This is a genomic window from Tumidithrix helvetica PCC 7403 (genome assembly GCF_965232925.1).
Taxonomy (GTDB): Bacteria; Cyanobacteriota; Cyanobacteriia; order Pseudanabaenales; family Pseudanabaenaceae; genus Tumidithrix; species Tumidithrix helvetica.
Genome location: NZ_CBDDRA010000011.1, coordinates 1 through 115343, shown reverse-complemented (window position 1 = coordinate 115343; position 115343 = coordinate 1). Strand labels below are relative to the sequence as shown.

The window sequence follows — 115343 nt, the reverse complement described above, 5'->3', positions numbered from 1 at the left end:
GACTGAGGGCGAAACACTAGTGGTTGCACTACCAGAACCAGTAAGCTCGCCCTGAAAAGCAATTAAGGAGTCCCCAGATGTTGATAAAGCAAAACTTGTGCCACCACTGATATTAGTCCAGCCAGTGTTTGTGCCTCCATCAACATATGAGATTACGGTTCCCACAGTTTGAGCGGTGGGTGCAACATATTGCAAAACACCTTCACCCGTTCGCAAAGAACCCGTAGATAGCCAGCCATTATCTGTAACATTAATAATAGTCCCAGCATCAATGTCTGCCAGTAGAACAAAAGAGAAGGTGTCAGGATTATCCGCGATAAGACTCAGAAACGCGACATCACCTGAGTTCAGTATTGTAGGTGCCATGGTTAAATTATTCTCTCTAGCTTGATTTGATACGTATCCGATAACTTGAAGCCAATAACATCAGAACCTCACTCAAAGTACTGGGGTGATTCTTAGAACTATTCTTTGAGGTTTGGATGAATGCATTCCCACAGCAAAAAATCCCCAAGATATAGGGAAATAGTTTCACCTGAGATTAAAGGGAAAAAATATTTAGTTCTTTGTTCAGATCCAAGACTTCATAAAGCCCGATCGCTATCTCAGCGCGTCCACCTTCCTGAATCCCATAAAATTTGCTCATATTAGCCTATAGGAAAACCTTGTAGGCTTGGGTTAAGGGAAGGATGTAGTTTTGGTTAAGAGAAGGATAAATCTTTGACATTTACAAATTCGCGGATGAATTCACAGTACAGCCGAATTTGCCGTGGGCGATCGCGCTATTTTTGTCAATGCGCGATCGCTTTTCTAAAACTCAAGAAAAGGCGATCGCAACTCAGTTAGATATAGCGATCCTAAATGATCCATGAGAGATTCTTTCTTCTGCATAAAATCGTAGGGGCAATTCATGAATTGCCCCTACACAAAAATCAAATAGGATTGCTATAGTTCTTTAATTCTATTAAGAATTCCGATCTAGAAAATTAAATATTTGTACTTTGGGGAATTTTAGAAGGAAGCAAAACATCATAATGCGTTGCACGCTTCTCATTTCGCGCCTTTATCTCTAACTCGATTTCGGCGAGCTTTTGGTTAAATGCTTGCAAGAGTGTTTCTACACGCTCGTCTGTAAAGTAGCGATCGCCCGATTTGCTATTAGGTTTTTTATAAATCCCAAGCTTCGTATAGTAAACCGATCCCAACAAATAGGTCATATTCAATTGGTTTTCTGATTGAGATAAAGAGGGCAGTAAAGCAAAATAATCTGCTTGTTGAATGCCTGTAGTCGATTTGGGCGCTTCTCTATAGCCTGCCATCGGCATATTGGGCATGTAGGTCATCAAGGACGATTGCGGGAAATTGACGGCAGCATGCTGAGCGCTACAGGTAAAGATAATCAGGGTTACTGCTTCAATTAAGTATTTCAAGGTTCGGATTTGAGGAGTGGCATCATCTTCTGTTACCTCTCCAACCTCTGTCATTTGTCCACCATCGCTAGAGACTAACTCAGCAATCCAATTTTGCAAACCGACATCATTTAGAACATCAGTATCGTTCTTGTAAAATATCTTAAGATAGCCTGAAATCCAGTCGTGAATTGCACCCCAAAGTAAAAGCGCATCATCGCGATAGGGATAATCAGGCAAGGCGTTGACATCATCGACACCACGGCTTTTTAATGTCATGGGTAAAAAGGATTCATTAAAGGAGAAAGGATATCCTTTTGCGCCTTTGATACTAAGTAGCACTGAGGATTCCAAGGTTCCAGCCGCCACTTTGTCAACCGTTCCTCCACGATTCACTAGTCCTTTGGTGGCAGAGTCATTGATAAATAAAGTCCCTTCAAAATGAGGAGCTAATAGAACTCCTAAGGGATGTGAGGAGTCCAGTTGATTATGGGTGGCGATCGCGATCGGTTCGATCCATAAATGCGTTCTGCCGAGGTGAGAAATCAGCTCGTGATAGTTACTGTCAGCAATTTGGACTGTCAACTTTGCCATCTGCCATGCCCAACGCTCAGAATCAGACGAATGTAGCGAAGGGGATATAAAAATCGGATTATCTGGGGATGGATCTTGGTAACACTGAATTGCAACGGGAACTAACTTGCGATAGGGGTAATCGCCTGGCTCGACCGCAAACAACGCGATCGGGTGGCAAATATATTTTTGGACTGTCTCGTTGCCATCTTGAACTGTCCCTGGTTGAATTTCTTTTAAAATCTCATAGTCTGTGATGTATAGCCTGTTTTCTTCAAGAGCTTGCTCAAGCGAATCTTCAACACCCATCACAGCTTGATAATGAGCATTGGTCACTGGAAATTTATCTGGAATTGCATTTAGCCGTTCAATCACCAATGGATTTGTACCTGCAACTCGTTGTGCCGCAAAAATCCTATCCTCTAGCACTTGACTAGCGACCCTAGGTAAATAGACGATCTGAAATAAGTCTCGATAGTCTTTGAATGAAAGCTTGGAAGTAGGAGAGGCTTGTTTTTTTCGGGATTGTTTCGAGGCTTGTTTTTGAATATCTTTCACCATCCCTGTGACGCGCTTTTCTAGCATCTCCACGGTTTGTTGTTTTTCTGTTTCATCCCCAGAGGTATTGATGGTTTTAACATCCTTTTGAATATCTTCTGATTTAGCAGTCTGACCAAATCGATTAACAAGCCATTGAATCAGCCAAAGCACAGCCTTATAGATGCGTTCGATCCAGCTAGGATTCTCACTCAGAAGCCTAGAAAGTCTGACATACCAAATGAGGCTAAAAATAGAACCCTTCTTGATGGCGACATCATACATTGCTTGATTAGCCTGAGCTCGCAGCAAGATAGAAACGACATCATAAATCCATTCCCCTTTTGTCAGCGAGTTATCCTCAAAAGCGACAGCCGAAGCGACGGGATAGGTTAGCTTGGGGTCGGATTGCTTACCAAGCATCTGGGCAAAAGCATTATGGTTATAGGTATATTTTTGGTCAAGCAAAGCTTCAACCTTCTCATTGGGTTCGGAAGAATCATCTGGTGGCAAAGTATGAGTCATTTCAATAACCAATTGTTATGGTGGACAACAAAAAGTTGGCATACCTCTAAACTGAAATTTAGAGGAGTACAGCCTAAAATATAAAATTAAAAACGATTATTTGGTGTAAATGTTAAGCGATCGTTATATCAATAGTTACTGAGAACAATTTAGAAAGCACTTTGGGGCACGGTACAGATCGGGGCACTAGTGTTCTATCAAAAATTTTTTGAGGGGTTGAAAACCCTCAAAAAACACACCTAAAAAGCTTTCTAGATTCCGTATACTCATCAACTAATCGTTGACGGACTAATAGGTCTGGGGTTTTGCAGGTAAGATTTTCGCTTTTCTTCATCAAAATGCTCGATCGCATAGCGCAACGTCGTGCGGGGCATTTGACTGGCATAACGGTCAAGAAATTCTTCTAAAACGGGGCTTTCTTTTTTGCCAACTTCTCGTAACATCCAACCCACAGCTTTATGAATCAGATCGTGGGAATGTCCAAGTAAAATCTCAGCGATCGCGATCGTATCTGCAAACTGTCTATGCTTAATAAATTCTCCTGTCGTAATCATGGCAATTCTTTGCTGCCATAGGTTTTGAGAATGTGCGAATTCGTACAAAATGCTTCGATCTCGCTCTAAAAGGTAAACGCCCAAAATCGGACGACAGGAAGTATCCACCAAATCCCAGTTATTAATCCATTGCGTATGAGATAGATAAAAGCGAACAATTTCAGCTTGCGCGATCGCCTGGACTTTAGGGAATTGGTAAGTCAAGATCAGTAAGGCTGTCAAGCGATACTCATGAATCGGGCTTTCTAAAAGTTGCTCGACTTCAGATAGCTCCAATTCCACAAATTCTTTTGCTAACTTTCTCTGTATGGGAACAGCGATCCCTAAAAAGCGATCGCCTTCCCCATATTCTCCTTTGCCAGTTTTAAAGAATCGAGAAAGCGTCTTTGCTTTTTCTGTATCTTCACGACTATTCAGTCTGCTTTTTAGTTGAGCCAGTTTATCCATAAAGCTTATTTATAAACTGATACCAATTTCACATAAATTTGCAACAGACTTAATTTTGCCCTTCCCAGATCGTCAGTCCAATTGCGATCTGAAACTGTAGACAAGATGCCTGCAAGGGCAAAAGCCCGTCCTACGTTCACAAACAATTAAGGATCGCTACGCTCATTTAATATCTCTATAGATCCAAATCTAGGTCTACTTCGTATACCTTACCAGCACTTGCTAAATTCCGAATTCGCATTAGAAGACTACTACAATAGGGCAAGTCCTAGCTTCAGCAAAAATTTTAACTTGGAGGAAGAGTATATGAAGAGATATCAAAAACTTCTGATTGGAATAGTTCTGGGCTTTGCCACCTGCTTTTTTGCTATTAACACTGCCGCACCTTCCCAATCGATGAACCCTGCGATTAATACTGTTGATAGACAGTTTGTATCCAATCAAATTAGTCTGGTTAACTATCAACAACAAGCCGAATCAGAATTACGAGTAAAACAGGACACAACAATCTCTCAAGGTTTTGAATTAAAAAAGTTTGCTGCCATTTTGTCAGGCGATAATGTTTACCCAAATCCCGCCTCCACCCCAGCCTCAGGCGTAGTTGGAGCTGCCCTAAATGGTAATCGCCTGATTGTGCGCGGAGGTTTTCACAGTTTGAGCAGCCCTTTACGTGACTATGCTACCGATCCAGTGAGTCCACCTAACCCCAATATCACCTCAGCTGTACATATCCACCGTGGAACATCTTCTCAAAATGGGCCATTTCAGTATGCTTTGCAAGTTCAACTCGATCGCGATGGTTTAGGTGGCACTGTTAAAGGTGAATATACTTTAACTGACGAGCAACTTCAGGCACTGATGAGTGATGGTCTTTATGTAGATCTTCATACTAAGGGTTTTCGCACTGGCGAAATACGCGGCATTCTCAAGGCTTAAAGGCAAATACTTCCATAGAAAAGAGGGGGCTACCCCCCCCTCTTTTCTGTTTCTAGCGAGGATTTTACCTATAAATTTCCCGTTGATATTGAATGTTCTGTAGGGGTAGCGGATAGTGTGTGCCTACCCCTAAATATCTAGGCAATTCCCCTGTGATTGCCCCTACCCCCGCAATCATCAATCAAAAATTTACAGCATGATAATTGTTTGATGAGATTTGGTTGTTAAATAAAAGCTTCTTGTCAAATTTTTAAGCTTAGGCTTCGTGGAAGCTAGACAGTGAAAATGATTTTCTGCGTTGAATAATTGGTTCTAGAAACTTTTCACTTTGGCGCTCTGAAACAGCAACGCGATCGTGAAAAAGTGTGGATAGATCGCCTATGTATTCCCACGACGGCGCAAATGGGGCAACAGCATAAGAACAAGCCGACCAACCCGCACTGACATGAACTTGCAGTTTGTTACAATTCCCCCCTCTTCTGCCTTCATAGTCGTAATACCTGCAAAAACGACATGAAGTGACTGGCTTGACTAAAGAATTCATCTTATATGTAGGCAGACTGCCAAGTTTATTAATGTCCGTATTATCAGGCATACAATCAGACAGGATTATCATACTGAATTCATTTCCCAGAGAGGAATTCAGCGATCCCGAATAAAAAATTAACTTAATAATGTTTTTACGAACACCCAGATCTAGAGCTATCAAGAACTTTGCAGATTTGAGCCAGTTTTTAGACCCGTGAAATTGTTAAAATTCCATTAAATCGATCCCCAAATATCGATCCCCAAATAATTTTAATTAGCTGATTATTACTTTTATAGACCGCAGCGATCGCGGTCATAGATTCTATATGTTTCTAATCTTTTCCCAACTGTAGTAACCAACATAAATAAGAAAATTAGAAGTTGTGTCTTCAAGTTTTTTCTTTTCTATAAACAATTAGAAGTCTTCATTTAAGTGTTACTGGGGATCGGTGTAGGGAATGTAAATACAAGTTAAGAATTGCTAAGATATTCAAATTCACGTAAGTCTTAGAAAGCTTTAAAAATTCTCGGTAATTAATATCTATGTCTTTCACCATTGTTACGGATGTTTGTGAGGGCGTTGCTGCCTGCGCTCCAGCTTGTCCTGTTGCCTGCATCCATCAAGGTTATGGAGCCAATCTTAAAGGTACGGCATGGTACTGGATCGATTTCTCGTCCTGTATTGACTGTGGCGTATGTTTAGAGGTTTGTCCCGTACAGGGAGCCGTTTTACCCGAAGAAAGACCTGAGCTACAAAAGCATCGCCCCTAGAGATGAGCTAAATCTACTGACTAAGCGATCGGAATCTAGAACGTTGCATCAGCACTCCCAAAATACAAAAGTCTATAATTGGTATAGCAATCCTAAACCGCTTGTGAGGCTTGGGTTTTAGCATCACTTGACCTATGGGCACTAAGCTAAGGTCAGCAAACGATGTCCTAGGTCGAAGCGTACAACGCAATTAGCCAACAATTATTCGTAGCTATGGATGGTTGGGATGGTGAGGCGTTACGCTTAAAATTTAGTTTTTAATCTGATATTTAACGATCGTGATAATTTGCGTTGAATTTTTAGCAAAGCTTTCTCGGTTCGGGTTATAAGCATGCTAGGATAGCGTCTGTGTTTTGGCTTCGTTGGGCATTCTCTATGTTGACAAGTCTTTACATTGATATTTCTTTAGTTACAGACTGTATCTACAGTCAAAGTTAAGCTCTGGGTCTAGCGAACAGAATTTGTTTCTACAGCATAGATCGCCAGAATTTAACAGGTTTGAATGCTTACGTGCCTGCGTTTTTCAGGCTAAGGTGGGCTCTGAGGTAGCAAGAACTAAGCGCTACTAAGGTGCATACCGATCAACATTGCAGAAGGAGTGGGCTCATACCCACTTTTTTGTTTTTTTACCCCTAATTTCTGTTGAGCTATGAGTCATCCCCTGATTCCACAAATTTTGCAAATAGCGGAGGCGATCGCTACACCACTTGGCTTAGAGGTGGTAGATACAGTGCTACAAACCCATAAAAACCCAGCGATCTTGAGAGTTGATATTCGCAATCTCGAGCAAAATACTGGGTTAGAAGATTGCGAACGCATGAGTCACGCCCTAGAAGCTTCGCTCGATCAGGCAGAGCTGATTTCCTTTGCTTACGTCCTAGAGGTTTCTAGCCCCGGAACCGATCGGCAATTGCAAAGCGATCGCGAGTTTATCGCCTTCCGTGGCTTTATGGTTACGGCAAGCGCCAATGCTCCCTATGAAGGGAAAGAAAGTTGGACAGGGCATCTTGTCAGCCGCGATCTAGACCATGTCACGCTTAGCCTCAAGGGGAAAATAATCAACATTCCCCGCGAACTCGTGCATCGGGTGGAATTGTCGTAGTCCAAGTCACACCCAAATTTTTACTTTTTCTGGTAATTTTCGCCGCAAAATTCCAACACAAGTTTTTCGCAGAAATTTTCAACATAGCTTTTCAACAGAGCAAGGAGAGATTTGTCAGTATGTCAATACTTAACTTACCCGGACTGGGTGGCATGGTAGAGGTAATTAGTAAAGAGCGAAATCTGCCCAAACATGCAGTACAAAATGCCTTGCGCGAAGCCCTCTTAAAAGGATACGAACGTTTTCGCAAAACCTATCGTTCTGATGGCGGCAACTTTGAAGAAGAATATTTTGATAATTTCGATGTAGAGCTAGACATCGAGCAGGAAGGCTTTCGCGTCTTAGCAACCAAAACCATTGTCGAGCAAGTAGAAAGCTCCGATCATGAAATATCTTTAGCGGAAGTCCGAGAAGTTGCCCCCGAAGCCCAAGCGGGTGGTACGGTTGTGGTCGATGTCACGCCTGAGCAAAATGACTTTGGGCGCATGGCAGCAATTCAGACCAAGCAAGTCTTAGCCCAAAAGTTACGCGATCAACAGCGCCGCCTGATTCAAGAAGAATTCCAAGATCTTGAAGGTACGGTACTCCAAGGTCGGGTATTAAGGTTTGAAAATAGCTCGGTAATTATGGCGATTACCAGTAACTTTGGTCAGCCCGAAGTCGAGGCGGAATTGCCCAAACGCGAGCAATTACCCAGCGAACGTCCCTATCGCCCGAACTCTACGTTTAAGGTTTACTTAAAGAAAGTCCATGAAGGTTCGAAGCGTGGACCTCAACTGACGGTGTCACGCGCCGATGCTGGCTTAGTCGTCTATTTATTTGCGAATGAAGTCCCTGAAATTGAGGATGAGATCGTCCGAATTGTGGCTGTAGCGAGAGAAGCAAACCCACCATCTCACTCCGTTGGGCCTCGCACCAAAATTGCCGTGGTCTCAGACGAACGGGATGTCGATCCTGTGGGAGCCTGTATTGGCGCTAGAGGCGCAAGAATTCAAGCCGTGGTCAACGAGCTGCGCGGTGAAAAGATTGATGTGATTAAATGGTCGCCCGATCCTTCCACCTATATTGCCAATTCTCTCAGTCCCGCTCGGATTAAAGAAGTTCGCCTCATTAATGCCGACGATCGCCAAGCTCATGTCCTCGTTCCAGACGATCAGCTCAGTTTAGCGATCGGCAAGGAGGGGCAAAATGTACGGTTGGCTGCTAGGCTGACGGGCTGGAAAATTGATATCAAAGATGCTTCTAGGTATGACTATGAAGCTGAGGATCAAAAAGCTCGCGAAGAGGCAGCAAGATTGGCTGAGGCAAGGGCAAGGGTAGCCACTGTAGAGGCGGAACCCGAGGAATATGAAGATACCGAAGAAAATCTAGAAGAAAACCTTGAAGAGGAGCTAGCAGAAGATTAACGCCGCTGTGACTTTAGAACCTCAGCTTAAATCTCAGCGTAAACTTCAGCGTTGCTGCGTAAGCTGTCGAAAAATCGCCCCCAAAAGTGAGTTTTGGCGAGTCGTGCGCCTGCATTCTGATTCGCCCGAAGCTTCTGCAACTAATCCAGAGATCGGATTGGACAAAGGCATGGGGCGATCGGCTTATATCTGCCCCAACCTTCAATGTTTGCAACAAGCCCAGAAAAAAAATCGCTTGGGGCGATCGCTGCACGCGCAGATTCCGCCCCAAATTTTTGAGCTACTCAAAGCTAGGCTAGAAGTAGTTCCTTAGAAATTCCCTTACGCAGCTAAAGCTGCAAGTAATGCCTCACCCATTGCCTTACAGCCCAGTTGCTCGCAGCCCGAAGCCATAATGTCGCCTGTGCGCTTGCCTGAGTCGAGTACCTTGGTAACGGCTTGTTCGATATAGTCCGCAGCAGCAGATTCGTTTAAGCCATAACGCAGCATCATGGCAGCACTAAGCACCTGTGCTAAGGGATTCGCCAGATCTTTACCCGCAATATCAGGAGCAGAACCATGTACGGGCTCAAATACCCCTGGTTTGCCAGGTTCGCCCAAACTTGCCGAGGGCAACATCCCGATGCTGCCTGTGAGCATGGCGGCGGCATCCGAGAGAATATCCCCAAAGAGATTGCCCGTGACAATCACATCAAATTGCTTGGGATAGCGCAGGAGTTGCATGGCAGCATTATCGACATACATATGAGAGAGCTTGACGTCAGGATACTCGGCGCCCAATTTTGTAATCCGTTCGCGCCATAACTGCGATACATCCAGCACATTTGCCTTATCGACCGAGCAGAGCCTGCTCTGACGCTTACGAGCGGACTCAAACGCCACCCGCCCAATGCGATCGACCTCAGGCTCAGTGTATGCCATTGTATTGACACCGCGCCTAACGCCGTTTTCATCGGTAAAAATGCCCTTGGGCAGCCCAAAGTAAATCCCCCCTGTCAGCTCGCGCACGACCAGAATATCGACACCTTCAATCACTTCGCGTTTGAGAGTCGAAGCATCAATCAGTTGGGGCAAGATTTTGGCAGGTCGCAGATTGGCAAATAAGCCCAACCCAGCTCTTAGCCCCAATAAAGCCTGCTCAGGGCGCAGATGGGAGGGTAGCGTATCCCATTTTTCACCACCTACGGCAGCAAGTAAGACCGCATCACTGCTTTGGCAGAGCGCTAGGGTTTCAGCAGGGAGGGGATGCCCAGTGGCATCAAACGCCGATCCACCTGCTAAGGCTGCTTCAAAAGCAAAGGTAAGGTTAAATTTAGGTGCGATCGCTTGGAGTACAGAGATCGCCACTTGCATGATTTCTGGACCAATACCGTCGCCTGAGAGTAGGGTGATTTTATAGTTTTTAGACATTCACTTCAGCGTTTAGGTGATTTGTACGCCACTTTGATGGTTTAACCTTTTGATTGTCCAACATTTTTGATAGCGCATACATTTTTGATGGTAGAGCGATTTCCTGTTGGGGATATACTGTTGCGCTCTATTTTCATGTTTTCTTGGGCTGTTGTCTTAGGTAGCAACCCTTATACTGGTCTTGATATGCATAATTTTGATTTCCCATAAGCTTGTGAGGTAGCTGATGCGTTTAGGTAATCCGCTGAAGGTGAAGAAATTCTGGCAGGATAACCACTTCATTTTCAGGGAGTTTAAACACTTTCCCGCTATCGCAGTCTTGGCAGTGATTCTTTCTTGCCTAGCTGTTGCTTTTGAAGGAGTCAATATCGGGTTTTTATTGTTTTTCCTGCAAAACCTCACAAATCCAGCAGCAAAACCAATTCACACGGGAATTACCTGGTTTGATATCTGGATTTTAGGTGTTAATGCCCCTGCGACCGAGCGCATGTTTCGCATTGCTAGCCTGATCGTTTTGAGTACTTGGTTGCGATCGGGATTTACCTATCTCTCGCAGATTTATACCGAGCTAACTCAACTCAGCTTAATCGATCGCTTTAGAAAAGCAGCTTTTGAACAAATTCAATCACTTAGTCTCAGTTATTTCTCTGCGACGAAATCAGGTGACATCGTTAACTCAATAGCTGGAGAAGTTACCAGAGTCTCTCAAATTTTTCAAGGCGTTGCTTATTTATTCACGAGATTTCTAAACATCTTTATTTACTTGCTATCGATGTTTGTGATCTCATGGCAACTTTCTTTACTCTCTATTGGCTTATTTAGCCTATTGGTAATGGGCCTATCTAGGTTTAATGCCATTGTTCGAGAACAAAGCTTTGCGCTCCCAACCGCAAATAATCGATTTACCACGATTGTGATCGAATTAATTAATGGGATCCGCACTGTACAAGCATTTGCGACTCAAGATTTCGAGCGTAAGCGTTACTATGCCGCCAGTGAGGAGATTCTCAAGGCAAATAAAAAGCTCTTAAGCGGCTCCTTACTGGTAAAACCCCTGTCAGAGGGCTTATCCATGATGATTTTAGTAGGGCTAATTCTGTTCGCTTTTTCTGGTGCAGATAATGGCTTATCCATGTCTACTGGAGCATTGTTGACATTTTTCTTTGTCTTGGTTCGACTCGTTCCCAATATTCAAGATCTCAACTCCACAACGAGTCGTATCAGTTCCTTAAAAGGCTCGATGGTTAATGTTAAAAACCTCCTGTCAACCGAAGGAAAACAATACTTTCGCAATGGAAAACTAGAGTTTCCTGGCTTAACTAGCTCAATTTATATTGAGTCTGTAGATTTTGGCTATAGTGCTGAGAAGATGGTTTTGCAGGATATCACCCTCACCCTTGAAAAAGGTAAGATGACAGCTTTAGTCGGAGGGTCTGGGGCAGGAAAAACTACCTTGGTAGATCTAGTGACCCGTTTTTACGACCCTGTATGCGGTGCAATTTTTGTGAATGGAACCGATTTGCGAGAGTTTGAAATTCGATCGCTGCGGCGTAGGATGGCAATCGTCAGCCAAGACACGTTTATTTTTAATACTTCCGTACTCAACAACATCGCTTATGGTTCTGAAAACAAAACTGAGGAGGAAATTCGAGAAGCGAGTCGATTGGCAAATGCCTTAGATTTTATCGATGAGATGCCAGAGGGGTTTGAGACATTGCTCGGCGATCGCGGTGTGCGTTTATCGGGCGGTCAGCGACAAAGGATTGCGATCGCGCGGGCTTTATTACGCAACCCTGAAATTTTGATTTTAGATGAAGCCACCAGTGCCCTAGATTCCGTCTCAGAGCGATTAATTCAAGAGTCTCTAGAAAAACTGGCGGTAGGGCGAACTGTAATTGCGATCGCCCATCGTTTGTCTACAATCGTAAGGGCTGATAAGGTTGTCGTTTTAGAGCAGGGAAGAATTGTAGAACAGGGAACCTATCAAAATTTACTAGAAAAAAAAGGGAAACTTTGGGAATATCACACAGCCCAAACCGAAGAAATTCGTGGCGGTGTTTCAAAATTGTTGAAAAGAAATCAAAAATTTGACGAGTAAACAAATTAAAGCTCGGCTTTTCATAAATCTATCTTCACATCCGGAAAAGAGCTTAATCCCTTTCTCTATTGAGTTTTACTAGTTAAGCAATTCAACACATCTTTTTAAAATCTATGTCACATAAAATTATTGTTGAAGTGACCGGAAGAATCGGCAACCAATTGTTTGTCTTTGCCTTTGCTTATGCTTTAAAACGAAAGTTGTCATCTGATGTTTGTTTTTACTGCCCTCCAGGATTTGAGAATTACAACTATTTGCCAGAACTGGTTGGAACTGAATATCTTGAATCCACAAAAACAGACTTACTTTCTGTTGGAAGATTTGAATATAGTGCTTGGCCAAATTCTTTATGGCGATCCTTGAGTCGCAAAGTTATATCTACTTTCAGAAAATTTAAAGGGCTCAAAACTTCATCGTTCGTAGAAAAAAAATATTTTGCCAAGGATGATGAAGTCTTTCAATTAGATTTTCCTGTGTTTCTTTCAGGTTGGTTTCAAAACGAGGAGTATTTCATCGATTACGCAGACTCAATCTATGAAATTATCCATCGGGGAGTGCAATCTAAAATCAAGGATTTAGATGAAATTCACAGTAAAATTGAGCACTTGAAGAAACCAACAGTTGGGATCTCATTTCGTCGAGGCGATTATAATGTACTGAATTGGACTTTACCAATTAGTTACTATGAGAGAGCTATCGGCTATCTTCTTGAAAGATGCGATCCAGGATGCTTGCTTTTATTTGGAGACGACTCAGATTTTATAGAACTTTTTGCCGAGCGTCTGTCTAAGCATTTTGATAATGTTATCTGTGCTTCTAAGAATTTTGGGGATAACCCATTTTCTGACCTATTCCTTTTGTCTGAATGCGATCATTGTATTATTCCTAATTCTTCATTTGCTTGGTGGGGTGCTTGGCTTGGGGATCGAAAGCACCAGGATTGTTCTCGGATAGTCATTGCACCAGATAATTGGATCGGGGAGTATAGAGGTTGTCCAAGTAGCAACATAATCCCGAATAGATGGATTCAAATATCGAGCAAACGGTGATATCAAGTTTAGATTTAGAACTGTTATTCTCAATAATTTTGAATTGATAGAAATCGGTTTGACTGCATAATTGCGATATTGTTTCAACCGTAACCGTTAAAATTCACCATGTTGCCCAAAATTAACTAATCAGGGATAAACGCAAGTTCAACCAGCCTTATATTCAGAGTTAAACGCAGCAGATTATGACAAAACAACCAGCGATTCTAGTTTTAGCAGATGGGAGTTGCTACCAAGGTTATGCCTTTGGAGCCACAGGAACCGCGATCGGGGAAGTGGTTTTTAACACTGGGATGACTGGCTATCAAGAGGTTTTAACCGATCCAAGCTATCGCGGACAAATCGTCACATTTACCTATCCCGAACTGGGAAACACGGGTGTTACCCCTGAAGATGAAGAATCAGACCGCCCTCAGGTGAAAGGTGCGATCGCACGCAACATTACCTACATTCCCAGCAACTGGCGATCGCGGCAGTCTTTACCTGATTACCTCAAAGCCAATAATGTCGTTGGCATTGCTGGCATTGACACCCGCGCCCTCACCCGCAAGTTACGTTCTCTAGGCGCGATGAATGGCGGCATTTCTACAGAAGTACTCGATCCGCAACAGTTGTTAGAAAAAGTGAAAGCAGCCCCCTCCATGCAGGGACTCAATCTGGCGCAAACGGTGACAACGCCGCGCGTTTATGAGTGGACAGAACCAACCCCCTCAGAATGGGAATTTATGGAAGCAACGCCTGATGTTGCCAATCCTCTGACCGTGGTTGCGATCGATTTTGGCGTCAAGCGAAATATTTTGCGGCGGTTGGTCAGCTATGGTTGCCGCGTGATCGTCGTCCCTGCCGATACACCTCCAGAGAAAATCTTGGAATTTAAACCCGATGGTATCTTTTTGTCGAATGGGCCCGGCGACCCTGCGGCAGTTAAGGCAGGCATCGAAACAGCAACGGCTTTACTAGGGGCGGACAAACCCCTATTCGGCATCTGTCTCGGACACCAAATTCTCGGTTTGTCTATGGGTGGCGATACCTTCAAGCTCAAGTTTGGCCATCGTGGCTTAAATCAACCCGCTAAAAATCAGCTCCCGACCTCCGATCAAAGGGTAGAAATTACCAGTCAAAACCACGGTTTCGCCCTTGATGGTGACTCTTTAACCAATTCGGTGGCTCAGGTGACGCATCTCAATCTGAACGATCGCACGGTGGCAGGACTAGAACACAAGACGCTCCCCATTTTTTCGGTGCAATATCACCCTGAAGCTAGCCCCGGCCCTCACGATGCCGACTATTTATTTGAGCGGTTTGTCAACACAATGCGCGAACAGAAACTGGCAGTTAAATAATCTGGTTTACCTCTCCCTCCCAGCCTCCCTCTCCTGAGAGGCGAGGGAGGAGCAAGAGCCCCTTTCCTTGCAGGAGAGGGGTTGGGGAGAGGTTAAAGAATCCGCATACTAATATCGAGCCAAGCCGATCGCGTCACCATAGCACTGGTGGAAATATAGTCCATTCCCAATTGGGCAATGTCTCTAATGGTGCTGAGGGTAATGTTGCCTGATGCCTCAATTTTGGTATTGGGGCTGTGGCTGCGAATCCATGCGATCGATTCTCGCATCAGATCGAGGCTCATGTTATCTAGCATGATCACATCGAGCGCCAAGGCTGCCGCCGCTTTGACATGATCGAGGGTTTCAGTTTCCACTTCGATCGAAGTGGTAAACGGAATCGCGGCTCGAACGCGTTTGACCGCTTCAGTAATACTTCCTGCAGCGGCAATATGGTTATCTTTAATCATCACCGCATCATCCAGCCCAAAGCGATGATTGATCGCACCGCCAACTTGGGTGGCATATTTCTCTAACAACCGCAAACCTGGCGTGGTTTTGCGCGTATCTACCAACTGTACGGGGGCATCGGCGATCGCTTCTACATATTGGTGCGTCAGGGTGGCGATCCCCGATAGTCGCATCACCACATTGAGGGCAACCCTCTCCCCTGTAAGCAGTGTGGCGAGACTGCCTTCGATGCTGGCAATCTTGTCACCCGATCGGACTATGCTACCTTCAGGGGCGATCGCCTCAAATTTCACCGAGGGATCTAAGGTGGTAAATACGCGCTCGGCGATCGGCAGTCCTGCGATCGCACCCTCGGCCTTGGCAATCCATACCGCTTTACCCTCTGGGGCAGAGGTGGGAAAAATACCCGACGTGGTGCGATCGCCCCAACCAATATCTTCGCGTAACCAGCTTGAAATCAAAGGATCTAGCAGAATTGCAGGAGGCAGCATAGGGTTGGGGATGAAGGCTTGTCAGTTTCTAGTCTAGGACAAATTCTCAAGATAAATTCTCAAGGTAAATACTCAATCGGTTCTGGGCAGCTAAAAGGCAGATCGGGGGGATCGAGGGCAAGTTTGGCGATCGCGCAGCCATTAATTGGATGAATCCAGTCGGGGGCGATTTCAGCAAGGGGAATCAGGACAAAGGCGCGATCGCACATGCGAGGATGGGGCACGACCAAGTTTGCCGTATCGAGAATACAATCGCCATAGAGCAATAGGTCTAAATCTAAAGTCCTTGCGCCCCAACGTTCCCGTCGTTCTCGGCCAAACTGAATCTCAGTATCGAGCAAAAACTGCAACAGGGCATGGGGTGTCAGCGCTGTTGAGAGAATAGCGCAGCCATTCATGTAATCGGCTTGGGGTGGGCTATTTGGCATCGTAATTGCTTTGGTACGATACCAGCGCGATCGCCGCACAATATGCACATGTGGACTAGCATGAAGACGATCGAGTGCTGCTTTGACAGTTGCAGATGAATCGCCTAGATTACTTCCCAGAGCGATCGCGCACAGACTTGGCATAGGTATGTGTAAAATTTTGAAAGTTTCTTGAGTGTAATGGAAGATTTACCAAACTTTTGCTTGGATTGCGCTACAGAAAGTTTAAGATCTGAAGTAGTTAGGAAATTAGCTGTCCACCATACTAAAATGTAACGCTTTGCTATGTCAGATAATCCTTACGATCTACAACGGGCTTACTTGGGTAAAGGGATTGCGTTCCCAATTCACACGAGCTTACAGGGGGGACTCAAGCTCAGTGCCACCGAGAGAAATCTTGAAGAATCGATCGAGATTATTCTAGCAACCAAGTTGGGCGAAAGGGTTTATCGACCCGATTTTGGCTGTCGTTTATCAGAGCTTACCTTTGCCCCGATGAATCCCCAAACCCTCTTGTTAGCAAGAATCTATGTCAAGGATGCTCTGACTAAATGGGAACCTCGCATTAAGGTTGAAGGAGTTTATGCCGATTCAGACCCGATGAGAGGGCGGCTTGACCTCAAAATTCTCTATTATCCTAAAGATAGTCACGATCTGCGTAGTATCGTCTATCCGTTCTATCTATTGCCCCCGAGTTAGTCAAAATCTGGGTCTTAAGCAAAGAGATTTAGATCGAGTATTTGCCTATTCCATCCTATTCACTAAAACTGAACTTAGAGGAATATGTGATTCATACCATTTTCAAAAAGTGATGCAACGCATCTTTTTGAAAAGACCGCGCTCCGCGCGGAACACAAAACCCGATCTGTCGCAATTTCAAGAGAAATTGGTATCATTTCTTGAGATTGAGGTTCTTACATCACTTGCCAATAGGAAAAACATGAAGAGATATCGCAAAAAAACTAGAGAATTTCGCAGCTATGTCTAAACTTAAAATCGGATTTAAATACCTGTTGGCGCTGTTTTACGTTTTGGCAGGAGCGAATCATTTTCTTAATTCTGGCTTTTATTTAAAAATGATGCCACCCTATCTGCCACTGCATTTAGAGCTGATCTATCTGAGTGGACTATTCGAAATTGCCTTAGGAATTATGGTTCTGATTCCAAGACTGACGAACCTTGCTGGGTGGGGACTGATCGCTCTATTATTCGCCGTTTTTCCCGCCAATATTCAGATGGCACTTCATCCCGAGGTATTCCCTGAAATTAGCGCGATCGCTCTGTGGATTCGTTTACCCCTGCAATTTCTACTAATCGCTTGGGCATATTGGGCAACCAGACCCGATCCTGTGGTGAATTTAAAAGCGAATCTAGAAGCGAACCTACAAGCCAATCCGCGCAAACCCTAGGCGGGATGGTAGTAAAAAGCCACACCCAAAATGAAATAGGTGGCAATCAGCAACGTGCCATCGAGCCAATTGGAACGCCCACCAAAACCGATCAGGTTCGCCACGATCACCGCGATCGTCAGGGAAGAGACTTCAAAGGGATTGAAGTTGAGATCGAGGGGTTGTCCGATCGCTTGACCGACAAACACCAACACAGGCGCGATAAATAACGCCACCAGTAGGCTATCTCCTGTGGTCGTGGCAACGGTTAAGTCCATCTTGTTTTTGAGGGATAGCCTGATCACCGTGACGTAACCTGCCATATCCCCCACAAACGGCAGCAAAACCACGCCTGTAAACAGAGGTGTTAAGGCTAATTGGGCAGTTTCTGCCTCTACCACACCGACAAATAGTTCCGATTCGATCGCGATCGCAATCGTGGAAACGAGCAGAACGATTACCCAAAACGCCACTTTGGGAGCATGAGCATGTTCTTCGACAGATTCCGTTTCTGCTTCGGCTAACCCGACTTCATAGAGATAGCTATGGGTTTTGAGCGAAAACAGCAAGGTGAGCCCATAGACGAGAATTAATACGGCAGCAGTAATCGTGGAAAGATTCCGAATTGCCGAGGCATCGACAATATTTGAGGTGGAAATCACTAGGGTTGGTAAGGCGATCGCGACAACCGCCAACAACATCGACAACCCATTCACGCGCATCCAAATTGACTGAAAACTCTGCTCTTTATAGCGCAAACCACCCGCCACCATGGCGATTCCCAACAAAAGTAGCAGATCGCAGAGAATGCTCCCCGTAATGCTGGCTCTGACAATATCGATTAAGCCCGCTCTCAAGGCAGTGAGCGCCACAATTAACTGGGTGGCATTACCAAATACGGCATTCACCAGTCCCCCAATCGATGGCCCCATCACCACAGCAATCTTTTCGGTGGCAGTACTCAGCCAGATCGATACGGCAATAATTGCCAAGGCGGAGGTAAAGAAAACCGCAGTGTCACCCCATGCTAGCTGGTCAGCCGCGATCGAAATCGGTACGAAAACGAGTGGGATTAAGGGGATCAATTTTCTCATGGGCATAAATTAATCCTTTATCCTGTCTAGATGCGATCGCAATTTCCTCATTCTCACGGGTAAGTCCTGTTAAACCAATCAAATCGCTACTGAACATCTTAGCGAGGATTGGCATAGGAAACAGAAAATTGCTATAAAGCCAAGAAATATAACGGAGTTGCTTGGTAATAAGCTCAAAAAAACTTGAAACTGTTTTCTAGTAAGGCTTTTAGTGATTTTTGGGCGGGATTCTTGAAATTCAATTCACGTAAACATTTCAGCGATTTTGATTACGATAGCAATCCGATCTGATTTGTGAGAACAGAAAATGCTCGTAGAGTTCATTTCACAAAACCTTATCTCACGATTGATTTAGGATTGCTATATTTCCTAACAGGTCTAATATTCAAGTTTTTGTCGCTTCGTCAACTCTAGGCGTAACCGCTATAATTCCTTCAGAGGCGTATCGACTAAAGTCCTTTGTGTTTAGCGTGAGAATGTGTGATATAGAATTTACGTTCATTGCTGCAACTAAACCAAATCCATTTTTCCCAATGGGACGCGTAGCAACATTCCAAAATTCAATGCAATTTTGAGAAGTGATTTTTAGTTCGTGTCCATCAAGGCGCAATTTTCGGATAGCAGATCGAATCGAAGCATAAAGAGTGTGAGAACGATCTACAAAACGCAACAATATGTTGGTATCCAGCAGGTAAATCATAATTTATGGATGCTCTTCATAACTTCCATCTCGACTCACGGCATAGTCGGTCAAGACTGGTTTGTTTGCAACCACAACGTTTTGATACGATCGCCACACTGCAAACCATGATTTTTGTATTCCTGCGGCGTTCCTCATTCCAGATGTTTGCCATGACTTCTATGGCGATCGCCTATGCTTTAACCATGATTTTTCATGTATTCACATGGTTTATTGTTGGTGTTGTTATGGCTCCCACTTTTATTCTCTTAGGCTTGGGTGGGGTTTGTTTGGCAATTAACTTCATGGCAATTTATATCCAACTGCGTCATCGCAGTAACGCGATAGTGCATCAGCAACTATCAATTGCTAAGTAATCAAGTTGCGAATTTCATCTATTTTCGATCAGCCAAACTTTTGCCTTATGTCGTCAATCGCAGCATAAAAAGCAGGGGCATCTCCCCAGCCAAAATAGCCGCTATACAGGCACTTAGCTTGGGCATCTGCCACATATACACAATCGACACCCAAAAAAATTTTCCAGAGGCGTAGGGTTAAACCTTCTCGTAAGGGAATGATGGTCTGGGCTTTAAGAAAATCACGGGGGCGACCATCGGTAATTGGTAATGCATGCAAAAAACGAATGATTTGAGCCGCAAGGTCTGGGGAGGGGGGAAGTACTTGAGGATTGAGCCAAAACGGACGAATTGTCTCTGCTACTTGTGAGTGATTTTTTAATTTTGCGTGAGAGATTCCAGTTAAACAAACTAAGGTGGCACGCTCAAATTTGGTACATTCCAAAGGTACAGTGCCATCACTGCCGTCACCGATATCGCTGGCAATAATTAATGTGGGGATCTCAGATGCGATCGCTTCAGCAATGGATCGGCGATTTGCGCCTAAACCCCGTGCCATTAGAGGGAATGTACTGAGTGGGTCAAACATCCGCCCCAGATCGGAGCCGCCCACAGGTGAGCCAACCATTACCAAACTATGAACTTTCGAGCGCCACTCTGGATGGCGGTTGAGCAGTTCTAACCATAACAAACCGCCCAGAGAATGCCCCACAATTCTAATCGGTGTGTTTGGATGACTAGAAATTACCTGACTAGCCATGCGATCGAGCTTAGCGATGAGCGGATCGATGCTCAGCCATGTTTGAACCCACCCCAGATCGGGATTGGTTACTAAAGTCTGTGGTGTTGCTAAAGTTTTGGATAGAAATGAGATCGCTTTACAATCATCAGCCCAACCATGCTGCGTAAACAGGAGAAAATCAGGGGTCATAGATCCAGTTACGAGTTAACAGATTTTATTATTCCCTGCTTGCCGATAACTGCCCATCGTTGCACGATCTATCTTCTGATTCTGACACCTCGATACATGGTGGTATTGTCATCTGTGTCTGGTGCTTGTCTCTTGAGTCCTGGATTCTCCCCATCAGCCTGCGTTGTATTCCGGAGATTATTTGCAATTGCAGGAGCAGAAGATACTTGTTGTAAGAACATTTGATCGGCTAATCGTTCAATGGGTTCTTGCAAAAAAGTGCTACCTAAAATACCAGTCACGCGAGCGGTTAAGGACACTAAATTTTCGCCCGTGAGTTTGGGTAAGACATCAACCACGCCACGACGTAATGCCCAGCTATGTTCTATATCTTTAATGCGATCTTGGCGTGGGTTAAACAAAACCACCTTTAAAGCAACCCGATTTTTTGTAATCCATTGGCATACAGAGCCTGATTGCAGGGTTTCTGCATTCGGACTCTTAATTCCCGTATCCATTAACAACAGATCGGGTAAATGATTACTTTGATGAAGTTGTTCGAGGCGCTCTACCAGATCGATCTTTGCCGTATCCCAGATGACATCAATCCCCTGATGGCTAAGTGCGGTCTGCCAAAGTTTTCCTTGATCTTGATCGAGGTGTGTCATTAAGACAGTCCTCTTGAGTTCACCCATGGCATTAAATTACTCATAACGGCGATCGCCGAATATCTTAAAGAAGGAAAGGGATAGCTATCCTAGCTACACTTTCCGACTTCGTTTAATGCAAGGTTAAGCTTTTTATAGATCTAGTTTTGTACCCCATTTAACAATTTATGTGATTAATGTAACTGAATTAAAACCTATAATAAGTTTGGATCGATCGACATAAACCCAAAATAGCACAGTAAAATCATCGCTCTTCTAATGATTTATATAGCTAGTTTGGCTGTTTGAGCAACCTTTCCTAAAAGCTTAGATCGTAGAAATTTCTTTTTCTTTCTCGACCGTAATTTGCTCAATTTTCTTGGCGTACTTATCCGTTAGCTTGTCAACTTGATCTTGCAATTTTTTCGATTCATCCTCAGAGATTTCCTTGGACTTTTCTTGCTTGCGGATTGAGTCGATCGCATCACGACGGACATTACGCACTGAGACTTTGCCTTCTTCGGCTAGTTTTGCCACAGTTTTGACCAATTCTTTACGGCGCTCTGTGGTTAAAGGCGGAATATTTAAGCGAATACTACTACCGTCATTATTTGGGGTTAAGCCCAGATCCGACTCAGCGATCGCGCGTTCGATCAAACCCATTGCCGTGCGATCGAACGGCTGAATCATAATCGTGGTCGAATCAGGCGTAGAAATATTTGACAAAGACTTTAAGGACGTTGGCGTACCATAATACTCTACCGAAACTCGATCTAGTAATGAGGCATTCGCACGTCCAGTCCGCACGCTATTAAAGTTATGTTGCGTGGCTTCTATCGCCTTTTGCATCCGCGATTCAACTTCAGTTAACTTCACAATTACCTCCGACATATGTTCCAATAGATTCTCCCATGACAGCGCGGCGAATGTTACCCGCAACACCTAAATCGAACACAACAATGGGAATATTATTCTCTTTGCAAAGTGCAAATGCAGTGGTGTCCATTACCCGCAGATCTTGGGATAGGGCATGGGCATAGTTAATGCTCTGATAACGCTTGGCATCGGGGTTTTTCTTGGGGTCGGAGTCGTAAATGCCATCGACTCTGGTTGCCTTAAAGATCACCTCCGCATCAATTTCTGCCCCACGCAGCGCAGCGGTGGTATCCGTTGTGAAAAATGGATTACCAGAGCCTGCCCCAAAGATGACGACCCGTTTGGTTTCTAAATGGCGAATAGCCCGACGACGAATGTAAGGTTCGGCGACTTCTTGCATGGCGATCGCGGTCATAACTCGGGTCGGTACGGGTTCGTCTAATTGCTCGAGTGCGTCCTGCAAAGTCAAGGCATTCATCACTGTGGCAATCATGCCAATGTAATCGGCTGTAGCTCTATCCATGCCCTTGGCAGCACCATTGATACCCCGAAAAATATTGCCGCCACCCACGACGATCGCCACTTCAACCCCATCACGCACAATGTCCGCCACCTCTAGCGCGATTGTTTGCACAATTTCAGGGTCAATGCCAAAGCTGAGATCGCCCATTAACGCTTCTCCACTCAGTTTCAGTAGAATACGTTTGTACTTGAGGTTATCCATATTATTCCTTCCATTGCCAGAGAAATTGTACTTGTTACAGGAAAGTAGACGCATTTCAACGTTCGTGCAGTTCCTACGGCAAATGGCGTAACTTGTGGTTACGATTTTCAATGTCCTCGTATTAAAACGCCTTTGTTAGAAGCACCCAGCAAAGGTTTAACCTCAAAACTTGCCAGTTGATTGTCTAAATGGATGTAACGATGTAGCCAGAAACTCAAGACGCTAACCTAAGCAGGAAAGAATCTATTCACCTTGCGATCGCCCACAACTACTTAAAAAAAAACAAAATCAAGCTGACTCGTCAATTGCATACAACTCTGCACCTGTGAGGTTTGTCCCGTTTAAATTTGCTCCATTGAGATTTGCCCGCAGAAGGTTTGCACCATTGAGGTTTGCTTTATAGAAATTGGTTTTACTGAGATTGGCACCGTCTAAGCTTGCTTTATCTAAAGTTGCCTCAGTTAAAAAAGCACCATTGAGGTCGGCATCTTTAAGATCGGCACCGTTAAGGTCAGCGTTACTGAGATTTGCCCCATCTAGATCAGCTTTTACCAATAGGGCGCTGCATAGAGTCGCCCCATATAAATTAGCATTAGATAGGTCTGCTGAACTTAAGTTCGCGCGATCGAGCTGGGCATGACTTAAACTAGCCTCGGTGAGATTTGCTCCTTCTAAGTTTGCCCCGACTAGCTTAGCGCCATCCAGATTAGCCCCCTTTAAAAAAGCCTCGGTGAGATTTGCTCCTTCTAAGTTTGCTCCGACTAGAAATACGCCACTTAAATTAGCCCCACTTAAATTAGCGTTACTTAAATCGATCCCATTCAGGTTAGCCCCAGTCAAATCGGCATCTCTCAGGTTAGCCTTATCGAGATTTGCACCATGCAGATTTGCTTTAATTAAGCTGGCGCCACTTAAATCGGCTTCACGCAAATTTGCATCACTGAGACTGGTTCTGTAGAGCACAGCGGTATGTAGGGATGCAGTTTCAAGGTTCGCGTTATTGAGATTTGCGCAGGATAGATTGGTCTCCACCAGACTCGCACCAGCAAGATTTATCCCCGCTAAACTTGCACCAGTCAGGTTTTCACGACTGAGATCTATCCCAGTAAAATCTCTATCTCCCTGCTTATACTTTTCTGTAATTTCGCCAGCTTTCATTGCTCCTCAGTACCACCTTAAATGTGCTTAATTGTTACTGCCCGAATTTCGTGGTTACTTAGGATGACTACTACCTAAATAACGTCAAAACAAACTTCAGACTAAATAAATACTTGTAATGTTTAGGCCGACGATCTATCTGTCGGTAAAATCGCGCCTGTGAGATTTGCCTCATCTAAGTTTGTCCATAGCAGGAATGCACCTTTTAGATTAGTCCACAGTAGGAATGCACCTTTTAGGTTAGCTCCTGTCAAGCTTGCTCTGCTGAGGTTGGCACGATTAAGATTAGCCTTACTCAAGTTTGCGCCATTTAAATTGGCTTCATCCAAATTAGCCCCGGTCAGGTTGGCTTCATTAAGAATGGCATTGTGTAGATTGGTTCTAATCAGCAATGCACTTCTTAGGTCAGTGCCACTCAGGTCAGCACCACTAAGACTTGCCCCCATGAGGTTAGCCCCACTCAAATTGGCACCAGCTAAATTGGCATTGGTTAAATTAGCCCCGTTGAGGTTAGCCCCACTCAAGTTAGCTTTCATCAAAAAAGCACCAGTCAGGTTTGTCCAGCTCAGATCGGCATCTACGAGGCTCGATTCATTTAAATTTGCCGAACTCAGATCGGAGCCAACTAAATTTGCCCGATTTAAATTGACGCCTAACAGATTTGCCCAGCCTAAATTGGTACGACTTAAAGTACTGCCGCTTAAATTTGCGCCAATTAGATCGACAGCATTGAGATTTGCGGCATTGAGAATGGCACCACTGAGATCGACACCATGTAACTCAGCTCCAGTCAGCGTTGCCTCGCTCAAGTCTGTGTTAACGAGAGAGGCTTGGCTTAAGTTAGCTCCGCTTAGATTGGCGCGAATGAGTAAAGCCCCTGTGAGGTCAGTCAAGCTGAGATCTGCCCCAATTAAACTTGCCTCGACTAAAAAAGCCCCAATTAATTTTGTGTTTACGAGCGATGCACCATTCAGACTGGCACCCGTCAGACTTGCTAGGCTGAGATCGGCATTTTTTAAAGAAGCGCTATCGAGAACTGCCTCATTTAGGTTTGCCGCGACTAAGTAGGCATTATCGAGTTTGGCTCTTTGTAAATCGGCTTTGATCAAAAAAGCTGATGTCAAATTAGCTTCGCTCAAATCTGCCTCGACCAAATCTGCCTGATTTAGATCGGCTCCATTGAGAAAAGCACCCGTAAGATTTGCCTTATTAAGAGATGAGCCTGTTAGCGTTGCATCTGACAGGTTTACTCTTTTAAGGTCAGCGCCCTTGAGGTTTGCACCTGCTAAGTTTGCTCTAGTTAGGTTTGATTTATTTAAGTCTGTAAAATTCACGCTTGCCTCATCCAAGTTGATCTTGAGTAGAACACCCGTGCTAACAGATATGACTGCGGCGTAGAATGTCGCGTGCGTAGCAGGGGTGCAGTTTTCCCCTTTCAACCATTTGCCCTCATTAACTAGAATACATTAGACTGCTGAAGGGACAACTAGCTTGCAAGATTTGGCTTAGTCGTTTGGCTTTGATGTTGGTCTTCTAAAATGTAGATATAAAAATCCGTAGTGCATCACACATACCGATCGCAAAGACCTACTTATGCTTAAGAGACTTCCTAGGAAGTATAGCTCTTGCAACATTGGCTGTTTAATTTATCGAATCATAGATGGTAATCACAGAAAATATCGCTTCAGAACAGGTTGTCGGTAAAGTTTATTTAGTTGGAGCTGGTCCTGGAGATCCAGGGCTAATGACACTCAAAGGCAAGGCGCTTTTAGAGCATTGTGATGTTGTACTCTACGATGCCTTGGTGAGTCCAGAAATTTTGGCGATGGTTAACCCTCATGCTGAAAAGATTAATGCTGGGAAACGCCGTGGCAATCACTCTCTGTTGCAGGCAGAGACAACCCAATTGTTGATTGAAAAAGCCCAGGAATTTGCGATCGTGGTACGCCTTAAGGGGGGTGACCCCTTTATCTTTGGGCGTGGGGGTGAAGAGATGTCAGAGTTACGGGCGGCAGGAATTCCCGTTGAGGTCGTGCCTGGGATTACATCTGGAATTGCCGCCCCAGCCTATGCAGGAATTCCTCTCACCCATCGGGACTATAGCTCTTCGGTGACATTTGTTACAGGACATGAAGCGACAGGAAAGTATCGTCCTAATGTCAACTGGGGAGCTGTGGCGCAAGGCTCTGAGACGATTGTGATCTATATGGGGCTTCATAATTTGGCTGAGATTGTCAATCAGTTGACCCATGCTGGTTTGCCGATCGCAACCCCAATCGCCTTGATTAGGCAGGGAACTCGTGCCGATCAGTCAGAGTTGATCGGTACATTGGGCGATATTGTCGCACAAGTCATAGATACTGGCTTTTCTCCGCCAGCGATCGCGGTGATTGGTCGCATAGTTGCTTATCGACAGTGTTAAACTTAAATACTGTGAAAGATCTGAGGTTGACTAGCTCATGAGCACTGGTGAAGTCGAGGTAAAAATTACATCCACTACAACTGTAAATACCAAACGGTTAGAGACACAAATTCAAGACATTTTAGAAGCCGTCCATGCGACAGAGTCTTTTATTGCTGATATGGATTTTGTGGAATTTAGTGCAGACCAAAAAACAATTTTTGCTGTCGAACGGTCAGTAGGTATTATCGGTGCAACTTCAAAGCGTTTGCCCATCTCTTTTTTAGATAAATACCCCGCCATGAACTGGCGTCGCATTATTGGGACTGGCGAGAGCTTGACATTTGGCTATTTGGAAGTAGACCTGCAAACCCTGTGGGAGATCACGCAGCAGGACATTCCTACTCTAAAGGTACTGATCGAATCGGTGCTAGAGGAAATTGCTCAGGCTAGTTAATTTTCTTTTGCTGGTGTTCTAGCCAGCGATTGGATATTTTCTATCCCTTGCCGTCCACGAATGGGCGGCGATCGCTTTGGGTGATTTCTAGAGTATTTTCGATTCCTTGCCATTCCCCAGACTCTACCTTATCGATCAAATCTTGCAAAGCACTCTGATAAGCACGCAAACTTTTGAGCAAGGCGGGTTGATTGTATTCAGCCATTAAGCGACCGAGTTCGGGATTGCCTCCGCCTACGCGACTAGTATCGCGAAAACCAGAACTAGCCAGTTTTTGAGAAAGCTCCGCGATCGCGGCATCCCCCTCTTGTTGGCAAGCCATAATTAAACTCGCACTGACCATCACGGGTAAATGACTAATCCAAGCCACAGCTCGATCGTGTACCTCTGGGCTGCACTCATGCACGATCGCGCCCACAGACTGCCACAACGATCGCACGATTTCCACAGCTTCGCGATCGATAGCGTTATTTTGAGAATTTTCTAGTTGCGTGCCTTGAGAATCTACAGGATTTGCAAAGGGTGTGATCACGCAAGGACGTTGTTGAAATAAATTGCGCTCGGCGGCGGAAATTCCTTGAAAAGCCGTACCCGCCATCGGATGACCTCCCACAAACCGACCCCATTGCTTAGACGCCTGTGCCACGATCGCGGACTTCACAGAGCCAACGTCAGTAATGATGGCTTGGGGAGATAATCGACTGGAAATGGAAGCGATCGCGGGCAAAATGGCAGGAATAGGCGTACAAATCACCACGAGATCTGCTTGTTTTAGATAGGGAATCATGTCTGGGTCTTGACTGGCAGCCTCGACTGCACCCATCAAGACTGCCTGCTTGCAGGTATCTTGATTTCGACTGATTCCCCAAACATAGTGATTTTGCTTTTGTGCGAGCAAATCTAAACCTAGGGATCCCCCTATTAGCCCCAAGCCAATGATGCCAATGTTCATCTATTTGTCATTTGTCGGTTATCGGTATGGCGATCGCAGTTGACTAATGACGTTGGTACTTCACCTCTTTTGAGAAAACCCTCTGGAGGACGTACCAGTAACTGCCGACCTAAAACTTGTTTAAATTAAGACCTGCTTCTTTAGCAAATGTTGCTAAACCTTTTTTCTGAAGGGTCTTGATGGCTTTTGTGGAAATTTGTAAGGTGACAAAACGCTTGCCTTCCGCCCACCAGATGCGTTTTTGCTGTAGGTTAACGTGCTGTAATCGTTTATTGCGTTTGTGTGAAAACGAGATGCTAACTGAGTTGTTGGCTTTTTTACCTGTTAGCTGACATTGACGACTCATGTTTTTTGCTCCTGCATTTTATAGTCCAGTCAACTATTGTACAAAATTTGAGCGCAAAAATATGTCTGCGATCGATGATATGTTAAATATTTTATGCTTTGCTGCGGTTCTTTGGGGATTGGAATAGTGCTTCTATCACATCCTATGCTAAGGGCTTTAGCTCCCGTTCGGGTGTTGGTTATGGGCTATGAGCTAAGATAAGAATCCAAAAGAACTCATTCACGCGGGTTCCCTTAAAATCTCCCCAAATCTCCAATATGGCGCTACCTCCTAAAACTCGACAAATCAACTTTAGATTTCCCGTGTCTTTATTAAATCTGGCAAAGTCAAAGGCAGAGGAAAATAAACAAACCTTGTCAGAGTGGATCGTTGACCTTGTCGAGCGCGAATTAAATCCTCAGGCATCAGCAGCGCCAAATACGCCTACGAATATTCCGACAGATTGGGCTAATTATATTGGCAAGTACATTAGCGATCGCATCACCCCCCTACAAAAGCAAATTACCGAATTGAGGTTTCAACTGGGGGAGTGCAACGCCTGATTGGTCAAGAAGACACTAATCAGGCAGAGGATTCAGCGCGTTCTTCTCAGCCGAGACCCAAAGATAAATCTAAGGATAAACCAGACGCAACGGGCGATCGTCTTGAGGATGCTAACGATCGTCTACAGGATAGTCCAGCAGAGGCGAATATCCCAGAACCTGAGCCGATCCCCGAGCCAGAACCCATTCCACCCGAGCCAGAACCCAACGCCTGGGAAGTCTGGACATATCTAGAACGGGAACGCCAAAAAACCTTAACCTGTATCGGGACTTTCGCCGCAGAATGGGAGGCTAGTCGATTTGTCGATGCTGCCGAGCGCAAAAACAGCGGTAGACTTCGCGTTCACTATGAGATTCACCCCATCATCATTCCATCAGAAGGCTCGTCTGAAACGGAAGCACCTACTCAACCGCAAGAGCCCGTAGGCGATCGCAAAACCACGGAACCCGAAGCGATCGATGTCGAGGTCTTCGTCGAAGAAAGAGACGCGTGAGCGTAATGCCCCAGATATCATAGGATTCAGATCTGCTCCCCAGCCCAAGCGATAAAACAGTATAATTTTCACAATTTAAGCCCCGTATTGTAAGATTAACCCGTAGTAGTGTAGAGGGTAAGCTAAATGCAAACTAGACGTACTGATAACGTGTATCCGGTTAGCTACAACAAGGAAACGGATGTCATTGTAGAAGGCATGACCAAGCGTGAATATTTCGCGATTATGATTATGCAAGGATTAACCGTATCCAATTTCCCGTTTGAAGACGTTTATCAAAAAGCTCGTGCCGCAGTGTTAGAAGCGGATGCCCTCATCGATATTCTGGCAAGTGAATGATCGGTCAATCAAGCGGCAAGGGCAAAAGCATTCGGGCATAGATCTTCTTCTTGTAACGCAAAAGCTCATCTACCGAATGCTTTGCACCTACAAAAATTACAGACATGGATATGGATATCTGCCAACTAGGAAATATCGGTTTGCGTCAAATTGCTCAACCCGTTGAGAATGTGCGCGATCGGGCTGTGCAAGATTTAATCGATCGCCTGATCGAAACCCTGAAAGCCAAAAAGGGGGTGGGGATCGCCGCACCACAGGTAGGACAATCGCTGCGGTTAATCATTGTTGCCTCGCACCCGAACGATCGCTACCCCCAAGCGCCCTTGATGGCTCCAACTGCCATGATCGATCCTCGAATCGTCAGTCATTCCGAGCAGGTCGAAAAAGGGTGGGAAGGCTGCCTATCTGTACCGGGAATTCGAGGACTCGTACCGCGCTATCAAGCGATCGAGGTGGAATATTGCGATCGCGATGGTAACTTAGAAACCACTACCTTTACGGACTTTGTGGCAAGGATTTTTCAGCATGAGTACGATCACCTAGAGGGAAAAGTTTTTTTAGACCGCGTGGAAAGTTCTTTAGAATTAATCTCTGAATCTGAATATCTTAAACTTGTGGCGGCAAAGTGATTGTGGGGGCATAAATTAAATTAGTATAAATCCCTGACGGACGCAAAGCATTTGGAATGTAGGCTTATGTGAAGTAAGGGGATTGCTGCCTGAAAGCTTTACCCTACCAAATTTTGTCAGTCCAAATCTAATTCTTTGAGGTCTATGCCAATATCCACTGAGGAGATCTCCTCCAATCCTCCATTAAGTCCCTCTTTGAATTCCTCTTTGAGTTCCCCATTGAATCCACTGATTACCGCCGATATTCTCAAGCCAGGCCGTTATTTGGGGAATGAGTTGGGGGCTGTACGTAAGCCTTGGCATCAGGCGATCGCACGGTGGGCATTGACCTATCCTGAAATCTATGAGGTGGGTGCTTCCAATCTCGGACATATCATTCTCTACAGCATTCTCAACGCGCAAGATCGACAACTTTGCGATCGGGCTTATCTGCCTGCCCCCGATCTAGCTGCAAAACTAAGGGAATCGAATACGCCTCTATTTGCCGTGGAATCTCAACGTCCTTTGACCGACTTTGATATTTTGGGCTTTAGTCTCAGCTACGAGTTAGGTGCAACCAATGTTTTAGAAATGCTCGATCTGGCAGGAATTCCTTTAACATGGCAGGAACGGAATCCCTTCTCTTTTTCTCAAGAAAAACAACAGTGGGAATGTCCGCTGATTTTTGCAGGGGGACAGACAGCGACTTCTAATCCCGAACCCTATGCCGACTTTTTTGATTTTTTTGTCTTGGGCGATGGGGAAGAAGTCTTGCCTGAAATTGGCGTTGTTGTTACTGAGGCAAAACTCGCAGGGCGATCGCGGCAGGAAGTTCTCTTAGATTTGGCAAAAGTTCCAGGGGTGTACGTCCCGCAGTTTTATGACATGAGCCCTGAAGATGGTTCTGTTTCTCCCAATCGAGAAGGAGTTCCCAAACGTATTTTAAGAAGGGTAGCGGCTCCGATTCCAGAGCATAGTATTGGCTTGGTTCCCTTGGTGGAAACCGTCCACGATCGCCTCACAATTGAAATTCGGCGCGGATGCACGAGGGGCTGTCGCTTTTGTCAGCCGGGGATGTTGACCCGTCCCGCTAGGGATGTGAAGCCAGAGGATGTCGTGAATACGATCGAACGAGCGGTGAAGGAAACGGGCTATAACGAATTCTCTCTGCTCTCTTTATCCTGTTCCGATTATTTGGCACTGCCTGCGGTGGGAATTGAGATTAAAAATCGCCTCAACAACCAGCACATCAATCTCTCGCTCCCCAGCCAGCGCGTCGATCGGTTTGATGAGAATATCGCCAATATTCTGAAAGGGGATGGCAGGCAGCAAGGGCTAACCTTTGCCCCAGAAGCTGGCACGCAAAGACTGAGGGATGTCATCAACAAGGGGCTTACTGATGAAGAGCTGCTACGTGGCGTGCGCACGGCGTATGAACAGGGCTGGGATCGGGTCAAGCTCTATTTCATGATTGGATTGCCCACCGAAACCGATGCTGATGTGATTGGTATTGCCAAAACGATTGGCTGGTTGCAATCTCAATGCCGTCTAGATGGACGCAAGCGCTTGAATGTGAATGTGACGATTTCCAACTTCACACCCAAGCCCCACACGCCGTTTCAATGGCATAGTGTCTCTACGGAGGATTTTCTGCACAAGCAAAAGCTGCTCAAAACAGAATTTCGGTTTGCCAAGGGCGTAAAGGTCAATTTCACCGCTGTCCAGATCTCGGCAATGGAAGATTTTGTCGGACGTGGCGATCGCAGGCTAGGTGCTGTGCTCAAACGAGCTTGGCAACTAGGTGCAGGCATGGATGCTTGGTTTGAGAATACCCATCGCGCGTTTCAAGCATGGACGACAGCGATCGAGGAATCGGGTCTGAAATGGGAAATGCCCGCACCACAATACGGTCAAGCGCTCCCTTGGGATCATCTCGATACGGGTATCGATAAACAATGGTTGCTAGATGACTGGAATCGCGCGATCGCAGCGGAAACCGTTCCCGATTGTTCGTTTCATGGTTGTTCTAAATGTGGGGTATGCAGTCCCGACTTTGGGCATAATATCGTTGTGCCTGCACCACCGATTCCTGTATTTACAGGGTACTCGCAGTTGAGTGGCGTAGCAAGGCAGCAACGTTTGCGCGTCACGTTCGGCAAGTTGGGAAGCATGGCGTTGATTTCCCATCTAGATCTCGTGCGTTTGTTCAGTCGAGCGATGCGACGTGCAGACCTTCCCATTGCCTATACGGAAGGCTTTAACCCCTTGCCCCGTATTGCTTTAGCTAAAGCCCTCTCCTTGGGACACAGCAGCACAGGCGAAGTTGCCGATTTTGAACTCACCGCTGCGATCGCCCCCGCAGAATTTCAACAACGGCTAGCAGCACAACTGCACCCAGAGATTCCGATCTATGCTGCCCATGACATTGCGATCGACGCACCTTCAGCGGATGTTACTTTGCAAATTGCTGAATATCGCCTCACCTTAGGAATAGATACAGGAATTGAATTATCAGAATCCATCAATTGCACCATTACATCTCTAATTCATCAAGTGAAGGCTGCCCAGTCGATTCTGATGCCCAAACTCTCTAAGTCTGGCAAGGAGCAATTATTGGAAATGCGCGATCGCTTGTTTGAGTTAGATTTAATCGAGGTGAATTCTGCCTCAGATATTCAAATTCGTTATGTGGGGAGCTGTCGCTCGGATAGCACGCTCAAACCCGAATATGTTTTGTTTATGCTGAATCAGTTTGCTGTCGATGCTACCCTTAAACTCCTCCACGTCCACCGTGAAGCATTGCGATAATGTCATAATGATCCTAGGTCTAATTATTCAGGAGGTGCGATCGTGGTAATCAGCCCACCCAGACTTGTTCCAGAAACAACAACGACTTGTTTAACGCTCGACGAGTACCGCGCGATGGAGGAAATATCTGAAGAACGTCATGAATATTCCAAAGGAGAAATTGTTCCTATGTCTGGAGGGACAGAAACTCACAGTGCGATCGCCAGTAACCTGCTAATCTACCTAGGCTTTTTACTGAGAGATACTGATTTTCGCTTGTATAACAGCGACTTGCGAGTTTGGATTCCTGAATACCAATGCGGAACTTATACTGATTTGATGATCGTCGATGGCGAACCAGAATTTCATGACGATCGTAAGGATGAAATTCTTAATCCCCTTATGATTGTGGAAGTTTTATCGCCGTCCACAGAAGCCTACGACCGTGGCGAGAAATTCAGAAAATATCGTTCTCTTCCTACCTTTCGTGAATATCTTTTGGTGAGCCAAACAGAACCCTATATCGAACAATATCAAAAACTCGATTCTGATAGTAGCGAGCGCTGGCAATTACAAGTTTGCGATCGCAGCGATCGATCTATTGCGCTGCACAGCTTAAATATAGAAATCTCGATGACGGAAGTTTATCGCCGCATTAAATTTTAAAAACAGAGAGATTTTAACAATTCTCTACAATTGATTGCTGGCAAAGGTATCGCGGAAAATTGCTTCCACCATATTTTGTAAGATTTTCTGGAATATTACCTTAAAATTAAATCAAAGTTTGTCAGGAAATCTAAACCTATGGCGATCGCAAACCTAGTTTCTAAAATTGATAAAGTTAAAGTCTACAGCGATGGCTCGACCATCACGCGCATTGCGGCTTTCCCTGAGATTTCTTGGTCTGAACGAGATCGCTCCACCGTAGAATTTACGGAAGTAGAGATTGCAGATTTGCCATTAGCCCTAGATGACAGTAGCCTGCGCCTCCGCGTGGAATCATTGTCAGATGCAGTCATTCCTCTGCTAGTAACCGATGTTCGCATTGGGTTAACCGCTCCACCACCGCCAGAGGTGCAAAAGGCATCCCTCGAAGATGAGATTAGGGAAGCACAGATTGAAGTCGATCGCTTAGAACATAACTTACTTGGCCTGATCGAGAACGAAATCTCAATTTTGCAAGGTTTAGCATTACCCGATCGCCCCGAAGGAGAACGGGGCAAAGCCCCACCCTCTTCGCCCACAGGAGCGCGGTTAGTTTTAGAAAGTTTTAAGAACGAACAGCTACGGTTGCGCGTGCAGGAAAAACGCGAGGTAAAAGCAAAACTGTATGAAGCCCAAGAGCACCTCCGCGACCTCGAACAGCAACAAGCCCTTGCCTCTAGCGCCAGAACTGTCAAGGCACACGAACTGCGAAAAACTGCGATCGCCAAATTAGCCTGCCGCGATCGCGCCGATCTACTGTCCCTCGACTGGGCTTCCTGCCAGCTTGTTTTGGAATATTTCATTCCTGGTGCGCGGTGGGTTCCAACCTATGTCTGCCGTTTGGATAGTGCCACCAATACCGCATCGATCGCCGTGCGTGCTCTAATTTGTCAACGTACCCATGAAGATTGGACTGGCGTGCGTTTAGAGCTATCGACCGCAATACCGACCACATGGTGCGAACTCCCCGAACTTCCGTCTTTACGCCTAGGAAGAGCGCAACCTGAGCCTCGTAAACTCGGTTGGCGCAGCGTTCCCGCAGGTGCGGAAGTATTATTTGAAGACTACGAACGTCAAAAGAAAGAAGCTTCGATCGCGATCGCCCGTAGATCTGCCTACGAAGCCTTGGAAATCCCAAAACTCACAAAACTGAGCGAGATCGAAACCGTTCAGGCTTTAGGTGAACCTCCTACAATTCCCGATCTTTCAGCAGGTTTCCAAACCACAGGTCTAACTAGGATGGAAGCAAAAGGAGGGGCTGTACCTGGATCGGCATCTGAAGAGTTTTTGGATTTGGGGTCAATGATGAGTCCTTCGATTTCATCACCTTCACCACAACCAGCGTCTACGCTTTTAGCTCGGGTTAGTAAGGCTGCACCTAGCAGTGAGGCTAGAACCTTTACTTCCCGAGAAGAGATGCGTGCGAGTAGTATGTATTCTCCTGAACCCGAGGGCGATCGCAGTTTAGTGGAAGCGATCGATTACGCTTGGATGCGCTTGGGTTCGCCCGACGATCCGCAGCAACGAGGCAAGCTAAGCATGGCAAGTCAAGTAACAACTTACCTCGAAATTCTCAGGCGATTGCCTGTGACGCTTTACTTTAACGTCATGAAAACCGTGCAAGAGGCTAACCAACTTGCCATATCCTGCCGATCGCTGAGTTTGCCTGCAAAGAGTGCGAATGTCAGACAAGAGGCGCATTCCTTTGACTACACCTATGTGGGGGAAGGACGTGTAGACATTCCCTCCGATGGGCAATTCCATTCCGTGGCTTTAACCAGCCAAACTGCCGATGTCGATGTGCGCTATGTCGTCGTTCCTCGCGAAGACACGAATGTGTTTCGGATCGCGCAATTGCGGAATCCCTTGCAGGCTCCGTTGTTGCGCGGTGCGGCAGATATTTACGTCGATGGCGAATATGTGCTCTTAACCCAGATTTCCACGATTCCACCCAAGGGAAAAATAGAACTCGGTCTGGGTGTCGAACAAGGCATCAAGGTAGCTCGGAATACCACCTTTGAAGAGGTGCGATCGGGTGAAACCTTAGTAGCCTTTAACGAATTGAGGCATAGCATTCAGATTGCGATCGCCAACCGCCTCGATCGCGAGATTGCCATAGAAGTCCGCGATCGCATTCCTGTGCCTCAACCTGAGGCAAAAGTGGACGTGCAAATTACTCAGGTGTCGCCGCCTTGGCAGAAATACAGTCAAGAGGAACGGGGTCGAGTCCTTGAGGGAGGCTATCGCTGGCAAGTGCAGATCCCTGCCAATCGCGATCTAAATTTAGAAGCTAGCTATACGGTCAAAACCTTTATCGATAGCGAACTGGTGGGTGGCAACCGTCGCGAAGCATAACAGATTGCTCAGAGGATTCTCGAAATTTAAACGTAAAAGTAAGCAAGAAAAGCGATATGGCAATCGAGGATATTCAGTTACTCACATTATCAGCGCCCGTAACGACAGTTACCCTGTTAGAAGATCGAGCGCAGGTACAGCGAACGGGTAAGGCTACATTAACAGAAGGGCTGTGGCGCATCACCGTCGATCGCGTTGCACCCATTCTATCGGACAAATCGTTACGGGCAGAATTTTGCGATCGCACCACCGCAGCAAGGGTTAACGATGTGCGAGTACGGCGACGTTTGCGCAATCGCGAAGAGATTCAACAGGAAGTACTGGGGCAACTGTACGAAGAATGGCGATCGCATCGGATTCAGTTTGACGAATATAGCGAAGATGCGATGCAGTTAGAGGAACACTTTGCTCAACTGAGCCATATTGTCTGCAAAGCCGTTCTAGAAATGCCGATTGATGCGGTATGGGGACAGGTCGATCCGATGGCATGGCGATCGCAATTCCAAACCCTGTTTCAGCAAATCCGCGAGACGCGCATGGAACGATTTCAGACCCATCAGGCTCAAAAGCAGCTATGGCAAACCCTCGATCGCCTGCGCCTACGCCTGATCGAACAATCGCGTCCCGACACGATTTATACTGCCCACCTCGAAGCCGATCTAACCATTCCACAGGCAGGTGAATACGAACTGAGCTTTGACTATGTTGTGCCCAATGCGCTCTGGCGACCCTACCATCAAGCACATATGCAAATTGAAGAAAGGGAAATTCAGGATAATCCAACAGAAGGAACCCCAACAGAAATCTCAATTCTAAACTTCCGTACCGATGGTTGTGTTTGGCAAAACACAGGCGAGGACTGGACAAATGTAGATTTGGTCTTTTCCACTGCGCGTTCCTCGCTGGGGACAGAGCCACCCTTACTCAGCGACGATATGCTCACCGTACAAGAAAAGCCCAAACGCATTGCCATCCAAATGCGCGATCGCGTCATTCAACAAGCAGGGCTGGGAACGAGTGCTGCTACGGATAATGCGATCGAACTGCCTGGGGTCGAGGATGGCGGTGAAGTTCGCACGTTGCGTCCTGCAAGTAAAGCCACGGTGCCTTCTGACGGTCGCCCCTATCGCATCCCATTATTTGAGTTTAGTACTCCCACCCAAATCGAATATGTACTGATGCCAGAAATTGCCTGTCAAGTCGTGCTGAAGAGCGAACAATCCAATAGTTCTAATTTCCCAATTTTAGCGGGTCCTGTGGACTTGGTGAAATCTACCGAATTTATCGGAAAAACCTCTGTGAACTTCATCGCATCCAAAGAGAAATTTGCCCTAGGTTGGGGTGTAGATGCCGCAATTAGAGTCCAACGGACGGAATCGCAAAAGCGCGAAGAGAACCACCTGACAAAATGGATAACTATCACCAAAAACATAACGCTCTACCTTTCTAACATTGGCGATCGCCCCAAAACCCTAGCGACCACAGAGCGCGTTCCCGTTTCCGAACTCGAACACATTCAAGTGGAGGTGTTGTCGCCCTCGAGCACCGATGCCGTTCAGCCCGATGCCAATGGTTTTTGCACTTGGCAATTGCATCTGGCTCCCTACTCGCAAAGAGTGGCAGGACTGGTTTATACAATCTCGGCTTCACCTGAAGTTGAGGGATTTTAAATTCTCTAGAGCGGATCGGTAGAAAAGGTGTCACATTGATTAAGATCGCCCGAATTGAGACCTCGTTTAAACCACTTAACTCGTTGCTGCGAAGTGCCGTGGGTAAATGATTCGGGTACGACATTTCCCTTTGCCTGTTTTTGCAAATAGTCATCGCCGATTTGCGTGGCAGTATTAAGAGCGGCTTCAATATCGCGATCGCCGATCAAACCGCGTTGTGCTGTATTAAAAGCCCACACCCCTGCATAACAGTCAGCTTGGAGTTCAATTCTTACTGAAAGCTCATTGGCTTTTGCCTTGCCTGAGCTGGATTTTAACTGTCTGACCTTGCCAGATGTCCCCAATAAATTTTGGATGTGATGCCCTACTTCATGGGCGATCGCGTAGGATCTGGCAAAGTCTGCATCAGCGCCAGCCGTGGCTTGTAAGTACTGAAAAAAGCCCATATCTAAGTAAACTTTCTTGTCCGCAGGGCAGTAAAAGGGGCCTGAAGAAGTCTGGGCAGATCCGCATGCCGAATTCACGCTGCTATGGAATAACACGAGTTTGGGTGGTTGATATTGGGTATTGAGTTGCTGTTTAAAGATGCGCGTCCAAACATCTTCGGTATCACCTAAAACCGATCTGACAAACTCTGAATCTCGATCGTTTTTGGGTTGGGTCTGTTTTTGTGTAACTGGGGCAGTTGTATTATTGGGCAGAAATCCTATGATTTGGGCGGGGTTGACTTTAAAGATTAAGCCTAAAATCACCGCGATCGCTACGCCACCAACGCCGAGACCACCCACCATGCCAACGGGAGTTTGAGAGGATGAACCCTCACGCACATCTTCTACGTTGTCACTTTTGCGCATTTCATCCCATTTCATATTGCTTCCTCGGTTTTTTGCAACATCATCTCGATGATAGTTTACTTTTAAGCTGTGGCGATCTTAGTAAATCGTTAACGCTGAAGCGCGATCGTCGATTTCATGAAACACATCAATGAAGTACTTGTTTTTAGAAGCGATCGCTCGGTCGATCGACCAGCATTTGTCGGTATAACTCCCCCGAAACGGTACGTTACCCAGAAACTTTCGGGGTATTTCGCCTTATTGGGGGTGTTACCCAGAAACTTTCAGTATAATCACCTAATCTAGGGTAAATATACGGAAATTTTCTGTATAATCCATAGTTGGGTTTCCAGAAATTTAGATCTACCATGACAAAGTATTTAATTAGCGTGATACGTCATGAAAATGATGATATAAAAGTATTTGATGATCCATTAATGAGAATTGATGTTGATGAACTTAATGATGAAATGAATGGTGCCGGAATAATAATCTATGTTGGTGGACTGAAACCAACGAAAATGGCCAAAGTATTTAATTATGATAGCGGAAATGTAAATGATAATGATAATGGACGCTACTCTAATGATGGATATTATTTAGATGGATTTTGGATAATTGAATGCTTATATGAAAAAGATGCTTTGGAATGGGGACGAAAAGCTGCATTGGCATGTAGGGCGAAAATTCAAATTAGACCATTCTATTAATTTTAAAAATTGGCTCATAAAATGTTATGTATAGAAAATATTACCCTGGTAAACCCAACAAGGCGATGCACCCGAGCCGGTATCAAGAATAAACCAAGTTAAAAAGATTAATTCCGGCCGGGTGATCTTTTGCGTTATCCATTGAATACCAGATATTAAGCTAGATCTGATTGAATGGAACGATCGCCGATCGCTTTACAAAGGATTAATTTGCTGAAGTTCTAGTCCGCGCTCAAAGATTTGATCGATCGCGAGCATCTCTCCCTCTGTGGTCATAAACTTGTGATCCTTGGTGGCTTTGATGATGGAACCATCTTCTAGGATGTATTCAAATACCTCTTGTTGTCCGCGATCGTGCCACTGGGCGATCGCTTGGGTGTAGACAATGCCGTTGGGGTCAACGCTATAGACTTGGCAAGCGATCGCTTCTTCGACAATTTTGCCAATTGGCATCCATCCATATTCCACAGTCAAGACAGGCGTATCGTAGCTGAGACAATATTCTGCAAAGAGAATCATCTGCTCGAATAAGTCCGTAGCCACCTTAGGCTTAATGCCATTTCTAGCCGCGCCATCGAGGAATTTCTCTCTTTGCTTTTCCATTTCGGCTGGCTTCTTCTTTCCCATCGCTCTTCTAAGAAGATCGGCTTCCCCTAAGGTATATCCAGCTAGATCTTGAGCGATCTTCATAATTTGCTCTTGGAATACAAGAATGGAATAGGTTTCTTGTAAAATCGGCTCTAGATCGGGATGTGCGTATTCCATCTGTTCTCGACCGTGCTTGCGGTTGATAAACTTGGGAATTAGACCAGCATCCAGTGGGCCCGGACGATAGAGCGCTAGAATTGAGGAGATGTCATCAATATTGGAAGGTTTTAAATCTTTCACGATTTGCTTCATACCCGAAGATTCAAGCTGAAAGACACCCTCTAAGTCTCCTTTCGCCAATACGGCATAGGTTTTGGCATTGGCCTCCGTATTCTCATCGGGAATCATTTTATTGACATTGAAGCTGGGATCTTTGGTTTGATTGATCCAATCGACCGTATGTTGAATCGTGGTAAGGTTCCGCAGTCCCAAAAAGTCCATTTTTAGCAGCCCCAAGGACTCCAAATCTTCCATGGGATATTGGGTAATTACAGCGCCATCATTGTTCCGTTGCAAGGGAACAATCTCATCGAGAGGCATGGGCGAAATTACCACACCCGCCGCATGTACGCCCGAACTCTTGTTCACGCCTTCGATCCGCATTGCCATGTCCAGCCACTCAAACACCTTGGGGTCTTTGTCGTATCTTTCCTTAAAATCAGGGGCAGGTGTTTCAGCAGAAATCATCACCTTGAGCTTCGTGGGCTTACCTCTAGACACGGGAATCATTTTTGCCATATCATCAGCTTCGCGATAGGGAACATTCAGCACTCTACCCACATCTTTAAGTACCGCTTTGGAGGTGAGTCGGTTAAACGTCACAATCTGAGCGACGCGATCTTCCCCATATTTCTTGGTGACGTATTCAATCATTTCGCCGCGATGATCGATGCAAAAGTCAGTGTCAATATCAGGCATGGACTTACGTTCGGGATTTAAAAACCGCTCAAACAGCAAGCCATGATGAATCGGATCGATATTGGTGATGCCTAAAGCATAGGCGACGAGCGAACCTGCGGCGGAGCCTCTTCCAGGTCCAACGGGAATATTCTTGTCTCTGGCATATTTAATGAAGTCCCACACAACTAGAAAGTAGGTAGAAAAGCCCATCTGCTGCATGATCTGGAGTTCGTAATGCAGGCGATCTTGATAGCTTTGGGGAATGTCGTTGCGATTTTGAGTGCGAAAGCGATTGAGAATCCCCTGCCATGTCACTTCCGTGAGATAGGTTTCCGCCGTATGTCCTGGAGGGACTTCATATTCCGCCGCACGAGGTTCGCTCATGACATCGTAGGATTTTACCTTAGCCGCAACTTCTAACGTATTGGCGATCGCTTCTGCAATCACATCATCCTCTAGATGATCGCGAAATAACATCTTCATCTCATCCGCAGACTTGAGATATTCCGTACCGCTGTAACGCAAACGCTTCTGATCTTCAATCAGTTTGCCTGTCTGAATGCAAAGCAGCGCATCGTGGGCATCCACGTCATGACAAGAGACAAAGTGCGAATCATTGGTAGCGACGACTTTGATCCCAAGTTCGCGACCGATTTTGACAATTTCCACATTCACAACCCGATCTTCGGGATAGCCGTGATCTTGAATTTCCAAATAATAATCTTCGCCAAATTGCTCTTTATACCAAGTGGCGACTTCTCTAGCAATGTCAGGATGTCCTTGTAAAATCGCCTGTGGCACTTCTCCCGCCAAACAACCCGAGGTGACGATTAAGCCTTCTTTATACTGGGCTAAAACATCTTTATTGATGCAGGGACGCGCAAAGATGCCCTTGCCTTGAAATCCTTTGAGATGCGAAATCGAAGTTAGTTTAACCAGATTCTTATAACCAATCGTGTTTTTGGCAAGTACGACTTGGTGATATTTACGCTTTTTCTCCTGCTTGGTATAGTCGCCATTCAGAAGGTACATCTCATTCCCGATGATCGGTTTGATGCCTTTATTGCGGCAAGTTTTTATCAGCTCGATCGCCCCATACATCACTCCATGATCGGTCAAAGCGATCGCTTCCATGCCCAAAGCCACGGCTTGATCGATCAGGTTAGGCAATTGACTCGCCCCATCCAACAAGCTGTATTCACTGTGAACATGGAGACCAACAAATGACGACATAACAAACCCTTTAGCAACGATAGAATTTAGAGAGAATTTAGCTGTTAGCTGTACGTGCGATTCCTTTAGCTTAGATTCGATCGGTGTCGATCCCCATCGCTTTGAGCATTTCCGCAAGCCGTTGGGCTTTTTGTTCTGCTTGTTGTTTTTCTAGATTAGCTCGATCGGCGATTGCTTCTGCCTGTTGTTTGGCAAGACGTTCTTGAGCCGCGATCGCTTCGGCTTGTTGCTGTGCCTGTTCGGCCTGCTTTTGGGCTAATTCGGCTTGGATAGCGATCGCCTCAGCCTGCTGTTGAGCCAACTCAGCTTGTAACCGAGCTTTCATCTCAAAAACAGCTCTTTCATCGCCTGTCAAAAGCAAATTCCCGTCTGCATCCCAGAAACGCAACCAAGGCACAGGAGGTTGTTCCTTACTAGGCAAGATACCAAGCTCAACTCCCATCGGAGCGATCGGATAATGACCGCGTTCGTTAGGCTGCAACTTCTCATACCGTCCATCAACTAGATGATAAACCTCAACTGAAGCTTTCCTCACCTCATAAATTGCATAAAAAGGGATGCAAATTGCTTGTTCGTAAACCCAGAACTTCCCAACTTTCTTTTTCTTCCCTGTATTTACGTCAATCTCATCATTATCTGGAGGAGGTGAAGCATCTCTTTCTTCAGCTCCATTGCCAGAGACAAACTCAATCGCAATCAGAGGAATAACTTCCTCTTTCCACATTACATAGGAACGGCGATACTCTCCGTTCAGAAGTGGAGGGACATTCGGCACATAAAACCAGTCTGGAGCTTCTGCACCCTTTTCAGGTGGCTCGGTCAAAGTCCAGTAAATACCACTATCCTGTCCAATACAGTAACGCCCATCAGGATGCAGCTTTTGTAAGATTGGCTCGATGGAACTTGTTAAAACAAGACTTTGTGGGTGTTCCTGAAAATTCTTCACAAAGGTTCCATCAGATTCTGGTAATTGCGTATGATCGGGTAGGTTAGTTTTGGATGTGTCAACAAGAGATGATGCTGGAGTGGTTGGCAACACAAGTGTTTGAATGGTTTCCATAGTAACTCCAAGAGATACAATGGCTTAACTTTAACATAACGAGCATAAGCTTTGACCTTCCCTCGTCGGCTTGACTTTGAGGGCTATAAAGAGCTAATCGCTAATAGCTAGGTACTAGTAGCTATCCATAAACACGCCCCAACTCCACAGAACCCTTTGCGCCCGTAACGCTCGGTAAATTACCCAATCGCTTTTGCAATTTTAAATAGCCCAGCACTGCAAAGGCGATCGCTTCTTTAAAATCAGCATTGACCCCCGCATCATCGGTACTCATCACCTCGGCAGGCGCAAGCAGATCGCGCAGACGCTCGACCAGATAGCGATTGCGGCAACCACCCCCACAGAGCAAAACCCGATCGGGAAACTTCGGTAAAAATTGACGATAGCTCAAGGCGATCGCTCTGGCTGTAAATTCTGTCAGGGTTGCTAAAATGTCATAGTTTGAAAGTTGGGCTTGCTGGCACTGTTCTAGACATTGCTCCAGATAGCTGGGGCTAAATAGTTCGCGCCCTGTGGATTTTGGCGGCGGCGTATGAAAAAATTCTTGTTGCAACCATGACTCAATCAAGGGCAAGTAAAAATTGCCTTGGCTCGCTAGTTGCCCGCTATCATCAAAGGGCAGGTTGAAGAGTTTCTGGGTTGCCATATCGATCAAGACATTGCCTGGGGCATTGTCGAACCCAAACACGAGATCCTGTGCCCCCGACGCTGGCAAATAGCAGACATTGCTGATGCCCCCAATATTTTGACAAGCACGATTTTGGGTGGCATGGGTGAGCAAAAGCCAATCGAGCATGGGGACTAACGGTGCAGCATGACCGCCTCTCTCGATATCCGCCACCCGAAAATCACTGATGGTTTTTATGCCCGTCAATTCGGCAATTACCGCACCGCGCCCCAATTGCACCGAATAGCCTAGAGTCGTCTTCCCACTTGCCTCAATTCCTAGCGGTGGTCGGTGAAACACGGTTTGCCCGTGCGAACCAATGAAATTTGGTTTGCGGCGGGACGCATCCGCTAAGGAATCGCTAGGCTGTGGATTTTGCTCGATTATGGCGATCGCTGCCTGCGCAAAAGCCGCCGCAATCCTGTCATCTAATTCGCAAAACTGCGCGATCGCTCTGGGTTCCCCCGCACAGACTGCCAAAATCTCCGCCCTCAAATTCGGATCGTAGTTGAAGGTATGCCCCGCAATCAGACGAGCTTGCAGCTTTTCATCCTGCTCCGTAATTTCGACTAAAGCCGCGTCAATGCCATCTACCGATGTACCACTGATTAAGCCAACCGCCAGCACTGAATTTTGCCTGTTTTTATTCATAAGAAAACTTGAGTAGTATGATTTTTGGGCAGAGTTGGACAGTCGAGATGCATGAAAAACTCCTGAAGTGCTTAAATCAAATTTACCCCCTCACTCTTAAGCAGCAAGAGGAAATATGCAATCTGTTTGAGTTTCAAGATTTGCCCAAAGACACCATTTTACTTAAATGTGGTGAGATCTGTAATCATACTCATTTTATTGTAGAAGGAGCAGCAAGGTCTTCTTATACAAAAGAGGGGAAAGAGTTTGTAACATGGTTAGGATTTGAAGGAGAATTTGTGCATTCGGCACACAGCTTCCTTTTGCGTGTTCCCAGTTTAGAAAGCATAATACTCACCTCAGATAGTAAGTTACTCTCGCTTAGCTATGCAAATCTACAATTGCTCTATGAGAAAGACCTAATTTGGAATAAGGTTGGAAGATTACTTTATGAGATGCACTACATCACACTTCAATCGAGATTGAATTCTCACTTATTTATGAGTGCAGCAGAACGCTACGATCAAATATCAGTAAGACATCCTAATATTTTAGATAGAGTGAAACTTGTACATTTAGCATCCTATCTGGGCATGACCCCTGAAACGCTTAGTCGTCTTCGTGCAAAAGAGGGAAAAAGACGACGCATGAACGAGAAGCGTCATTAAAAAACATTTAAAAAGTCTTGATAAATATCAATTCTTGATATAAGTCAAGAAATACCCCTTTACTTCCCTTGGATTAGTAATCTAGGATGGATTAAAGGAGTTTAAACAGCAGCGGTATTCAAATGAGAAAAGTATAGTGGAAACTTTGCTATAGAAAGCTTTAACCCCATGTCTCTTGCTTGTTTTAAAGTGAAGACTGCTTGCTATATCTATGAGCATTGTGATTCCCTTCAGGATGCGTCTTGCCACAAATTTAGAATCTAGCTTGATGCCTTTGAATAGATTTATTCCCTTCTACCAACGTTGCCCAAGTATTTAGTTCTTTCCAGTTGAGGGGCTAATTTAATGAAAATCAAGAATTTGTATATGTTTTTAGGTTTCATGATATTTCTGATTGCTTTATCTGGGATTAGCTGGTGGAGAATTTATCTCTATCCTAAACAGACGTTATTTCAGATAAATAAGATCGCAGAAAATTTTCGTTCAATGGAAAGTATCTTTCCTAGTAAATCGATTGTTCGTTCATCTAAGCCTTACAAACTGAAAGAGAACATTCGCGAACTAAATATCTCCTATAAATTTGGAGGGGAAAATCATGAGATGGCTGAGATCTTAGATCGAACTTCCACCACTGGAATTTTGGTGCTAAAAAATGATGTGATTGTCTATGAGAAATATTTTCGTGGTAATTCTGCCAATGCTCGAAATACCTCTTGGTCGATGGCAAAATCATTTATGTCTGCTCTTGTTGGAATTTCGATCGCTGAGGGAAAAATCAATAGTGTCAACGATCCAATTACTAAATATGTTCCCGAATTAATTAACTCAGGCTATAACAATGTTCCTATCAAGCATATCCTCCAAATGTCTTCAGGAGTTCGCTTTGACGAAGGCTATTCCAACCCAAAATCTGATATCAATGAGATTCTACCTAAGCTGTTTCTCTATGCTCGTCCCATGGATCGAATCATTTCTGATTTCCCCTCAGAAGGAGCTTCTGGTAAAAAATTCCATTATATGAGTTTGGATTCTCATGTGTTGGGATTGCTTCTCAGGCGTACAACAGGCAGAAGTATTGCCGATTACTTTCAGGAAAAACTATGGCAACCTCTTGGGGCGGAATCTGATGCATCATGGTTGACAGATCTTTATGGAACTGAAATTACTTTTTGCTGTCTAAATGCTACGCTTCGAGACTACGCAAAATTTGGACTACTCTATCTACATAACGGTAAGCTTAATAACACTCAAATTTTATCCGAGAACTGGGTCAAAGAATCTACCATTCCCGATCGCCCAGATTTACAGGCTGGATTCACGGACGCGAAAGAATATTCTGGGTTTGGCTATCAATATCAATGGTGGATTCCACCTGATGCTGATGGAGATTTTGTTGCTATGGGGCATCGCGGACAATTTATCTATGTCAGCCCCAAGCATCAAGTGGTAATTGTCAAGACTAGTGCAGCAGGGAAATCTTTAACTGGCGAGATTAGATTGGAAACAATTGCACTCTTTCAGGCGATCGCTAGCGGAGTGTTTTAGATCTAAGCGATCGCCTGAATAGCCGATTGTCAAATGAATGTTACGTAGCTCAAAAGGAATAGATTTTATAAAGCCGCGATCGCAAATATGCCCAAACCAAGCAAAATATGAGCGTATACCCCTACTACATATACATTTCACATAGTTAAGTTTAGTTTTGTAAAGTTCTTGACGCTAATATAAACTGTAGGCGAAACTATCTACATAAAGTTCAAGCTCATAACAAGCATGGAAACTTTGGAATTTATCATTCACCCTGACGGCAGAGTTGAAGAACGCGTGACAGGCATCATTGGCTCCAGTTGTGCCGCAGTTACAGCGGCGATCGAGGCAAAGTTGGGCGTTGTCGCATCTCGCGAACTTACTTCCGAGAATTTTGCGCAAAAGCAGTTTCAAACGCAAACAACGACAACCTCTCAACTCAATCAGGTATCTGAGCCTTCTGAATCAGGCTTTAGTCAGTGGTAAATCATTTCAAAGTATGAGTCAAAGTAAGAACTTTTATTAAGATCGTCTAGATTTATTAAAAACCGAATTAACCAACTTAGTCGTCTAACTGAGGAAACCCCTATATGTCACATTTCAGCCAAGTTAAAACCCAAATTCGCACTCTTGAGCCCCTTCAAAAAGCACTGACCGATCTAGGTGTAAGCTGGAAATCTGGTGAATTACGTGGCTATCAGGGTGCAACCGCTACGGCTGAAGTCGTGATCGAGCAAGACAACGGCTATGATGTGGGCTTCCGTTGGAATGGCACAGAGTACGAACTGGTTGCGGATATGCAGTATTGGCAGCAACCTTGGACAGTCGAAAGCTTCTTAAGAAAAGTCACGCAAGGCTATGCCGTGCAAACCGTGATGACCGAATCAGAAAATCAAGGTTTTGCCCTCGCCGAACAACAAGTCAGAGAAGATGGCTCAGTTCGCCTCGTTTTGCAGCGTTGGAATGGCTAATCCTCAAACCGATATCTACACGGGTTTTGAGCCTGAATTAGGCGGCGATCTGCGTCATGAAGATGCGGATCGCTCTGGTTTTGAGCCAGAACTTGGCGGCGCGCTCCGTCAAAATGCCGTTTATGTCGATGAGGGTGTCTGTATTGGCTGCGGTCACTGCGCTCATACGGCTCGGAATACCTTCTTTTTAGAAGAAAGTTATGGCAGAGCGAGGGTAATTGCTCAAGATGGCGATGAAGAAGTAATTGTCCAAGAAGCGATCGATACTTGCCCTGTAGACTGTATCGCTTGGGTTAACTACACTGACTTAGCTGGCTTAGAAGCTGCCCGTAAAGAGCAGATTATCCAAAATCTTGGCATCATTGGTGACGGCTCCACTTTACGAGCTAGACATCGTAAGAGTCGTGAGATTAAAAGTGAAGGAGGGTTTCACAGTCATTCGTAGTATCTGGGCTCAACAATAAATCTAGTAAGAACTTGTCAATAGTATCAAAGAGAGAAAATCTGCCCAGTTTTTTTGTGACTGATTAATTCCAATCCTCCACGACAAAATACCAATCATCATTAATGCCGACGTATATCAATTGTAATCTTTCCAAACCAAAGTATATTTGACAGTATGAAAATTGCCCACTTCGCCATTGGTGTTGAGGCTCATCTACAGCTTTACTTGTTTCACTTCAACGATCTGTTGCTCTATAACCCATCTATCCCAATACCAAATCATCTCTGTTGACTTTTATCTCAAATCGCACACAATTCCAAATCCCAAAATCTGCGATCGCATTCCCAAAAATCTGTGGGAAGTTGCCAACCGCTAAACGTTATGATTCCTGTCTGGTATTACCACCAATGACCAGTCTGGGTTGAAGATTTTGGGTAAAACAGCTTGATATGCTTGCTCTGATAGCTCAAATGGCTCCCACGTATATTCAGGTATCCCTAAACTGCCGCCAGACCAACCTCTGAAAAGAAGAATATTGAGAATGTGTAGTGGTGGGAAAATAAGGTTCCCAATAAATTCAGCGTGTGAATGCATTGAGAACCTAAAACTGAGAATGTATGCGATCGCGTCGCAAGGAATGTCTGATATCTCTAAATCAAAACTTAGAAATATTCGATTCCTGATGAATTAGAACAGTACAGTCAGAGGTTGGAGAAGCAATGCACAGAAGGCGAAACCCAGCCATGCGTTGACCTTTGTTAAAGAACATATCAGGATTTCCACCTGACTCCTGTGCATCTCCTTCGATCACCCTGCCAGCACATGTGGAACAAGTACCCGCACGGCAGCTATAGGGGAGTGGGATACCTTCGGCTTCTGCTGCATCTAGAATAAACTCATCCTCATCCACTTCCAGCGTTTCATCAATTCCTTCCGCTTCACCAATTAATCGCACGTTATAAACTGCCATAGGTTTCTCAATGTTTGTTTATTATTGTGATTGTTTGTTTTTATGGTTCAGGGCTTGCGTAGAGAGTTAAACTCCATAGAGACAGCGAAACTCCATGCCTTAAAAAGATGGGGTTTCTTATGTTCTAGTAAGTTTTATAATGCTCGTGCGTAAGTCCTGATGATGAACATTGTTTAAGTAGATTTAGACTTTTTGGTATTTAGTTATACTTTTTTAATTAATTAAGCTTTCTCCAAACAGGCTTTTTAAGCGATCGCCAGCCCATCCTTCAAAAACACCATGCCACAAATTAATCCGATCACACTCCGAATGCAAGTCAATCGGCTAATCGAGCAGGGACAATCTATGTTTGCCTCGATCAAAGTGCAAGACTGGCTCAAAGAACGCGGGCATAATCCCAAAGAATACGAAATTTTATTTCACCCCAAAATGGCACCTGTGGGGTCAGGCGCGATCGCATTGGTAGAAATTGAGCTGCGACGAAAAGACGGAGAGCCTGTAGACACTTGGTTGCAAACAGAAGTAAATCGACACAGCTAGGTCAAGAATTAGGCTTGCAACTGTTCGATCTCAGTGGGAACTTTGACCTGTTGATGTTGGCGGGCATCGGTAATCAGCCAGTCTAGAGCAGCTGCTTGTAGATCGATGGTGGCACCCGTTTTATCAACGCAATAGCGACCAAACACCAGCTTATCGACAAGGCGTACATCCGACAGGCGAGAATATTCAAAAATCACACTACGCTCCACCGATGCACCACTGCAAACATGGCAGTTAGGCCCAATCATCGTCGGCCCAATAATTTTTGCCCCATCTTCAATGCGCGTCATCCCACCAATATAGACAGGGCCCTCAATTTCGACCTTATCCCAATTTACCGATACATTTAGCCCCGTAAAGATGCCAGGTTTTACCTCATGCCCTGGAACCTTAACATTCTTGATGCTTCCTGTTAGAACCCCTTGAATTGCTTGCCAGTAGTCAGGGACTTTTCCGATATCTACCCATTGAAAGTCCATCGCCTTTGCATAAAAAGGAGCGCCAGCCGCAACGAGCTTGGGGAATAACTCTCCCCCGATGTCAAACTCCGTACCCGAGGGAATATAGTCTAAAATTTCGGGCTCAAAGATATAAATTCCCGTGTTGATGTTGTTACTGAGTGCATCTTCTACACTGGGCTTTTCTTGGAATTGTAAAATCTTGCCATCATCATCGGTTACCACCACCCCATAGCTAGAAACCTCTTCTTTAGGGACAGTCTTCATCACAACTGTAGCAAGGGCTTTTTTCTGACGATGCCAGTTTACAACTTGGGTCAGATCCAAGTCGATCAGGGCATCTCCGCACATGACCACAAACGTACTGTCAAAAAATGGCGAAAAATCTTGGATCTTTTTAAGCCCACCAGCCGAGCCTAGGGCAGCACCAACGAGCTGACCGTCAACGATTTTGCCCTCAAAGGAGTAAGCCATCTGCACGCCAAATTTTTGACCGTCCCGAAAATAGTTTTCAATTTCTTCAGAAAGATGGCTGACATTCACCATAATTTGATCGAACCCATGCTGCCGTAGCAGTTCCACCAAAAACTCCATGACTGGCTTTTGCATGATTGGAATCATGGGTTTGGGCATAATGTTCGTAATCGGTCTGATTCTTGTACCTTTGCCCGCCGCCAAGATCATGGCTTTCATAGTTTTATCTCCTCTGCGATCAACACTTAATCTAGCTTACGTCCAGTCAGTTCTACAAAAATATCTTCTAGATTAGAAGCTCGAACCATCATACCGCGCTTGTCTGGTTGTTGCTCTAGGTAGGTATTGGCTTGCTCAAAATCAGGAAAAAATTTATAGCTCAATTTGCGATCGCGTTCGCTTTGGGTGACAACCAGTGCCATGCCATGTTTTTGCCGCAATGACTCTGGTGTGCCAATCTCGATCAGTTTACCTGCATCCATAATCCCAATGCGATCGCATAAAAATTCGGCTTCTTCCATATAGTGGGTGGTGAGCAAAATCGTCATGCCTTGAGACTTGAGATCGCGAACGATCTCCCACAGTCTGCGACGGGTTTGGGGGTCGAGTCCTACGGTGGGCTCGTCTAAAAACAAAATCTCAGGCTGGTGTAATAGGGCACGGGCAATCTGCAACCGCCGTTTCATACCGCCTGACAGATTTCTGACGGGCGTATCGCGGCGATCGTTCAGCTCGACATAATCTAAATATTGCCGAATCACGGCTTGGCGTTCGGGGTTGGGAATGTGGTGCAGTCTGCCGTGATATTCCATATTTTCCCAGACAGTCAGATCGGGATCGACACTGATTTGCTGAAGCACCACCCCGATATGACGCTTGACCTGCTGTGCTTGCTTGACTACATCATAGTCAGCGATCGCCACCCGTCCTTGACTCGGTGAGGTCAGCGTGGTCAACATCCTGATTGTCGTAGACTTACCCGCCCCATTGGGCCCTAGTAAACCAAACATTTCGCCTGAAGCGATCGCTAAAGACAAATCCTGCACCACGGGCACTTGGTTGTAGTACTTATAAACATGTTCGAGGAGTACTACAGGTTGATTCATGGTTGAGAGAGATTCAGGATTATGGTGTTGGGGAGTGTTAAGCGTAAAAATTTAAATACTGACACTGGCGCTGTTATATAAACTCATGGTTTTTTCGATGCCATCTTTGCCGATGCCTGTAACTACAGACTCAGTCAGTCGAAACAACTCGGGCAAGATCGGAGCCTCTTCAGCGGAAAACCCACTCAAGACATGGCTAATTGTGGATGAAGTGTGTTCTGGTTTGCCGCGACCGATGCCCAAACGCAAACGCGGGAATGCTTGGGTTCCTAGGTGGGAAATGATGGATTTCATGCCGTTATGCCCACCCGCTGAGCCCGATTGCCTCAGTCGAATTTTGCCCAGTGGCAGATCCATATCGTCATAAATGACCAAAACCGATGCAGGTTCGCATTTGTACCAATCGATCAGCGATCGCACCGATTGCCCCGAAGCATTCATAAAGGTTGTGGGCTTGAGCAAGCGAATTTTTCCACCTGTCAAGCCTCTGCCCTCACCAACAATGCCCTGAAATCGCTTTTCGGGGGCGAGTTTAATCCCCCAAGACTGGGCTAAGCGATCGACTGCCATAAAGCCAATATTATGCCGAGTGCGTTCGTACTCAGCCCCCGGATTTCCTAAGCCCACAATCAACGCGATCGGAGATGAGTCAGCCATGAATCGTTTGTCAATGAATCTTGCTTCAGAGTATTTAGATTAGGTTTCGATCGCTTCAGCGGCTTCTTTGACTGGTTCTTTTGCGGGTTCTTTCGTTTCTTCTTCGATAGTCTCTTCTTTAGCCTCGACTTTGGTCTGAGGGACAGCAGCAGTTGTTGCCACAGGTTTGGGCTGCTCTAGCAAGTCTGCCTCGCGCTTAAACTCTGACTCAAATTCGCGGGAAGCCTCTTGAAATCCTTTGATTGCTTTGCCCATACTTTTGCCGATTTCTGGCAATTTTTTAGGACCAAAGATCAGCAACGCCACGATCATAATCAAAATCATTTCGGGTAAGCCAATGCCAAAAATATTCATACTTCCTGAAATACTCCCTTAATAACTTTGTCAATACATTGTCCCAAACTTACAGCAAAGCCCCGCCATGCAGCAGGGCATTGTTAAAGCTGGTGTTTGTTCGCTATGACTGATTTGACTAATTAGCACTCATCCAAACAAAAAATGTGAGCTTTGCGATCTAGCCACCCCAGTTGAGATTCACGCCTTCAAGAATCAAGGAGGAATTGTACAACTGAAGAATAATCAACAAAAATACGAAAAACAGCCCCATGAATACCGCCATCAGGGATGTAGTTCCCCAACCACGGGCAACTTTACCATATTCGGCATTGAGTGGTCTGAGGATATCTCCTAGCCAAGTGCGTTGTGACATAGTGATTATTTAAAACAGCGATTGTTACGAAATAGTATAATTCTAATATTAAAGCACTTACTCAAGCACCAATTCAATTCATGGACAATGCAACTTCGATTTCTTTAACCATCGCCGTCTTTTTGGTTTGCTTAACGGGCTTATCCATCTATACAGCTTTTGGCCCTCCTAGCAAAAAACTGGGCGATCCTTACGAAGATCACGAAGATTAAGGCATTTTCCTAGCATGGCTATTGACTCCGACGACTTTAAGCTGACCTTTGCACCGCTAGATGTGTCAGAGGCTTATCAGGCTGCGGATACTGCCAGAAATGGGGCAGTGGTCTTGATGAGTGGTATGGTACGCGATCGCACCGATGGTAGAGCGGTTGATTATCTCGACTATCAAGCCTATGACGCGATGGCTTTTCGGGTCTTTGGGCAAATTGCCTTGGAGTGTCGGCAGTTATGCCCCGATCTCAGCCGTGTGGTGATTCACCATCGGTTGGGTAAATTGCGCGTGGGTGAAATTAGCGTGCTGATCGCTGTAGGTTCGCCCCACCGCGTCGAAGCCTTTACAGCTTGCCGTCATGCCATTGACAGCCTCAAACAAAACGCGCCGATCTGGAAAAAAGAATATTGGCTAGATGGCGATAGCACTTGGGTGAAGGGCATAAATGCCCAAATGCTTTGCCCTTGAGAACCAGCAATTCCATTTTTATTTGTTTGTAGAGGCAATTCATGAATTGCCTCTTTGTTGCTGGGCAGAGAAACTCTGAGCAGAGCAAAAAATTGCTCGTGAATCGTGCGTGATGGCTAGATAAATTCGCGTTGCTACTGCTGAATTGCTGGCTGTAGGTCTTTGAGCTTAGGACGCAGGATGTTCAGCGCGATCGCGCGGTGACTGATCTGGGCTTTGATATGACTGGGCATTTCCCCAAAGCTTTTGCCCTGTTCTGGGACAAAAAAAATCGGATCGTAGCCAAAGCCGTTATCGCCTTGAGGCGCGTGTAGAATTTCACCTTTGCAAACCCCGATCGCTTCCGCAACGATCTTGCCATCGGGTGTAGCTACAGCGATCGCGCAGACAAACTGAGCCTCCCGTTGAGAATTATCGTCAAGTTCTTGCAAAATGCGATTAATCCGATCGCTGTCACTGCTGCCATAACGCGCCGAAAATACGCCCGGGGCTCCTCCCAACGCCATTACCTCTAAGCCCGAATCATCGGCAAGCGCCCATTCCCCTGTGGCAATCGCGATTTGAGAGGCTTTGAGGTGGGCATTGGCTATAAATGTCTCGCCTGTTTCTTCAACGTCCAGTGCATCGGGCTTTGGCAGCAACTCAAATCCCAAGTCAGCCAAATATTCTCGAAATTCGGCGACTTTGCCATGATTACCGCTGGCGATAACTAGTTTTTTTAATTTTGTGGCTTCGATCGTCATAAATTTATGAATTCTATTTTTTAAAGGTAGGGCTAAGATCGTCTCGACCCTTTTAAAGTTTTTGTGTGGCTTTTGATTCTGCTTTTGATTCTATTGTCGGACAAACCCAAGCGATCGCTCTCTTAAAGGCAGCGATTAAATCCGATCGGATTGCTCCTGCCTATATTTTTACTGGAGCCAATGGCATTGGTCGCAGCCTTACAGCCTTGGCATTTGCCCAGACCCTGATACAGAATACAGGTTTACATCCTGCCTCGAACGCCCATAAATCTAGTCAAAGGGTCAGCGATCGCAACCATCCTGATGTTTTGTGGGTAGAGCCCACCTATCTCGACAAAGGTAAAATGCTGACGGCAAAAGAGGCAGAGGAGGCTGGTTTAAAGCGTCGGGCTTCTCCACAGGTGCGGCTAGAGCAAATTCGAGATATTACTGATTTTTTGAGTCATGCGCCTTTAGAGAGCAAGCGATCGGTGGTGATCGTTCAAGAGGCACAGACGATGGCAGAAGCTGCCGCCAATGGTTTACTCAAAACGCTGGAGGAACCTGGACGAGCTACGATTATTCTGATTGTCCCCGATGCCAGTGCGATTTTGCCGACGTTGGTTTCGCGCTGCCAACGCATTCCCTTTTATCGCCTCGATCGCGCCTCTTTGTTAGAGGTTCTCAGCAGGGTGGGATATGCCGATCTACGCGAACAAATTGTGGCGTTGGCGCAGGGTTCCCCTGGGGAAGCGATCGCGGCTTACGAACAATTCCAAGCAATTCCACCCGAGATTTTAGCCACAACGGAAAGTCTGCCTCCCGATGCCAAAACTGCGATGGCGATCGCCAAGCAAATTACCAAAGACCTCGATGTGGAGTCGCAACTATGGTTAATTGACTATCTGCAAAACCACTATTGGCGATCGCAAGGTCGTTCTCAAGTCGTGAAATCTCTAGAAGAAGCAAAACATTTATTGGCTGGTTACGTACAGCCGCGTCTGGTTTGGGAAGTGACGCTTTTACAAATGGCTGGCAAGCTACAAGGAATATAAATCATTTTAGCCATCTACCCAAAAACGCAAATTAGTGTGTTAGTATAAAATTATCAGCCAAATTAGTATGCTTGGGTAAATGAGAATTGTGAATCGACAGCCTTTAAATGTTGAACTGCTAACTCTTGATGATGGCACTCAAAAGATTGCTTGGGATGTCAAACAACTTCAAGCTCTATTTGGAATTTCCCATCAAGATACTTCTCACGATTCTAATTTGGTGTCAGTGGCTCCTACATCAGCCGTACCAACTATAGAGACAGTGATCGCTTTATTAGATGAGATGGGTTTCAAAGATTTGTACGAAGTGAGGTATCGAAAACAATACGCAACGATTATTCCTAGGACAAATGCGAAACGTCCAAAAGTAGCGCTCTATGTCGTGCAACAACAGTCAGATTTAGCTCTATCTATTCATGACAGAATATGGTTCGGGCATAGACTCCACCTATGTTGGGATGTTTATGAAGATGGATACGGTGCTTTGTATATTCCTATTGTTGAGATGTCAGAATTTGTAGGTAGATTTGATGCATTAGTTGGGGAAGAAGTTACTAGCTTCTTAAGTCTTGATGAACGAATTGCATGGCACATAGAAAGTGATAGTTTACTTGTTCTCCCCTATTCAAAGAACCTAGAGTATTGGCAAAAATTAATTAGAGACTTTGGAGAATTTATTCAAATCCCTAAATATCAAGATTCTCCAACTGTTGAGTACTTTCCTGTGATTAAAGATATGATTAAAGCAGATATCTGCTATGAAATAGATAGCGATCAGAGATTTCCTTCTACTGCTCGAATCTCTCTTTCCGATTATGAATCGCTAAAAAAACTCATTTTAGAGTTGAGAGAAAACATTGCATCATTTCTAACCTCTAACGGGGAAAAACCTCATCTCGACTTTGAACCAAAGTATGAAGATGTTCAAGATCGTATTGAAGCTCAAACGCATTCATTTTTTTTTAAAGAGGAAGAACCAAACGTAAACTCTGAGCAAAAATATGACGATATCCCATTCTAAATTAAACTAAAATGTGTTTAGCATCATGACAATAACAAGTTTAGTCAGTGACAATAATTCATTCCTTCCTCAAGGTCAGATTTGTTTGATGGAATTGATTGAGGGCGTTCTTCAAGATTACTCTCAATATCGACTGTTTCCTGAAGTATCTCTTGCAAGAACAGTTAAGGGCTTAGTCTTAGAATCAAACCTGAGTTGGGAATTGAAAAATTTCTTGAGAAGTTGTAGCTCGCTCGATATTCTGATTAGCCGCCATGAGGCTATGCATTCTATTCCCATCATATGTGTAGAACGTCAAAGCCCATATCATGATTTACCAGAGAGGCAAGAGGCAGATCGTAAAAAAGCTGCAATTTTAAAGCAAGCAGGATTGCCATTACTCTATGCCGATGAGCCATCAAAAGGATTTGTTCGTTTTTTCAGTGCGGAACAACCAAATCAGGTTCGTTGTGAGATCAATGTCTATAGGGGCATAGGACGTGACAACTTGCGTAAGTTTTTATTGTCATTTATAGAGCGTTGATAAATGATGTTTTTATGAGTTGTCGCATAATTCCAAAGGAAGCAGACTTCTCAATCTTATTAGGCTAAAATCAAATATGTCAGTCATAAATCAGCTTGTCAGTCAAATATTATGCATATCAGCAAAATAGGACGGCGCGGGCAGATTGCCATTCCCAGTAAAATTCGCCAAGAATTACACCTTCAAGAAGGCGATCGCTTGGCATTTGTGTGGAGAGACAACAAAGTCGTTTTACAACCGCTCAGACAGAGCTTGCGAGATTTGCGGGGAACTGTTTTGGTAGAGAAGCCACAAGACTTTGAAGCCATTCGAGCACTAGTGAACTTTTAGCCAGTCAAACAATTGCCCAAGCGTCAATTGCAGTTCGGAAGCAAAGTTGGGAACAGCTAGAACTTGCTCTGATTTGTCGATCGCGATCGGCTGCTGTTTCGGTTGGTAGATCATCACCAAACGTTCGGCGGGGTCGATCAACCAACCCATTTGAGAGCCGCGATCCAGACAGTACAAAAGATTAACCACGACTCGATTTACAGATTGGTCGGGACTGAGGATTTCGATCGCCCAATCAGGCGGCAAATTGAAACTATTAGCGATCGTACCGTCGGGGTGAGTAGGAATATTTCCCCAAGTAAACACGGCCACATCTGGCACTACAGAACGTCCTCCAAAAGTACAACGCAGCTCTGGTAAAGCAAGTGCAATTTTCTTGTCTTCCAGTACGGCATTAATTGCTGCGATCAACTTCTGCTGAAGGCGACTGTGTTCTCCTTGGGGCATAGCTTTTTGAATGATTTGACCGTCAATAAATTCACTGGCTGGTTTGGTTTCAGGCAGCTTGAGAAATTCTTCTAGAGCGATCGCTTTGCTAGGTGTCTGTACCATAGGTCAACTTTCCTCAATCGTTTTTGGCAAAAGATATAAAAAGCTCGGATAGATAAGGCTTTGACTGTTGCACTATCTTAATCTTTTTCTAGTACACCGTGGCGGAAATCCATGCACTATCGAGTAGCGATCATGAACATAGTGTCTGATGTCTGAAATTTTAAATAGTCGATTTACTTATGCCACGCTGTACTAGACATCTCCAGATTACTCAAATTTCTCATACCTGTTCCCAAAGAAGCAAATTTGTCAATCTTACTTTAGCTAAAATCAAATTATGTCACAGAAACACTTTAGGATTTCCTCGCTCTCATCTCATTCCCCCGATGCGATCGCTCGGATTCTGCAAGTCAATCAAAAAGCTAAAATGAAGCCAAATATTCTGATAGTGCTTTTGCGGCAATGCGATCGAAACCAATGCTTGGATCGGTTGCTACAACTGCTGTACCTGGTGGATAGTGTTCGGGGATATCGTCCACTGCAACCCAAGGTGAGTTTACGGCTTGATTTTGTCGAAGATACGCAAGAACTTCTTGATGTCGAAAGAATTGAATAACCGTGAGGTCTTCTAAAAATGGTGTGGCTCCCACAACCCGTTGAGCAATATCTGGTGAAAAGAGTGGAGGGATTACCTCAAAGGGAAAGACTTCGCGCCAAGATGAGGAAATAACAATGAGAATTTTGGGATAGCAACGAAGAACGTTTTCAAATTCCATACGACAAGTCGAATCAAATTTCGTCATGTCTACTTTTGGCATGGAAATATCGAACAGTCTATCAGGAATAAGAACTCCATCAATATCAAGGAAAATAAACATTCTCTACCTTGGCTGGGAGCAAATCGTTGATGTTAAACCACTTGCTGATTTATCTAATACCATTTTCAAAAGATAATGCGACGCATTATCTTTTGAAAGACCGCGCGGAGCGCGGAACTCAAATCTCGATCTGTTGCAAATCTAAGTGAAATTGGTATAAGTTGACGATCCTCTACCTCAACGGAAATCAAATCACGGAAAAGTCTTGCCCTATTAAACCAGAATCAGTCTGCAAGTAATATTAGAATCCTTGTTGAACTCTTGAACAACAACTATTTTCTGCTTAAATCCACCAACTTACTCACGCAATTTTAAAATTTGTTGAATGGTTTTGTGGAGTTTCTTTAGTTCTATTGGCTTCGCTAAATACTCGGTTGCTCCTGCCTCTAGACATTTCTCGCGATCGCCTACCATTGCCAATGCAGTGAGTGCCACAATCGGAACATCAGCTAATTCAGGAATCCGACGAATTTGAGCGATCGCTTCGATTCCATTAATTCCTGGCATTTGAATATCCATCAAAATTACACTTGGACGATGAGCGATCGCTAAATCAATTGCTTCTATGCCATTTTTAGCAGTAATTAACTCATAACCCTGATGGGTCAGGTAGACAGAGAAAATGTAGATATTTTCTTCATTGTCTTCTGCCAAAAGAATTAATGGTTTTGTTTCAGGAGTGTTGTCCACTAAAGATTGCAAGATTGCTTCAGGCTTTTCCTGTGACAAATCAGCTTCTATTTGAGAAGTTGATAAGAATGGAGGGATAATTTCTAGACTTGGCTCATAGGGTAAAGTTACTGTAAAACAACTACCCTCACCGAGTTTACTGGTAACATCGATCCGACCATTTTGGATCTCCAACAAGCGCTTTGCTAAAGCTAATCCTAAACCAGTGCCTTCATATTGACGATTGAGTTGGCTGTCAACTTGGAAAAAGGGTTGAAACAGTTTTTGGATATTCTCAGGGGAAATACCAATACCCGTATCGATCACTTGAAACTGAAGCCTACGATCGGACTCATTGACATCAACTGTCAGTGTCACTCGTCCCCCTGCGGGTGTAAATTTGATGGCATTGTTCAATAGGTTGATTAAAATTTGCAGCGTTCGCAATTTATCGATTTTAACGCTGTCTATATTTGACGTAATTCTCGACTCAAGCTGAATGTTTTTTTGCTCTGCGAGTTGCTGCACTAACCTGATACTAGAATCAATTAATTCAGGTATAGATGTTGCTCCGATTTGGATTTCTATCTTTCCAGACTCAATTCTAGCTAGATCGAGAATTTCTGTAATTAAACTCAGCAGGTGGTTGCCACTGTTTTCAATGTGAGAGAGCGCGTTTTGTTGTTTAGAATTTAATTCTCCATGAACATTGTCTAGCAATGTCTCAGAGATTCCCAGAATGGCATTGAGAGGCGTGCGCAACTCATGACTCATATTTGCGAGGAATTCACTTTTGGCTCGATTCGCAGCATCCGCAAGCGATCGCTGATGATTAGCTTCTGCGGTTATATGTTCCAACTCGGCTGTACGAATTTGTACTTGTTGCTCGAGGTTCGCATTGAGAATCTGTACCTGTTGCGACTTTTCGATTAACTGGGTTTTGGATTGTTTTAAAAGGAAAACTGTACGGTTTTTTTCTGTCAAGTTTGCCGATGCGGTCAGGGTTGTTAACACCATCACAGCAATAAAGCTTTGCAATAAGATCAGTGACTGATTAAAATCTGCTCTGGCAAAAGCTCCTACACCTCTAACCGTAGCTAAAATCGCGATCGCTGAGACAATAACCAGTAGATTTGTAGAGATAAAATATCCAAACCGAAAAGCGGACCAAACCAGACAGGGAATGAGCATAAATTCGATCGGGTAGCCCTTGCCAAAAGCAAGCATACCAATCGTCATAATCGCAGCTAAGAGCAAAAAAGCTTCAATAAATTGGCTAATGCTAGATCTAGTTGGTGGGTTTAATTTGTGAACATTTCCTGTTTTGATATTGCCCCAATGTTCGCGGACAAACTCTCCCCAACTTAGAAGTGCTGGTGTCACCACAAAAATTCCAGAAACGTTAGAGATCCACCAAGTTAGCCATACAACCAGATAAATTTGCCAAGGAACTTTGCCTCCCAAGCATAAAGCAGTCACGCCCACAGTCGCATTTACGATCGGGGCAACAAGTCCTGTAAGCACTAAGAACTTGCTAACATCTGGAAGTCGCTTTAAAGGATTGCGTTTGCCGATCGCTTTTCGTAATAAATAAGTCCCTAACCATGCTCCTACGGTTGTACCTATGGCGATCGCCAAGACCTGTAGGGTTGAAGAGATCGCCCCAAAAGTGCTACTAGCATTAAAAAAAGCCCAGATATTTGCCAAAAACGAACCAATCAAAACACCCGGCAGTAGCCAATATCCAAAAAGTAGGATCGCTGCCGCAGCAATCCCATCAGGAACCCACACAGGAGTAACATCTTGAGGGGTAGATGCTAGATGGCGTGAGATTTCAGCAGAGGCATAATATATCAAAGCAAGCGCAGCGATCGCGATCGATCTCTGCCATATCTTCAAGGGATGTAATTTATTGAGGAACGTACTTTGACTCATCTATTACAGCCTCATACCCTGATACATAATAGCTTCCCCCTAAAATTTTTGTGTTTTGCTGATGCTTAAACGCCGACGATCTCTTTTAGATCGTCGGCGTTTGTGTCCTTTACTTCTGGCTTAGTGACAGAATTGAGAAGATGTTCGAGAGTCATAGATTTTACCAATTGACCCGCAAGTACTTAAGAGCTTTTCAGTTACGTTGTCTCTCGATCTCAAAAAGCTGTATTGACCCAATTATAACTTTATATGAAAAATTTGATAAATTGCTGGTAGATTGACTGCCTAGTTCTTTACTAAAAATTCATTCTTCTCTTGCTTTTCTTGGAATTATCCAGCCAACACTCAACCCAAGAACTGTTTAACCTGTTCGGCGGTTTTTAGTCCTTGTCTGACACAATCACCCATCGAGACACCCTCAATATAGTTACTACTCAGAAATACACCTGGTAGTTGTTGCAAGCCCTGGCGAATCACCTCTAAACGCTGAAGATGCCCGATCGCAAATTGAGGAATGGCTTTTTTCCAAATATGTACCGCTAAAACTTTAGGCTGGACGGTTGTATTGGGGCGCAAGATAATTTGGCGTAAGTCTTGATGCACTGCCTCTGCGATTTCTGATTCTGTTAAATTGGCAAGTTCGGGATCGGTCGTACCACCAATGAAATTTAATAACAAATGCCATCCCTCTGGCGCGCGCCCAGCAAATAAACTCGATGTCCAGATCGTGCCAAGGGTACGAATTCCCTGTTGTCGTGGAATTAAATTGCCAAACCCATTTAAGTCAGCAATTGTTTCTGTTTTGGGATAAGCAAGCACGGCACAGGCAACGGTGGGGTAAGGAATTTCACTTAATGCCTGACTAGCAGCAGGTTGCAGATCGCTGAGCAGCGCTCCAGTCACATAGGCAGGTGTAGCCAAAACTACCGTTCGGGCAGTAACGATTTCCTCGCCTGTAGGCGTGGCAAAGGTCGCGGTGTAAGTCTTAGAATCAGCATCATGCTCTAATTTCCGCAATTGCCATTGCAGTTTGACAGGAACTTGTAAGGATTGCAATTTTGCCGCGATCGCGCTGGGTAAAGCCTGTAACCCTTGCCGAAAAGAACCCAGTTCTCCCGATCTTGCTTTGGGAATATTGGGGTCAGGCTCGGGTTTGGTGGGCTGAGCTTTTTTGGCAGCAGATCGAGAGAGTATTGCCCCCGCCAACAAACCACCGTAGTTTTGCTCTAAAGCCGCAATTTTTTTAAAGGCGGCGGCAGCACTCAGTTGTTGCGGATCGCCCGCATACACCCCAGACACAAAGGGCCCAACCAACCGTTGCATTACCTCTTGTCCCAGTTGACGCTTAAAAAATTTCTCTACAGATTCTTCGCCCGCGATTGCAGGACGTACAAACCCCAAGGTACCGCGTAAAGCGCGTAACTTTCCCGCCAAACTCAACAAGCGCGTAGTAATTGCCAGCCCTGGATTCATCGGCACGGGATGCAATTTACCCCGCCAAAACACAAATCGCGGCAATTTGCGATCGGTCAAGAGTAGCTCGTCTTTTAAGCCGACAGCAACTGCCAACTTTAATAGCTCAGGCGTAGGAGCAAAACTGTTTGGTCCTTCTTCCCATAAAAAACCTTCTGGACTCTGCACGCTCACGATCGAGCCGCCCAGACGATCTTGTGCCTCTGTCACCAAGAGTTTTAGCGATTCCTTTTGGGATGCACCTACTGGCTGCGTAGCAAGCTCATGGGCAATGGTTAGACCACTAATACCAGCGCCTACGACTAGGACATCAAGGGTGACATCTGCTGAACTTATGGGTGAATCTTGGGGTGTATTTGGGTAAGTTACAGAATCCATGCGATCGTTATTTTTGAGGAGTTTTGATTCAGCAGGTTTCATCATACTGAAATCTTGCCCCTGCTGGACTTTAAGAAATTAGAAAGCTAAGTCTTAAAAAGGCTAAGTCTAAAAGGAATGTTGAAATAAGGCATTGAGATACACCTTTGCCGCACTGCGATAGCTACTGGATGACCCTGCGGTGTCACAGTTGCCATTTTGTAGCAAAAATAGGGACAAAGCAGCAGCAAACACCCGATCTTGATCCCATTCGGGATGCGATTCTAAGTAATTTGTTAATGTCGCATGTAATTCTTCGGGAATCTCTGCCAGGATGCTGACGGTCGTATTCATGGTTGACCTCTTAAATCTTTTAATTTCTTGAACAAGCTGAGTAGATATTTTTGTCAAAGCAAATCAAGCCCTACAAGTGGATTGCATTTGCCCCACTAAGAGCGTTTACCTGTCGATGCGTTTGATGAGTGGCAGTAATTTTTTGGTTGTGGGCTTTCATTCTGTGACCAAACCTATGCCTTGTCAACGTAACCAGATCGCAAAACTTAGGAAGGTTTTAGGGGGCTTGACATCAAAGAATGGGGATTTTCTTGAATTTTTTGTTACATTACTTTATATCAGACTTGGGATTTGCGATTTCCCCAGGCTTAGCGATCGCAAATTGCTAAAGGCTATGCCCAGACTATTCACGACCATTTAAAAAATAAAAAGTCCTGTGGAAAACTCCAGAATATCTGTGGAAAACCCCAGAATATCTGTGGAAAGCCCTGTGGAAAACTTTTTATGCATTTCATACAAAAATAAATATTTTGTCTCGAAAAAATGTCAAGGCTTTCTAACTTTCCTGAACAGCACCAAAGATATGAATTCCTCGATCGCCATCCCAAAGCTTTCCCCAGCATACGATCCAAAGAATTTCCATAAAATCTCCAGCGATCTGCTATGATTTTAGGCTGCTTATCCCCTGCCCTGTGGTAGCCTAGATAAGCAGCGAAATATTCTCAGATTTCATCTCACTAAACTTTCCACCTAATTTCTAAGGTCATGCCAAAACCCAATATTCACCCCACCTGGTATCCCGAAGCCAAAGTTGTCTGTAACGGCGAAGTTGTCGCAACGGTTGGTTCTACAAAGCCCGAACTCAACGTTGATGTTTGGTCTGGCAATCATCCCTTTTACACGGGCAACCAAAAGATTATCGACACCGAGGGTCGCGTAGAACGCTTTTTGCGCAAGTATGGCATGTTTGAAGAAGCCGCACCCGCAGTTAGTGCAGACAAGACAGAAACAAAGGCTGAGCCTGTGTTTGTCAAGCCCGCACCAGAAGCAAAACCAGCCGCAAAATCTGGTAAGGGCAAAAAGTCAAAGTAGCGAACAGCTCAGTGCGAGTTTTTATTGAAATTTTTCACTGGATCTTTTTGCTAGATCTTTGTCTAGATCGTGCAAGTTTGAGTTGAGAAATTCAACTTTTCCAAGCACCTAGACAAGCATTTAGCCTTTGACTTCATAGCTGTGTACCGATATGCCTGCGCCTTACTTACTCGAAAAGCTTAAATCTGTAGAACAAACCTTTCACGAGCTGACCCGTCGAATGGCCGATCCTGACGTGGCAACGGATCCGACTGAGTTTCAGCGTATTGCCAAGGCACGCTCTTCACTCGAAGAAACCGTAAATACCTATGAAGCTTGGCACAAAACCCAAGCAGATTGGCAAGAAGCACAACTGATTCTCAAGGAATCCCACGATGAAGAGTTAAAAGAGATGGCATCTCTAGAAGTTCAAGAACTTGCAGAGAAGTTGCAGCACCTAGAAGAAAGAATGACAATCTTGTTATTGCCCCAAGATCCGAATGATGAAAGAAACATCATGTTGGAAATTCGGGCAGGAACTGGTGGTGATGAGGCGAGTATATGGGCAGCCGATTTGGTACGCCTCTATACCCGCTATGCCGAACGACAGGGTTGGCGCGTCAAGCTGATTAGCGAATCTCTGGCGGATTTGGGCGGCTTTAAAGAGGCTGTGATGGAGATTCAGGGCGATCGCGTCTATAGTAAGCTCAAATTTGAGTCTGGCGTGCATCGGGTGCAGCGCGTACCTGCTACAGAAGCTTCGGGTCGAGTGCATACCTCAACTGCCACAGTAGCGGTTATGCCTGAGGTCGATGCCGTAGAAGTGCATATTGACCCCAAAGACATTGAGATGTCTACGGCGCGGTCGGGTGGTGCTGGCGGTCAGAATGTCAACAAGGTGGAAACGGCAGCCGATCTATTTCACAAACCAACGGGCATTAGAATTTTTTGCACCGAAGAGCGATCGCAGCGTCAAAACAAAGAGCGTGCCATGCAAATCTTGCGGGCAAAACTCTATGAAATCAAATTGCGCGAGCAGCAAGACGAGGTGACTTCGATGCGCCGATCGCAGGTTGGTACGGGTTCGCGATCGGAAAAAATTCGCACCTACAACTACAAAGATAGCCGAGTAACCGATCACCGCCTCGGGCAAAACTTTGGGCTCCAGCAATCTTTAGAAGGCGATATTGAAGACATTATTCAAACCTGTATTTCCCGCGATCAGCAGGAAAGGTTACAGGAGTTAGCGACTTCGAGCGGTCAAACCGTTGCTTCTTAGAGCTTGGCATTTTACGGTTGCCCTTTACAATTTTTATGAAGATTCTCACCTAAAATTCGTACCGAAAGTTTGCAAATGTTGAGTTAGGAATGTCAGGAGCGACAAGTAGATATATTCTAGTTTTGGGTCTAGTTTTGGGCAAAGTCAAAACATTCGAGCCTATGCAATCATGACTATGTAATCACGCGCCGATCGCCATGCAACTTAGGCAGGGAAATACACCTTCTAGCTACCACCCTAATTCTCTGCACGACTTGATTAGGAGCGCGATCGCGAAGGCAAAAAACCTAGATCGTCCTGTTCTACTGAGCTATTCTCAAACTTGGCTCCCAGGCGATCCACTCTTGTTTTTGGCTACCCATGCCCAGCCGACTCAGCCCCAGTTTTACTGGGAGCAGCCCAGCAAAGATTGGAGCGTGGCGGCAGCAGGCTCCGTGGTATCCCTATCAATCTCTAATCCAATTCTCTGCGAGTCTCGGTTTGAGCAGGCTAAACGGTTTTCCACATCCCTGCTGGCGGATGCTGTGGTTGGTAATGCCGCTGACCTCGAAGGTTTGGGCTTAGATGCAAATTTGGTAGCGAGTCCCTATGTTTTGGGCGGTTTTGCTTTTCATGAAGCGATCGCGGGCTTTCAGCAAGATAATTGGCATAGCGATCGAGCCACCCGCAATGGTGAAAAAATTTGGCATGGATTCCCGCCTGTGATGTGGTTTGTGCCGCGTTGGATCCTGCATCGCACGGGTGGGCGATCGATCGTGACGGTTCATGCCTACATTCAACCCCAAGATCTATGGGAAGCGATCGCTTCCAGTTTGGCAACCACTCTCATGGAACTGCGCCATAGTTCTCAAGAAAATTCTCAAGATCGGGCTCAAGGAAATTCCCAGAATGCTTTTATAGAACATACCCCTTTCCCTTTCTCTGCGCCTACTTCCCTTCGCACGGAGGAAGTGCTGGGGATTCAATCTTGGTCGGGCATTGTCGAGCAAGCCCTAGACTTAATTCAACAGCAAAAACTCGATAAAGTCGTACTAGCGCGTGCTTTAGATGTCTCTGCCGATCGCGCGTTCAATCCTTTTGCTGTGCTGCATAAACTACGTTGCGACTATCCAGAGTGCGTCTCTTTTCTGGTTAATTGTGGCTCGGACGATACTTTCTTAGGGGCAACGCCTGAGCTGCTGTTGCAGGTGAAAAGCCATGCTAATTATTTAGGGCTACGCAGTAATGCCGTAGCGGGTTCCATTCAGCGTGGCAAAACAGAAGCGGAAGATCGAATCCTTTCCGATCGCTTGCTCAATAGCCAAAAAGATATTAACGAGCACAAAATCGTAATTCATTCCATTTGCGATCGCCTGCAAAGTATGGGAGCGCAGCTAGATAAATTAGCGCCTACGCAGTTACTCAGACTATCCAACGTTCAGCATCTCTACACGCCAATCACAGCGAAATTGCCCAATGCTGACTGGTCGGACACCTTTGATGTCTTGGCAAAACTACACCCCACGGCAGCAGTGGGAGGGGAACCGAGAGATCGAGCCGTTCAGTTAATGCAGCAATGGGAAGCCTGCGATCGCGGTTGGTATGCTGCGCCGATCGGTTGGCTCAATGGAAATGGGGAAGGAGCTTTTGCCGTGGGAATTCGCTCTGGTTATATCTGTGGCGATCGGGCGAGAATCTTTGCAGGCGCAGGGATCGTGGCAAATTCACAAGTAACCACAGAGCAAAGCGAAACCACGATTAAATTTGCGGCTTTATTGAAAGCATTAGGCGTAACATAGAGGTAGCCAATCGACCTCGCCCAAAACACAGGAATAACCCAAAAAGAATGCATCGTATTGCTGCTATACCAGGCGGATGGACGCCCGATCGCGAAGGAGTTGTCTTTGTCGAACAAACTCCCGCACCGATTGTGATTTTGACGGCTGCGGATACCGATACCCAGACCCTCGCGATCGCTACCCAAACGCTTCCCTCCGATTTTCCGCAGGTACGGGTAGCGAACCTGTTAAATCTACAGCAAGAGCTGACGATTGACACCTACGCCGAGACGGTTTTGGCACAGGCTCAAGTGATTGTCCTGCGATTACTGGGCGGGCGCAGTTATTGGTCCTATGGGCTAGAGGTGTGCAAGTCGCTGACGAGCGATCGCAACGAGATTAAATTAATTGTTCTACCGGGGGATGATGGCTTCGATCCCGATTTGGTGAGTCATTCCAATGTGCCACTGGGCATCGTCGATCGGGTTTGGCGATATTTTTTAAATGGGGGTGTCGAAAATGCGATCGCGGCATTGCAATTCCTCAGCGATGCTTATTTATATACAGCTTATCAACCGCACGAGCCCAAAGTAATTCCCAAAATTGGTCTGTATCGCTGCCAACGTGCGGCTATCTGCGCGGCTATAGAGAATCAGCAGCAGACGAAGGGAGTCGTGGGAATCCTATTTTATCGAGCGCATTATTTGTCGGGAAATCTCAAGCCGATTTGTGCACTTTTTAAAGCCCTCAGCGATCGCGGTCTCAAACCGATTCCCGTTTTCGTCTATTCCATGCAAGATCCCGATCTAGATCGGCAATTACAGGAATACTTCTTAGATGCTGAAGGCAATAATGTCATTGATGTGTTGCTGAATACCACCAGTTTCTCCCTATCTAAACCGAATGCTGAAGATAAGGGAAATATTTGGCGATCGCTGAATGTACCAATTCTCCAAGTTATTCTCAGTAGCAGTACCGTGGAGCAATGGCAAGAGAATTCTCTGGGGCTCTCACCCCGCGATGTGGCGATGAATGTGGCTTTGCCTGAAGTGGATGGCAGAATTATTACCCGTGCTGTATCGTTTAAGTCAGTCTCCACAAGGGACTCAAAACTAGAGACAGATATCATCGTTTACGAACCGATTCAAGATCGGATTGATTTTGTTGCCGACCTCGCAGCCAATTGGGCGAAATTGAGACGGAAACCTGTCAGCGATCGCAAGGTGGCTCTAATTTTGGCAAACTATCCCACGCGGAACGGTCGCCTAGCCAATGGGGTGGGATTGGACACGCCTGCGAGTTGCATCCATATTCTCAAAGCGATGGCAAAGGAAGGCTATCAAGTCTCTAGCTTGCCACAGGATGGGGATGCATTGATCCGCCAACTCACCCAAGGGATTACCAACGATCTTGAGAGTCAATCATCGGTAAATGGTTCGCAGTTATCGGTGGTCAGTTCGCTCTCGCTAGCGGAATACATCGCGTTTTTTGATGGACTGCCCATAGAGGTGAGGGAACGAGTCGTTCGTCGTTGGGGTGAGCCTTCCACAATAAATTCTCACGCTATAGAAGAGAATCGCCATCAAGGGAATGATGCTTTCGCGATCGCGGGAATTCAATTTGGCAATGTGTTTGTAGGAATCCAACCCGCAAGGGGCTACGATCTCGACCCGAGTCTGAACTATCACGCTCCAGATTTGGAGCCGCCCCATGCTTATTTCGCCTTTTATGCTTGGTTGCGCAAGGTGTTTGAGGTCGATGTGATCGCGCATATTGGCAAACATGGCAATCTGGAATGGCTCCCAGGAAAAAGTCTGGCTTTGAGCGAAGATTGTTTCCCTGAAGCGGTGTTTGGGGCTTTACCCCATCTCTATCCCTTTATTGTCAACGATCCGGGGGAAGGAACGCAGGCAAAGCGGCGATCGCAGGCTGTGATCATCGATCATCTCACACCACCCATGACCCGTGCCGACACCTATGGCGGTTTGCAAAAGTTGGAACATTTGATCGATGAATATCACGAATCCCAAAGTCTAGATCCTAGTCGTAGCAAGCTGATTCAGCAAAAAATCTTAGAGTTGGTGGAACAGGAGAACTTGCAGCACGATCTGAAATCCGTAATCGGCGAACTGCTTACGGGAGAGTCTCCTACCAATCGAATGCTTGAAGCGCAGTATTTTAGTGAATTTGTTGCCCAAACCGACGGATACCTGTGCGAACTGAAAGAGGCACAAATTCGGGATGGGTTGCATATTTTCGGACAATGCCCTGAGGGCAGACAACTCCGCGATCTGATCGTGGCGATCGCGCGCAATCCTGCGGGAAATACTGTGAGCCAAGGCTTAGTACAGAGATTGGGAGTTACGCAAGCGATCGCCCAAAAATTCCATCTTGACTTCGATCCGCTCGCAGCCGAGCCAAGTCAACCTTTTATCGAACTTCCAGAAGCCTTAGTCAAATATTTGGATCGCCAAGATTCAGAATTCCCCAATACTCAAGCCAAATGCCACATTGTCGGAGATGCGATCGCGGCATTAGAGAACTATGCAACGGAATGGGTGGATCGCTATCTCAACCCCAGTCAGAATCATGCGGATTCCTTAGCAGATGAATTAGATACAGACAGCGAAGCACTTATTGCTTCCATTCACCAAGCCCTATTGCAAACCGATCGGGAAGTCATCAACTTTCTCAAAGGCTTACAAGGGGAATATGTCCCCAGTGGGGCAAGTGGTGCGCCAACGAGGGGCAGATTGGATGTCTTGCCAACGGGAAAGAACTTCTACTCCGTGGATATTCGCGCCATTCCTACAGAGACTGCTTGGGATGTGGGACGACGTAGTGCCGAACTGGTGGTAGAAGCCTATACCCAAGAACATGGTGACTATCCGCGATCGCTGGGATTGTCCGTATGGGGAACTTCCACAATGCGGACGGGTGGTGATGACATCGCCGAAGCCTTGGCACTAATTGGGGCGCAACCAGTATGGGATGGCGCGTCGAGGCGAGTAGTAGACTTTTGCATCATTCCCTTGAGCGTACTCGGTCGTCCGCGTGTAGATGTGACACTGAGAATTTCGGGCTTCTTTCGCGATGGATTCGCCAATTTGATTAGTCTCTTTGACCTAGCCGTGCAGATGGTAGCAGCACTGGACGAACCTGATGAAATGAATCCACTAAAAGCACAGGTGGCAAGAGATACAGAGATTTTGATCGAGCAAGGTGTAGACATCGAACAGGCAAAAGCCAAGGCTGGATATCGCGTGTTTGGTTCTAAGCCCGGTGCCTATGGCGCAGGTCTGCAAGGACTGATCGAAGGTCAAAACTGGGAAAGCGAACGCGATTTAGCCCAAGCCTATATGAACTGGAGTGGCTATGCCTATACAGGGTTTGGCAATGCCCATGCCGCACCCGAAGTTTTAGAGGAACGGCTAAAGCAATTACAGATCGTATTGCAAAATCAAGATAACCGCGAACACGATCTGCTCGATTCCGATGATTATTATCAATTTCAGGGGGGGATGACCGCTTCCGTGCGATCGCTGACAGGACAGAATCCTAAAATTTATTTTGGCGATCATTCTCGCCCTCAAAATCCCAAGGTGCGATCGCTTGCTTCGGAAATCGCCAGGGTGTATCGTTCCCGCGTGGTAAATCCCAAATGGATCGAGGGCATGATGCGCCACGGCTATAAGGGAGCCTTTGAGATGGCAGCTACCATCGATTATCTATTTGCCTATGATGCCACGACACAGGTGGTTCCCGACTTTATGTATGAGGGGGTTGCCAATGCCTATTTATTAGATGCGAAGGTACAGGAGTTTATTAAATCCAAGAATCCTTGGGCGTTGCGAGATATGGCAGAGCGACTGTTAGAAGCCAATCAGCGCGGACTTTGGCAGGATATCTCTGCTGACATGAAGCACCAACTGCGATCGTTGGTTTTAGAAGCCGAAGCCACGATTGAGAGCATGTAGATAGCGTTAAGTTCCTTCGATCTGAAGCTTATTTTCTAGCGCTTGCCCCGCAATAACTGCCATGCGAAGAGAATCACAAACAGCGGATTGTTGAGCAAATACCTACGCCAGAGGCGTTGTGGTTCTTGGGCAAAGCGATAGAGCCATTCTAGTCCAATGCGCATGATCCAGCGTGGGGCTTGCGATACCTGCCCGCTATGAAAATCAAAGGCTGCACCCACACCCACCATGACGGCATCTAATTTCCCCTGTGCCTGTGCCATCCAAAATTCTTGCTTCGGGCATCCCAAGGCTACGAAGACGACAGCCGCACCAGATTCTCTGATTAGCGTCAGTTCGGATTCAAAGACTTCTACATTCGCTTGGTAGGGAGGGGCATAGCTACCCGCGATCGCCAACTGCGAGAATTGTGCTTTTAAGTTCCGTTCTAATTTCTCTAGGGTTTCTGTTTTGCTGCCATAGAGATAAACCGATAAGCCTTCTTTTGCGGCGCGATTGCACCATGCCAACATCAAGTCTGGCCCATAGACCCTCGGCTGATTCCGCACGCCTAACAGCCGCAATCCCCATACCAGAGGCATCCCATCGGGTGTAACCAGAATGGCACGATTGACCACTTCGCGATAGGCTCGATCCCAAAAGGCAGTCATCACCACATGCACGTTTGCCGCCACAACATAGCAGGAGGTTTTGCTCTGCACTAGGCGCAAGATGCGATCGCAGGCATCTTCATAACTGGTTGCATGAACATCCACACCAATGATGGGGAGGGATTTGGAAGTCTGGTTAGGGGATGGTAGATTCAATTCCCTGATGGCATTTCATGAATGAACTTGATCACTCCTAGATGGTAGGGAGCTTTGCCTGAGATATCAATTTTTGCTTGCTCGATACTGAGGAACTTCCAAAAAGGATCTTGCTGCCTCAGATCGGCTGCTTTGGGATAAATGAGCTTGGCGAGTTCGTATACCATTTGCGGTTCGAGATTGCTGCGCACGACAAGGAAAGCAAACACAGAAATTGCGGAAGTTTCCTCTTGCTGCCAAGGATAGGTTTTTGCAGCAATGTAAACGGGAGCGTAGAGACTGAAACCCGCCTGTGTCTGTTCTAAGGGCACAAATTCATCATTCGAGAGAGATAGTAATTGCAGATTGTTACTGTCTTCGGGTGAAAGCTCTAACAGCAAAGGCACGCCCTTGGAAGCGGTAAAAAAAGCCGCATCCAATTCCCCACGATTCACTTTTTGAATCGATTCCCGCACATCCATAAATTGAATGTTTTGACTGGCTAGTTCAGCTTTTAAGCCCATCACAGAGTAAATCGCTTTGGCACTGACAGCGGTTCCCGATTCTTGAGGGCCAAAACTCACCCTTTTGCCTTGCAGATCTTTCAGACTTTGAATCCCCGATCGCTTGTTCGTAATAATGTGAATCACTTCATTGGTGACAGGGGCGAAGATACGAATTTTACCGATTACATTCGTGCCATTGGCGCGATCGGATTCTTCCTGTAATGCCGCTACATCCATTTGAATGAAGGCAAGATCCGCTTTGCCCTCGGCGATCGCTTGCAGATTTTGCAACGAACCCGCTGATTCTTTGACTCTCAGGTGTAAGCCCGATCGCTTCAGCAATTCGTTTAACTCGATCGCGGCTTTGTAGTAACTTCCCTGCTTGCTGCCTGTGAGTGTAATGAACTGGCGTTTGGGAATATTTTTGCCATGCACTGCTGGCGATGGAGAAAAGTCAAAGGACAACGATGGGGAAGCGATCGCCTCCCTTAGACCGACCGCCATCCCGCCCAGCACACCGCTAAACAGCAGTGCTGCCAGTCTCACACCCACCAGCAAGTCTTGCTTCATAAGTTCGCAACCTCAAAAATTTCCAGCTAGAGCATCGACACAACGTTCGCAGAGGTGGGGATGTTCGGTCGATTCACCAATGCGGGTGGAATAATTCCAACAACGCGGACATTTCTCCCCATCGGCATTGACAACGGCAATTCTCACACCCTCGGCATCATTGGTGTAGACCGCTTGCTCGGGCAAAGTATTAACCAATTCCACCTGTGATGCAATAAAGAGATAGCGCAGCTCCTTACCCAGAGACAGCAAATTAGAGCGCATCAGGGTATCTGTGACCTCTAACAGCACCTTTGCTTCTAGGGAAGAACCGATCGCTTTGGCATTCCGCGCTTGTTCCATCACCTTATTCACTTCCGTGCGAATATCCCGTAATGACTGCCATTTTGCCGCCAGTTGGGGATTGTTCCACTGCGCCTCGGTCTGAATCCAACCCGCTTGGAATACCGACTTGTGCGATACCGCATAGGGCATGTGCTGCCAGATATCCTCAGCGGTGTGACATAAAACAGGTGCGATCGCTTTGGCAATCGTCTCTAAGCATAAAGCCAAAACCGTTTGACAACTCCGACGGCGCGGCGAACTCGGCGCACTGATATAGAGGCGATCTTTGGCAATATCCAAATAGAAATTGGAAAGATCGACCGTACAGAAATTTTGAATGGTCTGAAAGAAGCGGAAGAACTGGAAGCTGTCAAAGGCAGCTGTGATTTCATGGACGACTTCACTGAGACGATGCAAAATGTAGCGATCGGCTTCGGTTAACTGGTCGAAGGGTACAGCATCTTTAGCAGGATCGAAATCGTTCAAATTGCTCAGCAAAAAACGCGCTGTATTCCGAATTTTGCGGGACACGTCTCCCATTTGGTTCAAAATTGTCTTGCCGACAGGAACATCACCGCTATAATCTACACTGGCTACCCAAAGTCGCAACACATCTGCACCATAGGCTGGCTCTTGTTTGAGATTCTTGCCGCCGTTAATTACAACCATCGGGTCAATACCATTTCCCTCCGACTTACTCATCTTGCGACCATTCTCATCAACGGTGAAGCCGTGTGTGAGTACCGTCTTGTAGGGAGCCTTGCCGTTGGTTGCCACACTCGTGAGCAGCGAAGATTGAAACCAGCCACGATGTTGGTCGGAGCCTTCTAAATACAGATCGGCAGGATAGCCCAATTCGTAGGGGACTAAACCACCACCCAATACTGCCGCCCAAGAGGAACCCGAATCAAACCAGACATCCATTGTGTCTGTACCTTTGCGATAGTTGGCGGCGCGATCTCGATATTCTGAGGGTAAAAGTTCTTCTACGCTCAGTTCCCACCAAGCATCGGAACCCCTTTCAGCAATAATGGTTTGAATGTGGGCGATCGTTTCGGGTGTGAGCAAAACTTCGCCCGTTTCGATATGATAAAAGGCTGGAATGGGAACGCCCCAACTGCGCTGCCGCGAGATACACCAGTCCGATCGCTCTTGCACCATCGAAGTAATGCGGTTTTTCCCCATTGCAGGAATCCATTTCACGCCCTCGATCGCTTCTAATGCTGCCTCGCGAAATCCTTCCACTGATGCAAACCACTGCTCTGTAGCTCTCACAATTACAGGCTTCTTCGTGCGCCAATCGTAGGGGTATTTATGAGCATAGGCTTCTTCTTTAATCAGAACTCCCTTTTCAGTTAAAGCTTCAATTACAGCGGTATTCCCTTCTTTGAGAACGTTCAAGCCTGCGAATTGTCCAGCCTCAGCGGTAAAGATCCCGTAGTCATCCACAGGTGAGAGAATGCTCAACCCATACTTATTCCCGATCGCAAAGTCATCTTGACCGTGACCGGGAGCCGTATGCACCAGACCCGTACCTGATTCGGCTGTGACGTGATCGCCGAGTAGGATTGGACTGTCGCGATCGAAGATGGGATGGGTCGCGATCGTATGTTCTAAAATTTCACCTGAGAAGCTTGCCAGTACCGTTAGGGTTTGCTCAAAGGTAACTGCAAGTTTGGCGACGAGTTCCGTAGCGACAATATAGTTTTGATCGCCATGTTCGCCACTACTGGTGACGATGCTGTAACTCAAATGGGGATTCGCACTAATTGCCAAATTGGCTGGAATCGTCCAAGGCGTTGTCGTCCAGATCAGGGCAGAGAGTGGGGCTTTGGTGAGTTCTTGATTGGCATTTAGAACGGCTTGGAGCGCATCACTGGGCTTTTTCACTGAGAAAGCCACATAGATACTTCGCGATGTATGGTTCTCAGGATATTCCAACTCAGCTTCAGCTAGGGCAGTTTGCGAACTCGGCGACCAATATACGGGTTTTAAACCGCGATAGATGTAGCCATTCAAAACCATTTTGGCAAACACAGAGATCTGAGCGGCTTCGTAGGCGGGCTTGAGCGTGTAATAGGCATTCTCATAGTCGCCCCAAATTCCCCAACGCTTAAATCCTGTGGTTTGGGCGGCGATCGTTTCTAGGGCAAAGTCTCTGGCGCGATGTCTGAGCTGAAGCGGTGTCAGGGTTTTGCGCTCTTCTGCCTTGATGTTTTGAATTACCTTTAACTCGATCGGCAAGCCGTGACAGTCCCAACCCAGCACATAACGGGCTTTGCGACCGCGCATGAGTTGATAGCGATTAATGATGTCTTTGAGAATTTTGTTGAGGGCATGACCCATGTGCAATACGCCATTGGCGTAGGGCGGCCCATCGTGCAGGATGAAGTTTTCACCCTGATTGTGGTTGGTGAGGTTGTCGTAAATGCCTTGCTCTTGCCAAAATTTCTGAATCTCTGGCTCTTTTTCGATCGCATTGGCACGCATCGAAAATTCTGTTTGCGGTAAATTTACAGTGTCCTTATACTCAGGGACTGTACTGGACTTATTGTCTGAAGTTTCGGTTGGCACAGAGTTCATTGTTAGATAACAGTTCGATCGCAATTATGTTACAGATATTCATATTATGCCGCAGACTGCGATCGGTTAAGTTAGATCTACTTTTCACCTGCTAGACTACATTATTCATGAGAATCGACGAAAACCCTCTAAAGTCTTGCTGAGAGAAGGATTTAGAGATTTATTAAAAATACAGACTATTTTTTTTGGGACGACACCAACAGCATTTCATAATTCAAGATAGAGGACTGTCTGCTTGTTTTGGGGTATTGGTGTGGCGATCAGGGGTCGTACAATCAGCTCTCGTAACAATGACTGTTTGCGCTAATATTTTAGAAAAACTGTTATTCGTTTGGCTTGAACCACTCGTAGCAAACAAGTTGAACATCCTCTTTATTAATAATATCTAAAATAGTTTCTTGATCTTCTTCTTCAAGCTCTTGTCCTAGCTGATTCTCGACAAAATACTCATCAAGTCGCTCCACTAAATTCACAAGATTCTTATCCTTCACAAACTCTTCCCAAATATTTTTGAGTTCTTTTTCATAGGTTCGCAATGTAACTGATTCGATAATCTTTAGAACTCTTTTCTTAGCCTCTAGATAAAATTCATCAGTTGCTAGGAAATTAATATTGGTCAATGCTTTATATATCTTTAGTAGCAAGGGTGAAAGTTTTGGTTTTACCCTTGCGCTAGATTGCTGCTTTTGAAAAGCTTCAACCAGATTATCTACAGCACCTTCTAATACAGTAAAAATAGAATTATCGAACTCTGCTGGCGGAAGATTTTCGGTTTTCGGATAGTCCATCTCTCTACACTGTATCATCTTGAAAATCTTCCGTTTTTGAGTCGTTATCTCTGCGCGATCTGTAATAATTGCACCATTGATTCTGGGATAGAAGTGCCAAACACTACGACCTTTAGCATTGAAAGCAAGGAATATACCATCAATACCATCCTTTCGCGTGCTATGAATTCCCATTGGGATTTCTCGGATATTCTCGATGTTTTTTTGCTGTAAAAACTCTGATAAAGGGAAACGCATTTCATCTAGTGAGATTAAGTCAGCTAGTTGTTCCAATTCTTCAAGAATTACGGCTTTTTCCGCATCGGTATTTGCTTTCTTTAGTTTGCGTAACTCTTCAATAGACCTATCTGAAATTGTTTCCCCTAGAACGCTGCCATCTAATCCAATTTCGCGATCAATGGTTGCAATTCGTTCCTGTAGACGTTTAACCAGACCTAACAGATTTTCTAGTCCTTCTTCGGGAAAGCAATTGTAGATAAACAGATTCTCAAATTCTGTGCCAAGGCGATCGATACGTCCAGCACGTTGGATCATCCGAACTGGATTCCAGTGAAGATCGTAATTGACTAGTACTCCAGCATCCTGTAAGTTTTGCCCTTCAGATAAGACATCAGTACAAATTAGAATATCAATTTGATTGTCAAAATATTTTTGTCTTTCCTCTGGGTCTTCACAGTTAGCTTTTGGAGCAAAGCGCTTGACTTTTTCTGCCCTTTGACTGCCTTTTGTCTTGCCTGTAATGATTTCAATGGTTGAATTGCCTATTGATTCCAACCATGTTTTATCTTTTATTAGCTCTTGACATAGGTAATCAGCCGTATCTCTAAAGTAGCTAAACACCAGTATTTTCTTTCCTTTTAAGTGCTGCTCCAGCAGAAGATCTTTAAAGGCTAACAACTTACGATCGCTATCTTTTCCTTGTGAGACGTTTTCTTGGATGATTTGAAGAGTTCCAAGAATGTCCCTCAATATCTTGGAATCTTCAGAGATTTTGGTCTGAAGTTGCTTAATGTCATATTCCTGTTTATTGACTTCTTCTAGTGAGTCCAAAATTTCTTGGATAGAAATATTTTCTTCTTCATCTTCCTCTGCGGCAAGAATCTTACGAAAGTTTTTGCCAGTCAAGAGTTTGTCCCTCTGCAAGCAATTATCGAACTGCGCTTGAAATAGCTCTTGTCGAGTAATACTGGCATTAAAAGCTACTAAAGAACTCTCTAAACGCTTTAGCCATAGGGACTTCATCAAAGCTGCCAGTGCTTCGTTCCGTTTGATCTCGGCTCTGTCTTGCTTGTCAGGCTTGCGTTTGAAGGCTCTGATATTGTAAGGAGCAAGATTTAAGCGATCGATCTTGTCGGCAATGCCAGCGTAAAGTCCTTGATAGGCATCTTCAAAGTTGTATGTGAAGTTCTCTAATTGACGTTTGGGAAAGTGGATCTCTTTCCCACCAATCAAGATTTGCTCTCCTGCTTTCTGCCGCTTGATCACGTCTAGGCGCGATCGCCTAACCATTGTTTGCATAAGCAATTCGGTAATTTCAATATTGCCATTATTCAGTTCTTTGAAGAAGCTTGTAAGATTGCCGATTCCCCACTCGCGATAATAAGTCGAAGTGTTGCGAGTCATCAGCATAACTTGATGATAAAGGTCATAAATGCTGTTATTGATAGGTGTTGCGGTCATTAGCACTATTTTTTTATGTCGTTTACCACTGCCAACCAATTTTTGAAGATTGACATAACGATTTGTGCCAGAGTTACGGAAGTTGTGTGACTCGTCTAGAACAATAATGTCGTGCTTGGTATAGCTCCTAATATCAAAATTTTTGCGCCCCATTTCTTCCTGCGACACAATGTCTGCCTTAATACCAAATTCATCAAGCTTTTTATTCCATAAGAGATCTCTTAACTGGGCAGGGCAAATTATGAGGGCACGAGGTACATATCCAGGTCGCCGTTCTTCTTGTAAGTAATGTTCGATCAACCGCATCCCAATATAGGTTTTGCCTAAACCCACAGCATCAGCGACCATACAAGCATTATGTTTATCAATCATTCTTACAGCTTGTTCAAAACCCTGCTGTTGAAAGTTAGCAAGTTCTAAAGTTGTGCGATCGCTCCTTTCGCTTGTGGTTTCCTCTTTAAACAGCTCGTATAAGGCTTTAATAAATACCTGATAAGGCGTGTAAGGTTTTCTGCCAAATTTTGAAGCTTCAAGCGTATCAATGAGTTTGGCTTTGTAGTCAATATCAACACTGGGATCGTTCCAAAATTTGCTAAACCAATTGGTTCTCAAATCATGGGAAATCGAATTTTGCTTGATTAGAACATTTAGTTCTGTATTTCCATCAAGTCCTGATGGTGTGAAGTTGCTGGAGCCAATAATGCAGTAGTCATTGAATATATAGGCTTTGGCGTGCAGAAATATAGCTTTGTCTACATTAACGCCATACAGCCTGACCTGAATTTGCTCTTGATTGAAATAGGCTATCAAACGCTCGATCTGTTGCTTGTTAGCTAGATTAAAATCACTGTTCTCTAGTTGCTGTTGCAGATCGCGGCAAAAAAAACGATTCAGATCGATATTGCCTTGTTCGGCTGGCAAGATAGTTGGATCTCGTCCAATTAGTAAGCGTAGATTTGTTAGCTGATTGATAGCTTCTTCAAGTCTAATCCATGCCTCAATCTGAAAGAGACCTGTGACAATATCAAGGTCAGTTTGACGCTGTTGCAGAACAAGTTCTTGTAGGGTAATTTCAAGTTTATGGCGATCGTTGTCGATGTAATCGGGTAATACCATTTAGGTTCTTTCCTTATTCTGTAAACTTTAAAAACGTATGGAAAAAGAGTAATGATCGTCACTCAACGGATATACTCTTTCAAAATAGAATTTCGGTTGGGATGGCGCAATTTGCGGAGAGCTTTGGCTTCGATTTGGCGAATGCGCTCGCGGGTGACATTAAAAATCTGCCCGATTTCTTCGAGCGTCTTCATGCGACCGTCATCCAGCCCGTAACGCAGACGCAAAACGTCGCGTTCTCTGGGGCTAAGCGTACCTAAAACGCTTTCTACATCTTCGCGCAGTATGCTCTTAGCAACTTGATCGTCAGGGGTTTCGTCGTCTGACTCGATTAAGTCACCCAAATAAGTGTCATCGCCAACAAGAATATCTAAGGAGGTTATTGTCAGAGTAGATTTGGTAATAAAGCGTAGCTTCTCGATCGTCATTTCCATGCGAGTTGCGATTTCTTCTTCAGTTGGCTTCTGTCCCATTTCTTGAGCAAGCAGCTTTGTGGTTTTGTTGATCCGCGAAATAGTTTCGTACAGGTGAACAGGTAGGCGAATCAAACGAGAATGATCGGCGATCGCCCGTGTAATTCCCTGCCGAATCCACCAAGTTGCATAGCTTGAGAATTTATAGCCTTTCTCATGGTCAAACTTTTCGGCGGCGCGAATTAGACCTAAGTTCCCTACTTGGATTAAATCTAAAAGCTCTAGACCTCGATTTATGTACTTCTTAGCGACCCACACAACTAACCGTAAATTTGACTTTACTAGCTTGTCTTTAGCACGTCTACCTGAATTCAAACGCTCGCGAAATTCCATTAGAGACAGTTCCATGTATGCCGCCCATTCCGACTCTTTGACATCATCAAGTGGGCAGTCGTGTTGATTGGCAATCTCATCGCGTTTTCGCTCAAGCTCTAGCAAGTCAGCAATTTTGCGTGCGAGTTCAATTTCTTCATCTCCTCTTAGCAAGCGAATACGACCTATTTCCCGCAAGTAGGCAGCAACACTATCTTCTGTATGATGACTTTTTTCCCCTGATTTAAATTGACGAGCTTTCTTGAACACTTCATACTGAACTCTAGAGATTTCTGGCTCAGCAGTTACCGCAATCATTTCTAACCAGTTACGGTCGCGGAATGTTGGATTATTACAATCAATTAGTAGGCTCTCGGTTGTAGTTTCTAATACTGATTGAGCATTCAAAGTGCTTTTGGGACTTAAAAACAAGAGTTGTTGATAGTTTGTAGTTGCCACTAAGAGATATTCAGCAGCAGGTCGCCTTAAGAGATTATCTGCGATCCTTCTCATGGTTTTTATTGCATCACATGCAGTTCTACAATCGGGTAATTCAAAAAACCAGACTTGCAATGGGCGATTATTTTTAGGCTTGTGCTCGGCAATTAAATGAACTGAACGAATGGCATTTACCAAACTAGGCGATTCTAGTTCGGTGACACTTAGCTCTTGAGTGTCCGAACGATAGCCAAGTTGTTGAAACAGCCTAGATAATTGTTGTGGATTATGAAGAGTTTGTAAATCCTCAAGAGAGATTCGATGATTGCTAGTGTTGAGTGCATTTGAAAATGTCATCTCAAATCTCCCATTTTCAACTTCTCGAATGTTTTCAATTCGTTGCCAAATAATTCGATATTTTCATTCAAACCATTTGCTGGCTGAGTCATTTAGGTAATTTCTTAATCTGTAAAATCAAGATAACTTATGTATTTCGCTCATGGTTTCTGGGTATGACGATATCTTGATTGGCACATAGGTGTAGACGATTTTTATAGTGGTACATCCCTAACACCAAGGTGAGCGTAAGTGAAGTATCCCGAATTATTCATCTGTCACTCTTTTGTTGAATTTTTATTCTCTCTTTGGTTTTCACGCATAATGCAGGCTAAATCCCCGACTGTTGTGGCAAACGTTTTAATCAAAAAAGTCGAGGATCGCTTCTGTGGCAGTGCCTTTAATAATTTATTCGGAATCTTGTGGTACGCCAAAATCATCTGCAAGAGCTTTCATCCCCAAGAGGACACGATCTGGATCGCCGATTCCTAAGGACGCAAAACAGGTTTCTTGATATTTGGGTTTGGCTTGAAAGTTCGCGATCGCCTTCCTTAAAGGTTCAATCACAGGATAAGCGCTTTCAGCTTTTTGAATTGCGGCTTGAGGCAGAGGAAAATGTTGGCATAGCATTGCCAGATCGATTAAGTCCCGTGATTCTACTGAAGTATCGAGCCAGCGATCGGCATTTGCTAAAAGCTTCTCAGCAAAACAGTCCACCAGACTCAAGCAGGCAACTGGTAGCCAGTCGTAATGACTGGGGGGCTCGAAAGTAATTCTCCCTTCGGCGACAATCTCAAACTTGATAATCGTTCCATCCACTTCCACAGGAAAGCGAATTCCATACTGATTACATTGAATTTCTCTTGGTAGTTTAATTTGCGTGCGATCTTGAAATAAAGCATCATATCCAAACTGATTCACAGCCTGACGCAAGCCTCTATATCCCTCACCAAAAGGACACATAAAATCAATGTCTTTACTTAGCCGATATTCGTTAAGCAAAAGGCTAATCAAAGTGCCACCGCCAAAATAAGCATGATGAGCTTCCAGATTTGCCACATTGAGCGATCCTAATATTTTAAAAATGCTTTGGTGGATGGGGCGCTCGAACATAGACCTATCTGAATTTGAATTCATTGCAACGCTTAACTCAGCGTTTAACCAAGATCCGTAAGATTTGGCTATTTTGGCGATAAATGCAAACTCTTCCGCAGTTGGGTGTCCTAGCACTCCCAAAAAACGCCAGTTACGTTCGTATAAGCGCAACATCTCCTCAGGGCTTAGCTTACGGGCTGTAGACTCTTGCCAACAAATTGCTGAGAGAAATGGTAAGTCACGCTTGCCTATGAGGTCTATCACATAAAATCCATTACAAGTTTTCCTGTAAGTCCACCACTCATCAGAATAAGCAATCATATCATTTCTATAATGAGAATTTTTCTGCTGTGACTTTATGGCACAATTCAAGCATTCAGATAAATCTAAGTTCTTGGGTGTATGGCGATGAAATATCTAACTTCTGTAGGCTTAGCAATGTTTGTCAGTGCAACGGCATTGGTAGGGTATGGCTGGCAAATGGGTGGTATTAGGGGAGGGCTATCAGAAGCGATCGCCGCCGAACCCTCGGAAGTGCAAGCTGAAGCCCAAAAACTAATCGGTCAGTGGGAGATCGGTGTAGCTGAGCAGAATTCTAGCAAAGGGATTTTGATTTTTGCACCCAATGGCAAACTCTATGTTGTCGATCTTAAGCAAAAAACAGCGATCGCAGGCGAATATCAGGTCATTAGTAACAACGGACAAATTTATCTAGATGTCATGCAGGGAAGCATCGGCTCTCGTGTAACTTTTTCGATTAACGATCGCGGTCAACTCGTTATTCCTCAACTTATAATTCCTTTGGGAATGCAATACACGAATGGGGGAATCGTGGGTACGCTATTTTTGCCAAATACACTTTTTCTGCCGCGAATCTCAAAGGAAGGTAAGCTTCCTGCTGATATTGAGATTACCGAGATTTCCTCTCCAGTTCACAGAGCCAAACAAGCTGAGGCAAGAACCTATGTGGGCTCGTTCAATCGAGGGCATCAAGCATTTTTTGTAGAAAAAAGTCATTTTACGGGCAAGCTTGATGAGTTAGGGATAGGCGTTAACCTTGAAACCACCAACTACAGCTATCAGGCTGTGGTTTTGGATGCTAAAAAAGGGGTCCAAACGATTGGGGTTGCCAAACAAGATGGACTAAAGTCCTACACTGGCTTGGTTTATACCATAATTGCTCCAGGCACAAGTGACTTGATACCCGTAGCCTTACTTTGTGAAAGTAAGAAGCCCACAAAAGCTAAGCCCCCTAGATTTAAGCTTGCCCCTGAGCCAACCTGCCCTGATGGCTATGTTCTCTATGGTGAGTAGCTTCCCCTAAGTGCAAAACATGCGCTCAAAAGTATCATTCCATTCATACAAATTTAAGCTTATTGATTGATATGTAGCGATGAAATATTTAACTTCTGTCGGATTAGCAATGTTGGTCAGCACAACGGCACTGGTAGGGTATGGTTGGCAAATGGGTGGTATTAGGGGAGGGCAATCTGAAGCGATCGCTGCCGAACCCTCAGAAGTGCAGGCGGAAGCTCAAAAACTAATTGGGCAGTGGGAGGTCAATGTAACTGGCGATGATTCAAATAAAAGGATTCTGATCTTTGCGCCTAATGGCAAGCTTTATCTCTTAGATCCTAAGCAAAAAACAGCGATCGCAGGCGAATATCAGGTCATTAGTAACAACGGACAAATTTATCTAGATGCCATGTATGGCAGTATTGGCTCTCGTGTAACTTTTTCGATTAGCGATCGCGGACAACTGATCGTTCCTCAACTCCTGATTCCTTTGGGAATGCAATACACAAATGGGGGGATCGTGGGCACGCTATTTTTGCCCAACACACTTTTTTTAACGCGCATTTCCAAGGAAGGTAACCTCCCTAGAGATATTGAGATTGTCAGTTCCACTTATCAGACCCATGCAGTAGGTCAAGCGGAAGCAAAAACTTACGTTGGTACAATGAATAAGGGAGAGCAAGCCTTTTTTCTCGAGAAATCATACTTTACAGGCAAACTAGATGCGTTAGGCATTGGCATTAAACCCGAAACCGAAAAATATAGCTATCAGATTGTGGTTCTAGATGCCAAGAAAGCGGTTCAAACCATTGGGCTTGCCAAAAAAGATGGGCTAATGTCTTACACAGGACTGGTTTATACCAAAACTGCACCAAGTTCTGGGGATGTTTACACCGTAGCTTTATTTTGCTCCAGTCAGAAGCCTACAAAAGTTAAGCCACCTAGATTTAAGCTTTCTCCTGAGCCAACCTGTCCTGATGGATATGAGCCATTGAACTAAATCTGAGCCCCCAAACAAAAGCGCTTCTACGTCGGTAGACAGCCAGTAGCGATCGCTACTGGCTGTGAAGGCCATGGTATTCTTGTATAACCACTGAGATTCCCCAACGCGATCGGCTTTGTCATGTCGAGATTGGCGGTATATTAACGATCCTAAATGATACCTGAGAGATTCTTTCTTCTGCATAGAATCGTAAGGGTAATTCATGAATTACCCCCACAGCAATTAAATAGGATTTCTATAGAATCGCTCGCAGTCAAAATGATTTGGGTTAATGCTCTTGACATGAATGTGATTAAATTTGGAGTAGCCTGTAGATGGTTAACATCCCAAATCCAGACTTAAGTAACCTCCTCTCAGAGAATCGTTCTATTCTGAATACGATTGCTTCCTGTTCCGTTTTTGAGGGGATCGATCTCCAAACGATCGAACGACTCTTGCCATACTTCAGAATTAAATCGATTAAGGAAGGAGAAGTCCTGATCGCTCCTGGACAAGAAAACCACTATTTATACTTGTTATTGCTCGGGAAATTACGGATTTATCTTGCTATCTTTGATGAATTGAACCCTAATAGTGAGATGTGGGGCATTATTTCTCCTGGTGAATGTATTGGAGAAATGTCAATTATCGAGAATAAGCCAGTTTCAGCCCGTGTTGTCGCTGATGGTGATTGTGAATTAATAGAAATTCAAGAGACAGTTTTTTGGGAACGCTTGGTTCCCATCCCAAGATTTGTGAAAAATCTGCTTCAGGGTCTATCCAGACGAATGCGGAAACATAATGAGATTGCGCTACAGAAACAGCTCGCTTCCGAGCAACTGCATAGAGACTTGAGGGCAGCGAGTAAAATCCAAGCCAATATTTTGCCTCAAATGCCATTATTCCCAAACCATCCCAAAGTTGATGTTTTTGCGAAAGTTATTCCAGCAAAGGAAGTTGGGGGAGATTTCTTTGACTGTCTAGCGCTAGACGAACGATATATTTACATTGCGGCTGGCGATGTTTCTGGCAAAGGAATTCCAGCAGCTCTATTTATGATTCGCGTGATTACCTTACTGCGTTTGATGATTTCAAGTTCTAATTCACTCGCCTCAAGCTTTACTTCGATCAATCAACATCTTTGCAAGCACAATAAAGATGATATGTTTGTAACCATGTTTGTGGGCATTTTTGATGTTGACTCTGGTAAGCTAATCTATGTCAATGGTGGGCATAATCAACCATTTCTGAGGAATGGAAGTCAATCTTTTGAACTTTTGAATGTGCCTCCAGGAATGTTGCTAGGTGTTTTTGAGGATGCTAGTTTTGGTCTGGCAGAATTGACCTTGCATCCAGAAGATACGCTGGTCATTTATACGGATGGAGTGACAGAAGCGGAAAATGAGAACAAGGAATTCTTCACAACGATGAGAACCGTTGAAGTTCTAAATACAGTTCCATCCCAAGCAACTTCTCAGAACGTTGTGGAAACCCTCGAAAAATCCGTGTTTAATTTCTCTGGTAACGTCTCCCAGTCAGATGATATTACGATCCTGTCTTTACGCTATCTTGGCTAAAAACGAGCAATTTTTAATGTAGTTATCGTCAGTTCGGGATAAGAAAATCTGAAACGCTATACATCCCAGGGATCCCCCCCACCCCCCCTTGAAAAAAGGGGGGAGAATTCACTTGTCCCCCTTTTTCAAGGGGGATGCCCGATAGGGCAGGGGGATCAAACCTCTCGGTTCCAGCAAGTCGGCTTGATTTGTTCCGAAATCCTTAACCCGAACTCAGGTTAGTTACCTCAATCGAATCTGTAGAGTGGGTATCTTGCTCGCTCTACAGATTCGCTATGGGGACAGGCCAACCAGTTAGCTAGTAGCTGTCATTACTATCTACGGTTCGCACAGAGAGTAGTCGGTTTGCTTGGTTGAGTCGGTCGGCGATCGCTTGCTGCCATGTCAGGCTAACATCGGGATCTGCCAAAATTTCTTGCGCTAACTGACGATAGATTGCACTGGTTACAAGATCGACTTGCTAGAGCAAGTCGATCTTGTCATAAACCAATTGGGGAGAAACCATTGTGCCTTCCATAATTTCATTTCCTTCCTTGAATGGGGGATGAGGGATGGGTAATCGGCGACGAGCTTAAAAGACGATCTATTTAAAATCTCATGACCCATTACCCATAATCACTGAGTACTATTTACCGATGCTTAAGGCAGATCGGTGCTACCCATAAGATAGCGATCGCAGGCTTGCGCTGCACCACGACCTTCGTTAAATGCCCAGACTACGAGGCTCTGTCCGCGTCGGCAGTCACCTGCGGCAAACACACCCGGAATACTGGTGGCATAACTGCCATAGTCTGCCTTGACGTTACTGCGAGCATCGCGCTCCACACCCAGTGCATCGAGCAAAGGCTGCTCGGGTCCGAGAAAGCCCATCGCTAACAGCACGATCTGCGCGGGAAGAACTTTTTCAGTACCAGGGATGCGATCGGGAACAAACTGACCCTTGTCATTTTTTCCCCACTTTACCTGCACGGTGTGAACCGCTTTGACATGACCGTTTTCGTCACCTTCAAACTTTACTGCGGTTGTGAGATAAGTGCGAGGATCTTCACCAAACTTAGCAGCCGCTTCTTCCTGTCCGTAGTCCATCTTGTAGACTTTGGGCCATTCGGGCCAGGGGTTATCCGCAGCGCGCTTGGTTGGCGGCATGGGCATGATCTCTACCTGCACGACACTCTTGCAGCCATGACGTAGTGAAGTCCCAACACAGTCCGTACCCGTGTCTCCGCCACCGATAATCACTACATCTTTTCCTTCTGCCGAAATAAAGCCTTCGCCGCAGTGGTTATCGAGCAACGACTTGGTGTTTGCCGTAAGGAAGTCCATGGCAAAGTGGATGCCCTTGAGATCGCGTCCTTCAATTGGTAGATCCCGAGGCTTGGTTGCACCCGTGCAAAGTACGACAGAGTCAAATTCCTTGAGTAGGGTTTCAACAGGTAAATCTTTGCCGATCTCGACATTGCAGACAAAGGTAACGCCCTCGGCTTCGAGTACGTTGAGCCGACGCATGACTACAGATTCTTTTTCTAGCTTCATGTTGGGGATGCCATACATGAGCAGTCCACCTGGACGATCGCTGCGTTCGTAGACGGTGACCCAATGGCCAGCTTTGTTAAGCTGGGCGGCGGCAGTCAAGCCCGCTGGACCAGAACCAACGATCGCAATTTTTTTACCCGTACGCTTTGCGGGTAGTTCAGGGGTAATCCAACCCTCTTCCCAGCCTTTGTCAATAATTGAGACTTCGATATTTTTGATCGTTACGGGTGGATTGTTAATCCCCAACACGCAGGAGCCCTCACAGGGGGCAGGGCAAACGCGACCTGTAAACTCTGGGAAATTATTGGTTTTATGCAGGCGATCGAGTGCTTCTTGCCAGAGCCCGCGATAAACCAGATCGTTCCACTCTGGGATCAGATTGTTGATCGGGCAACCGCTCGCCATGCCACTAATGACTGTCCCCGTATGGCAAAACGGTGTGCCGCAGTCCATGCAACGTGCGCCTTGAGTGCGCAGTTTCTCGTCTGGCATGTGCTGGTGAATTTCGTCCCAGTCCTGAATGCGATCGAGCGGCGGCCTGTCAGACGGCAACTCGCGAACATATTCGATAAAGCCTGTTGGTTTTCCCATAGTCACATTCGATTTAATTTTTTATTCTAAATCTAAAAAACTGCCATTGTTACGTTGTAACAGGAAGTTTTAACGCCCCAAGTGCTTTTTGTAAAACCCTAGGATTGCGATCGCGTTGGGGGTGGTCAGCCTTTAGTCAGACACCACAGCACCCTTAATGCGATCCGTTTCAGGGTACATCACCAATGACATCGCTCCTGTATCAAGAAAATCAGAAATCTAGATAATTTAGGATGGCTAGCCTGTCGCAACAACCGTAATTGCAGTCTTCGCTGCCAAAAGCTAAACTCTAAGAAATTAAAAATTTAATCTATGCCAAGCGATCGCGATGACATAAAAATAGACACAACGAACTCGACACAAGAGAAACAGGTCTTTTTGCCGCCAATAGGTGCGATCTCCAGACCAGCGGCATCCTATCGGCATACCTTGGGGGGCAGCGATCTGATTAATGCCGAGAATAAAGCCCTAATCTCAAAATTAATTGATACCATTTTGAAAGATCCGATATCAAAGTTACAGCTAAGCGATCGGGTTTACCAATTGCTGACTGACGAGATTCGCAATCAAAAGGAACGCAGTACAACTTATCGGGGTAGGCTATGACTAATAGTAGTAGTTTTCCAAGAGCGGCAGCCTATGTCACCTCTAATCGTTTTTATGTAGAGATGATGCCAGATGCATCGATTGTGGCTTGCTTTAATGAATGTTCGGGGTTGGGGGTAACGATCGATGTGGAAAAGATTTCCGAAGGTGGCGTCAACGATCAACAGCGAATTCTTTTAGGGGGCAGAAAAATTAATGATATTACGCTAAAACGCGGAATCACTGAGGATTTGAGTTTCTGGAATTGGGTAACGGCAACCACAAATAGACGACGCAACATTCGGATTTTGGTGTTTAATCAAGCGGGTGAAACCAAGCAGTGTTGGACGTTGATTGGGGCTGTTGCCGTAGCATGGAAAGCACCTACGCTTACCGCAGACAGCACCCAAGTGGCTATGGAGGAAATCACCATTGCCTGTGAAGGGGTAACGGTCTCAGCCACAGGAGGTGGGGCTGCTACGGTTGTGACGCGAGATGCCACCAGTGGTGCATTCCCAAGTTCATAACCCCAAAATTTATCTACTCGAATCTACCGATCAGTTCATAAAAGTTCATACCCCGCGCGATCGCAGCTTCCTATGCCAGAATCAACCGATCACCCCTCAAACGATCTGCCCTCTGAGGATTTACCTAAAGCCACTCTAGGTTCATCCATGCCACCACTTGGTATTCAGAGACCTCTGATCCCTGCTAGACCTCTGGGCTTGCATACCCAATGGATTCAGCCGAAGTTTATTTATCCACTGGGTGCGATCTCGATCGCAAATCCCAATAATCTACAACTGGCAGAGGACTTCAATCTCTTAAATACTTCAATCCGTGAAGCTCCCATTGCCGATCCACCTGCTGTTTCTCCTCAAACTAAATCATCAGTACCTAATCCAGTTGTCACACCATCAACCGAAGCGATCCAAAGAGACGCGATCGATGATGTGGCGATCGCGCCACCTGCACTCAGATCTTTAGAGTCAACTACGGAATTAAAGCGATCGGAATCAACGCCAGCAATTACGCCCCCTAACACAAAAGCATCTCCACAACCCAGTCTAGGAAAGCAAATTCAAAGATCCTCTGCCTCAGATAGAGATTCTACAACTCAACAACCTGCCTCTTTGCAAACATCTCAAACTCCAACCATCCAAGCCAAAGCCGAGCTATCTCCTGCCCCATCATCGGGCATCACACCAGAACTCATGCAGATCATGCAGGCGAACAAAGCGCTTAGCTCAAACAGAGAGTCTACGGCAAAGCCCCCCAGTAACATAGATAGTTCCCAATCATCCACTACTCCACAATCAGAAATTAGCGAGAGCGTTAACGCCGCAGAAGTCCCTATCCAAGCCAAAGCCGAGCCATCTCCTGCCCCATCATCGGGCATCACACCAGAACTCATGCAGATCATGAGAGAGAATAAAGCGCTTAGCTCAAACAGAGAGTCTGCTGCAAAGCCCCCAAGCAATACAGAGAGTCCTGTCCCATCATCTACTGCTCAGCAAACTCAAATCAGCGAGAGCGCTAGCAACACAGAAGTCCCTATCCAAGCTAAAGCCGAGCCATCACCTGCCTCATCATCGGGCATCACACCAGAACTCATGCAGATCATGAGAGAGAATAAAGCGCTTAGCTCAAACAGAAATTCTGGAGCAAATCCTCCTAGTAACGTAGAGAGTCCTACCCCATCATCCACTGCTCCACAATCAGAAATCAGCCAGAGCGTTAATGCGGCAGAAGTCCCTATCCAAGCCAAAACTGAGCTATCTCCTGCCCCATCATCGGGTATCACGCCAGAACTCATGCAGATCATGAGAGAGAATAAAGCACTCAGTTCAAATAGAGATTCAATCCAAAAAAAAACAAGTGATGTAGATAGTACAACTACCGCTGATGCATCGACAGCAATGCCTGTACAGATGAAGGCTGCTAACCCAGATACAGTGCAAACTCAATCTCCATCTAGCGAGGTGTCAATTTCGTCTACCTCACCTCAAAATGAAGGCTTTGTTCGTCGATCGCAAGATGTATCCATCGATCGATCGCCCAGTACTCCAGTTACACCAAGTAATGTACCAGTTGAGCCTTTAGGTTCAGTTCCCTCAACAACTCCCTCAACAGCTCAATCAATAACGCCATTACAAAAAAAGTCAGATAGTCCTAGCTCTACTGAATCCAAGACTACTTCTATACCCTCATCATCACAAGTAAATCCTCCAGCTACGAATTCTCCAACTACAAATTCTCCAACTACAAATTCTCCAGTCACAAATCCGCAAACTGTAAGCGCACAAGCTACAAATCCACAAACTGCAAATCCACAAACTACCAGCCCCAGTTCTCAATCAGTGGGCTCAGTAGCTTTCACCACAGAAGCTTCCCCTCAAGCTGTTTCTGAGCCTTCAATACCAATTCAGCGACAAGCAGAAGTTAGCGCGAATTCTAGCCCAACGGATTCAGTTACGCTTATCTCAGATTCTCAGGATATAGCGCCGCTAGTTAGCGATCTGCCTGCGAAACCCTTTGAGACAAATACTGTCGCATCCTCTGAGCCTTTACCGAAAGCGATCGACGCGCCACCTAGTCAAACTCCTCCTAGCCCTAATACTGAGATTCAGCGGAAGGTTGAAGCACCTCCCGCATCTTCGACCTCAGTTCCTACCCCGCCACAAATGGAAGTAAGTGAGACTACAAATATATCGGAAAATATATCTGAATCTAGTCCCCTTCCCTCATTGCAGCTTAAACCTCACGCGACTGATGTTGTCCAGACTGAGCCCACATCAATTTCTCAGGATGCACCGATATCAATACCACCAATTCAGAGAAAGCCTGAAGCGATTTCTGAAACGATTTCTGAAGCAACAACTTCATCTCCCATATCAGCACCACAAACTGATTTAGAAACTAATCTAGCTAGCCCTGTAGTAACTTTCCCTAGCTTATCTATTCCAGATGCTAAGAATATTTCTTCTCCACCTGTGAGCGATCGTCCTACAACACTCCAACGCCAGTCAGAAGACAGTAGTAATCCTGTCGCGCAAATCTCTCAATCTAATGTCGAGCCAAGCTTAAACCTTGAAACATCAACACCTGAGACTTCAAACACCGTAACTTCTATTCAACCTAGTCGCGATCGCGTTGTCAGCCAAGATATCAATCCAGTTATAGTTCAAAAAACTCCCTCCGATCCAATTCCACCTGTTCGAGCATCTAGCCAACCAGAAATTCAAACAGCCTCAGAGATACCCATCCAAGCGAAACCTGCGACCAATTCAGATCCCTTGGTGTCAGAATCGCTAAGTGATTTGGGGAATATGAATGCGATCGCTACGAATCAAACTCCTGTCCAACCTGCTTCCAGCGCTCAAACGCCCATACAAAAAAAATCTGAAACCAAATCAACACCTAGCTTAGGCGCAGCGATCGCCAAGACTGTTTGGGATGGATTGACATCTCTATTTCAATCACCACAACCGCAAACATCTCGACAAGACACTACTGCTCCTTTACAGAGAAAATCTAGTAGTTCGAGTGCATCTAGCTCCACGCCCATTCAAAGAGTTTCCACTACACCCGCCACACTCGCTACGAATGACGCTAGCCCACCCGAACAGACAGCAACACCTATTAATCCTCAAACAACCGTAGACAATCAAACTGCGAGTTCCTTGCCCAGTCAAGTGCTGCAACAAGGTGCTACGAGTGGTTCTAGTGAACCTATTGTCTCAAATAAAGCTGAAACTCCTAACAGAACTGAAGGATTGGGGATTCAAAGAAAAGCTTCACCTCAGCCAATTCAGCCAACCCAACCAACGCAACCTATTGCCTCTGAATCATCAACAGCCAAAGACTCTTCCCGTCAGGAGTTCTCAAACACACCTGCCTCTAATTTGCTCGCACCGATTCAAAAGCAAAATGAGATTGGGATTTCAAGAAAATCAGAAGATTTAGGTATTCAAAGAAAAGCTCCATCTCAACCAACGAATCTCGCTCAGACCCCAAGCCCCACAGCTAATGAGATATCTAGTAGTCAGTCTTCACCTCCTAATATCTCTTCTGATGTACCTCCAGCAATTCAAAAGCAAGCTGAACCTAGTTTGCCTGACATTGAAGGCATTGAGTCTTCATCTTCTAATATTTCTGATGCGCCTCCCATAATCCAAAAACAAGCTGACCATAATGTATCTGCTACTGAGGGTATTGAGTTAATTGCTCCCATTTCTGAAAGTATTGGTATTCAGAGACAGGAAGTGGATATTTCTCAGTTGTCAAGTCCTTCAGCGAATGACACATATAGCTATCGGGGTATAGATCCTATTGCTTCTGAGCCTATATCAATTCAACGACAAGTTGAATCCAGTGAATCTAACGTTATTGAAGATAACTTACGCTTCGATCGGGTTATAGATCCTAGACCTCCTGAACCCACTTCAATCCAAAGACAAGTTGCATCGAAAGAATCTACTGCTGATGAAACTGAAGCTGCTAGTAGCACTGAAAATATTGATATTCAAAGGAAGAGTTTAACTACTCAGGCATCTCAACCTCAGTCGAGTATGTCTCAACCGATGAGTCCCACAGCAATTGAATCTAGCGATCCCATTACTCAAGGAATTAGCAGTGATGCTGAAACTATAAGCGTTCAAAGGACGGTAGCGACAGAGAGTGCGAATATTCCTCAGTCACAAAGTCTTGCAGTCGATGAAAGCACAAATGATGCTCAGACACAGAATCTTTTCAATGACTCACTTCCCAATCAGCCATTAGATTCCAGTAATACTGGCTCTATGTCAATCCAACGACAAATTGAATCCCGTGAATCTAATTCTGACGAAAACGATTCGCGTTTTAATCTGCCTATAGATTCAAATACCCCCGAAACTACCTCAATTCAAAGACAGATTGAATCAAATCAGTCTACTGTTAACGAACCTGAAGCTGTTAGCGTCCCTGAAAGTATTGATATTCAAAAGAAGAGCTTAACTCAGCCACCTCAATCTCAATCAAATATTGCTCAGTCAACAGATCCAGCCGCCCTTGAATCTAGTGAATCTATATCTAGTGAATCTGTATCTTCTAGGACTGGCGTCGATCGCACCCCAGAGAATATCAGCGTTCAAAGAAAAACTTCGCCTCAGCCAGCAAATATTTCTCAAACACCAAGTCCTGTAGTTACGGAAGCTTCTAGCAATCAGCCCTCAGCCCCTAGTATGTCTGCTGTATTTCCAACGATTCAAACCCAAGCTAATCCTACTAGTTTGCCTACTACAGAAGGTATTGAAATTGTTAGCATTGCTAACTCTGAAGATACAGGCATCCAAAGACAGGCTTCAGATCCAGTAGTGGATATTTCTCAATCACCAAGTCTCCCGACTGATGATTCACGTAGCAATCAGCTCATAGATTTTAGTACTCCTGAGCCTACATCAATTCAAAGACAGGCTGAATCTAGTGAAGCGATCGCTGCTGAATCTGGGATTCCCAAAGATACTGGAACCATTGATATTCAAAGGAAGAACTTAGCTCAATCCGCTCAGCCGCAGTCTAATATTTCTCAGCCGATAAATCTAGCGACTATTGAATCTAGCCAACTTTCTACTCCAGAATTCAGCAGCGATCGCGATACCGAGAATATCAGTGAGAATATCAGTATTCAAAGAAAGGCTTCATCAGATCGGTCAACGAATATTACGCAGACACCTAATCTTACGGTCAATGAAACGCCAAGCAATCAGTCTTCAGTTCCATTCTCTGACATCTCTGATGTAACGCCAACGATTCAGAAACAAGCTGAACCTAGTGGGTCGGTTCCCGAAGGCATGAAGATTGCTAGCGATCGTGAAAATACAGACATTCAAAGGCAGACTTCAGATCCCGTAATTTCACAACCACTAAGTTCTACGGTAAATGACTTACGCGATCGCCAAGCTATTGATTCTCTTGCTCCTGAGCCTGCGTCTATCCAAAGACAGGTTGAATTGAATGAAACCGCTCGTGAAACTGAAATCCCTACGAATATTGAAGGTGCAAACGTTCAAAGGAATGAATCAACTCAGATCACTCCGTCTCAGTTAAATCAGTCGAATACTACTCAGTCATCTAATCTTGCTTTCAGCGATTCTGTCAGTACTGAGCCTTCAGATTCGATTATCCCTAATGTACCCACATCAATTCAAAAACAAGCTGAGTCGAGTTTGCCGATTCCAGAAATTACCAGTGGCGCTGAAGATGTAGATATCCAAAGACAAACTTCAGATCCTGTAGTGGATGTTTCACAACTAAGTTCTACGGCGAATGACTTGCGCGATCGCCAAGCTATTGATTCTCTTCCTCCTGAATCTACGTCAATCCAAAGGCAGATTGAATCCAATGAATCCATCCCTAATGAATCTGAAATTCCCAATAACGTTGGAAACATTGATGTTCAAAGACAGAGTTTAACTCCGCCAAATCTGCCCCCTCAATCGAATATTTTATCGAATATTTCTGCGACGACAAATCTGGCGGCTACTCAATCTAGCGAACCTTCTGCTCAAGAATCCAGCAGCGATCCTGAAAACATCAGCATTCAAAGAAAGACCTTAGAGCAGCCGACAAATATCGCTCAGACGCCCAGTCCTGTAGTTGAAACGCTTAATCAGGAGTCTTTGTCTGATGTGCCTCTAGAGATTCAAACCCAAGCTGAAACTAGTCTACCAGCTGTTGAGGTTGTCGAAATTGCTAGCGATTTTGAAAGTGAAGGCATTCAACGGCAGGCTTCCAATCGAACAACGGATATTCCTTCGTCGTCAAGTCTTACTCCAAATGACCTCCATAGCGATCGGGTCGTGGATTCTAGGACTGCTGAACCTACGTCAATTCAAAGACAGGTTGAGTTAACTCAACCCAATACTAATGAGTCTGAAATTCCTAGTAATACTGAAAATCTTGATATTCAAAGCAAGAGTTTAACTTCGCCTACTTCGCCTCAGTCGAATATTGCTCAGCCGATAAATCTTGAACCCATTGAATCTAGCGAACCTACTACTCAAGGACGGAATCCTGAGAATATTAGTATTCAAAGAGAAGCTTCAGAACTGCTAACCAATACTTCTCAGCCAACCAATCAAACAGCTATTCCATCTCATGAGCCTACACTTGGGATCTCTGATGTGCCTCCAGTGATTCAAAAGCAAGCTGAATCGAGTTTAACAGGCATTGAGGATATTGAAATTACCACGAACGCGGCTGGTAACACTGAAGATGCTGGGATTCAAAGGAAGACCTTAGATCGGTTAACGAAAATCTCTGAATTGCCAAGTCTTGCAACCAATGATTCGCTTGGAACTCAGTCCGTAGACTTAAGTATTCCTGAGCCATTGATGCAACGGCAGAGTGAATCGTCTGATGTACCTATAGGGATTCAAAGACAGGTTGAATCCAATGTTGAACCCAATGTTAACTTTAGCGAATCTACGACTCCTGAAATTGTTAGCGATCGCGATCTTCCTCAAGGTATAGGCATTCAAAGAACGCCTGCGGCAGAGGCGATCGCCGATTCTCAGTCATTTAGTCTTGAAGTCAGTGACTCCGTTCGCAATGAGTCTTTAGATTCAACAACTCCTAATTCGATCGCCTCATCTCAGCCCCAAGCGGAGTCTAGTCAAGCCGATCTCGTAAGCATTCAAAGGCAGAGTTCGAGCCAGCCAGTCGAATCGCCGTCGTCAAGAATTTCACAGGCTTCCGAGACAAATACCGACAGCTTTAGCTTAACTCCTAGTCCTACCGATTTGCCCCCACTGCAAAGAAAAGCAGAGGTAAGTGAAATAGTATCCACAACACCTTCAAGTGAAATCCCTTCCTCTCCAGTACAGAAGCAATCACAGGAAATCGGGACAGAGCGAGAAAACATTAACAATCTTTCGATCGATTTTCCTGATGCAACCTCCTCTATTCAGAGAAAAGTTCAAGGTGAGTTGCAGAGTGAAATACAACCAGAATCAGCATTAACTCAAACAGATATTTCCTCTAGTCTTGCGAATGCCATGTCTCCCATTCAGAAACAAGCTGACACGAGTGCAGATGTCAGTTCCGATCGCTCGAGCTTAGAGGATATAATTCCTAAGGCTGAGCAGTTGAGCGATATACCTAGTCTTGAGAATCCCCTCTCGTCACTCCAAAGAAAGATAGAGCCGATCGATCGCATTATTAACAGAGAGCAGGTTAGCACAGAGAACGCTAGCACAGAAAATCTTGTCGAATCAAGTCCGCAACCAGATATACAACCAACTGTTCAAACAACTATACAAAGAGATGCTTCTGAACAATCTACAAGCCGATCGCCAGCGATCGCAAGTACGAACGAACAGTCTGAAACGATCATAAACCAACCAGTAACAGATCCTGAGCCTTCCGATCTGGAAACGCCTTTACAGCTTAAATCAGAGCGTAGTGAATCTCGTTCGAGTCTCTCGAGTGAAATTCCAAATCCCGAACAGAATGAATCTGCGATTCCATCTTTCCCTCTACTTCCTACGGTTCTCAATACGATATCTCGAAGTTCGCCGCTAGGACGAGCCCCTGATGTCATTGGAAACACATCTAGTCCCATCGGCAGTCAAACTGCTAACGGTATCCTGTCACAAACAGTAGATCCAACGGCTCTTCAGGCAAAATTCAATGCACCTTTAGAATATCCTTTTGACTTGGCTCCACCGATTCAGCGATCTGCGGACAAGCGATCGCCGTTCAACCCATCGACCAGTTCGCCAGAATCCAAGCTCTCCTCTCTGCCAAGCACCATCCAAAGAATGTTCGCACCAGAATCCGATAATTCCACTTCGGACGATCGCAATGATGGCGCACTGAATTTGCCTGAGCCGACCTCGACCGTTCCTGATACTTGGTCGAGTCTAGCCGACTTAGTCGGAGCCATAACAAGTTCGCCCGCCAGTTCTTCTCTGATAAATGCTTCACAGGCAAGTGCTGCGCCAGCCAGTTCTTTGCAGATCGTTCAACGACAGAGCGATTCTGGTAGCTCAACTTCTGCTTGGTCGAGCATTCAAGAGTTAATTAGCGATCGCAAAACGACAAATACGCGATCGTCCCTCGCGCCATCGTCACAAGTCCAAGAGCCTGTTATCCAAAGGTTTAAAGATAGCTCTGAAGTAGGCGTAAGCTATGGGGATCGAGATAATGCCAATGAGGAAGCGGACATTTCTACAAATCTTGAGATTTTGGCGCAGGAAATTTATGTTTTATTGCGACAACGCTTAGCGATCGAGCGAGAGCGACATGGTAGTGGATATTCCGGACAACTACCTTGGTAAAGTTGCCTATACTAGATCGTAGATCGGGAGGATATGTTTTGGAGGATATGCAATGACGGGTCAACTTGTAAAAGCCATGCTTACGACTACAGACTCAGGTGCGACATCGATTACCTTTCAGTTCAACCCTACAGAGCTTAATCTGAAGCGATCGATTAAACTCAATCGTGCCGAGGGCACGCGGACTGCATCGGGAATGCCCAAAATCTCCTTTGCGCGACCAGAGCCCGCTACTGTGACGCTGAGCAATCTTGTGTTTGACACCTACGAAGCAGGCACGAGCGTATACACTAAACTCGACCCCATTTTAAAAGCTGTAGACTTTGTTTCTGCCTCAGTTCAACGTCCGCCTATCTACGTGTTGGCGTGGGGAAGTAAAAGTTATTTAAAATGTTTTGTTACCGATATTGACTATAGCTTAACCATGTTCCTAGAAGATGGCACACCTGTCAGGGCTAAGGTGACGCTAACCTTACAAGAAGTTGATGACGATCAAACCTAATCATCTCTCATGAGAAAATCTTAACGAGTCTGTAGGGATATGACTCGAATTTCCAATCCACCCAGTAAAACTATCATCCATATATGCCAACGCCAACATACTTTGCCGGAGTGAAAATCAGAATAGATGGTTCTAACGCCCCTGCGGAGTTATTCCAGGATCTTCTGCAAATATCGATCGAAGAGAGCCTCCATCTACCTAGCATGTTTACGTTGGTGATTAATAATGACTATTTCGCTGGAGATGTCAATGATGTGGCGTGGAAGCACGATGATTTGTTTGCAATTGGGAAGAAGATTGAGATTGACTATTTAATCCTTGGGACTTCTAGATCTGTCACACCAGATACGATTTTTGAGGGCGAAATTACAGCAATTGAAGCGCAATTTACGAGCGACGCTCAGGCTCCAATCATTGTTCGCGGCTATGATGTTTCCCATCGATTGCATCGCGGTCGTTACAATCGTTCTTTTGTTAACATGAAAGATAGTGAAATCGTTACGAAAATTATTGGCGAAGTAGGGATTCCCGCTGGTACAATCACTACAACGACTGGGCCCCATGGGTTTGGCCACCCTGTGGGATATGTTTTCCAAGATAACCAAACCAATATGGAGTTTTTGCGGGAACGGGCAGCGCGGAATGGCTTTGAACTTTACGTGCGCGATGGAAAGCTTAATTTTTGTGCTCCTACGAGTAGTGGCTCTGTTGAACTAAAGTGGTTACTGGACCTATTTAGCTTCCGCGTTCGGGTAAGCAGTTCCGAGCAGGTGGGTTCGGTTGAGGTTAGGGGGTGGAACTATCAAACCAAACAAGCGATCGTCTCTACGGCTAGTTCGGCGACTTTACTGACTTCTAACGATCACGGAACGGGTGTAAGCAAAGCGACAGCATTTAGCGGAAACCCTAAGCTAATCGTCGTCGATCGCCCCATCTCGTCGGCGGATGAAGCTACGACAATGGCTCAGTCTATATGTAAAGAAGTGGGCGGTGAATATATTCAGGCGGATGCCAGAGCGATTGGGAATCCTGACATTCGTGCTGGGAAAGTCGTTACCCTAGCTAAAATGGGTAAGTACAATGGTAGTTACTATGTAACGGCAACGCGCCACCTCTATCAGGGAGGGGTCTACTCGACCGAGTTTAGCGTCAGAGGGCTGCGCGGCGGCGATCTATTGGCAACGCTTTCGCCTCAGGCTCGTTTGCAACCAAGGCAGACTCATTTGGTAGGTCTTGTAACGAATAACGTAGATCCTAAGAAATTGGGGCGCGTTAAGGTTAAATTTCCAACCCTGACGGAAGCACATGAAAGCGATTGGGCGAGAGTCGTTGGTGTAGGTGCGGGGCCTAATAGGGGATTTGACTGTTTGCCAGAAATCAACGATGAAGTTTTAGTTGCCTTCGAACATGGCGATATCCATCGCCCTTATGTGATTGGGGGGGTTTGGAATGGGACAGATGCACCACCAGAAACAGTGGATAACTCTGTTGCGGATGGTACAGTACGATTGCGCACTTTTAAAACTCGCACAGGTCACATACTTCAGTTTGTGGAAGAGGATAAGGGAGCTAGTACAAAGGGTATTTATTTAACTACTGTGGGCGGACATAAAGTTAGTATGAATGATACCGATGAAGGAAAACTTATTGAGATTAAAACCAGCGGGGGGCACCAAGTACAACTCGACGATCAAAATCAAAATAAGAAGGTGCTAATACAGACTACTGGTGGTCAAAAAATGGAGATGTTAGATACGGGTAATAAAATCACAATCCAAGCATCAGAGAACATTGAAATAAAAGTTGGTGGCAGCAGCATCACGCTCACTGCCACAAGCATTGAACTCAAAACTGGGGCTAGTAAGATTACGCTTGATGCTGCTGGTGTAGCGATCGAAGGAACGATGTCAAGTCTAAAAGGAACAGGACAAGCAAAAGTTGAAGGTCCTCTGGTCGAGGTTGCTGGACAGTCTATGACAATGATTAAAGGCGCTATTTTGAAGCTGAACTAGTGAAGATTTCTTTCTCTATTTTTTCGGTGAAAGTTAGTTAAGGAGTAATGAAAAATATGGCCGTACAGGTTGTGATGGGCGCAATGATGACTTGCAGTTTTGGTGCTGCACCGTCTTCTTTGAGTGTAATTCCTAAGGGGCCACCTGTGATGGTAGGAGGAGTCGCAGCAGCAAACATCATGGACTTTGCCCCAATCGCAAATATTCCCCCTTTTGGTGCATGTAGCTCCATGGCTAACCCAGCAGTAGCTGCTGCTACATCTGCCGCCACTACTGCCGCCACTGCTGCTGCACTGGGCGTTTTCACGTATGTTTTTGTACCCATGCCTTGCGTACCTGCAACCACTCCTTGGAAGCCCGGTTCTCCAACTGTAAAGATTAACAACTTCCCCGCATTAACGAATTCCTGTACCTGTAACTGTGCGTGGGGGGGTGTAATCACAATAACCTATCCAGGGCAGGTGCAGACGATGGTTGCTTAGTAGTTGACAGTTGACAGTTGACAGTTGGCAGTTGGCAGTTCAGTGGTTTCCCAAAAGCTAATGGATATAGGTTGTTTGAGGAGAGATTTGTGCGAAGCGATCGCTTTGCATCCATGGTGGAATTTGTTGGGGCGGCATAAACCGCAGTTCGATACTGGTGCGATCGCTTTTCATAGCTTCGGTGACATAGGTTCTATGCAGCGTTCCATTGAGGAAAATTAACATATCGCCTCGTTTGAGTTCTGGAGCCCAAAAATCCTGTGGCGCAAAGAGCTTTTCTAACTCGCGATCGTTCAGATATTCGTAGTGCAGCAAGCGATCGCAAGGTTGTTTGATAAATTCCAGACAGGGGCGATCGCCAAAACAATCGACGAGAGGAATCCAACAAATTACCATTGCGGTCATATCTTCACCAATATAGGGAGCACTCGTCAAGAAATCGCTTGTTGGGAAAGTAACGCCCAAAGCACCATCCTGATGCCATTGGTTCGGCAGATGCAAGGCATGATAGTTAACGGGCGCATATTGTTTTGTCACTCTGGACTTGGTGAGATTGCAGACAACTTCGCGTCCTAAAATTTCCTCAAGCAGCACCATCCCTAAAGAGTTCGCAAAAAGATTAAGAATGTCTTCTCTCGGATTGAGGTAATCTGACAAAGCGATCGGGCTGACTGAGGTCGATCTCTCGAGATAGTGATAGGTATTGGGAAGATGCTCTTTAACGCGATCGGCTCCATGTTGGCGAATCAGTTGTTCGATATGCGTAAAAATGCGATCGCTTGCCTCAGCAATAGTTTTCAGCCTTGACTCATCTAATACAGAAGGTAAACGCACTACCCCTTTTTGGTGAAGTTCTATGAAAAGTTTTAACTGCGACTGATTCAAAAATTTATCGGTAATGAATACAAAAGATATTGCAATCCTATTGGATTTGAAAAGTAGGGGCAATTCATGAATTGCCCCTACTTTTCTATAGGTACTGGTTCCATTTAGTGGGAAAAATCGATGAAATACCTTGTGTAGAATACCAAATCAATATCGCTTTGGCTAGCTGTTGGGTTGAGCGAGAACGAAAGCCAACCTACTTTTCTACTCATGGGATTTAACGCTAAACCCTAGTAATCTAAGCTGTTGAGAAATTCAACGATCTCGAGATCGAAGGCTTCTGGTTCGACCAAAAACGCCCAGTGATTGCTAGGCACTTCGCGAATTTGTAAATTGAGACAATAGGTTTTGTAGGGTTGCAGTTGCCATGCCATGCGATTGAGTCCCTGCTGCGGTTTGACAAACAGCGTCGGTACGGCGATCGCTGCGGTCAAGCCATCAATACTGAGAATTGCCTCAAAGATGCGATCGCGGGCGTTTTCAGGAAACTTGCTCTGCCAAGATCCATCCACTTGTTGGGCGATCGTGGCACGAAAGACCTCTTGTTGCAAAGCCGTCCAACCCCGATATTGTTTGAGCGTGCGGGCAATCTGCTCCGCAACCTCATAGCTGGGAAACTTGCCCACCAATTTGAGGAATGGCAAGACGCGATAGAACAAGGGAAATGTAAGCCGCACCCAAGACGGAAAGCGTCCCATAAAGAATGGATCGACCAAAATTAGACTTTTAAAACGGTGAGGCGATCGCTGCGCCCATAGAGCTACCGTCTTTGCACTCCAAGAGTGGGCGAGAATATGCGCACTTTCCCAACCCAATGCCTGCATTAAGGCTTCCAAGTCGTCAATGATGCTATCAAAGGAGTAATCGGCAGGTTTATCACTTTCGCCATGACCGCGCAGATCTGGGGCAACCACACAATAGCGATCGCTGAGTGACTGCCCCAAATGAGACCACACTAAACCACAGTCTGCCATGCCGTGCAAGCACAAGAGTGGTTCGCGCCCCTGTCCCCAAACGAGATAGGACAGGCGTAAATTTGGTAGATCGAGAGTATAGCGATCGGGCTTAGACAAGTTAGAGGAGCATAAAAACTACTCTCTATCAAATCAAATTAGTTGGCGCTATGCAACTTTAAAATTCCAGATTTCAAATTTAAGGAGAATTGCGGAGATAGAAATCTTTTGTTAAAGCGTGATATTCCTCGGTATAGAAATGTTTTGAGACTTCTATCGCGATCGCATCTTCCCTGCGATCGGACGGTCTTTGGCTGAGTTCGAGCAGAACGCGCTTGATCGGACTTTTGGGCGTTGTTTTGACGCAAAGTTTGCGATCGCAGAAAAAATTAAAAGCTTCGGCTTTAGCTTGGAAATTATGGGCTGCCTCGGTTGGGTAAATTACCGCCAACCTACCATCTTGACTGAGTAATCTTGCCGCAGTTCTCAAAAGATCGATGGGCGGGAGGGAATCATTGTGTCTTGCTAGGGTTCTGGAACGCTCGTTTGCTTTAGAGGCATTCTCAAAAAAAGGAGGATTGGAAACAATTAGATCGTAACTTTCCAAACAGGTAAGTTCATAGTCCTGAATCGCACCAAGATGGATGTGGATGCGCTCTGCCCAAGGCGATCGCTGAATATTCTCTCTGGCTTGCTCGTAGGCGATCGCATCAATTTCTATGGCATCAATCCGTGCTGGCGATCGCTGAGCCAACATCAGCGCAAGTAAACCCGTTCCCGTGCCAATGTCTAGAATTCGCCTAGTGGATGTGGTATCTACCCATGCCCCCAGCAATATGCCATCCGTGCCAACCTTCATCGCACATCGATCTTGAAAGATTGAGAACTGTTGAAAATGGAAGTAGGGACTGGGCATTTCGTGTGCTTCTTGAACTACCGAAAAAGTTCTAATATCATCTCGACAGGATAGCGCACCCCTCGAATGCAGGGCTTTCCATGACATATGTTCCAATCAATTGTGATGCGTTGCAACAACATGCTAGATTTACCTATATCTAAGAATCAGTATAACGCAATAGTCAGTTGTCTTCAAAAACGTTCAATCTTACAACCCAATCCATGTAGGGGCAAAGCATTCCCACAGGAATTTATGGATTTTCGGGTTCACTTATGTATGGGAATGCTTTGCCCAAAACCTCACAGCGCAGCCACAATTTATCAATGGAAAGAGGGTGTTGCATTTGCAGCGTGAGATATCTGTGATGAATTTAGGAATGATGGCGCAAATGCAACACCCCTACAAGCCAGGTTCTTTTGGGGGCGGGGGAAAGCGTTTACCTATTGCAACACAATCTGTACCTTTGGGGTAAGGTACTACCCTAGGAGTTCTTTCACTTGCGGATGAAATATCACAGTAGACAATGTCATAGTCTTGAGGGTTTTGGATAGTTGAAAGATTTTGCATAGCTGAAGATATTCGGATATTCCCTACTAAGAACACAAGGATAATCAGTACGAAAACATTAAGCAGTGCTGTAAAGATTTCTCGCATAGTGGTTTACATTGGTGGTTGATTTGAACTGAGCGTAAAACTGAAAGTTACAGGCAGATCCCATTCTCTATATTCAAACCACTTAGGTAGATTCTGCATCTGAATCGTCATCTTTTGCCCGTTATCAATAACTTGATAGTCATATTTGATGGTTTTGCAGATAGTTGAATTATCAACATTTTGAATTGCTGACGGAAACGTGCCTGTCTTGGCAGCCGATGCTTTGGCTAACAAAATTTTCTGCGTAAACTCCCACTCAATAAGTTTTCTATATGGTCTAATCCATTGTCCAAAATAGGATTCCTGCGATCGTCCTGAAACATTCCACCATGCAAAAGCTGCTTTTGTCTCTTCCTGTAATGTTTTAGCGTCAAAAAAGCAAATATCTTGTTTTTGGAGTTTTGCTAACATCTGCATATTTGTTGCCCAGTAATCAATTCCCGCAAGCTTGAAATAGGGAAGTTGGAACGGTAGTAAGACTTGTTCGAGTAATGTTAAATCTCGTTTTTTGATTTCGTATTTAGTGAACTGGCTGAATTCACTCGAAGGAACCTGTTTACCCCGCGCTAAGAAGAGGATCTCCAATTCTAAGGCAGATAAAAAAGATTTTGGATAATCTTGTGGTTTAACTAGCTGCTGAACTTCAAAAGGTAAACTTGTTTTACGAAGGAATGCCAAAAGATCCGAAAATAAAATTTGGGCAACAAGTTGAGAAATAAGTGAAGGCTGCTCTTGTAAGGCAAGATTGAGGTTCCAAGAAGCTCTCAGAATATCAAGCACTTTTTGAGTTTGCCCAGATTGATATTGTTGAAGAGCCTCAACTAAAAGAACTCTTTGGAGCCCTGCATGAAATAAAAAACTTGCGTTAGAGTAGCCTAAGGGATCTGTGAAAGCTTTCGATAAGTCGGAATTCTCAAGTTTTGGTGGTTCCTGTTTGAGGAGTGTAACGATCTCGTTGACGGTAATAGATTTGGAATTCAGATATCTTTTTAGATCTTCTGGTAAGGGGTTTACAAAGTTGTCAGTAGTTCTTAAATGTTCCAAATAATCTCCCAGACTACTAGGGATTTTGTCTTTAATCTCTAACTTACTATAAAGCTTCCTTAATGCGATCGCAGAAGCATTCGCTTCACGTTTGGGATATCTTTGAATGTAATCTGCCTGAGCTTTTAGCATGGGTTGTTCGAGGTAAGCTACCAGCAAGTTCCCAATAGTAAGCCAGACGATCAGAATACTAACAATCAGACCGTTTGCAATTAGCAAAAATCGTGCTTGCTTTTTTTGCTTGGTTCTATCTTTGATAATATCGATTGCACTCATGTTTTTAGCCTCGCTCATGATGGATTTCAGAAAAATGCTCTAGCAACAAACGGTGAACAAAAACATAACCACCACCAATTTTTTGCAGTAAAATCGCGTCAGTCGCGTAGTTGAGGAACTTTGCGTAATTCCAAGGGATCTTGCCACTAAAAAATAGTAAAACGCGCAAAATAAAATGTTTTGTCCAAATTGCACCTCCAACAAACTGAGCCACAAATAGAACGACGCCAGATACAAACACTGCCACAAGTACTAGCGCTAAAGTTGAAAACACAGTAACAGTAATTTCTTGATCTGCCTCTATAGCAGGAACAATGTAATTAGAGAGAACATAAAGTATTGTAATAATTAGAACTAAGATCAAACCTCTTTTGAAAGGTTTTAGCATCCCTTCATTGGGAGTAGTCGTGACTGAGATTGCCTCCCCACGATATCCACCAACATACCCCCAAGCTAAGGCACATAAAGGTTGTGCAACTAAAGCAAATACTAAGCTACTAGTTAATCCAAAAAACATCATCAAGATGAACTGGTCGAAATTATCAAGAGGTAACATCTCACTAAGATTTGAAGTATATCTATCTCCACCAGGAATAGGAATTGACCTTAATCTGTTTTCATCACTATTTGCCGACCAAAAACCATAAATCAAACCATAGATCGTTCCTAGGACTAGTCCCCAAGCCATTCCTTTCCTAGCGCTTTCCTTAGCATCTTGCCAAGACCATCTCCGCTTCGCTATAGGGGTTATTGGGGATATAAGCATTGCCCAAAGTATGTTACTTATAAGCCCAGTCCCAATCATAAAAACAGCGAGAGATAATGCTACTTCGATAATAGTGAGTCTTGTTAAATTAACGTTTGACATGAAATAAGCAACCCAAAAGGGACTGGCAATCAAGCCAAACTGGAGGTTATTGAACTTGTCATTATTAATAAACTGTCGAACTGCCACAAAGACTAGTCCTGATGCTATTCCTGAGATCGTAAAGTTACTTCCCCTTTCAAACGAAATAGGATTTCCATACGACACCTGCATAAATTCCCCAATGCGAGTTGTAAATAAAGTGGTCATTCCAGCGTTTGTGAATGCAGAGATTGCAAGCGGGAAAACCGTAAAACAGACGATAAACGCAAGTAGCGATATCCACCATCGGAAGTTCCCTCGCATCAGTCCGTAGGTTAACCCCAAAAGTAGTCCCTCAATCAGAAAGAACCCAGCAGTCATTTCACTAATCACAAAAGAAGGCAGAATCACAAAAGCTGCAGCATAGAGAGAAGCTTGAAGGCTATTTTGCAACCAAGAAGGCTGAATCTTTTCAATCAAAAATACAGTCTGCGACTCATTCTTTAATTGCCTAGCCAGAAAACCCAACCATTTCTTTACCTTGCTGGGTGAATACCGCTTATCAGGCCGCCGCCTCAGCATACGGTCAATGTAAGTATCAAACAAATGCTGAACGTGATCTTCAGACAAACTCATTTTGATCAAATCCGTTACCGACATTCCGCGATAAGCGATCGCCATGATATTCGCCATCAAGGGAGTCTTCGCCAACTCCAAAAGTTTCGCATCCGTGGTTAGCATTTCCCGCACACCTTCCAATTCTGTGCCAAGGCGATCAAAATATTCAAATACCTGTGCCTCTTCTAACGGCTGAATGAAAATCGCCCCCTGAAACTGTAAGCGCTGCGCCAAAGCTTCATAGTCCTTCATCCGACTGCACACAACAATTTCTGTCTGCACGTAATCGCCATGATAGCGATTGATCGCCTCCACACAGGCATTGCGGCGTTCCACACTCACCTCGTCCAAACCATCCAACATCGGTAAAATTTGCTGTTCGCTCACCCATGCCTTACCAATCTTTTTAGGAACTTGGTATTTCGTATTCAGTTCCATTACCATCCAGTCCGCTAGACTTTGCTTGTCTTGCCAAGACGAAAGGTTAAATACAATCGGCATGGCTAGATTGCTATCATGCTGTGCCCTTACGATCAGCTCTCGCGTAATTTCTAACAGGGTTGTGGTTTTCCCAGCACCTGGATCGCCCAAAATCAAGAGGGTTCGACCAGTACCTAAGCGATCGAATTGGTTGATTGCTTTTGTGCCAGTGGGTAAAGGCTTTCTGGCTTCCTCAGATGTTGCCCAGTCCATCTGCCATGGATGCGCGATCGCATCCAGTCTCGTTTGCAAACCTAGCTCGATCAGAGCCTTATCGTGAATCGAAGTTTCTAAAACACCCTCAATCCAAAAGTTCCGCACTTTATTCAGCATGATTTGGCGATCGCGATAGCCTTGTTGATTTAGCTGTGGGGCTACTTTTAGTGGTTTCGCTGGAGCATTCTTAGGATCGCGATCGTCCCCATATACGGGAGGAGTTAAAAAAGGAATTAAGACGTTATAGGCAGGAATTGGTTCTTGGATATTCTTGAGTTCCAACTCTCCGAGGTAGGTTACATCTAACTCGAGGCGATTCTTAACGACATCATAGACGGTTTGGGAAATGCAGATACCCCCAACTTCAGCTTTTGCCTGAAGGCGAGCCGCAATGTTTACACCATTGCCCATAACATCGGTTTCGTTAAAAAATACATCCCCCAAGTGGATTCCAATGCGATGGGCTAGCACCTCCTTTGTAGGCGAGGTCGTAGCTGCCTTGGCAAATTCAGTTTGAATTTCACGAGCGCAATCAACGGCTTGGACAGCACTGGCAAAATACATCAGCAAGCCGTCACCTGTGGTTTTCAGGACTTTACCCGCAAACTTCTGACACAGGTCGGTCATTTGCCGAAAGTCTCGTTCTACCAAACTCAGGGTATGTACTTCGTCTTGCCCCATGCGGGCGCTAAATCCAACGATGTCACTAAACGAGATCGCGGCTAGCGTGCGCTGTCCTCGTGACTGCAAAGGAGGTATATCCATAGTACTGGTTGCTCTCGTACTGGTGCCAATTTGAATATCTTACCTTCCCTTACCTTGTCAGGTGAGAGATATCACCGCTCAAACGTGATCTCAAAAGAAAACCTCAATCAGTCAGGTATTCTAATGGCTTGCTCGTAAGCGATCGCGAAGGAGCCAATGAAGGGCATAATCAAGAATGCATAGACAAAGCAGGCACAGGACATATTCACGCTTATGAATGTGCATAGCAATCCCATTTTTGTCTAGTTCTGTTTAACCTGAGTTGCAACAACAAACTATTGTAATGAACGATCGCATTGATGCTCGACAATATGCGCCCGCGACGCAGCGCAACCGCGACGCAATTTTAGCCGTACTTTTGGAAGTACTACCATCCACAGGAACTGTGCTAGAAATATCTAGCGGCACAGGAGAACATGCCGTATTTTTTGCACCACACCTGCATCCTCGCAATTGGATACCCTCCGATCCCAACCCGATCGCAAGAGAAAGCATCGCTTCATGGCAGCGATATTCTCCTTCTGAGAATTTGCATTCTCCCTTGGATTTAGATGTCACTGATTCAGGATGGAGTTTAGATCGGAACCTTCTAGAGAGATCGCTTCAAGCGATCGTGAATATCAATATGATTCACATTGCGCCCTGGTCAGCTTGTTTGGGATTAATGTCGGGAGCGGGGAAAATTTTACCTGCTGGTGGAATTCTGTATCTCTATGGGCCCTTTAAACAAGGCGGGAAACACACTGCACCCAGCAATGCCGAGTTCGATCGCAGTCTGCGTTTTCAAAATCCCGATTGGGGAGTTCGCGATTTAGAAGAAGTAACCTCCGCTGCCAAAGCGGAAGGGCTCTCGTTGCTCAAAGTATTTCCCATGCCTGCGAACAATCTCTCCGTGGTTTTTCAAGCTTCGGGTTAACTTCTAATCATTACCACTTCAAGTATTGATAGGGATTTCAGAAGTTGAGGAAGATCCCATTGTTTTACTTTCAGCAGTATCCTAGAGAGTGGAAAAGTCGAGAAAAGAGTTTATAGCTATGAGACGCGAGACATGTACAAAGTCGTTGTAGAAGCCTTTGGTGGCAGCGATCGCCTGCAAATTATCGAGCAACCAGATCCCAACCCCGATCCGCAACAAGTCATCATCAAACTCACCAGCATTGGCATGAACCAAGCCGATCTAATGGCGCGACGTGGAGAATATAAACTGATTTCGGGCAATCCCCCCTTCACCCCTGGCATTGAAGGCGGCGGCTATATTGTTGCAGTTGGAGAACAAGTCACCGATCGCTTTGTCGGACAGCGCGTTATTTTGAGCCTCGATGCCCCTTCGGCAAATGGAATTGGGCGAGGTACTTATCAATCCCATTTTGCGACCACCGCAAATCGGACGATTCCCGTACCTGATGGAGTTCCTGACGAATTGCTCGGAGCCCTATGGCTTGCCTATCTAACCGCTTGGGGTTGTCTCATTTGGCAGCAACAACTACAAGCAGGGCAAACGGTGCTGCTTCCCGCTGCCAGTAGCAGTGTGGCGATCGCAGCCTCTCAAGTAGTCAAATACTATGGTGGCATCGCGATCGGCACAACCACTAGCCCTAGCAAAGTCGAAGCCTTGCAAGCCATGCCAGAAGCAAAGTACGACCATCTGGTGGTAACCCGCGATCGCGACTGGTGGCGAGATATTAAACGGCTGACCGGTGGCAAAGGCGTTAACATCATCTTCGATCCCGTGGCTGCGGGGGCATTTCTCAACCAAGAAATTCGCATATTGGCAAATCATGGCACGCTCTGGGTTTATGGCTTACTAGGCAAACCCGATGTTGTCGATGTCACCCCGCTCATTCGCAAATCTGCGGCGATTCGAGGTTGGCTTTTGAATGTCATGTCTGGTTCAGAGCAAGAGTATCCTGGCTATCAACATATCCTTGAGGCGATCGCTAACGGCACCTACCAGCTACCCATTGCAGGTAAGTTCTCTTTGAGAGATGTCCGCCAAGCACAGGATGTCATGGAGCAAGGTCAACATATTGGCAAACTCATACTGATTCCGTAATTGGCGATTAGCTGTTGGCTACGCTCAGCCGGAGTCAAACACTTTAGAATCTTTCATATTGCTCAATTTCCCATACTTTGAGAAAATATGTTTTCTGTACAAATTTAGTGAAAGTAATCTGTAAATAAATATCGAATGCCAAATGCTTATGTGCTGGGGTTGGGACAATCGGGGCTGTCTGCCTCGCGCTTACTAAAAGCAAAGGGGTGGCAGGTAACCGCAAGCGATCGCGCCTCAAGTCCTAGCCTAGAAAAACATAAAATTCAGCTTGAAGCAGAAGGCATCACCGTTGAGCTAGGGAGTTTCCCAAACTTCGATCGACAAAATCAACTTCAACAACCTACACATCTGATTGTTGTTAGCCCTGGAGTTCCTTGGGATCATCCCACCTTGATTAGAGCCAGAGAGCTAGGCATTGAGACCATTGGTGAAATCGAACTCGCGTGGCGCTATCTCAGTCACATACCATGGGTAGGCATCACGGGTACAAACGGGAAAACCACCACCACAGCCCTCACCGCAGCTATTTTTCAAGCCGCAGGGCTAAATGCCGTTGCCTGTGGCAATATTGGCATTCCCGCCTGCGAGATTGCGCTCAACACAGCCAATCCCCCCGACTGGATTATTGCCGAACTCAGCAGCTATCAGATTGAGTCAGCACAAAGCGTCAAACCTCGCATTGGTATCTGGACAACCTTCACGCCAGACCATCTCAATCGTCATTACACCTTAGAAGCCTATCGAGATGTTAAAGCCCATCTCATGCATCAGTCTAGCCAAGCGATCTTGAATGGAGACGACGCTTATCTTGCCAAGCATGGGGACGCAATCCTAGCAAATTCGCAGAAAATCTGGATATCCTGTGCAGATGCCACACCAGAAGTCATGGCCAATGGGGCATATATACAGAACGATACCGTTTTATTTGCAGGCGAAGTTGTTTTACCCCTTGAGAAGTTACAACTATTAGGCATACATAACCAGCAAAATCTACTGATGTCTGTGGCAGCAGCAAAACTAGCAGGCATCGACTCTAAACATATTGAAGAAGCTGTAGCAAAATTTAAGGGTGTGCCTCACCGCTTGGAATATATCTGTAACTACAAAGGCATTCATTTCATTAACGATAGTAAAGCCACCAACTACGATGCCGCCGAGGTAGGTCTACGTTCCGTCAAATCACCCACGATCTTGATTGCAGGCGGTCAGCCCAAACAGGGAGATGCACGTAGCTGGTTAGAGATGATTCGGCTCAAAGCGATCGCAGTTTTATTAATTGGTGAAGCAGCTCCAGCCTTTGCCAAAATGCTAGAGGGTATTCAATATCATAATTATGAAATTGTAGAAACTCTCGAAGTTGCCGTGCCTAGAGCCGTCGCGATCGCCCAATCAAAGCTTTATGAGAATGGCAGTGAGAGCCAACCCACTTCAGTTTTGTTTTCCCCTGCTTGCGCCAGTTTCGACCAGTTTGCTAATTTCGAACAACGCGGCGATCGCTTCCGCAATCTATGCCTTCAGTTATAAAATTAGTTTTCTTACAAAGGGCATAACTTTTAGGAAACATCCGCAATTCCTAAAGAATTCCGAAAATTGCCGTAAAACTTCCGTATGTTTGGTTATCTAAAGATATGATTTGGGGTTATCATTTCCCCAACAACTCTTCTTTGGTCTCTCAACCTCAACCTATGGTCAACCCACCCGCCAGAAGTAACTCCACCGCACAAACCCTCAAGTTTAGAACACTTTTGGTGTGGGGTATTTTGGTGTTGGCATCCCTAGGCTTAATTGCAAGGTTAATCTTCCTGCAGGTATGGACTTATAACGACCTCAAAGAGAGAGCCGATGGGCAACAAATGCTCCAACTTCGACCTTTTATTGCTCGTCGTTCCATCACAGATCGGCGTGGAATTATCTTAGCGATCGATAAGCCCGAGTACTCGCTTTATGCCTATCCTCCTCAAATTAAGAAGCAGATCGCAGGAATGCTAAAGGTACGACTTCAACAGCTTAAAATTCCTCTTGAAGAGCTTCCCAAAAGAATTGAAGAAGAAATGCCCAAAAAACTTAATGAAGTTGCGGAGAAGCTCTCTTCTATACTCACAAATCGACCAGCTCCAAAGCTTCTAGAGCTATTAAAACAAAATGATACCTCTGTAAAAATTCAGGAATGGGTACCTGCCGAACAAGCCGATCGCATCGTTGACTTAAAAATTAGTAATAAATTATCAGATTCGAGCCTTGATTCTTTAAAAGCTGACACATATAGAATAGACGGCTTAGAAACTATCCAACATCGTCGTCGCTCTTACCCACAACAAGACCTTGTTGCTGAAGTAATCGGTTATGTGAATATCGATCATCGCGGTCAGGCAGGGATTGAGTTAAGCCAAGAAAAGTTACTAGAACCTACAAACAAAAATACAGGAGTAAGCGATCGCGATAAGTTAATTCCCAATAGTATCCCCGCAGGCATGCTTCATGCCGATCAAACCAAATTACAACTAACCATCGACGCACGCATTCAACGCACAGCAAGGCAGGCACTCAAACAACAAATTACTAAGTATGGAGCAAAACGTGGGACAGTCCTAGTAATGGACGTGAGGGATGGTGGATTACTAGCTCTGGTCACCGAGCCCACCTACGATCCAAACCAATTTTTCCAAGCAAAGGTCGAGTTATTCAAAAACTGGGCTGTATCCGATTTATATGAGCCAGGATCGACATTTAAGCCGATCAACGTCGCGATCGCACTAGAAGCAGGAGCCATTCAACCAGATACAGTCTTTTATGACGAAGGAGCACTTACCATCGGCGGATGGCCCGTTGCCAATTTTGATTATGAATCAGCTGGAGGCAATGGTTCCCTTAGCATTAGCCAAATTTTAGAGCGATCGAGTAACGTCGGCATGGTGCATATCATTCAACAGATGAAACCCTCTGTTTACTATGGTTGGCTAGAACGTATCGGATTAGGCGACATCACTGGGATCGATCTACCCGCCGAAACGCCAAGCTCACTCAAGCCTCAGAACTTATTCGTAGAACAGGTGATTGAGCCTGCCACTGCAGCCTTCGGTCAAGGATTTTCACTTACGCCCATACAGCTCTTACAATTACACGGCATGATTGCCAGTCGTGGCAAATTACTGACGCCGCATGTGGTCAAAGGTTTAATCAATGCCGAAGGAGAAGACTTTTCTCAACCCAAGCTACCCTCCCCTCGTCAAATCTTTTCACCTAGTACCATGGTCAAAGTTTTGGAGATGATGACAAACGTAGTCGAAAAAGGCACAGGCAAACCTGCCCGAATTCCTGGCTATCGCTTAGGTGGAAAAACAGGAACAGCTCAAAAAGCATCAGCTACGGGTGGCTACTCTCGCGCCAAGATCACAAGCTTCGTAGGAATTTTTCCATCCAATGAGCCTCGTTATGTCGTCGTCGCTGTGATTGATGAACCTGTTGGTGACGACGCTTTCGGCTCAACCGTAGCAGCTCCAATCGTCAAAGCCGTGATTGAAGACATTATCGTTACAGAAAGCATTCCGCCAACGCATCTATCTGAGATACCTACCAAACTCCCCCCAGTTCAACTACAACCAGAACCTCAACAGCAACCCAAGCCACCCCAGCCTAATCAAAGACCTATTAACTCAAATCCCTAGTCTCAACTCAAGTCATTAATTACTTACAAGCAGAATCAAACATCTTTTGGCTAAAGCTACCAAGTACTTCTTGAGAATTCGGAGCATCATCAAACCCCAGACTCATAGTTGAGGCTACCTCTCCATCTCGGTCATACCTTATGATTTCTAAGATCCGTACGTACTTAGATACACAATCGATCGCCATATAGGTATCCAAAGAGGCAACCCTTCTCTGACTTGAAACAGGTAAAACCGCATAGACCCAAAATCTAGCAAAAGGAAATTGTTTCTTTAGAGAATCAGGATGAATGTAGACTTTTACCCCATTACTATCTTCACCCACAAAGATCATCTTTTTTTGAACTTGCTTTAGTTGCGCGATCGCTGCTGTAGGAAAAGTTAGCAAAAAAGCAGCGATCGCACCTATTAGGTATTTGTTCATAAAACTCCCTAACAACAAGAAAATTAACGGTCGTCAACGAATGCTAAAGAAGAGCACAAGAGCAATTAAAGACATAGCTGAAATGACAATTGTGGCAATCACAAATAACCTATCGTCAGCTTTATAAAAGCTATTTGGCAAAGAACCAGCCAAAACCATTAAAACCACCAAGATTAAGGTAGAAAGAAAAGCTGTCCGATTCATAAGTCACTCCTGCTATTAAATATCCTACTAAACCTATCAGTCATCTTAAACCCCTAAACAGAAAAAGCTCCTGTTCGTTTATAGAACAGGTTTCTTTTCTTAGAATATTAATCTTGGCATCGAGTTATTTTCCCGCAGGGCTACCCCTAAAGTATCTTCACCGTAACAGCGTTTCACCTCTGAGTTCGAGATGGATCAGTGTGGTTCCA

Annotated in this window: 102 protein-coding genes and 1 rRNA gene (1 of these 103 running past the window's edge); 52 read left to right on the top strand and 51 right to left on the bottom strand. The window is 45.2% G+C overall.

Annotated features, from left to right (window positions below):
- Positions 1-366 carry the 5' end (the start) of an esterase-like activity of phytase family protein gene (locus tag ACP2WE_RS12150; RefSeq protein WP_425215814.1) on the bottom strand. The gene continues 9558 nt to the left of window position 1, outside the view, so 366 of the gene's 9924 nt are visible here — the first part of the coding sequence; the start codon lies at positions 364-366; its stop codon lies beyond the left edge, outside the window.
- A 354-nt stretch (positions 367-720) separates the two neighbouring features.
- Between ACP2WE_RS12150 and ACP2WE_RS12145 the strand changes: the two genes are divergently transcribed.
- Positions 721-846 carry a hypothetical protein gene (locus tag ACP2WE_RS12145; protein WP_425215813.1) on the top strand — a complete coding sequence of 42 codons (126 nt, stop codon included), beginning with the start codon at positions 721-723 and terminating at the stop codon, positions 844-846.
- A gap of 140 nt (positions 847-986) precedes the next feature.
- Here the strand turns inward: ACP2WE_RS12145 and ACP2WE_RS12140 are convergent, their stop codons facing one another.
- From ACP2WE_RS12140 to ACP2WE_RS12130, 3 genes are all read right to left on the bottom strand, one after another.
- The gene (locus tag ACP2WE_RS12140) at positions 987-3044 is read right to left on the bottom strand and encodes a lipoxygenase family protein (RefSeq protein ID WP_425215812.1); all 2058 of its coding nucleotides are present in this window, start codon (positions 3042-3044) and stop codon (positions 987-989) included.
- A gap of 269 nt (positions 3045-3313) precedes the next feature.
- Positions 3314-4045: a DNA alkylation repair protein gene (locus tag ACP2WE_RS12135; protein WP_425215811.1), complete on the bottom strand. Its 732-nt coding sequence runs from the start codon at positions 4043-4045 to the stop codon at positions 3314-3316.
- A gap of 5 nt (positions 4046-4050) precedes the next feature.
- Positions 4051-4185, bottom strand: a complete 135-nt coding sequence (locus ACP2WE_RS12130; RefSeq protein ID WP_425215810.1) for a hypothetical protein — start codon at positions 4183-4185, stop codon at positions 4051-4053.
- Positions 4186-4351: 166 nt separating this feature from the next.
- Here ACP2WE_RS12130 and ACP2WE_RS12125 point away from each other — a divergent pair, with 166 nt between their 5' ends.
- Positions 4352-4981, top strand: a complete 630-nt coding sequence (locus ACP2WE_RS12125; protein ID WP_425215809.1) for a CHRD domain-containing protein — start codon at positions 4352-4354, stop codon at positions 4979-4981.
- 256 nt (positions 4982-5237) lie between these two features.
- On the opposite strand, the gene ACP2WE_RS12120 is transcribed toward ACP2WE_RS12125, so the two are convergent.
- Positions 5238-5597 carry a hypothetical protein gene (locus ACP2WE_RS12120; protein WP_425215808.1) on the bottom strand — a complete coding sequence of 120 codons (360 nt, stop codon included), beginning with the start codon at positions 5595-5597 and terminating at the stop codon, positions 5238-5240.
- 455 nt (positions 5598-6052) lie between these two features.
- On the opposite strand from ACP2WE_RS12120, the gene ACP2WE_RS12115 reads away from it, so the two are divergent.
- The 4 genes from ACP2WE_RS12115 (at position 6053) to ACP2WE_RS12100 (ending at position 9101) form a co-directional block, all read left to right on the top strand.
- The gene (locus ACP2WE_RS12115; RefSeq protein WP_425215807.1) at positions 6053-6280 is read left to right on the top strand and encodes a 4Fe-4S dicluster domain-containing protein; all 228 of its coding nucleotides are present in this window, start codon (positions 6053-6055) and stop codon (positions 6278-6280) included.
- A gap of 649 nt (positions 6281-6929) precedes the next feature.
- The gene (gene rimP / locus ACP2WE_RS12110; RefSeq protein ID WP_425215806.1) at positions 6930-7382 is read left to right on the top strand and encodes a ribosome maturation factor RimP; all 453 of its coding nucleotides are present in this window, start codon (positions 6930-6932) and stop codon (positions 7380-7382) included.
- Between the two features lie 119 nt (positions 7383-7501).
- Positions 7502-8788, top strand: coding sequence for a transcription termination factor NusA (nusA, locus tag ACP2WE_RS12105; protein ID WP_425215805.1), 1287 nt, complete (start codon positions 7502-7504; stop codon positions 8786-8788).
- A gap of 7 nt (positions 8789-8795) precedes the next feature.
- Positions 8796-9101, top strand: coding sequence for a YlxR family protein (locus ACP2WE_RS12100; RefSeq protein ID WP_425215804.1), 306 nt, complete (start codon positions 8796-8798; stop codon positions 9099-9101).
- Between the two features lie 8 nt (positions 9102-9109).
- On the opposite strand, the gene leuB is transcribed toward ACP2WE_RS12100, so the two are convergent.
- Complete coding sequence (leuB, locus tag ACP2WE_RS12095) at positions 9110-10198, bottom strand: 3-isopropylmalate dehydrogenase (RefSeq protein WP_425215803.1); 1089 nt, start codon at positions 10196-10198, stop codon at positions 9110-9112.
- Positions 10199-10424: 226 nt separating this feature from the next.
- Between leuB and hepA the strand changes: the two genes are divergently transcribed.
- The 3 genes from hepA (at position 10425) to carA (ending at position 14688) form a co-directional block, all read left to right on the top strand.
- Positions 10425-12296: a heterocyst formation ABC transporter subunit HepA gene (hepA, locus tag ACP2WE_RS12090; RefSeq protein ID WP_425215802.1), complete on the top strand. Its 1872-nt coding sequence runs from the start codon at positions 10425-10427 to the stop codon at positions 12294-12296.
- Between the two features lie 113 nt (positions 12297-12409).
- A complete protein-coding gene (locus ACP2WE_RS12085; protein ID WP_425215801.1) occupies positions 12410-13345 on the top strand; it encodes an alpha-1,2-fucosyltransferase in 936 nt (311 codons plus the stop codon).
- A 185-nt stretch (positions 13346-13530) separates the two neighbouring features.
- On the top strand, positions 13531-14688 hold the full coding sequence (gene carA, locus ACP2WE_RS12080) for a glutamine-hydrolyzing carbamoyl-phosphate synthase small subunit (protein WP_425215800.1): 1158 nt from the start codon (positions 13531-13533) through the stop codon (positions 14686-14688).
- Positions 14689-14780: 92 nt separating this feature from the next.
- Here the strand turns inward: carA and nadC are convergent, their stop codons facing one another.
- Together nadC and folK are read right to left on the bottom strand one after the other, a co-directional pair.
- Positions 14781-15629, bottom strand: a complete 849-nt coding sequence (nadC, locus tag ACP2WE_RS12075) for a carboxylating nicotinate-nucleotide diphosphorylase (RefSeq protein ID WP_425215799.1) — start codon at positions 15627-15629, stop codon at positions 14781-14783.
- Between the two features lie 59 nt (positions 15630-15688).
- A complete protein-coding gene (gene folK, locus ACP2WE_RS12070) occupies positions 15689-16201 on the bottom strand; it encodes a 2-amino-4-hydroxy-6-hydroxymethyldihydropteridine diphosphokinase (protein WP_425215798.1) in 513 nt (170 codons plus the stop codon).
- Positions 16202-16342: 141 nt separating this feature from the next.
- Here folK and ACP2WE_RS12065 point away from each other — a divergent pair, with 141 nt between their 5' ends.
- Together ACP2WE_RS12065 and ACP2WE_RS12060 are read left to right on the top strand one after the other, a co-directional pair.
- Complete coding sequence (locus tag ACP2WE_RS12065) at positions 16343-16756, top strand: GPW/gp25 family protein (protein WP_425215797.1); 414 nt, start codon at positions 16343-16345, stop codon at positions 16754-16756.
- 281 nt (positions 16757-17037) lie between these two features.
- A complete protein-coding gene (locus tag ACP2WE_RS12060; protein ID WP_425215796.1) occupies positions 17038-17466 on the top strand; it encodes a DoxX family protein in 429 nt (142 codons plus the stop codon).
- Here the strand turns inward: ACP2WE_RS12060 and cax are convergent.
- From cax to ACP2WE_RS12045, 3 genes are all read right to left on the bottom strand, one after another.
- Positions 17463-18545: a calcium/proton exchanger gene (gene cax, locus ACP2WE_RS12055; RefSeq protein ID WP_425215795.1), complete on the bottom strand. Its 1083-nt coding sequence runs from the start codon at positions 18543-18545 to the stop codon at positions 17463-17465. The genes ACP2WE_RS12060 and cax overlap by 4 nt on opposite strands.
- Positions 18481-18654 (bottom strand): hypothetical protein, encoded by a 174-nt coding sequence (locus tag ACP2WE_RS12050; protein ID WP_425215794.1) that lies wholly within the window; start codon positions 18652-18654, stop codon positions 18481-18483. The genes cax and ACP2WE_RS12050 overlap by 65 nt, the downstream gene beginning before the upstream one ends.
- 270 nt (positions 18655-18924) lie before the next feature.
- Positions 18925-19239 carry a hypothetical protein gene (locus ACP2WE_RS12045; RefSeq protein WP_425215793.1) on the bottom strand — a complete coding sequence of 105 codons (315 nt, stop codon included), beginning with the start codon at positions 19237-19239 and terminating at the stop codon, positions 18925-18927.
- 5 nt (positions 19240-19244) lie between these two features.
- On the opposite strand from ACP2WE_RS12045, the gene ACP2WE_RS12040 reads away from it, so the two are divergent.
- Positions 19245-19595, top strand: coding sequence for a hypothetical protein (locus tag ACP2WE_RS12040; protein WP_425215792.1), 351 nt, complete (start codon positions 19245-19247; stop codon positions 19593-19595).
- 28 nt (positions 19596-19623) lie between these two features.
- On the opposite strand, the gene ACP2WE_RS12035 is transcribed toward ACP2WE_RS12040, so the two are convergent.
- From ACP2WE_RS12035 to ACP2WE_RS12010, 6 genes are all read right to left on the bottom strand, one after another.
- Complete coding sequence (locus ACP2WE_RS12035) at positions 19624-20505, bottom strand: lysophospholipase (protein WP_425215791.1); 882 nt, start codon at positions 20503-20505, stop codon at positions 19624-19626.
- A gap of 68 nt (positions 20506-20573) precedes the next feature.
- The gene (locus ACP2WE_RS12030; protein WP_425215790.1) at positions 20574-21152 is read right to left on the bottom strand and encodes a hypothetical protein; all 579 of its coding nucleotides are present in this window, start codon (positions 21150-21152) and stop codon (positions 20574-20576) included.
- Positions 21153-21458: 306 nt separating this feature from the next.
- Positions 21459-22007, bottom strand: coding sequence for a ribosome recycling factor (gene frr, locus ACP2WE_RS12025; RefSeq protein WP_425215789.1), 549 nt, complete (start codon positions 22005-22007; stop codon positions 21459-21461).
- Positions 21994-22731 carry a UMP kinase gene (pyrH, locus tag ACP2WE_RS12020; RefSeq protein WP_425215788.1) on the bottom strand — a complete coding sequence of 246 codons (738 nt, stop codon included), beginning with the start codon at positions 22729-22731 and terminating at the stop codon, positions 21994-21996. Before pyrH ends, frr begins: the two co-directional genes overlap by 14 nt.
- A 288-nt stretch (positions 22732-23019) precedes the next feature.
- A complete protein-coding gene (locus tag ACP2WE_RS12015) occupies positions 23020-23889 on the bottom strand; it encodes a pentapeptide repeat-containing protein (protein ID WP_425215787.1) in 870 nt (289 codons plus the stop codon).
- Between the two features lie 122 nt (positions 23890-24011).
- A complete protein-coding gene (locus ACP2WE_RS12010) occupies positions 24012-25328 on the bottom strand; it encodes a pentapeptide repeat-containing protein (protein ID WP_425215786.1) in 1317 nt (438 codons plus the stop codon).
- Between the two features lie 221 nt (positions 25329-25549).
- On the opposite strand from ACP2WE_RS12010, the gene cobA reads away from it, so the two are divergent.
- Positions 25550-26311: a uroporphyrinogen-III C-methyltransferase gene (cobA, locus tag ACP2WE_RS12005; RefSeq protein WP_425215785.1), complete on the top strand. Its 762-nt coding sequence runs from the start codon at positions 25550-25552 to the stop codon at positions 26309-26311.
- A gap of 37 nt (positions 26312-26348) precedes the next feature.
- Positions 26349-26747, top strand: coding sequence for a HepT-like ribonuclease domain-containing protein (locus ACP2WE_RS12000; protein ID WP_425215784.1), 399 nt, complete (start codon positions 26349-26351; stop codon positions 26745-26747).
- A gap of 40 nt (positions 26748-26787) precedes the next feature.
- Here ACP2WE_RS12000 and ACP2WE_RS11995 read toward each other — a convergent pair whose 3' ends face one another.
- Positions 26788-27699, bottom strand: coding sequence for a prephenate/arogenate dehydrogenase (locus ACP2WE_RS11995; protein ID WP_425215783.1), 912 nt, complete (start codon positions 27697-27699; stop codon positions 26788-26790).
- 109 nt (positions 27700-27808) lie between these two features.
- On the bottom strand, positions 27809-28045 hold the full coding sequence (gene rpmB / locus ACP2WE_RS11990) for a 50S ribosomal protein L28 (RefSeq protein WP_425215782.1): 237 nt from the start codon (positions 28043-28045) through the stop codon (positions 27809-27811).
- 302 nt (positions 28046-28347) lie between these two features.
- Here rpmB and ACP2WE_RS11985 point away from each other — a divergent pair, with 302 nt between their 5' ends.
- From ACP2WE_RS11985 to ACP2WE_RS11950, 8 genes are all read left to right on the top strand, one after another.
- Positions 28348-28587: a hypothetical protein gene (locus ACP2WE_RS11985; protein WP_425215781.1), complete on the top strand. Its 240-nt coding sequence runs from the start codon at positions 28348-28350 to the stop codon at positions 28585-28587.
- Positions 28575-29081 carry a hypothetical protein gene (locus tag ACP2WE_RS11980; RefSeq protein ID WP_425215780.1) on the top strand — a complete coding sequence of 169 codons (507 nt, stop codon included), beginning with the start codon at positions 28575-28577 and terminating at the stop codon, positions 29079-29081. The genes ACP2WE_RS11985 and ACP2WE_RS11980 overlap by 13 nt, the downstream gene beginning before the upstream one ends.
- Before the next feature lie 150 nt (positions 29082-29231).
- Positions 29232-29420 carry a hypothetical protein gene (locus ACP2WE_RS11975; protein WP_330482318.1) on the top strand — a complete coding sequence of 63 codons (189 nt, stop codon included), beginning with the start codon at positions 29232-29234 and terminating at the stop codon, positions 29418-29420.
- Between the two features lie 104 nt (positions 29421-29524).
- Positions 29525-30049 (top strand): peptide deformylase, encoded by a 525-nt coding sequence (gene def, locus ACP2WE_RS11970; protein ID WP_425215779.1) that lies wholly within the window; start codon positions 29525-29527, stop codon positions 30047-30049.
- A 207-nt stretch (positions 30050-30256) separates the two neighbouring features.
- The gene (locus ACP2WE_RS11965) at positions 30257-32836 is read left to right on the top strand and encodes a TIGR03960 family B12-binding radical SAM protein (RefSeq protein WP_425215857.1); all 2580 of its coding nucleotides are present in this window, start codon (positions 30257-30259) and stop codon (positions 32834-32836) included.
- Positions 32837-32875: 39 nt separating this feature from the next.
- Positions 32876-33481 (top strand): Uma2 family endonuclease, encoded by a 606-nt coding sequence (locus ACP2WE_RS11960; RefSeq protein ID WP_425215856.1) that lies wholly within the window; start codon positions 32876-32878, stop codon positions 33479-33481.
- A 138-nt stretch (positions 33482-33619) separates the two neighbouring features.
- On the top strand, positions 33620-35875 hold the full coding sequence (locus ACP2WE_RS11955; protein WP_425215778.1) for a DUF4139 domain-containing protein: 2256 nt from the start codon (positions 33620-33622) through the stop codon (positions 35873-35875).
- A 56-nt stretch (positions 35876-35931) separates the two neighbouring features.
- Positions 35932-37545 carry a mucoidy inhibitor MuiA family protein gene (locus tag ACP2WE_RS11950; RefSeq protein WP_425215777.1) on the top strand — a complete coding sequence of 538 codons (1614 nt, stop codon included), beginning with the start codon at positions 35932-35934 and terminating at the stop codon, positions 37543-37545.
- 5 nt (positions 37546-37550) lie between these two features.
- On the opposite strand, the gene ypfJ is transcribed toward ACP2WE_RS11950, so the two are convergent.
- Positions 37551-38414 (bottom strand): KPN_02809 family neutral zinc metallopeptidase, encoded by an 864-nt coding sequence (gene ypfJ, locus ACP2WE_RS11945; protein ID WP_425215776.1) that lies wholly within the window; start codon positions 38412-38414, stop codon positions 37551-37553.
- Between the two features lie 332 nt (positions 38415-38746).
- Here ypfJ and ACP2WE_RS11940 point away from each other — a divergent pair, with 332 nt between their 5' ends.
- Positions 38747-39088: a YciI family protein gene (locus tag ACP2WE_RS11940; protein WP_425215775.1), complete on the top strand. Its 342-nt coding sequence runs from the start codon at positions 38747-38749 to the stop codon at positions 39086-39088.
- A gap of 195 nt (positions 39089-39283) precedes the next feature.
- Here ACP2WE_RS11940 and ACP2WE_RS11935 read toward each other — a convergent pair whose 3' ends face one another.
- The 3 genes from ACP2WE_RS11935 to ACP2WE_RS11925 all read right to left on the bottom strand — a co-directional run bounded on the left by ACP2WE_RS11935 (position 39284) and on the right by ACP2WE_RS11925 (position 44247).
- Positions 39284-41869, bottom strand: coding sequence for a DNA polymerase III subunit alpha (locus tag ACP2WE_RS11935; protein ID WP_425215774.1), 2586 nt, complete (start codon positions 41867-41869; stop codon positions 39284-39286).
- A gap of 70 nt (positions 41870-41939) precedes the next feature.
- Positions 41940-42929 (bottom strand): Uma2 family endonuclease, encoded by a 990-nt coding sequence (locus tag ACP2WE_RS11930; RefSeq protein ID WP_425215773.1) that lies wholly within the window; start codon positions 42927-42929, stop codon positions 41940-41942.
- 121 nt (positions 42930-43050) lie between these two features.
- Positions 43051-44247: an anhydro-N-acetylmuramic acid kinase gene (locus ACP2WE_RS11925; protein WP_425215772.1), complete on the bottom strand. Its 1197-nt coding sequence runs from the start codon at positions 44245-44247 to the stop codon at positions 43051-43053.
- A gap of 17 nt (positions 44248-44264) precedes the next feature.
- On the opposite strand from ACP2WE_RS11925, the gene ACP2WE_RS11920 reads away from it, so the two are divergent.
- The 5 genes from ACP2WE_RS11920 to ACP2WE_RS11900 all read left to right on the top strand — a co-directional run bounded on the left by ACP2WE_RS11920 (position 44265) and on the right by ACP2WE_RS11900 (position 47837).
- Positions 44265-44894 carry a Crp/Fnr family transcriptional regulator gene (locus tag ACP2WE_RS11920; protein WP_425215855.1) on the top strand — a complete coding sequence of 210 codons (630 nt, stop codon included), beginning with the start codon at positions 44265-44267 and terminating at the stop codon, positions 44892-44894.
- A gap of 600 nt (positions 44895-45494) precedes the next feature.
- Positions 45495-46439, top strand: coding sequence for a serine hydrolase domain-containing protein (locus ACP2WE_RS11915; RefSeq protein ID WP_425215771.1), 945 nt, complete (start codon positions 45495-45497; stop codon positions 46437-46439).
- Positions 46440-46667: 228 nt separating this feature from the next.
- Positions 46668-46907 carry a DUF2997 domain-containing protein gene (locus tag ACP2WE_RS11910; RefSeq protein ID WP_425215770.1) on the top strand — a complete coding sequence of 80 codons (240 nt, stop codon included), beginning with the start codon at positions 46668-46670 and terminating at the stop codon, positions 46905-46907.
- A 104-nt stretch (positions 46908-47011) separates the two neighbouring features.
- Positions 47012-47392: a DUF1257 domain-containing protein gene (locus tag ACP2WE_RS11905; RefSeq protein WP_425215769.1), complete on the top strand. Its 381-nt coding sequence runs from the start codon at positions 47012-47014 to the stop codon at positions 47390-47392.
- Positions 47385-47837, top strand: a complete 453-nt coding sequence (locus ACP2WE_RS11900; RefSeq protein WP_425215768.1) for a ferredoxin — start codon at positions 47385-47387, stop codon at positions 47835-47837. The genes ACP2WE_RS11905 and ACP2WE_RS11900 overlap by 8 nt, the downstream gene beginning before the upstream one ends.
- A gap of 655 nt (positions 47838-48492) precedes the next feature.
- Here ACP2WE_RS11900 and ACP2WE_RS11895 read toward each other — a convergent pair.
- A complete protein-coding gene (locus ACP2WE_RS11895) occupies positions 48493-48807 on the bottom strand; it encodes a 2Fe-2S iron-sulfur cluster-binding protein (RefSeq protein WP_425215767.1) in 315 nt (104 codons plus the stop codon).
- Between the two features lie 279 nt (positions 48808-49086).
- Between ACP2WE_RS11895 and ACP2WE_RS11890 the strand changes: the two genes are divergently transcribed.
- Complete coding sequence (locus ACP2WE_RS11890; RefSeq protein ID WP_425215766.1) at positions 49087-49347, top strand: hypothetical protein; 261 nt, start codon at positions 49087-49089, stop codon at positions 49345-49347.
- A gap of 8 nt (positions 49348-49355) precedes the next feature.
- On the opposite strand, the gene ACP2WE_RS11885 is transcribed toward ACP2WE_RS11890, so the two are convergent.
- From ACP2WE_RS11885 to psbH, 5 genes are all read right to left on the bottom strand, one after another.
- The gene (locus ACP2WE_RS11885) at positions 49356-50498 is read right to left on the bottom strand and encodes a nucleotidyltransferase family protein (protein WP_425215765.1); all 1143 of its coding nucleotides are present in this window, start codon (positions 50496-50498) and stop codon (positions 49356-49358) included.
- Between the two features lie 26 nt (positions 50499-50524).
- Positions 50525-51385, bottom strand: a complete 861-nt coding sequence (locus tag ACP2WE_RS11880; protein WP_425215764.1) for an ABC transporter ATP-binding protein — start codon at positions 51383-51385, stop codon at positions 50525-50527.
- A 51-nt stretch (positions 51386-51436) separates the two neighbouring features.
- The gene (gene pth, locus ACP2WE_RS11875; protein ID WP_425215763.1) at positions 51437-52042 is read right to left on the bottom strand and encodes an aminoacyl-tRNA hydrolase; all 606 of its coding nucleotides are present in this window, start codon (positions 52040-52042) and stop codon (positions 51437-51439) included.
- A 39-nt stretch (positions 52043-52081) separates the two neighbouring features.
- A complete protein-coding gene (locus ACP2WE_RS11870; RefSeq protein ID WP_425215762.1) occupies positions 52082-52396 on the bottom strand; it encodes a TatA/E family twin arginine-targeting protein translocase in 315 nt (104 codons plus the stop codon).
- A gap of 160 nt (positions 52397-52556) precedes the next feature.
- On the bottom strand, positions 52557-52751 hold the full coding sequence (gene psbH, locus ACP2WE_RS11865) for a photosystem II reaction center phosphoprotein PsbH (RefSeq protein WP_425215761.1): 195 nt from the start codon (positions 52749-52751) through the stop codon (positions 52557-52559).
- Positions 52752-52831: 80 nt separating this feature from the next.
- Between psbH and psbN the strand changes: the two genes are divergently transcribed.
- Entirely contained in the window at positions 52832-52963 is a 132-nt protein-coding gene (gene psbN, locus ACP2WE_RS11860) for a photosystem II reaction center protein PsbN (RefSeq protein ID WP_330481912.1), read from the top strand.
- Positions 52964-52977: 14 nt separating this feature from the next.
- On the top strand, positions 52978-53430 hold the full coding sequence (locus ACP2WE_RS11855; protein WP_425215760.1) for a molybdenum cofactor biosynthesis protein MoaE: 453 nt from the start codon (positions 52978-52980) through the stop codon (positions 53428-53430).
- Between the two features lie 134 nt (positions 53431-53564).
- On the opposite strand, the gene rdgB is transcribed toward ACP2WE_RS11855, so the two are convergent.
- The gene (rdgB, locus tag ACP2WE_RS11850; RefSeq protein ID WP_425215759.1) at positions 53565-54173 is read right to left on the bottom strand and encodes an RdgB/HAM1 family non-canonical purine NTP pyrophosphatase; all 609 of its coding nucleotides are present in this window, start codon (positions 54171-54173) and stop codon (positions 53565-53567) included.
- Between the two features lie 65 nt (positions 54174-54238).
- Here rdgB and ACP2WE_RS11845 point away from each other — a divergent pair, with 65 nt between their 5' ends.
- From ACP2WE_RS11845 to ACP2WE_RS11830, 4 genes are all read left to right on the top strand, one after another.
- The gene (locus ACP2WE_RS11845; RefSeq protein WP_425215758.1) at positions 54239-55207 is read left to right on the top strand and encodes a DNA polymerase III subunit delta'; all 969 of its coding nucleotides are present in this window, start codon (positions 54239-54241) and stop codon (positions 55205-55207) included.
- 88 nt (positions 55208-55295) lie between these two features.
- A complete protein-coding gene (locus ACP2WE_RS11840) occupies positions 55296-56228 on the top strand; it encodes a hypothetical protein (RefSeq protein ID WP_425215757.1) in 933 nt (310 codons plus the stop codon).
- Between the two features lie 25 nt (positions 56229-56253).
- The gene (locus tag ACP2WE_RS11835; protein WP_425215756.1) at positions 56254-56751 is read left to right on the top strand and encodes a DUF2726 domain-containing protein; all 498 of its coding nucleotides are present in this window, start codon (positions 56254-56256) and stop codon (positions 56749-56751) included.
- A gap of 111 nt (positions 56752-56862) precedes the next feature.
- Positions 56863-57081: an AbrB/MazE/SpoVT family DNA-binding domain-containing protein gene (locus ACP2WE_RS11830; RefSeq protein ID WP_425215755.1), complete on the top strand. Its 219-nt coding sequence runs from the start codon at positions 56863-56865 to the stop codon at positions 57079-57081.
- Here ACP2WE_RS11830 and ACP2WE_RS11825 read toward each other — a convergent pair.
- The 5 genes from ACP2WE_RS11825 to ACP2WE_RS11805 form a co-directional block, all read right to left on the bottom strand.
- Positions 57067-57633, bottom strand: coding sequence for a Uma2 family endonuclease (locus ACP2WE_RS11825; protein ID WP_425215754.1), 567 nt, complete (start codon positions 57631-57633; stop codon positions 57067-57069). The genes ACP2WE_RS11830 and ACP2WE_RS11825 overlap by 15 nt on opposite strands.
- 362 nt (positions 57634-57995) lie before the next feature.
- On the bottom strand, positions 57996-58451 hold the full coding sequence (locus tag ACP2WE_RS11820) for an HAD domain-containing protein (RefSeq protein WP_425215753.1): 456 nt from the start codon (positions 58449-58451) through the stop codon (positions 57996-57998).
- Between the two features lie 297 nt (positions 58452-58748).
- Positions 58749-61055, bottom strand: coding sequence for an MASE1 domain-containing protein (locus ACP2WE_RS11815; RefSeq protein WP_425215752.1), 2307 nt, complete (start codon positions 61053-61055; stop codon positions 58749-58751).
- A gap of 345 nt (positions 61056-61400) precedes the next feature.
- Complete coding sequence (gene hemG / locus ACP2WE_RS11810) at positions 61401-62951, bottom strand: protoporphyrinogen oxidase (RefSeq protein ID WP_425215751.1); 1551 nt, start codon at positions 62949-62951, stop codon at positions 61401-61403.
- 63 nt (positions 62952-63014) lie between these two features.
- A complete protein-coding gene (locus tag ACP2WE_RS11805; RefSeq protein ID WP_330485494.1) occupies positions 63015-63239 on the bottom strand; it encodes a DUF2811 domain-containing protein in 225 nt (74 codons plus the stop codon).
- Between the two features lie 705 nt (positions 63240-63944).
- Between ACP2WE_RS11805 and rpmE the strand changes: the two genes are divergently transcribed.
- From rpmE to cobN, 4 genes are all read left to right on the top strand, one after another.
- A complete protein-coding gene (rpmE, locus tag ACP2WE_RS11800; protein ID WP_425215750.1) occupies positions 63945-64271 on the top strand; it encodes a 50S ribosomal protein L31 in 327 nt (108 codons plus the stop codon).
- A 151-nt stretch (positions 64272-64422) separates the two neighbouring features.
- Entirely contained in the window at positions 64423-65529 is a 1107-nt protein-coding gene (gene prfA / locus ACP2WE_RS11795) for a peptide chain release factor 1 (protein WP_425215749.1), read from the top strand.
- A gap of 197 nt (positions 65530-65726) precedes the next feature.
- Positions 65727-67307 (top strand): isochorismate synthase, encoded by a 1581-nt coding sequence (locus ACP2WE_RS11790; RefSeq protein WP_425215748.1) that lies wholly within the window; start codon positions 65727-65729, stop codon positions 67305-67307.
- 47 nt (positions 67308-67354) lie between these two features.
- Positions 67355-71263, top strand: a complete 3909-nt coding sequence (gene cobN, locus ACP2WE_RS11785; protein ID WP_425215747.1) for a cobaltochelatase subunit CobN — start codon at positions 67355-67357, stop codon at positions 71261-71263.
- Between the two features lie 35 nt (positions 71264-71298).
- Here cobN and ACP2WE_RS11780 read toward each other — a convergent pair whose 3' ends face one another.
- The 6 genes from ACP2WE_RS11780 to ACP2WE_RS11755 all read right to left on the bottom strand — a co-directional run bounded on the left by ACP2WE_RS11780 (position 71299) and on the right by ACP2WE_RS11755 (position 82590).
- Positions 71299-72069 carry a WecB/TagA/CpsF family glycosyltransferase gene (locus tag ACP2WE_RS11780; RefSeq protein WP_425215746.1) on the bottom strand — a complete coding sequence of 257 codons (771 nt, stop codon included), beginning with the start codon at positions 72067-72069 and terminating at the stop codon, positions 71299-71301.
- Positions 72066-73124 carry a TAXI family TRAP transporter solute-binding subunit gene (locus ACP2WE_RS11775; protein WP_425215745.1) on the bottom strand — a complete coding sequence of 353 codons (1059 nt, stop codon included), beginning with the start codon at positions 73122-73124 and terminating at the stop codon, positions 72066-72068. Before ACP2WE_RS11775 ends, ACP2WE_RS11780 begins: the two co-directional genes overlap by 4 nt.
- Positions 73125-73136: 12 nt before the next feature.
- Complete coding sequence (ileS, locus tag ACP2WE_RS11770) at positions 73137-76031, bottom strand: isoleucine--tRNA ligase (protein WP_425215744.1); 2895 nt, start codon at positions 76029-76031, stop codon at positions 73137-73139.
- A 323-nt stretch (positions 76032-76354) separates the two neighbouring features.
- On the bottom strand, positions 76355-79615 hold the full coding sequence (locus ACP2WE_RS11765) for a helicase-related protein (protein WP_425215743.1): 3261 nt from the start codon (positions 79613-79615) through the stop codon (positions 76355-76357).
- 62 nt (positions 79616-79677) lie between these two features.
- Positions 79678-80808, bottom strand: a complete 1131-nt coding sequence (gene rpoD / locus ACP2WE_RS11760) for an RNA polymerase sigma factor RpoD (RefSeq protein ID WP_425215854.1) — start codon at positions 80806-80808, stop codon at positions 79678-79680.
- A gap of 774 nt (positions 80809-81582) precedes the next feature.
- Positions 81583-82590 carry a nucleotidyl transferase AbiEii/AbiGii toxin family protein gene (locus ACP2WE_RS11755; RefSeq protein WP_425215742.1) on the bottom strand — a complete coding sequence of 336 codons (1008 nt, stop codon included), beginning with the start codon at positions 82588-82590 and terminating at the stop codon, positions 81583-81585.
- 87 nt (positions 82591-82677) lie between these two features.
- Between ACP2WE_RS11755 and ACP2WE_RS11750 the strand changes: the two genes are divergently transcribed.
- From ACP2WE_RS11750 to ACP2WE_RS11740, 3 genes are all read left to right on the top strand, one after another.
- Positions 82678-83583: a type IV pilin-like G/H family protein gene (locus ACP2WE_RS11750; protein ID WP_425215741.1), complete on the top strand. Its 906-nt coding sequence runs from the start codon at positions 82678-82680 to the stop codon at positions 83581-83583.
- Positions 83584-83662: 79 nt separating this feature from the next.
- Positions 83663-84565: a type IV pilin-like G/H family protein gene (locus tag ACP2WE_RS11745; RefSeq protein WP_425215740.1), complete on the top strand. Its 903-nt coding sequence runs from the start codon at positions 83663-83665 to the stop codon at positions 84563-84565.
- A 317-nt stretch (positions 84566-84882) separates the two neighbouring features.
- The gene (locus ACP2WE_RS11740; RefSeq protein WP_425215739.1) at positions 84883-86124 is read left to right on the top strand and encodes a SpoIIE family protein phosphatase; all 1242 of its coding nucleotides are present in this window, start codon (positions 84883-84885) and stop codon (positions 86122-86124) included.
- 639 nt (positions 86125-86763) lie between these two features.
- Here ACP2WE_RS11740 and ACP2WE_RS11735 read toward each other — a convergent pair.
- Positions 86764-88248 (bottom strand): glutamate synthase subunit beta, encoded by a 1485-nt coding sequence (locus ACP2WE_RS11735; protein ID WP_425215738.1) that lies wholly within the window; start codon positions 88246-88248, stop codon positions 86764-86766.
- A 312-nt stretch (positions 88249-88560) separates the two neighbouring features.
- On the opposite strand from ACP2WE_RS11735, the gene ACP2WE_RS11730 reads away from it, so the two are divergent.
- The 6 genes from ACP2WE_RS11730 (at position 88561) to ACP2WE_RS11705 (ending at position 101152) form a co-directional block, all read left to right on the top strand.
- The gene (locus ACP2WE_RS11730; protein ID WP_425215737.1) at positions 88561-88854 is read left to right on the top strand and encodes a hypothetical protein; all 294 of its coding nucleotides are present in this window, start codon (positions 88561-88563) and stop codon (positions 88852-88854) included.
- The gene (locus tag ACP2WE_RS11725; protein WP_425215736.1) at positions 88851-89360 is read left to right on the top strand and encodes a phage tail protein; all 510 of its coding nucleotides are present in this window, start codon (positions 88851-88853) and stop codon (positions 89358-89360) included. The genes ACP2WE_RS11730 and ACP2WE_RS11725 overlap by 4 nt, the downstream gene beginning before the upstream one ends.
- Before the next feature lie 72 nt (positions 89361-89432).
- Complete coding sequence (locus ACP2WE_RS11720; RefSeq protein ID WP_425215735.1) at positions 89433-98156, top strand: hypothetical protein; 8724 nt, start codon at positions 89433-89435, stop codon at positions 98154-98156.
- A 52-nt stretch (positions 98157-98208) separates the two neighbouring features.
- On the top strand, positions 98209-98658 hold the full coding sequence (locus ACP2WE_RS11715; RefSeq protein ID WP_425215734.1) for a CIS tube protein: 450 nt from the start codon (positions 98209-98211) through the stop codon (positions 98656-98658).
- Between the two features lie 83 nt (positions 98659-98741).
- Positions 98742-100670 (top strand): VgrG-related protein, encoded by a 1929-nt coding sequence (locus ACP2WE_RS11710; RefSeq protein WP_425215733.1) that lies wholly within the window; start codon positions 98742-98744, stop codon positions 100668-100670.
- Positions 100671-100726: 56 nt separating this feature from the next.
- Positions 100727-101152: a DUF4280 domain-containing protein gene (locus ACP2WE_RS11705; RefSeq protein ID WP_425215853.1), complete on the top strand. Its 426-nt coding sequence runs from the start codon at positions 100727-100729 to the stop codon at positions 101150-101152.
- 57 nt (positions 101153-101209) lie between these two features.
- On the opposite strand, the gene ACP2WE_RS11700 is transcribed toward ACP2WE_RS11705, so the two are convergent.
- The 6 genes from ACP2WE_RS11700 to ACP2WE_RS11675 form a co-directional block, all read right to left on the bottom strand.
- Positions 101210-101986, bottom strand: coding sequence for a phytanoyl-CoA dioxygenase family protein (locus tag ACP2WE_RS11700; protein ID WP_425215732.1), 777 nt, complete (start codon positions 101984-101986; stop codon positions 101210-101212).
- A gap of 281 nt (positions 101987-102267) precedes the next feature.
- Positions 102268-103110, bottom strand: coding sequence for an alpha/beta fold hydrolase (locus ACP2WE_RS11695; protein WP_425215731.1), 843 nt, complete (start codon positions 103108-103110; stop codon positions 102268-102270).
- A 79-nt stretch (positions 103111-103189) separates the two neighbouring features.
- Positions 103190-103849 carry a tRNA1(Val) (adenine(37)-N6)-methyltransferase gene (locus ACP2WE_RS11690; protein ID WP_425215852.1) on the bottom strand — a complete coding sequence of 220 codons (660 nt, stop codon included), beginning with the start codon at positions 103847-103849 and terminating at the stop codon, positions 103190-103192.
- 74 nt (positions 103850-103923) lie between these two features.
- The gene (locus tag ACP2WE_RS11685) at positions 103924-104028 is read right to left on the bottom strand and encodes a DUF433 domain-containing protein (RefSeq protein ID WP_503473943.1); all 105 of its coding nucleotides are present in this window, start codon (positions 104026-104028) and stop codon (positions 103924-103926) included.
- A gap of 520 nt (positions 104029-104548) precedes the next feature.
- The gene (locus ACP2WE_RS11680) at positions 104549-105862 is read right to left on the bottom strand and encodes a hypothetical protein (RefSeq protein ID WP_425215730.1); all 1314 of its coding nucleotides are present in this window, start codon (positions 105860-105862) and stop codon (positions 104549-104551) included.
- Between the two features lie 4 nt (positions 105863-105866).
- A complete protein-coding gene (locus ACP2WE_RS11675) occupies positions 105867-108788 on the bottom strand; it encodes an adenylate/guanylate cyclase domain-containing protein (protein ID WP_425215729.1) in 2922 nt (973 codons plus the stop codon).
- A gap of 283 nt (positions 108789-109071) precedes the next feature.
- Here ACP2WE_RS11675 and ACP2WE_RS11670 point away from each other — a divergent pair, with 283 nt between their 5' ends.
- From ACP2WE_RS11670 to ACP2WE_RS11655, 4 genes are all read left to right on the top strand, one after another.
- The gene (locus tag ACP2WE_RS11670) at positions 109072-109704 is read left to right on the top strand and encodes a DUF938 domain-containing protein (protein WP_425215728.1); all 633 of its coding nucleotides are present in this window, start codon (positions 109072-109074) and stop codon (positions 109702-109704) included.
- A 132-nt stretch (positions 109705-109836) separates the two neighbouring features.
- Positions 109837-110841 (top strand): zinc-dependent alcohol dehydrogenase family protein, encoded by a 1005-nt coding sequence (locus tag ACP2WE_RS11665; protein ID WP_425215727.1) that lies wholly within the window; start codon positions 109837-109839, stop codon positions 110839-110841.
- Positions 110842-110976: 135 nt separating this feature from the next.
- Entirely contained in the window at positions 110977-112365 is a 1389-nt protein-coding gene (gene murD / locus ACP2WE_RS11660) for a UDP-N-acetylmuramoyl-L-alanine--D-glutamate ligase (protein ID WP_425215726.1), read from the top strand.
- Between the two features lie 161 nt (positions 112366-112526).
- Positions 112527-114506, top strand: coding sequence for a peptidoglycan D,D-transpeptidase FtsI family protein (locus tag ACP2WE_RS11655; protein WP_425215725.1), 1980 nt, complete (start codon positions 112527-112529; stop codon positions 114504-114506).
- 19 nt (positions 114507-114525) lie between these two features.
- On the opposite strand, the gene ACP2WE_RS11650 is transcribed toward ACP2WE_RS11655, so the two are convergent.
- From ACP2WE_RS11650 to rrf, 3 genes are all read right to left on the bottom strand, one after another.
- The gene (locus ACP2WE_RS11650; RefSeq protein WP_425215724.1) at positions 114526-114930 is read right to left on the bottom strand and encodes a surface-adhesin E family protein; all 405 of its coding nucleotides are present in this window, start codon (positions 114928-114930) and stop codon (positions 114526-114528) included.
- Between the two features lie 33 nt (positions 114931-114963).
- On the bottom strand, positions 114964-115134 hold the full coding sequence (locus ACP2WE_RS11645; RefSeq protein ID WP_425215723.1) for a hypothetical protein: 171 nt from the start codon (positions 115132-115134) through the stop codon (positions 114964-114966).
- A gap of 111 nt (positions 115135-115245) precedes the next feature.
- Positions 115246-115343: ribosomal RNA gene (rrf, locus tag ACP2WE_RS11640) — 5S ribosomal RNA — on the bottom strand; the annotation flags it as partial.

Coding starts and splice junctions, on each gene's coding strand:
- ACP2WE_RS11790 (WP_425215748.1), top strand. CDS start 65,727: ATGCAACTTAGGCAGGGAAATACACCTTCTAGCTACCACCCTAATTCT.
- prfA (WP_425215749.1), top strand. CDS start 64,423: ATGCCTGCGCCTTACTTACTCGAAAAGCTTAAATCTGTAGAACAAACC.
- ACP2WE_RS11910 (WP_425215770.1), top strand. CDS start 46,668: ATGGAAACTTTGGAATTTATCATTCACCCTGACGGCAGAGTTGAAGAA.
- ACP2WE_RS12045 (WP_425215793.1), bottom strand. CDS start 19,239: ATGATTTACCTGCTGGATACCAACATATTGTTGCGTTTTGTAGATCGT.
- cobN (WP_425215747.1), top strand. CDS start 67,355: ATGCATCGTATTGCTGCTATACCAGGCGGATGGACGCCCGATCGCGAA.
- ACP2WE_RS11915 (WP_425215771.1), top strand. CDS start 45,495: ATGGCTGAGATCTTAGATCGAACTTCCACCACTGGAATTTTGGTGCTA.
- ACP2WE_RS12135 (WP_425215811.1), bottom strand. CDS start 4,045: ATGGATAAACTGGCTCAACTAAAAAGCAGACTGAATAGTCGTGAAGAT.
- ACP2WE_RS12030 (WP_425215790.1), bottom strand. CDS start 21,152: ATGACACACCTCGATCAAGATCAAGGAAAACTTTGGCAGACCGCACTT.
- rdgB (WP_425215759.1), bottom strand. CDS start 54,173: ATGACGATCGAAGCCACAAAATTAAAAAAACTAGTTATCGCCAGCGGT.
- rpmB (WP_425215782.1), bottom strand. CDS start 28,045: ATGAGTCGTCAATGTCAGCTAACAGGTAAAAAAGCCAACAACTCAGTT.
- ACP2WE_RS11830 (WP_425215755.1), top strand. CDS start 56,863: ATGCATATCAGCAAAATAGGACGGCGCGGGCAGATTGCCATTCCCAGT.
- leuB (WP_425215803.1), bottom strand. CDS start 10,198: ATGTCTAAAAACTATAAAATCACCCTACTCTCAGGCGACGGTATTGGT.
- ACP2WE_RS12000 (WP_425215784.1), top strand. CDS start 26,349: ATGAGCACTGGTGAAGTCGAGGTAAAAATTACATCCACTACAACTGTA.
- ACP2WE_RS11765 (WP_425215743.1), bottom strand. CDS start 79,615: ATGGTATTACCCGATTACATCGACAACGATCGCCATAAACTTGAAATT.
- ACP2WE_RS11730 (WP_425215737.1), top strand. CDS start 88,561: ATGCCAAGCGATCGCGATGACATAAAAATAGACACAACGAACTCGACA.
- ACP2WE_RS11920 (WP_425215855.1), top strand. CDS start 44,265: ATGATTTTTGGGCAGAGTTGGACAGTCGAGATGCATGAAAAACTCCTG.
- ACP2WE_RS12115 (WP_425215807.1), top strand. CDS start 6,053: ATGTCTTTCACCATTGTTACGGATGTTTGTGAGGGCGTTGCTGCCTGC.
- psbN (WP_330481912.1), top strand. CDS start 52,832: ATGGACAATGCAACTTCGATTTCTTTAACCATCGCCGTCTTTTTGGTT.
- psbH (WP_425215761.1), bottom strand. CDS start 52,751: ATGTCACAACGCACTTGGCTAGGAGATATCCTCAGACCACTCAATGCC.
- pth (WP_425215763.1), bottom strand. CDS start 52,042: ATGGCTGACTCATCTCCGATCGCGTTGATTGTGGGCTTAGGAAATCCG.
- ACP2WE_RS11710 (WP_425215733.1), top strand. CDS start 98,742: ATGCCAACGCCAACATACTTTGCCGGAGTGAAAATCAGAATAGATGGT.
- ACP2WE_RS11925 (WP_425215772.1), bottom strand. CDS start 44,247: ATGAATAAAAACAGGCAAAATTCAGTGCTGGCGGTTGGCTTAATCAGT.
- ACP2WE_RS11705 (WP_425215853.1), top strand. CDS start 100,727: ATGGCCGTACAGGTTGTGATGGGCGCAATGATGACTTGCAGTTTTGGT.
- ACP2WE_RS12050 (WP_425215794.1), bottom strand. CDS start 18,654: ATGCCAATCCTCGCTAAGATGTTCAGTAGCGATTTGATTGGTTTAACA.
- pyrH (WP_425215788.1), bottom strand. CDS start 22,731: ATGGATAACCTCAAGTACAAACGTATTCTACTGAAACTGAGTGGAGAA.
- ACP2WE_RS11895 (WP_425215767.1), bottom strand. CDS start 48,807: ATGGCAGTTTATAACGTGCGATTAATTGGTGAAGCGGAAGGAATTGAT.
- ACP2WE_RS11950 (WP_425215777.1), top strand. CDS start 35,932: ATGGCAATCGAGGATATTCAGTTACTCACATTATCAGCGCCCGTAACG.
- ACP2WE_RS11750 (WP_425215741.1), top strand. CDS start 82,678: ATGAAATATCTAACTTCTGTAGGCTTAGCAATGTTTGTCAGTGCAACG.
- ACP2WE_RS11645 (WP_425215723.1), bottom strand. CDS start 115,134: ATGAATCGGACAGCTTTTCTTTCTACCTTAATCTTGGTGGTTTTAATG.
- ACP2WE_RS11690 (WP_425215852.1), bottom strand. CDS start 103,849: ATGAAGGTTGGCACGGATGGCATATTGCTGGGGGCATGGGTAGATACC.
- ACP2WE_RS11825 (WP_425215754.1), bottom strand. CDS start 57,633: ATGGTACAGACACCTAGCAAAGCGATCGCTCTAGAAGAATTTCTCAAG.
- ACP2WE_RS11995 (WP_425215783.1), bottom strand. CDS start 27,699: ATGAACATTGGCATCATTGGCTTGGGGCTAATAGGGGGATCCCTAGGT.
- cobA (WP_425215785.1), top strand. CDS start 25,550: ATGGTAATCACAGAAAATATCGCTTCAGAACAGGTTGTCGGTAAAGTT.
- ACP2WE_RS11680 (WP_425215730.1), bottom strand. CDS start 105,862: ATGAGTGCAATCGATATTATCAAAGATAGAACCAAGCAAAAAAAGCAA.
- nadC (WP_425215799.1), bottom strand. CDS start 15,629: ATGCTGCCTCCTGCAATTCTGCTAGATCCTTTGATTTCAAGCTGGTTA.
- ACP2WE_RS11720 (WP_425215735.1), top strand. CDS start 89,433: ATGCCAGAATCAACCGATCACCCCTCAAACGATCTGCCCTCTGAGGAT.
- ACP2WE_RS12120 (WP_425215808.1), bottom strand. CDS start 5,597: ATGATAATCCTGTCTGATTGTATGCCTGATAATACGGACATTAATAAA.
- ACP2WE_RS11815 (WP_425215752.1), bottom strand. CDS start 61,055: ATGAGTCAAAGTACGTTCCTCAATAAATTACATCCCTTGAAGATATGG.
- def (WP_425215779.1), top strand. CDS start 29,525: ATGGATATGGATATCTGCCAACTAGGAAATATCGGTTTGCGTCAAATT.
- murD (WP_425215726.1), top strand. CDS start 110,977: ATGCCAAATGCTTATGTGCTGGGGTTGGGACAATCGGGGCTGTCTGCC.
- ACP2WE_RS11870 (WP_425215762.1), bottom strand. CDS start 52,396: ATGAATATTTTTGGCATTGGCTTACCCGAAATGATTTTGATTATGATC.
- cax (WP_425215795.1), bottom strand. CDS start 18,545: ATGCCCATGAGAAAATTGATCCCCTTAATCCCACTCGTTTTCGTACCG.
- ACP2WE_RS11835 (WP_425215756.1), top strand. CDS start 56,254: ATGACAATAACAAGTTTAGTCAGTGACAATAATTCATTCCTTCCTCAA.
- ACP2WE_RS11935 (WP_425215774.1), bottom strand. CDS start 41,869: ATGTCGTCATTTGTTGGTCTCCATGTTCACAGTGAATACAGCTTGTTG.
- ACP2WE_RS11930 (WP_425215773.1), bottom strand. CDS start 42,929: ATGGAAACCATTCAAACACTTGTGTTGCCAACCACTCCAGCATCATCT.
- rimP (WP_425215806.1), top strand. CDS start 6,930: ATGAGTCATCCCCTGATTCCACAAATTTTGCAAATAGCGGAGGCGATC.
- ACP2WE_RS11725 (WP_425215736.1), top strand. CDS start 88,851: ATGACTAATAGTAGTAGTTTTCCAAGAGCGGCAGCCTATGTCACCTCT.
- ACP2WE_RS11880 (WP_425215764.1), bottom strand. CDS start 51,385: ATGAATCAACCTGTAGTACTCCTCGAACATGTTTATAAGTACTACAAC.
- ACP2WE_RS12125 (WP_425215809.1), top strand. CDS start 4,352: ATGAAGAGATATCAAAAACTTCTGATTGGAATAGTTCTGGGCTTTGCC.
- ACP2WE_RS12060 (WP_425215796.1), top strand. CDS start 17,038: ATGTCTAAACTTAAAATCGGATTTAAATACCTGTTGGCGCTGTTTTAC.
- carA (WP_425215800.1), top strand. CDS start 13,531: ATGACAAAACAACCAGCGATTCTAGTTTTAGCAGATGGGAGTTGCTAC.
- ACP2WE_RS11715 (WP_425215734.1), top strand. CDS start 98,209: ATGACGGGTCAACTTGTAAAAGCCATGCTTACGACTACAGACTCAGGT.
- folK (WP_425215798.1), bottom strand. CDS start 16,201: ATGCCAAGTCTGTGCGCGATCGCTCTGGGAAGTAATCTAGGCGATTCA.
- ACP2WE_RS11655 (WP_425215725.1), top strand. CDS start 112,527: ATGGTCAACCCACCCGCCAGAAGTAACTCCACCGCACAAACCCTCAAG.
- ACP2WE_RS11805 (WP_330485494.1), bottom strand. CDS start 63,239: ATGAATACGACCGTCAGCATCCTGGCAGAGATTCCCGAAGAATTACAT.
- hemG (WP_425215751.1), bottom strand. CDS start 62,951: ATGATGAAACCTGCTGAATCAAAACTCCTCAAAAATAACGATCGCATG.
- nusA (WP_425215805.1), top strand. CDS start 7,502: ATGTCAATACTTAACTTACCCGGACTGGGTGGCATGGTAGAGGTAATT.
- ACP2WE_RS11885 (WP_425215765.1), bottom strand. CDS start 50,498: ATGAAAGCCATGATCTTGGCGGCGGGCAAAGGTACAAGAATCAGACCG.
- ACP2WE_RS12015 (WP_425215787.1), bottom strand. CDS start 23,889: ATGAAAGCTGGCGAAATTACAGAAAAGTATAAGCAGGGAGATAGAGAT.
- ACP2WE_RS12040 (WP_425215792.1), top strand. CDS start 19,245: ATGGATGCTCTTCATAACTTCCATCTCGACTCACGGCATAGTCGGTCA.
- ACP2WE_RS11685 (WP_503473943.1), bottom strand. CDS start 104,028: ATGTTGTTGCAACGCATCACAATTGATTGGAACATATGTCATGGAAAG.
- ACP2WE_RS11890 (WP_425215766.1), top strand. CDS start 49,087: ATGCCACAAATTAATCCGATCACACTCCGAATGCAAGTCAATCGGCTA.
- ACP2WE_RS11675 (WP_425215729.1), bottom strand. CDS start 108,788: ATGGATATACCTCCTTTGCAGTCACGAGGACAGCGCACGCTAGCCGCG.
- ACP2WE_RS12035 (WP_425215791.1), bottom strand. CDS start 20,505: ATGACCCCTGATTTTCTCCTGTTTACGCAGCATGGTTGGGCTGATGAT.
- ACP2WE_RS11940 (WP_425215775.1), top strand. CDS start 38,747: ATGACAAAGTATTTAATTAGCGTGATACGTCATGAAAATGATGATATA.
- ACP2WE_RS11740 (WP_425215739.1), top strand. CDS start 84,883: ATGGTTAACATCCCAAATCCAGACTTAAGTAACCTCCTCTCAGAGAAT.
- ACP2WE_RS11670 (WP_425215728.1), top strand. CDS start 109,072: ATGAACGATCGCATTGATGCTCGACAATATGCGCCCGCGACGCAGCGC.
- hepA (WP_425215802.1), top strand. CDS start 10,425: ATGCGTTTAGGTAATCCGCTGAAGGTGAAGAAATTCTGGCAGGATAAC.
- ACP2WE_RS11735 (WP_425215738.1), bottom strand. CDS start 88,248: ATGGGAAAACCAACAGGCTTTATCGAATATGTTCGCGAGTTGCCGTCT.
- ileS (WP_425215744.1), bottom strand. CDS start 76,031: ATGAACTCTGTGCCAACCGAAACTTCAGACAATAAGTCCAGTACAGTC.
- ACP2WE_RS11650 (WP_425215724.1), bottom strand. CDS start 114,930: ATGAACAAATACCTAATAGGTGCGATCGCTGCTTTTTTGCTAACTTTT.
- ACP2WE_RS11775 (WP_425215745.1), bottom strand. CDS start 73,124: ATGAAGCAAGACTTGCTGGTGGGTGTGAGACTGGCAGCACTGCTGTTT.
- ACP2WE_RS11755 (WP_425215742.1), bottom strand. CDS start 82,590: ATGATTGCTTATTCTGATGAGTGGTGGACTTACAGGAAAACTTGTAAT.
- ypfJ (WP_425215776.1), bottom strand. CDS start 38,414: ATGAAATGGGATGAAATGCGCAAAAGTGACAACGTAGAAGATGTGCGT.
- ACP2WE_RS11665 (WP_425215727.1), top strand. CDS start 109,837: ATGTACAAAGTCGTTGTAGAAGCCTTTGGTGGCAGCGATCGCCTGCAA.
- ACP2WE_RS12140 (WP_425215812.1), bottom strand. CDS start 3,044: ATGACTCATACTTTGCCACCAGATGATTCTTCCGAACCCAATGAGAAG.
- ACP2WE_RS11955 (WP_425215778.1), top strand. CDS start 33,620: ATGGCGATCGCAAACCTAGTTTCTAAAATTGATAAAGTTAAAGTCTAC.
- ACP2WE_RS11855 (WP_425215760.1), top strand. CDS start 52,978: ATGGCTATTGACTCCGACGACTTTAAGCTGACCTTTGCACCGCTAGAT.
- ACP2WE_RS11900 (WP_425215768.1), top strand. CDS start 47,385: ATGGCTAATCCTCAAACCGATATCTACACGGGTTTTGAGCCTGAATTA.
- ACP2WE_RS11820 (WP_425215753.1), bottom strand. CDS start 58,451: ATGTTTATTTTCCTTGATATTGATGGAGTTCTTATTCCTGATAGACTG.
- rpmE (WP_425215750.1), top strand. CDS start 63,945: ATGCCAAAACCCAATATTCACCCCACCTGGTATCCCGAAGCCAAAGTT.
- ACP2WE_RS12065 (WP_425215797.1), top strand. CDS start 16,343: ATGTCAGATAATCCTTACGATCTACAACGGGCTTACTTGGGTAAAGGG.
- ACP2WE_RS11745 (WP_425215740.1), top strand. CDS start 83,663: ATGAAATATTTAACTTCTGTCGGATTAGCAATGTTGGTCAGCACAACG.
- ACP2WE_RS12085 (WP_425215801.1), top strand. CDS start 12,410: ATGTCACATAAAATTATTGTTGAAGTGACCGGAAGAATCGGCAACCAA.
- ACP2WE_RS11905 (WP_425215769.1), top strand. CDS start 47,012: ATGTCACATTTCAGCCAAGTTAAAACCCAAATTCGCACTCTTGAGCCC.